The organism is Duodenibacillus massiliensis (assembly GCF_900128485.1).
In the GTDB taxonomy this organism is placed as follows: domain Bacteria; phylum Pseudomonadota; class Gammaproteobacteria; order Burkholderiales; family Burkholderiaceae_F; genus Duodenibacillus; species Duodenibacillus massiliensis.
Window position 1 is genome coordinate 723,035 of the sequence record NZ_LT635861.1, and the last position, 97,823, is coordinate 820,857.

General features: G+C 56.0%; 87 protein-coding genes, 1 tRNA gene and 2 pseudogenes (1 of these 90 cut by a window edge). 61 read left to right on the plus strand and 29 right to left on the minus strand.

The genetic code is table 11. The features are described 5' to 3' along the window. The 4 genes from BQ7486_RS10875 to BQ7486_RS10890 form a co-directional block, all read left to right on the plus strand. On the plus strand, positions 1-305 hold the end of the coding sequence (locus tag BQ7486_RS10875) for a fumarate reductase iron-sulfur subunit (RefSeq protein WP_022373943.1). The gene continues 499 nt to the left of window position 1, outside the view; 305 of the gene's 804 nt are visible here — the last part of the coding sequence; its start codon lies off the left edge, out of view; its stop codon occupies positions 303-305. Positions 306-533: 228 nt separating this feature from the next. Further along, on the plus strand, positions 534-983 hold the full coding sequence (locus BQ7486_RS10880) for a tripartite tricarboxylate transporter TctB family protein (protein WP_074010012.1): 450 nt from the start codon (positions 534-536) through the stop codon (positions 981-983). 22 nt (positions 984-1,005) lie between these two features. Beyond that, positions 1,006-2,508, plus strand: coding sequence for a tripartite tricarboxylate transporter permease (locus BQ7486_RS10885; RefSeq protein WP_074010013.1), 1,503 nt, complete (start codon positions 1,006-1,008; stop codon positions 2,506-2,508). A gap of 106 nt (positions 2,509-2,614) precedes the next feature. Continuing rightward, positions 2,615-3,565, plus strand: a complete 951-nt coding sequence (locus tag BQ7486_RS10890; protein WP_235836795.1) for a Bug family tripartite tricarboxylate transporter substrate binding protein — start codon at positions 2,615-2,617, stop codon at positions 3,563-3,565. 22 nt (positions 3,566-3,587) lie between these two features. On the opposite strand, the gene BQ7486_RS10895 is transcribed toward BQ7486_RS10890, so the two are convergent. The 4 genes from BQ7486_RS10895 to BQ7486_RS11995 are packed head-to-tail and all read right to left on the minus strand — an operon-like array spanning position 3,588 to position 5,039. Further along, positions 3,588-3,953 carry a hypothetical protein gene (locus BQ7486_RS10895; RefSeq protein WP_074010014.1) on the minus strand — a complete coding sequence of 122 codons (366 nt, stop codon included), beginning with the start codon at positions 3,951-3,953 and terminating at the stop codon, positions 3,588-3,590. Positions 3,954-3,981: 28 nt separating this feature from the next. After that, positions 3,982-4,593: a hypothetical protein gene (locus BQ7486_RS10900; protein WP_074010015.1), complete on the minus strand. Its 612-nt coding sequence runs from the start codon at positions 4,591-4,593 to the stop codon at positions 3,982-3,984. Beyond that, a complete protein-coding gene (locus BQ7486_RS10905) occupies positions 4,590-4,859 on the minus strand; it encodes a hypothetical protein (protein WP_074010016.1) in 270 nt (89 codons plus the stop codon). Before BQ7486_RS10905 ends, BQ7486_RS10900 begins: the two co-directional genes overlap by 4 nt. Before the next feature lie 15 nt (positions 4,860-4,874). Continuing rightward, complete coding sequence (locus BQ7486_RS11995) at positions 4,875-5,039, minus strand: hypothetical protein (protein WP_154666326.1); 165 nt, start codon at positions 5,037-5,039, stop codon at positions 4,875-4,877. A gap of 603 nt (positions 5,040-5,642) precedes the next feature. Here BQ7486_RS11995 and BQ7486_RS10910 point away from each other — a divergent pair. From BQ7486_RS10910 to BQ7486_RS10960, 11 genes are all read left to right on the plus strand, one after another. Further along, on the plus strand, positions 5,643-7,043 hold the full coding sequence (locus tag BQ7486_RS10910) for an aspartate ammonia-lyase (RefSeq protein WP_022373887.1): 1,401 nt from the start codon (positions 5,643-5,645) through the stop codon (positions 7,041-7,043). A gap of 231 nt (positions 7,044-7,274) precedes the next feature. Next, positions 7,275-8,609, plus strand: coding sequence for an anaerobic C4-dicarboxylate transporter (locus tag BQ7486_RS10915; protein WP_074010017.1), 1,335 nt, complete (start codon positions 7,275-7,277; stop codon positions 8,607-8,609). 252 nt (positions 8,610-8,861) lie between these two features. Continuing rightward, entirely contained in the window at positions 8,862-9,524 is a 663-nt protein-coding gene (locus BQ7486_RS10920; protein WP_022373885.1) for a site-2 protease family protein, read from the plus strand. Between the two features lie 13 nt (positions 9,525-9,537). After that, positions 9,538-10,095, plus strand: coding sequence for a class I SAM-dependent methyltransferase (locus tag BQ7486_RS10925; RefSeq protein WP_084765920.1), 558 nt, complete (start codon positions 9,538-9,540; stop codon positions 10,093-10,095). 15 nt (positions 10,096-10,110) lie between these two features. Continuing rightward, positions 10,111-11,475 carry a bifunctional folylpolyglutamate synthase/dihydrofolate synthase gene (locus tag BQ7486_RS10930; RefSeq protein ID WP_235836796.1) on the plus strand — a complete coding sequence of 455 codons (1,365 nt, stop codon included), beginning with the start codon at positions 10,111-10,113 and terminating at the stop codon, positions 11,473-11,475. A 30-nt stretch (positions 11,476-11,505) separates the two neighbouring features. Beyond that, the gene (locus tag BQ7486_RS10935; RefSeq protein WP_074010019.1) at positions 11,506-12,405 is read left to right on the plus strand and encodes an SPOR domain-containing protein; all 900 of its coding nucleotides are present in this window, start codon (positions 11,506-11,508) and stop codon (positions 12,403-12,405) included. A gap of 9 nt (positions 12,406-12,414) precedes the next feature. Further along, positions 12,415-12,915 carry a CvpA family protein gene (locus BQ7486_RS10940; RefSeq protein ID WP_022373404.1) on the plus strand — a complete coding sequence of 167 codons (501 nt, stop codon included), beginning with the start codon at positions 12,415-12,417 and terminating at the stop codon, positions 12,913-12,915. A 96-nt stretch (positions 12,916-13,011) separates the two neighbouring features. Next, positions 13,012-14,508: an amidophosphoribosyltransferase gene (gene purF, locus BQ7486_RS10945; RefSeq protein ID WP_074010020.1), complete on the plus strand. Its 1,497-nt coding sequence runs from the start codon at positions 13,012-13,014 to the stop codon at positions 14,506-14,508. 71 nt (positions 14,509-14,579) lie between these two features. Beyond that, positions 14,580-15,734, plus strand: a complete 1,155-nt coding sequence (locus tag BQ7486_RS10950; RefSeq protein ID WP_084765922.1) for an MFS transporter — start codon at positions 14,580-14,582, stop codon at positions 15,732-15,734. 83 nt (positions 15,735-15,817) lie between these two features. Next, a complete protein-coding gene (locus BQ7486_RS10955; RefSeq protein WP_143183153.1) occupies positions 15,818-16,486 on the plus strand; it encodes an MFS transporter in 669 nt (222 codons plus the stop codon). Further along, positions 16,486-16,815: an MFS transporter gene (locus BQ7486_RS10960; protein WP_074010022.1), complete on the plus strand. Its 330-nt coding sequence runs from the start codon at positions 16,486-16,488 to the stop codon at positions 16,813-16,815. Before BQ7486_RS10955 ends, BQ7486_RS10960 begins: the two co-directional genes overlap by 1 nt. 51 nt (positions 16,816-16,866) lie before the next feature. Here BQ7486_RS10960 and BQ7486_RS10965 read toward each other — a convergent pair whose 3' ends face one another. Both BQ7486_RS10965 and BQ7486_RS10970 read right to left on the minus strand, forming a co-directional pair. Next, a complete protein-coding gene (locus BQ7486_RS10965; protein WP_074010023.1) occupies positions 16,867-17,595 on the minus strand; it encodes a hypothetical protein in 729 nt (242 codons plus the stop codon). A gap of 486 nt (positions 17,596-18,081) precedes the next feature. Next, the gene (locus tag BQ7486_RS10970; protein WP_074010126.1) at positions 18,082-19,470 is read right to left on the minus strand and encodes an ISL3 family transposase; all 1,389 of its coding nucleotides are present in this window, start codon (positions 19,468-19,470) and stop codon (positions 18,082-18,084) included. 423 nt (positions 19,471-19,893) lie between these two features. Here BQ7486_RS10970 and BQ7486_RS10975 point away from each other — a divergent pair, with 423 nt between their 5' ends. The 3 genes from BQ7486_RS10975 (at position 19,894) to BQ7486_RS10985 (ending at position 26,409) form a co-directional block, all read left to right on the plus strand. Continuing rightward, positions 19,894-23,460, plus strand: coding sequence for an autotransporter domain-containing protein (locus BQ7486_RS10975; RefSeq protein ID WP_143183154.1), 3,567 nt, complete (start codon positions 19,894-19,896; stop codon positions 23,458-23,460). A 541-nt stretch (positions 23,461-24,001) separates the two neighbouring features. Then, a complete protein-coding gene (locus BQ7486_RS10980) occupies positions 24,002-24,529 on the plus strand; it encodes a transposase (RefSeq protein WP_143183155.1) in 528 nt (175 codons plus the stop codon). A 77-nt stretch (positions 24,530-24,606) separates the two neighbouring features. Next, entirely contained in the window at positions 24,607-26,409 is a 1,803-nt protein-coding gene (locus tag BQ7486_RS10985; RefSeq protein WP_143183156.1) for an FAD-dependent oxidoreductase, read from the plus strand. A gap of 248 nt (positions 26,410-26,657) precedes the next feature. On the opposite strand, the gene hydG is transcribed toward BQ7486_RS10985, so the two are convergent. Then, positions 26,658-28,082: a [FeFe] hydrogenase H-cluster radical SAM maturase HydG gene (hydG, locus tag BQ7486_RS10990; protein ID WP_022372407.1), complete on the minus strand. Its 1,425-nt coding sequence runs from the start codon at positions 28,080-28,082 to the stop codon at positions 26,658-26,660. A gap of 203 nt (positions 28,083-28,285) precedes the next feature. Further along, on the minus strand, positions 28,286-29,458 hold the full coding sequence (locus BQ7486_RS10995; RefSeq protein WP_084765924.1) for an MFS transporter: 1,173 nt from the start codon (positions 29,456-29,458) through the stop codon (positions 28,286-28,288). Between the two features lie 169 nt (positions 29,459-29,627). Here BQ7486_RS10995 and BQ7486_RS11000 point away from each other — a divergent pair, with 169 nt between their 5' ends. After that, positions 29,628-29,918, plus strand: coding sequence for an RHS repeat domain-containing protein (locus tag BQ7486_RS11000; RefSeq protein WP_074010028.1), 291 nt, complete (start codon positions 29,628-29,630; stop codon positions 29,916-29,918). A gap of 37 nt (positions 29,919-29,955) precedes the next feature. Here the strand turns inward: BQ7486_RS11000 and BQ7486_RS11005 are convergent, their stop codons facing one another. From BQ7486_RS11005 to BQ7486_RS11035, 7 genes are all read right to left on the minus strand, one after another. After that, positions 29,956-31,128, minus strand: coding sequence for an AI-2E family transporter (locus BQ7486_RS11005; RefSeq protein ID WP_074010029.1), 1,173 nt, complete (start codon positions 31,126-31,128; stop codon positions 29,956-29,958). Positions 31,129-31,155: 27 nt separating this feature from the next. Further along, positions 31,156-32,217, minus strand: coding sequence for an RNA-guided endonuclease IscB (iscB, locus tag BQ7486_RS11010; protein ID WP_235836797.1), 1,062 nt, complete (start codon positions 32,215-32,217; stop codon positions 31,156-31,158). A 431-nt stretch (positions 32,218-32,648) separates the two neighbouring features. Next, a complete protein-coding gene (locus tag BQ7486_RS11015) occupies positions 32,649-33,647 on the minus strand; it encodes an ABC transporter substrate-binding protein (RefSeq protein WP_074010031.1) in 999 nt (332 codons plus the stop codon). 27 nt (positions 33,648-33,674) lie between these two features. Then, positions 33,675-34,766 (minus strand): siderophore ABC transporter substrate-binding protein, encoded by a 1,092-nt coding sequence (locus BQ7486_RS11020; RefSeq protein ID WP_074010032.1) that lies wholly within the window; start codon positions 34,764-34,766, stop codon positions 33,675-33,677. Positions 34,767-34,785: 19 nt separating this feature from the next. Further along, positions 34,786-35,541 carry an iron ABC transporter ATP-binding protein gene (locus BQ7486_RS11025; protein WP_074010033.1) on the minus strand — a complete coding sequence of 252 codons (756 nt, stop codon included), beginning with the start codon at positions 35,539-35,541 and terminating at the stop codon, positions 34,786-34,788. 4 nt (positions 35,542-35,545) lie between these two features. Further along, complete coding sequence (locus BQ7486_RS11030) at positions 35,546-36,523, minus strand: iron chelate uptake ABC transporter family permease subunit (RefSeq protein WP_084765926.1); 978 nt, start codon at positions 36,521-36,523, stop codon at positions 35,546-35,548. Next, positions 36,520-37,566, minus strand: coding sequence for an ABC transporter permease (locus BQ7486_RS11035; RefSeq protein ID WP_074010035.1), 1,047 nt, complete (start codon positions 37,564-37,566; stop codon positions 36,520-36,522). Before BQ7486_RS11035 ends, BQ7486_RS11030 begins: the two co-directional genes overlap by 4 nt. Positions 37,567-38,018: 452 nt before the next feature. On the opposite strand from BQ7486_RS11035, the gene BQ7486_RS11040 reads away from it, so the two are divergent. The 7 genes from BQ7486_RS11040 (at position 38,019) to BQ7486_RS11070 (ending at position 44,285) form a co-directional block, all read left to right on the plus strand. Continuing rightward, the gene (locus tag BQ7486_RS11040) at positions 38,019-40,097 is read left to right on the plus strand and encodes a TonB-dependent receptor domain-containing protein (protein ID WP_074010036.1); all 2,079 of its coding nucleotides are present in this window, start codon (positions 38,019-38,021) and stop codon (positions 40,095-40,097) included. Between the two features lie 99 nt (positions 40,098-40,196). Continuing rightward, the gene (exbB, locus tag BQ7486_RS11045) at positions 40,197-40,619 is read left to right on the plus strand and encodes a TonB-system energizer ExbB (protein WP_074010037.1); all 423 of its coding nucleotides are present in this window, start codon (positions 40,197-40,199) and stop codon (positions 40,617-40,619) included. A gap of 8 nt (positions 40,620-40,627) precedes the next feature. Next, positions 40,628-41,020, plus strand: a complete 393-nt coding sequence (exbD, locus tag BQ7486_RS11050; RefSeq protein WP_074010152.1) for a TonB system transport protein ExbD — start codon at positions 40,628-40,630, stop codon at positions 41,018-41,020. Continuing rightward, positions 40,980-41,810 (plus strand): energy transducer TonB, encoded by an 831-nt coding sequence (locus tag BQ7486_RS11055; protein WP_074010038.1) that lies wholly within the window; start codon positions 40,980-40,982, stop codon positions 41,808-41,810. Before exbD ends, BQ7486_RS11055 begins: the two co-directional genes overlap by 41 nt. A 44-nt stretch (positions 41,811-41,854) precedes the next feature. Continuing rightward, complete coding sequence (locus BQ7486_RS11060; RefSeq protein ID WP_074010039.1) at positions 41,855-42,793, plus strand: ABC transporter substrate-binding protein; 939 nt, start codon at positions 41,855-41,857, stop codon at positions 42,791-42,793. Between the two features lie 108 nt (positions 42,794-42,901). Then, positions 42,902-43,555: a carbonic anhydrase gene (locus tag BQ7486_RS11065; RefSeq protein ID WP_074010040.1), complete on the plus strand. Its 654-nt coding sequence runs from the start codon at positions 42,902-42,904 to the stop codon at positions 43,553-43,555. A gap of 46 nt (positions 43,556-43,601) precedes the next feature. Continuing rightward, on the plus strand, positions 43,602-44,285 hold the full coding sequence (locus BQ7486_RS11070) for a hypothetical protein (protein WP_074010041.1): 684 nt from the start codon (positions 43,602-43,604) through the stop codon (positions 44,283-44,285). 858 nt (positions 44,286-45,143) lie between these two features. Here the strand turns inward: BQ7486_RS11070 and BQ7486_RS11075 are convergent. Then, positions 45,144-46,604 (minus strand): IS110 family RNA-guided transposase, encoded by a 1,461-nt coding sequence (locus BQ7486_RS11075; RefSeq protein WP_074010042.1) that lies wholly within the window; start codon positions 46,602-46,604, stop codon positions 45,144-45,146. Between the two features lie 369 nt (positions 46,605-46,973). Between BQ7486_RS11075 and BQ7486_RS11085 the strand changes: the two genes are divergently transcribed. The 14 genes from BQ7486_RS11085 (at position 46,974) to BQ7486_RS11145 (ending at position 64,992) form a co-directional block, all read left to right on the plus strand. Beyond that, the gene (locus tag BQ7486_RS11085) at positions 46,974-50,426 is read left to right on the plus strand and encodes an autotransporter domain-containing protein (RefSeq protein ID WP_074010043.1); all 3,453 of its coding nucleotides are present in this window, start codon (positions 46,974-46,976) and stop codon (positions 50,424-50,426) included. Positions 50,427-50,998: 572 nt separating this feature from the next. Further along, the gene (locus tag BQ7486_RS11090; protein WP_074010044.1) at positions 50,999-51,295 is read left to right on the plus strand and encodes a transporter substrate-binding domain-containing protein; all 297 of its coding nucleotides are present in this window, start codon (positions 50,999-51,001) and stop codon (positions 51,293-51,295) included. After that, complete coding sequence (locus tag BQ7486_RS11820) at positions 51,267-51,494, plus strand: hypothetical protein (protein ID WP_143183157.1); 228 nt, start codon at positions 51,267-51,269, stop codon at positions 51,492-51,494. Before BQ7486_RS11090 ends, BQ7486_RS11820 begins: the two co-directional genes overlap by 29 nt. Positions 51,495-51,673: 179 nt before the next feature. After that, positions 51,674-53,107: an MATE family efflux transporter gene (locus BQ7486_RS11095; protein WP_074010045.1), complete on the plus strand. Its 1,434-nt coding sequence runs from the start codon at positions 51,674-51,676 to the stop codon at positions 53,105-53,107. 237 nt (positions 53,108-53,344) lie between these two features. Then, positions 53,345-54,595, plus strand: a complete 1,251-nt coding sequence (gltS, locus tag BQ7486_RS11100; RefSeq protein WP_022374078.1) for a sodium/glutamate symporter — start codon at positions 53,345-53,347, stop codon at positions 54,593-54,595. 420 nt (positions 54,596-55,015) lie between these two features. Further along, positions 55,016-55,258, plus strand: a complete 243-nt coding sequence (locus tag BQ7486_RS11105; protein ID WP_022374077.1) for a hypothetical protein — start codon at positions 55,016-55,018, stop codon at positions 55,256-55,258. 81 nt (positions 55,259-55,339) lie between these two features. Continuing rightward, the gene (gene dinD, locus BQ7486_RS11110) at positions 55,340-56,200 is read left to right on the plus strand and encodes a DNA damage-inducible protein D (RefSeq protein ID WP_022374076.1); all 861 of its coding nucleotides are present in this window, start codon (positions 55,340-55,342) and stop codon (positions 56,198-56,200) included. Between the two features lie 385 nt (positions 56,201-56,585). Further along, complete coding sequence (gene istA, locus BQ7486_RS11115; RefSeq protein WP_162272207.1) at positions 56,586-57,878, plus strand: IS21 family transposase; 1,293 nt, start codon at positions 56,586-56,588, stop codon at positions 57,876-57,878. Then, positions 57,878-58,669 (plus strand): IS21-like element helper ATPase IstB, encoded by a 792-nt coding sequence (istB, locus tag BQ7486_RS11120; protein ID WP_074008582.1) that lies wholly within the window; start codon positions 57,878-57,880, stop codon positions 58,667-58,669. Before istA ends, istB begins: the two co-directional genes overlap by 1 nt. 48 nt (positions 58,670-58,717) lie before the next feature. Continuing rightward, on the plus strand, positions 58,718-59,335 hold the full coding sequence (locus BQ7486_RS11125) for a DNA-binding protein (RefSeq protein ID WP_074009191.1): 618 nt from the start codon (positions 58,718-58,720) through the stop codon (positions 59,333-59,335). A gap of 186 nt (positions 59,336-59,521) precedes the next feature. Next, positions 59,522-60,706, plus strand: a complete 1,185-nt coding sequence (locus tag BQ7486_RS11130) for a hypothetical protein (protein ID WP_074010046.1) — start codon at positions 59,522-59,524, stop codon at positions 60,704-60,706. Positions 60,707-60,880: 174 nt separating this feature from the next. After that, complete coding sequence (locus BQ7486_RS11135; protein WP_074010047.1) at positions 60,881-61,690, plus strand: hypothetical protein; 810 nt, start codon at positions 60,881-60,883, stop codon at positions 61,688-61,690. A 295-nt stretch (positions 61,691-61,985) separates the two neighbouring features. Further along, positions 61,986-62,879, plus strand: coding sequence for an Abi family protein (locus BQ7486_RS11140; protein WP_162272267.1), 894 nt, complete (start codon positions 61,986-61,988; stop codon positions 62,877-62,879). Positions 62,880-63,258: 379 nt separating this feature from the next. After that, positions 63,259-64,992: an AAA family ATPase gene (locus BQ7486_RS11145; RefSeq protein WP_074010049.1), complete on the plus strand. Its 1,734-nt coding sequence runs from the start codon at positions 63,259-63,261 to the stop codon at positions 64,990-64,992. A 95-nt stretch (positions 64,993-65,087) separates the two neighbouring features. On the opposite strand, the gene BQ7486_RS11150 is transcribed toward BQ7486_RS11145, so the two are convergent. Further along, positions 65,088-66,269: a restriction endonuclease subunit S gene (locus BQ7486_RS11150; RefSeq protein ID WP_084765927.1), complete on the minus strand. Its 1,182-nt coding sequence runs from the start codon at positions 66,267-66,269 to the stop codon at positions 65,088-65,090. Between the two features lie 372 nt (positions 66,270-66,641). On the opposite strand from BQ7486_RS11150, the gene BQ7486_RS11160 reads away from it, so the two are divergent. Then, complete coding sequence (locus tag BQ7486_RS11160; RefSeq protein ID WP_074010051.1) at positions 66,642-67,031, plus strand: thermonuclease family protein; 390 nt, start codon at positions 66,642-66,644, stop codon at positions 67,029-67,031. A gap of 1 nt (position 67,032) precedes the next feature. On the opposite strand, the gene BQ7486_RS11165 is transcribed toward BQ7486_RS11160, so the two are convergent. Continuing rightward, positions 67,033-67,227: a hypothetical protein gene (locus BQ7486_RS11165; protein WP_074010052.1), complete on the minus strand. Its 195-nt coding sequence runs from the start codon at positions 67,225-67,227 to the stop codon at positions 67,033-67,035. An 87-nt stretch (positions 67,228-67,314) separates the two neighbouring features. Beyond that, a complete protein-coding gene (locus tag BQ7486_RS11170; protein WP_074010053.1) occupies positions 67,315-68,028 on the minus strand; it encodes an SIMPL domain-containing protein in 714 nt (237 codons plus the stop codon). Positions 68,029-68,447: 419 nt separating this feature from the next. On the opposite strand from BQ7486_RS11170, the gene BQ7486_RS11175 reads away from it, so the two are divergent. The 3 genes from BQ7486_RS11175 to BQ7486_RS11190 all read left to right on the plus strand — a co-directional run bounded on the left by BQ7486_RS11175 (position 68,448) and on the right by BQ7486_RS11190 (position 72,030). Next, positions 68,448-69,371, plus strand: a complete 924-nt coding sequence (locus tag BQ7486_RS11175; RefSeq protein ID WP_143183158.1) for an AAA family ATPase — start codon at positions 68,448-68,450, stop codon at positions 69,369-69,371. Positions 69,372-69,477: 106 nt separating this feature from the next. Beyond that, the gene (locus tag BQ7486_RS11180) at positions 69,478-70,740 is read left to right on the plus strand and encodes a M20/M25/M40 family metallo-hydrolase (protein WP_074010055.1); all 1,263 of its coding nucleotides are present in this window, start codon (positions 69,478-69,480) and stop codon (positions 70,738-70,740) included. Positions 70,741-71,139: 399 nt separating this feature from the next. Next, entirely contained in the window at positions 71,140-72,030 is an 891-nt protein-coding gene (locus tag BQ7486_RS11190; protein ID WP_074010057.1) for a carcinine hydrolase/isopenicillin-N N-acyltransferase family protein, read from the plus strand. Here the strand turns inward: BQ7486_RS11190 and BQ7486_RS11195 are convergent, their stop codons facing one another. The 3 genes from BQ7486_RS11195 to dcuC all read right to left on the minus strand — a co-directional run bounded on the left by BQ7486_RS11195 (position 72,031) and on the right by dcuC (position 75,472). Further along, positions 72,031-72,750, minus strand: coding sequence for an aminotransferase class I/II-fold pyridoxal phosphate-dependent enzyme (locus BQ7486_RS11195; protein ID WP_162272268.1), 720 nt, complete (start codon positions 72,748-72,750; stop codon positions 72,031-72,033). It lies immediately after the preceding gene. Between the two features lie 173 nt (positions 72,751-72,923). Then, on the minus strand, positions 72,924-74,069 hold the full coding sequence (iadA, locus tag BQ7486_RS11200) for a beta-aspartyl-peptidase (protein ID WP_074010059.1): 1,146 nt from the start codon (positions 74,067-74,069) through the stop codon (positions 72,924-72,926). 23 nt (positions 74,070-74,092) lie between these two features. Then, the gene (dcuC, locus tag BQ7486_RS11205) at positions 74,093-75,472 is read right to left on the minus strand and encodes a C4-dicarboxylate transporter DcuC (RefSeq protein WP_074010060.1); all 1,380 of its coding nucleotides are present in this window, start codon (positions 75,470-75,472) and stop codon (positions 74,093-74,095) included. 653 nt (positions 75,473-76,125) lie between these two features. On the opposite strand from dcuC, the gene BQ7486_RS11210 reads away from it, so the two are divergent. From BQ7486_RS11210 to moaA, 5 genes are all read left to right on the plus strand, one after another. Next, the gene (locus BQ7486_RS11210; RefSeq protein WP_084765934.1) at positions 76,126-77,511 is read left to right on the plus strand and encodes an MFS transporter; all 1,386 of its coding nucleotides are present in this window, start codon (positions 76,126-76,128) and stop codon (positions 77,509-77,511) included. A 170-nt stretch (positions 77,512-77,681) separates the two neighbouring features. Then, the gene (gene fabZ / locus BQ7486_RS11215; RefSeq protein WP_022373165.1) at positions 77,682-78,131 is read left to right on the plus strand and encodes a 3-hydroxyacyl-ACP dehydratase FabZ; all 450 of its coding nucleotides are present in this window, start codon (positions 77,682-77,684) and stop codon (positions 78,129-78,131) included. Positions 78,132-78,246: 115 nt separating this feature from the next. Beyond that, a complete protein-coding gene (gene lpxA / locus BQ7486_RS11220; RefSeq protein WP_022373164.1) occupies positions 78,247-79,038 on the plus strand; it encodes an acyl-ACP--UDP-N-acetylglucosamine O-acyltransferase in 792 nt (263 codons plus the stop codon). Continuing rightward, positions 79,035-80,219: a lipid-A-disaccharide synthase gene (gene lpxB / locus BQ7486_RS11225; RefSeq protein ID WP_022373163.1), complete on the plus strand. Its 1,185-nt coding sequence runs from the start codon at positions 79,035-79,037 to the stop codon at positions 80,217-80,219. The genes lpxA and lpxB overlap by 4 nt, the downstream gene beginning before the upstream one ends. 249 nt (positions 80,220-80,468) lie before the next feature. After that, complete coding sequence (gene moaA / locus BQ7486_RS11230) at positions 80,469-81,584, plus strand: GTP 3',8-cyclase MoaA (RefSeq protein WP_074010061.1); 1,116 nt, start codon at positions 80,469-80,471, stop codon at positions 81,582-81,584. Positions 81,585-81,652: 68 nt separating this feature from the next. Here the strand turns inward: moaA and BQ7486_RS11235 are convergent, their stop codons facing one another. Next, the gene (locus BQ7486_RS11235; protein ID WP_022373161.1) at positions 81,653-82,639 is read right to left on the minus strand and encodes a malate dehydrogenase; all 987 of its coding nucleotides are present in this window, start codon (positions 82,637-82,639) and stop codon (positions 81,653-81,655) included. A 247-nt stretch (positions 82,640-82,886) separates the two neighbouring features. After that, positions 82,887-83,729: a posphoenolpyruvate synthetase regulatory kinase/phosphorylase PpsR gene (gene ppsR / locus BQ7486_RS11240; RefSeq protein ID WP_074010062.1), complete on the minus strand. Its 843-nt coding sequence runs from the start codon at positions 83,727-83,729 to the stop codon at positions 82,887-82,889. Between the two features lie 256 nt (positions 83,730-83,985). On the opposite strand from ppsR, the gene ppsA reads away from it, so the two are divergent. Together ppsA and BQ7486_RS11250 are read left to right on the plus strand one after the other, a co-directional pair. Next, positions 83,986-86,367 carry a phosphoenolpyruvate synthase gene (ppsA, locus tag BQ7486_RS11245; RefSeq protein ID WP_074010063.1) on the plus strand — a complete coding sequence of 794 codons (2,382 nt, stop codon included), beginning with the start codon at positions 83,986-83,988 and terminating at the stop codon, positions 86,365-86,367. A gap of 111 nt (positions 86,368-86,478) precedes the next feature. Then, positions 86,479-86,742 (plus strand): hypothetical protein, encoded by a 264-nt coding sequence (locus BQ7486_RS11250; protein ID WP_074010064.1) that lies wholly within the window; start codon positions 86,479-86,481, stop codon positions 86,740-86,742. On the opposite strand, the gene BQ7486_RS11255 is transcribed toward BQ7486_RS11250, so the two are convergent. The 3 genes and pseudogenes from BQ7486_RS11255 to BQ7486_RS11265 form a co-directional block, all read right to left on the minus strand. Beyond that, positions 86,739-87,485 carry a TenA family protein gene (locus tag BQ7486_RS11255; RefSeq protein WP_074010065.1) on the minus strand — a complete coding sequence of 249 codons (747 nt, stop codon included), beginning with the start codon at positions 87,483-87,485 and terminating at the stop codon, positions 86,739-86,741. The two genes, BQ7486_RS11250 and BQ7486_RS11255, sit on opposite strands and share 4 nt — an antisense overlap. Positions 87,486-87,768: 283 nt before the next feature. After that, a pseudogene (locus BQ7486_RS12560) lies at positions 87,769-88,211 on the minus strand (transposase); the annotation flags it as partial. A gap of 115 nt (positions 88,212-88,326) precedes the next feature. Continuing rightward, on the minus strand, positions 88,327-90,108 hold the full coding sequence (locus BQ7486_RS11265) for an AAA family ATPase (protein ID WP_074010067.1): 1,782 nt from the start codon (positions 90,106-90,108) through the stop codon (positions 88,327-88,329). 155 nt (positions 90,109-90,263) lie between these two features. Here BQ7486_RS11265 and BQ7486_RS11270 point away from each other — a divergent pair, with 155 nt between their 5' ends. Genes BQ7486_RS11270 through BQ7486_RS11290 form a run of 5 tightly spaced genes read left to right on the plus strand, consistent with a single transcriptional unit; the run spans position 90,264 to position 92,682 of the window. Further along, on the plus strand, positions 90,264-90,731 hold the full coding sequence (locus BQ7486_RS11270; RefSeq protein WP_162272269.1) for a prepilin peptidase: 468 nt from the start codon (positions 90,264-90,266) through the stop codon (positions 90,729-90,731). An 8-nt stretch (positions 90,732-90,739) separates the two neighbouring features. After that, positions 90,740-91,210 (plus strand): prepilin-type N-terminal cleavage/methylation domain-containing protein, encoded by a 471-nt coding sequence (locus BQ7486_RS11275; protein WP_074010069.1) that lies wholly within the window; start codon positions 90,740-90,742, stop codon positions 91,208-91,210. Beyond that, entirely contained in the window at positions 91,200-91,700 is a 501-nt protein-coding gene (locus BQ7486_RS11280) for a pilus assembly FimT family protein (RefSeq protein WP_074010070.1), read from the plus strand. Before BQ7486_RS11275 ends, BQ7486_RS11280 begins: the two co-directional genes overlap by 11 nt. Then, complete coding sequence (locus tag BQ7486_RS11285) at positions 91,700-92,155, plus strand: PulJ/GspJ family protein (RefSeq protein WP_074010071.1); 456 nt, start codon at positions 91,700-91,702, stop codon at positions 92,153-92,155. The genes BQ7486_RS11280 and BQ7486_RS11285 overlap by 1 nt, the downstream gene beginning before the upstream one ends. Further along, positions 92,152-92,682 carry a hypothetical protein gene (locus BQ7486_RS11290; protein WP_074010072.1) on the plus strand — a complete coding sequence of 177 codons (531 nt, stop codon included), beginning with the start codon at positions 92,152-92,154 and terminating at the stop codon, positions 92,680-92,682. Before BQ7486_RS11285 ends, BQ7486_RS11290 begins: the two co-directional genes overlap by 4 nt. A gap of 47 nt (positions 92,683-92,729) precedes the next feature. Here BQ7486_RS11290 and BQ7486_RS11295 read toward each other — a convergent pair whose 3' ends face one another. Beyond that, positions 92,730-93,227 (minus strand): GGDEF domain-containing protein, encoded by a 498-nt coding sequence (locus BQ7486_RS11295; protein ID WP_084765937.1) that lies wholly within the window; start codon positions 93,225-93,227, stop codon positions 92,730-92,732. 56 nt (positions 93,228-93,283) lie between these two features. Between BQ7486_RS11295 and BQ7486_RS11300 the strand changes: the two genes are divergently transcribed. The 4 genes and pseudogenes from BQ7486_RS11300 to BQ7486_RS12565 all read left to right on the plus strand — a co-directional run. After that, positions 93,284-93,775, plus strand: a complete 492-nt coding sequence (locus BQ7486_RS11300; RefSeq protein WP_074010074.1) for a hypothetical protein — start codon at positions 93,284-93,286, stop codon at positions 93,773-93,775. A 188-nt stretch (positions 93,776-93,963) separates the two neighbouring features. After that, positions 93,964-94,047 (plus strand) — tRNA-Leu (locus BQ7486_RS11305). A 450-nt stretch (positions 94,048-94,497) separates the two neighbouring features. Continuing rightward, positions 94,498-95,019, plus strand: coding sequence for a hypothetical protein (locus tag BQ7486_RS12145; RefSeq protein WP_154666327.1), 522 nt, complete (start codon positions 94,498-94,500; stop codon positions 95,017-95,019). Continuing rightward, positions 95,019-95,792, plus strand: a pseudogene (locus BQ7486_RS12565) (DDE-type integrase/transposase/recombinase); the annotation flags it as partial. The gene BQ7486_RS12145 and the pseudogene BQ7486_RS12565, both read left to right, overlap by 1 nt. Here the strand turns inward: BQ7486_RS12565 and BQ7486_RS11320 are convergent. Next, a complete protein-coding gene (locus BQ7486_RS11320) occupies positions 95,767-96,684 on the minus strand; it encodes an IS3 family transposase (protein WP_084765939.1) in 918 nt (305 codons plus the stop codon). The pseudogene BQ7486_RS12565 and the gene BQ7486_RS11320 overlap by 26 nt on opposite strands. On the opposite strand from BQ7486_RS11320, the gene BQ7486_RS12325 reads away from it, so the two are divergent. Continuing rightward, a complete protein-coding gene (locus tag BQ7486_RS12325) occupies positions 96,683-97,300 on the plus strand; it encodes an RRXRR domain-containing protein (RefSeq protein ID WP_235836798.1) in 618 nt (205 codons plus the stop codon). The two genes, BQ7486_RS11320 and BQ7486_RS12325, sit on opposite strands and share 2 nt — an antisense overlap. The last annotated feature ends 523 nt before the right edge of the window (positions 97,301-97,823 follow it).

A 97,823-nucleotide genomic window follows, 5' to 3' on the forward strand; every position in this document is an offset into this window, starting at 1 on the left:
GTTGCGGTACGGTCCGCATCCGCCCGGACTTCGCCGGCGGCGTCGCGATCAACAAGATCGCCCGCTTCCGTCTGGATCCGCGCGACACCCGTAACGACGCCGATTTCTACGATGTGATCGGTGATGATTCCGGTGTGTTCGGCTGCATGTCGCTCTTGGCCTGCCACGACTTCTGCCCGAAGGATCTGCCGCTGAAGACCCAGATCGCGTTCATCCGCCGCAAGATGGCTGAACAGGGTATCAAGAACTACGACAAGGTCACGCCCACACCGCAGAAGAAGATCTACATCAAGCGTCTGCACTAAGACTGTCTGATGTGATCCGTATCTGACGGATAAGCCCGCTTCTGATTTCGTTCGGAAGCGGGTTTTTCGTGCCCTGCCTGATGTAAAAACCGAAGCGCTTTTGCATGAGTTTTGAGCAAAAGCATTGTCATCGTATTGTCGTGTAACTGTGTGTTGCGCGATAATTCACACAACTTTTCGGCATAAACCAGGCCGATCAGTCCGATTGCTTAAATTCATGCCTCCGCGATGAAGAAATCCGATACCGCAGTCACATTGGTGGTCTACGCAATCACCACATTGTTTTTGGTCATGACGCTTAAGCTTCCCCCGGAAGCGCAGACCTATCCCCTGGCGCTACTCACAGCGCTCTACGTGTTAAATACCCTCTACATTCTTTCAGCGTATCTGAAGTGGCGCGTTGAGCGGAAGATGCACGACGATTTGGCCGAGCACTTCAAAGGCTTTTTGCCGAAGCAGTTCATCGGGGTCATCATCGGCATCATCGTCTACATGGTGCTTCTGGTCACTGCGGGCTACTACATCGCAACGATTGCGTATCTTGCGGGGGCTCTTCTTTTTCTCAAAGTCAAAAAGCAGTGGATTGTGCTCGTGATCGCGGTGCTTCTCGCGGTGATCTACCCGGTCTTTACGCTCTTTCTCAAAGTGCCTCTTCCCAAAGGCATGCTTTTTTCCTGATTCGTGCCGGAGGAAATGACAAATGCTTGAGACACTGAGTCTGATGGGGGCGGGGTTTGTAAACGCACTTTCCCCGATCAATATCGCCGCCATGTTTTTGTCGACGGCCCTGGGCGTCACGATCGGCTGCCTGCCAGGGCTTTCGGCCGCCATGGGCGTGGCGCTTTTGCTCCCGATTACCTTCGGCATGCCCCCGGCAACGGGCCTCATTGTTTTGGGGGGCATCTACTGCGGCGCCATTTTCGGGGGCTCCATTTCAGCGATTTTGATTCATACGCCGGGCACGCCCGCTTCTGCCGCAACCGCAATTGAGGGCTATCAGCTCACACTGAAGGGGCAGGCGGCAAAAGCGTTGACGGTTGCTTGCGTCGCGAGTTTCTGCGGCGGGCTTTTGTCCTGCATTTCGCTTTACTTCTTTTCGCCGGCACTCGCTCAGCTTGCGATGCAGTTTAAGAGCCCGGAATACTTCTGGCTTTCGCTTTTCGGGCTCACGGTGATTGCGGGTGTGTCCTCGAAGTCACTCTTAAAGGGCCTCATCTCGGGCTTTATGGGGCTTTTGATTTCCACAATCGGCATGGACCCGATGGAAGGCGTTGAGCGCTTCATGTTCGGGCAGAGCACGCTTTATAACGGCGTGAACGTCACCTGTGCTCTGATCGGGCTTTTCTCCATGTCCCAGGTTTTGATTCTTGCGGAAAGCCGGATCGTCGAGCGCGCCAAAGCCAAAGCGATTACCGATAAGTTCCGTCTGACGCGCCCTGAGATGAAGCGCATCACGCCGCCTGTGCTGAGAAGCTGGATTATCGGCAACATCGTGGGGATTCTGCCCGGCGCGGGAGCCACGATTGCCTGCTTTATGGGTTACAACGAAGCCAAGCGCTTCAGTAAACACAAGGAAGAATTCGGTAAAGGGAGCATTGAAGGCGTTGCCGGCAGCGAATCGGCCAACAATGCGGTCACCGGGGGCTCGCTCATTCCGACTTTGACGCTCGGTATTCCCGGTGAGTCGGTGACGGCGGTGCTGATGGGGGGCCTTGTGATTCACGGCCTGCAGCCCGGGCCCGAACTTTTTACAACATACGCGGGCATGACCTACACCTTCTTTGCCGGTTTTGTGATCGTGCAGTTCATGATGCTGGCGATCGGCCTTTTGGGCTGCAAAGGTTTTGCCCAGATTTCGCGCGTCTCTGACGCCATTCTCATTCCGAGCATTGTGGTGCTCTGTGTTGTGGGTTCCTACGCGATTCACAATAACATCGTGGAAGTGGGGATCATGTTGATCTTCGGCGTCCTGGGGTATCTGATGCGTAAGTTTGACTTCAACGCCGCCGCGATGGTCTTGGGGCTCATTCTCGGCCCGATCGGGGAGAGGGGCTTGCGTCGGTCGCTGATGCTCTCGGACGGCGATCCGTCGGTGCTCTTTTCGACACCCTTGTGCTGGATGCTGATTGCGCTTTGCGTGATCGGTATTCTCTCGCCCCTTTTCATGAACCGCTGGGAAAAGCGGATGACGGAGCAGCAGTAGTGTTCATCAACCGGTGCCTTGGTTAATGGGGCATCGGTTTTTTATTTTCGGCGGTGCCGGTCACAGGAACCGAACATGTGCCGCAACAACCAAAGGAGACAGTAACGTGAAGAAGTTTTTGATCGCAACGGCAGTTCTCGGCGCTCTGGCCGCGGGCACAACGGCCTGGGCCTGGCAGCCCGACGGTGACGTCACGGTGATTGTGGCTTATAAGGCGGGTTCGGGCACCGACACCGGTGCGCGGCTTCTTTCCATGGAAGCCGAAAAGTATGTCGGCAAGACCCTCATCATCAATAACCTGCCGGGCGCTGACGGCAAGATCGGCTGGACGGAACTGGTGCGTGCCAAACCCGACGGCCGTACGATCGGCTTTATTAACCTTCCGACCTTTACGACGCTTGCGGCCCAGCCCGGTGCGCCCTTTAAGGTGAGCCAGATCACGCCGATCGCGAACCACCTCACCGAAACGAGCGTTGTGGTTGTGAAGGCGGACAGCCCCTGGAAGGACATCAAGAGCCTTGTGGCCGCGATGAAGGAAAAGGGAAATCTGCGCGCGTCAACGAACGGCGTGAAGGCCTCCAACCACACGGCCGCGCAGTTGTTCGCGAAGAGTGCCGGAGCCAAATATAAGGCCATCCCCTACGGCGGCACGGCCGATCAGCTTCTGGCACTGCGCCAGGGCGAAGTGCACTTTACCTGCGCGAAGGTTGCTGACGTTGCAAAACTCGTGACCGGTGCCAAGCCCGAGCTGCGCGTTCTGGCTGTTTTCGATAAGAAGCGTCTTGCTGAATTCCCGGATGTTCCGACGTTGGGCGAAGTGGGGCTCTATCCCGAATGGTACGGCTCTGCGCGCGCCGTGGTGGCCCCGGCGGGCACCCCAAAGGAAGTGATGGACTTCTATGCTGAGGCGTTTGCCAAGACCATGAAGGATCCGGAAGTCATTGAAGCCCACAAGAAGGCGGGGCTTAACCTTGACTACAAGGACGCTAAGGAACTCGGTGACCTCATCAAGGCCCAGGAAGTCTTTGCCAAGGATGTGGTGAACAAGCTCTACTAAACCACAACCGGTAGCGTTTTTACTAAACACCCCGCGCTTGAATGCGCGGGGTTTCCTGACACGGTGCAGGCTTTCCCGTAACAGGCAAGGTTTTTGAGGCCTTGTCTGCCCGGGCGTCCCCTGCACCACAGGAACATTTAAAACGCAACCGCTCTACGGGTACGGGCTTCATCAGCTCGATCCGTCGGTTCCGGCGAAGGACTGCTTCGTCTTGCCGATTCGCTGGTTTGTACTGCACTATCGGTCCGGCGTTCCCTGAGACTTGTTTGAGCCTCGCAAGCGCTGATTGCTCAGCCTTCAGATCGTAGCTGTCAGTGGCGGGATCCGCAAAATACAGGTTCATGGCGGCCGCAAGGTCGCGGTCCATGTACCAGTCCGTGTCTCCCAACTGATGACTTCTCTCCCAAAGAGCCTTCTTACGGTACGTTCCCGTTTCGGGATCGTGCTGACTCGGGCGCAGTTTTGCGGGGACTGACTTTCACCACACAACAGCCGGCGCTTTCAGCCTTACTTGTCATCCGGGTTATCAATCCTGCAATACCGCTTTTGCCCAAACTCTTGCCGTATCCGGCTCTCTGAAATGCTTTGTATGAGTTCTTCTCCACAATGACGGTGCCGGCCCTGCCGAACACCTGGTTAATCACTTCGCCGTGCAGGCAACGGCGGGTTTGCGCCTGACGGCGGTACAGATCCGCAAGTTTTGCCTTTGTTGCCTTATAGGTCTTGGATTCCTTCCAGACAATCTTTTTTCCGGCGGCTTTAACGGTGCCGTCCGCGTTGTAGCACTCCCGATTCGTGTCTCTGCGGGAGCGGTCCATGGCACGTAAAAGACGCGCAATCTCCTTTTCCTGAGAGACAGTGCCCGCGCTCACCAAAATCTTTTGCTGCCACTCGGGGCTGTAAAAAATCATGGTCCTCGGGTCCGGGTCAACAGCCACCTTGAGATCCTTGGGAGCATAAACGTGCTTGACGGGCGGTACGCCTTCGACAATGAGCTGAACAAAGTAGCGAATACGGCCGCGGATCATCCGCTGGACAAGACGGCAGTATTTGACACGCTTAAAGCCGGACGGATCTGTTGCTGAAAGAAGAGCTTCTTTCTGCCAGGCAGCCGGCGCTCAATGTCCTGCCAGGCACGTGTGGCAATTTTCTGCGCTTCGTTGATGCCGATGCGCTTTGTAAAGCCGCCCTTGGCACGATGCTCTTTCACGACATCATGCAGGGCATACTCGGAAAGGCGGGAGGACTTCTGAATTTCCTTAAGCCGCTTGTTGCGGTCTTTTCCCTTGGGCATCGCGGCCGTGAGCTTTCATGCTTCAGTGCTTTTCTTGGCGCGCACGCGTTTCTTTGCCGTTCCAAGAACAGCATTGAAGAGCTGGCGTGCATCGGAGAAGTAGGTCTCCAGCGCACTTTCCTGATCCTCTCCGGTTTTCAGGCCCAGCTCGATGACAAAGGACGGTGTGCGCGATTTCATAGCGGCTGAATATACCTTAAGCGAAAACTATGTACATGGTTTGGCTGCGTTTGCTCCAAGATTAAATAATTTCGAAAGCCCGCATTTCTCCCGGGGCTCAAGCCCCGGGAGAAATGCGGGAAATTCTGTGAAAGGCTCTGACGGAAAACCGCCGGAGCTTTTTTGGGCGGCGGGTTTTAAACAATCGCTGAGTCTTGACGAAAATCAAAAGCCGTAAAAATCATTGCATTTTTGAGGTTGAGCCGTAAAGACTCGGTGAAAGCCAGTAAAAAAATCCATGAAATCAGACGACTGAAACGGCCGGACTGAAAGTTATAAAAATAAGCCATTATGCTTATGGTGTTTTACCGAGGTTCTAATACCTAATTTGAGTAAAAACGACTTGCACCAATACAAAAAATAGGGTGTAGTATGTGGCTCGAAAGGAAGGGATAGGCTGTTTTGCTTAGGTGTAAGACAGCAATTCTTCCGGCGTGACGGTCCGTCCGGACCACGGGCAGGGGAGGTCGAAACCCCGGCACGCAGACGGACTGAAGCATTTTTAACGGGCAGAGGGCGTGTTTTTGAAGCGCTTTGTCCTGAACGAAAGAGGAGCTGTAAAAGATGTCTCGTATTGAAAACGATTTTCTGGGCGATTTGGAAGTACCTGATGATTGCTACTACGGCGTGCAGACGCTGCGCGGCAAGCAGAACTTCCACATCACGGAAATGCCGATGAGCCAGGAACCCTTCTTTGTCATCGCCTTCGGCTATGTCAAGAAGGCTGCCGCCATGGCCAACAAGGAACTCGGCACGATTCCGGCTGATGTCGCCGACGCTCTCATCTGGGCGTGCGATCAGCTGATCGCCGGCAAGTACCGTGATCAGTTTGTGACCGACTGGCTCCAGGGCGGTGCCGGTACGTCCACGAACATGAACTGCAACGAAGTGATCTGCAACCTCGCTGCTGAAAAGCTGGGTTCCGTCAAGGGCGACTACAAGCGCGTTTCCCCGAACGACCACGCCAACTTCGGTCAGTCCACCAACGACACGTATCCGACGGCTCTGCACCTTGCGCTGATGCTCCGGAGCAACGTGCTTCTGAAGTCTGTTGAAGACCTCGTTGCCGCCTTCTACAAGAAGAGCGAAGAATTCAAGGGTGTTCTGAAGATGGGCCGCACCCACCTGCAGGACGCTGTTCCGATGACCCTCGGCCAGGAATTCCACGGCTGGGGCTTCACGATCGCCGATGAAATCAAGACGATCCGCGAAGCGCAGGAACACCTGAAGGTCATCAACCTCGGCGCCACCGCCATCGGTACGACCGTGACGGCACATCCGGACTATCCGGCTCTGGCTTCGAAGTACCTCGCTCAGCTCACCGGCATCGACTTCAAGAACAGCGAAGACCTCATCGCCGCCACGAGCGACTGCGGTGCCTACGTTGCGATTTCTTCCGCGATGAAGAGCCTCGCCATCAAGCTCACGAAGGTCTGCAACGACCTGCGTCTTCTCGCCTCCGGCCCCCGCTGCGGTCTTGCTGAAATCAATCTGCCGCAGCTGCAGCCCGGTTCCTCCATCATGCCGGGTAAGGTCAACCCCGTGATCCCCGAAGTCACCAACCAGGCTTCGTTCCTCGCGATCGGTCTTGACCAGACGGTGATGCTTGCCGCGTCGGCCGGCCAGCTCGAACTGAACGTTATGGAACCCGTGATCACGTTTGCTCTGTTCACCGGCCTGCGCGTTCTCTCCAACGCCTGCAACACGCTGCGCACGAAGTGCATTGACGGTGTGACCGCCAACGCCAAGCGCACCGAAGCAATGGTGATGAACTCCTGCGGTATCGTCACGCTTCTGAAACCCCACCTCGGCTACAAGACCTGCGCCGCCATGGCTCACGAATGCTATGAAACCGGCAAGTCGCTGCACCAGGTTGTGGTGGAAGAACGCAAGATGCTCACTCAGGAAGAGTGGGACAAGACGTTCAACCTGCAGAACCTTATTGCACCGAAGTTTGTGCAGTAATTGAAAGGGCGTGAAAACGCCTGTATAAAAAGCGCGCTCTGTTTTGAAGGCAGAGATGAAACGGAGGGCGGGCCTGTAGGGTCACCCTCCGTGCTGAAGTTTAAAGCCCCGTTCCCCGGGTGTGAGGACTTCAGACAATCTCAAGTACGGTTCCTTTCCTTTTTCCGCACTGTCAAAGCTTTCCGGAGCAGAGCAGCCGATAAACACCAAACCTCCACCTGAGGAGATATCATGGACTTAATGGTCATCCTTCAAATTATTGTGCTTCTGGGCGCAATCTATATCGGTGTGCGCCTCGGCGGCATCGGTATCGGTTATGCCGGCGGCGCCGGCGTCCTGGTCCTCGGTCTGTGCCTCGGCATGAAGCCGGGTAACATTCCCTGGGACGTGATTCTGATCATCGCATCGGTGATCGCAGCCATCTCCGCCATGCAGCTTGCGGGCGGCCTTGACTACCTCGTTCAGATTGCCGAACGGATCCTGCGCAGCAATCCTAAGTACATCAACTACCTCGCCCCGATCGTCACCTATGTTCTGACGATCTTCGCCGGTACCGGCCACACCGCCTTCTCGATGATTCCGGTTATCGTTGAAGTCGCCAAGGGCCAGAAGATCCGCCCGGTCGTTCCGCTTTCGATCGCCGTGGTTTCTTCCCAGATCGCTATTACGGCGTCTCCGGTTTCCGCAGCCGTCATCTACATGTCCGGCGTTCTCGAAGGCTTCGGCTGGTCTTATCCGGCTCTCTTGGGGATCTGGATTGTGACGACCTTCATCGGCTGCATGATCACGTCCTTCGTGATGACGCTTTGCTCCAACATGGACCTCGACAGCGACCCGGTTTACAAGGATCGTCTCGCCAAGGGGCTCGTGAAGGCTGTTTCTGATGAAACCAAGACTCAACTCAAGCCCTACGCCAAGCGCTCCGTTCTCATCTTCCTGATCGGCGTTGTCTGCGTGGTTCTGTATGCCTCCGCGATTTCTCCGGCCGTGGGCCTCATCAAGCCCGTCGTCGTGCCGCGTGACGCAGCCATCATGAGCCTGATGCTCTTGGTCGGCACCCTGATCACGGTTCTGTGCAAGATCGAAATCGGTAAGATCGCTGACTGCTCCGTCTTCAAGAGCGGTATGGTTGCCTGCGTGTGCGTGCTGGGCGTTGCCTGGCTCGGTGACACGTTCGTTTCCGGCCACATCAACGAGATCAAGACGCTTGCTGCTTCCACGGTGACCGCTTACCCGGCTCTGCTTGCAGTCGTGTTCTTCATCGCCGCTATGCTCCTGTACTCTCAGGCTGCTACGGCTAAGGCCATCACCCCGGCTATCGTGGCGGCTCTCGGCATCACCGCCGCCAACCCCGGTGACAGCTACATGCTCGTTGCCTGCTTCGCCGCCGTGTCTGCCCTCTTTGTTCTGCCGACCTACCCGACGCTTCTGGGCGCCGTCCAGATGGACGACACCGGTACGACCCGCATCGGTAAGTGGGTGTTCAACCACGCCTTCTTCATGCCGGGGCTCCTCGCCATCGTCTTCAGCGTGGCTCTGGGCTTTGTGGCTGCGAAGATGTTCTAAGGTTTGAGACATCGTTTCGAATCTGCCTGGTTTAACGCCGGGCAGTGACGGAATCTAAGCCTCGGGCAGAATCTGTGGGTCCACGGATTCTGCCTTTCTTATTTTCGGCACCCGAAAAAATTCCCCGAGCGTTTGTATCGAGACGCTTCCGCCTGTTTGTCCGTGTGTTCTGCACGGCTACAATTCCGACACGTGTTTTGCATGCCGCCCGTTTGCGGCTTTCTGCGTTTTTGACGAGGACAGGCTCCCCTCATGACGGAAATTCTTCAAAGTATTCTGATTTACGCGGTGCCCGCGATTCTCGCAATTACCCTGCACGAGGCCGCGCACGGCTTTGTCGCCAAACGTTTGGGCGACAACACGGCCTGGATTCTCGGCCGCGTCACGATGAATCCCCTCAAGCACATTGATCCCGTGGGAACGATCCTTGTGCCGGGGCTTTTGCTCGTGGGCTCCATGATTGCCGGGGGCGCCGGTTTTCTCTTCGGGTGGGCAAAACCCGTCCCCGTGAATTTCAGCAGGCTGTATAACCCCAAGCGCGACATGATCTGGGTGTCGCTTGCAGGTCCCGGGATGAACATTGCGCAGATGTTCTGCTGGCTCATTGTTTTAAAGATCATTGTGCTGGGTGAGCCTTCCGGCATGATCGGGCAGACGGCCGTTGATATCTGTCTTGCCGGTGTTTCGGTCAATATGATTTTGGCGGCCTTTAATCTCCTTCCGATTCTGCCGATGGACGGCGGACGGGTACTTGCGGGGCTTTTGCCCTGGCGGCAGGCCGTCGCATATTCACGCCTTGAACCCTACGGGCTTCTCATTGTGATCATTTTGCTTGCCACCGGGATTCTTAACTATTTTCTGAGGCCCTTTATGCAGTTGGCGCAGACGTTCGTCGAATGGACCGTGATGCTTTAAGGAGCCCGTGACGATGCCCGTTGATATTTCGGTCGCCTCGGACCCGGCAAGCGCCTGGCTGATGCGCTTTGCCGGGCTCATAAAGCCCGAGGGCCGCGTGCTGGAGATTGCCTGCGGCAACGGCCGCAACACACGGTTTTTAAAGCTCTGTGGGTTCCACGTCACGGCAGTGGATGTGAACGTGCCCGCCGCGCACTTTCCGGCGGGCGTGGACTTCCGGCAGCTCGACCTTGAGCAGGAGGACTGGCCCCTGACGGGCCTTGCGTTTGACGCTGTGGTGGGGATTAACTACCTGTGGCGTGCGCACTGGGCGTCGCTTTGGAATAACCTCAGCGAGGGCGGTCTGTTTATTTATGAGACCTTTACCGGGCATCAGTTCAGGCGGGTTGGAAAACCGAGAAGCGCCGAACACCTCCTCGGGCCCAATGAACTCTTAAACCTCTGCCGCACCCGCGGCGAAGTGGTGGCCTATGAAGAGGGGCTCACGGACGCCGCGATGTCGCTTGCGCGCATCGTGGTGCGAAAGGGCAGGGGTGAGATGCCGGAAAGCCGCCTATATTGCCCGAGATAACGAATTCTGATTTGAGTGGTTGTTTTAAACACGATGACAACGAATGCGATGCGCCCGGCAGTAAACGACGGGCTTGATGCGTGGCTTACCTACGCCGAACACTTAAACGAAAAGCCCATTGACATGGGGCTCACACGCATGAAGGCCATGATTGAGCGGCTGGGCATTGCCTTCACCTGTCCGGTCTTTACCGTTGCGGGCACAAACGGCAAGGGCAGCACCTGCGCGATGCTCGAAAGCATTCTGCGTAACGCCGGCAACAAAGTTTGCATGCACACGTCGCCGCACCTGTTGCGCTTTAACGAGCGCGCGTTGATTGACGGCAAAGAAGCCGAAGACGCGGCGATTGTTGAGGCGCTTTCCGCGGTCGATGCCGCAAGAGGCGACATGTCGCTCACGTACTTCGAGATGACAGGGCTCGCGGTACTCCTGCTGTTCATGAAGGCAAAACCGGATGCCGTGATTCTTGAGATCGGTTTGGGCGGCAGGCTTGATGCCATGAACGCGATTGATACGTCCTGCGGCATTGTCTGCGCGATCGGCATTGACCACGTGGCGTTTTTGGGCAACACCCGGGAAAAGATTGCCTACGAAAAGTCCTGCATTTACCGTCAGGGGCGGCCCGCCGTTGTGACGGACCGGGATGTCCCGGCGACCCTTATTGACAACGCCCGTGCGATCGGCGCGGAACTTAACTGCTACGGGCGGGACTTTGAAACCAAGGTCAATGCCGACGGCACCTTTGACTTCTCGGTAAAGGGGCAAACGCTCTGGCAGAAGCTTCCGCATCCCGCGCTTGCCGGTGACAACCAGATCATGAATGCCGCGGGCGTTCTGGCGGCCTTGTACCTTATGCGCGACAAACTGCCTGTAACGGAAGAAGCGGTCCGCAAGGGGTTGACGACCGTACGTATCACCGGGCGCTTTGAGACGGTGCAAAAAGGCGGGGAGGTTGAGCCCGAGATCATTTTTGACGTGGGGCACAACCCGCAGGCAGCGGCGTCACTCGCGGCAAACCTGAAACGCACGCGTGAGCCGGGGCGCAAAACCTTTGCGGTTTTGGGGATGCTTGCGGACAAAGATATGACGGGCGTGATCCGCACCGTGAGCCCTGAGGTCGATCACTGGTTTGTGACGGGCCTCGGGACAGCACGCGGGGCGTCTTTGGAGGTTCTGAAGAAGTCGCTCATGGAAGCGGGCCTGACCGCCGCCGACATCACAGAGTGCGCGAGCCCCGCTGCGGCGTTGTCTGAAGCCCGAAAAGCGGCCATGACCTGCGGTCATCCTGTTAGAATCATCGGATTCGGTTCTTTTGTCACGGTGTCGGCTCTGATTGAAGCGCTTCGCAGTGACAAAAAGACGCTTGCGGTCTGGCCGTAAGCGTTTAACAGGGACGGCGCACCTTTTTCCATGATCGACAAATTTCAAAAGCTTTTCGGCCCCAATCCGCCGCGCGGCTCTGAAGCCGAGCCTCAGAGCGCCGGCGTGGAGCCGCTGCAGTTTGCCGATGCGCTAGGAGACGAAGCGCAGAAAAAGCGTATGCAGCGTATCAGAAACAAACGCCGCATTTTGGGGTTTGCCGCTTTTGTGCTTGCTTTTCTGATTGCCGCGCCCACGTTTTTTGAGCCCGACAATACCTACGCCGACCGTACTGCCAAAACGCTTATTCCGCCCCTGGAAGACGTGAAGCCCGCGGCGGTTGTGAAAATCAGTCAGACCGAAGAAGCCGCAAAGAATTTGCGGGAGCCTCCGGCTTCGCAGTCCGCGGTGGATTCCGCGGCGAAGTCGCTTTCGCGTGCCAACCCCGTGACGGCTTCCGCAAGCCTCGCGGCGGGCTCGGAAACACCTGCATCCGCGGCGAAAAACGACGAGAAGCCCGTGCGTAAGGCGGGGGTTGTGAGCGAGGAGAAGCCCCGTGAGGCGGCTGCCAAAAAGACGGAACCCGTAAAGACCGCCAAGGCAGCCGACGCAAAGCCCGCGCAGAGCGCAAAGGCCGCAAAGCCCGCAAAGCCCGCGGCCGGCAAAAAGACGGTTGCCGGTCCCTACGGGATTACGGCCTCGGAGACCGGCCGCTACTACATTCAGATTATCGCGACCGCAAACCAGAAGTCTGCGCTTGAGAAGGTGAAGTACCTCAAGCGCCTGGGGCTGCCTGCCTACGCCGAAACCGTGAAGCGCCGCAATTCCGATCTCTGGCGCGTGAGGGTGGGGCGTTTTGAAACGCTTGATGACGCCAAGGCCGCGCGCGACCTTCTGGCTCTTAACAGTGAATCCCACGGCGGCATCAGTCAGCTGCCCGCTAAGAAGTAAACGAACGCCATGAATGAAGCTGATTTTGTGATCTGTGCCGTGCTCCTTGTGTCCACCGTGGTGGGCGTTAGCCGCGGCGTGGTGCGCGAGATTCTCGCCATCGTCGGCTGGGCCGTGGCGATTTTTCTAGCGTTGAATTATTCGCCGGAATTGGCGCGCGTGATTCCTCTGGAAAGTCTCGGCACGGCTGTGAGAACGGCCTGCGCCGCGGTCATCATCGTGGTGCTCACGCTTTTTACCTGCGGGCTTTTCGGGAAAATCTGCTCAAGGCTTCTGGCGGCTGCGGAAATCACCTTTGAAGACCGCGCGATCGGTTCGGTGTTTGGCTTTGCAAGGGGCGTCGTTGTCGTGTGCCTGGCGGTGTTTCTTCTGGGGATGACCTCGGCCGTGAGAACCGGCCAGTGGCGCAATTCCGTGTTGATCGTTCCCTGCGAGCGCATCATCGACTTTACGATGCCCTATATGCCTGAAACCATCGTTGAGATGCGCAAGCGCTACAGTGTGCGTTAACATTTCGTCATAGAATTCCGAAACTTTTGCTTCAGAGAGGCTGAGCCCCTGAGGCACCTCCTTCTTTTTTCTTCACATAACCCGGGAAAACTCAACATGTGCGGTGTTGTCGGCTTGGTCAGTAAGGAACCTGTTAACCAGCGTCTCTATGATGCGCTGCTGCTTTTGCAGCACCGCGGTCAGGATGCCGCGGGGATCGGTACGTTGGACGGCCTCACGTTTCACTCGTATAAGGCGATGGGCCTGGTGCGCGACGTCTTCCGCACCCGCAACATGAGGGATCTCACCGGCAACATCGGTATCGGTCACGTCCGTTATCCCACGCAGGGCTGCGCCAGTTCCAATCAGGAAAGCCAGCCCTTTTATGTGAATGCCCCCTACGGCATCATGTTTGCCCATAACGGCAACCTCACCAACGCCGAAGAAGTGAAGGACAACCTCTGGAACGTTGATCGCCGTCACATCAACACCACCAGCGACTCCGAAGTCCTTTTAAACGTCCTTGCCGACGAACTCTCGCAGGCCGTCAAGCCCGGTGAGAAGTTTTCTCCTGAAGCCGCCTTTGAAGCCGTCAAGGGCGTGCACCGCCGGGTGAAGGGCTCTTATGCGGTCGTCGCCTTGATTGCCGGCAAGGGCCTTTTGGCATTCCGTGATCCGCACGGCATCCGGCCGCTTTGCTTCGGTACGCGCGTAAACGCCGACGGCAGCAAGGATTACCTCGTGAGCTCCGAGTCCGTGACGATGGTGGGCCTTGAATTTCAGTTTGAACGCGATGTGGCCCCGGGTGAAGCGGTCTTTATCAGCCAGGACGGCGAATTTTCCTGCGCGCAGTGCGCGGAGCACCCGACGCTTAATCCCTGCGCCTTTGAGTTCGTTTACTTTGCCCGTCCCGACAGCGTGATTGACGGGATCAGCGTCTACGGCGCGCGCCTGCGTTTGGGTGAGTACCTCGCCAACGAAGTGGCTTCCCACATCAACTTGTCAGAAATCGACTGCGTGATGCCGATTCCGGACTCAAGCCGCCCGGCGGCGCAGCAGCTCGCGCAAAAGCTCAACATCCCGTACCGCGAAGGGTTCATCAAGAACCGCTACATCGGCCGCACCTTCATCATGCCGGGGCAGACCACCCGCAAAAAGAGCGTGCGTCAGAAGTTAAACGCGATGCCCGTGGAGTTTGAAGGGAAGAACATTCTTTTGGTCGACGACTCCATCGTGCGCGGCACGACGATGGAGCAGATTGTCCGCATGGCCCGTGAGTCTGGCGCGAAGAAAGTGTACGTGGCGTCTTCTGCGCCGCGCGTGATGTACCCGAACGTCTACGGGATTGACATGCCCACGCGCGCAGAATTGATCTGCGGCCACGGGGAGAGCGCCGAAGAGGTCGCCAAACGGATCGGCGCCGACGCCGTCGTGTATCAGACCGTAGAGGGCTTAAAGGATGCGTTGACGGACCTCAATCCCAGGGTCGAGCAGTTTGACTGCTCCTGCTTTGACGGCGTGTACGTCACGGGCGATATTACGAAGGAATACCTCGATAAGCTCGAAGCCGACCGCATGAAGCCCAAGGCGCCCGCAGCCGCTGACGATGAATAACTGAGTTTACGGGTTGACGAAGCGGGGTTTCCGGTGAAGGGAGATCGCGCTTTTTTAATGAATCGATACGCATGATGCAGTCCTCGCAGATGCCTTACCGCACGGTGCTATCCGCCTGCGCCGCTTTTTTTGCCGGTCCCGGGATTTTCTACGGGATGCTCACCTCCCGCATGCCCGCCTTAAAGGCGCAGGCCGGTGTTAGCGAGGGCGAGATCGGGGTGCTCCTTCTCTCGCTCGGCCTTTCGGCCTTCGTGATGCTTTTAATGAGCAGCCTGCTGGTGACGAAATTCGGCAGCCGCCGGGTGCTGGGCTGGGGAAGCCTCGTCTGTATGGCGGGGATTCCGGTTGCTGCGTTTGCCGCGGACTTTTGGGTACTGTGGGGCGCTTTTATTCTCTTCGGGTTCGGCATGGGCCTCTGGGACGTTTCGATGAACGTGCAGGGGATGGGCGTTGAGCGGCGCTACGGCAAATCCTCGATGCTGATACTGCACGCAAGCTACAGTACGGGAAGCGTGATCGGTGCGGCCTCCGGCGCCTTTTTTGCGGCGGCGGAGCTTGCCGTCGTCCCTCATTTTCTCACCGTGTTTGTGGTGTACCTTGCGGTACGGGCCTGGGCCAAAACAAAGCTCTATGAGGATCAGCCCGCAGGCGGCGCCGCAAAGAAAAGCGGCTCGATTTTCGGGCTGCCGCTCATCGTTTACGTGTTTGGCCTGATGGCTGCGTGCGCCTACGCCTCTGAAGGGTCGGCGGCGGAGTGGGGAAGTCTCCTGCTGCATTCCGTCAAGGGCGCGGACGAAGACATCGCGGCCTTGGCCTTTGCCGCGTTTTCCAGTGCCACGGTTGCCTGCCGCCTGTCGGGGGAACCTGTGCGTCAGAAGCTGGGGGATTTCCGGATGGCGTTTTTCGGGTCGCTCATTGCCACGTTTGCCGCGGCCGTCGTGCATTTCACGGAAAGCCCCTATTTGTGCCTTGCGGCGTATGCGCTTTTAGGCGCCGGATTGTCTCCGATTGTGCCGCTTTTGTTCAGCCGCGCGGGAAGTTTGTCTTCGGTGTCGCCGGCGGCCGCAAGTGCTTTGATTTCGGTGCTTGCCTACGGCGGGATGCTGATGGTGCCCCCGACCCTGGGGATTCTTGCCGAAGACTATGGGCTTAACAATGCGCTTCTTTTGGTGCCATTTTTGTGCGGGCTCATTGCCTTGGGAAGCCTCGTGCTTCGGATCCGGTAGGTGATGGACGGATCAGAGCAAACGCCGCCTGCGGCTTCCTTTTCATCGGCCCCGCGCTTTTTTACGGGACCCTGATGGCGCGGATGCCGGCACTGAAGGCGTGGGCCGCTCTCTCAGAGTCTGAGATCGGGCGGCTTCTTTTGGCGCCCGGCATCTCTGCCGTTCTGATGATTGCGGCATCGTCCCGGCTTGTGGCGCGTTTCGGCAGCCGCCGGATTCTTGCGGCGGGTGTTCTTTCGGCTGCCGCCGGTCTGGTGACGGCAGCCGGTGCCGCCGATTGTTGCTGCCTTGCTGCGGCCTTCGTGCTCTTTGGGCTCGGTGAGGGGCTTTGGGACGTGGCGGTGAACGTGCAGGCCATGAGCGGTCAAAGGCGATGGAATCTGCGCGTCATACTCATCATGCACGCGCTTTATAAGTGCCGGAAGTGTGATCGGTGCCGCCCGGACTTTACGGACTTTGTGCTTTTGGTGCTTACGCCGGGCTCATTGACGATGCAGCTGCGCATGCGGCAGAAGAGGGGGCCGAAAGACGTTTCAAGCTTGCGCCGGTTGTCTGGATCTTCGGGCTCATGGCGGTCTGCGCTTATGCAGCGGAAGGTGCATCGGCCGAGTGGGGGCGCCTTACTTCTGATGACAAAAGGTGCCGGGTTGGATGCGGCGGCACCGGCCTTTGCCGCCTTTGCGGCCGCTGCCGCGTTGTCTGCCGTCTCGTCGGCGAGCTCCTGCGGCGGCGCCTCACAGAGGGTGTGCTGATGACGGGCGGCAGTCTCACTGCGGCGGCCGCGGGCTTGATGCTCTGTTTTTGTGAAAATCCAGTTTTCTGCCTGGCGGCTTTTGCACTTCCGGGGGCCGGGCTTTCGCCTGTTGTACCGCTTCTTTTCAGCCGCGCCGGACGTCTTGACGGCGTCAGTTCTGCTGCGGCGACCTCGCTGATTTCCGTGCTTGCGTACGGAGGGCTGTTGGTGGTGCCGCCCGTGATCGGCCTCATTGCGGAGCAGGCAGGACTTGAAGCGGCGTTACTGACGGTGCCGGTTCTTTGTGCAGCGGTAGTTGCCGGAAGTTTGCTCTTCAGGCAAAAATAAAGCCGCAGGAAAGCGGTCTTTCCGTGCGGCTTCGGGCATTTCAGTCAGAAATTACTTCTTCGCAGGCTTCTTTGTGTCGGTCTTGGCTTCTGCTGCCGGTTTGGCCGGAAGCTTTTCAATGCCGTCAATACGCATCACAAAGTGCGCGGACTTACGGGGTTCGGCCGTGTTGAGTTCGAGCATTTCGATTTCGTCCCCCACCTGCCAGCCCACGTTATTGAGGTCGCTTGCCTGGGGTTGGGCGGTCTTCACGTCCGTGGCTTTGCCTGTATGGTCAAAGGTCTTTAATACCGTGAGCGTGTAGCGGCAGGCGTTGTCCGGACAGGGTTTGCCGGTGCCTTCTTTGAGTGTCTTCCAGTAGGTGGTGCCGTTTTTGGACCACGTTTTGTCGGTATCGAGTTTGGCTGCCAACTCGCGGTTAAACTCATCCTCTTCCGCAGCCTTTTGCTGCAGCACTTCAAGCCCGCGGTAAATCTGCTGCTTCGGGCCGGAGTAAACGCAGGTCAGCCCCGCCTGATTCATCGCGACGGTGTATCGGAGATCACACCAGGCCGCGGCAAAGTCGACGGTCAACTGTTCGTTTTTCCAGTCTTCGGGTGCAAAGTAGATGGAGTCGCCCTTGGTGCAGCCTGCGGCTTCGGCGTAATTGCGCACGACGCAGAGCTTTTCAGAAATGGGCGCGGGTTTGACGGTTTGTTCGTCAGAGCCGCAGCCCGTGAGAGTCAGGGTGCCGATAACGGCAACGGCAATGCCCTCAGCCGGAATGAAACGCGTGAACATAAGAAAATGAATTCTTGGGTTTATGGAGCTTTAGCCGCGGATTTATAGCACGGTAGGGGCGAATCGGGGAGAGGGGATGCGTAATTTCGCTGCGGCCTTTTGCCTTTTCTTTTGAAAGAATCATGCGGCAGGTGAATTTTGGGGGCGGCAGAGGGGGGCTTTTTTGAAAAACGGACTACGGAAATTAGTGGGTGTGTACCCGTCACCTGTAATTTGAAATTCTGAGCTGTCACTACACACCTAATTTCATAAAGTTTTCGGACGAGAAAAATTCAAAAGTGTTGGAAGAAAGCAACAGTATTTAAAGAAAAAAAAGCCGAAAACGGCCGAAACGCATTAGGGAATACCCCTCCCCCTGATACAAATCCGTTGAATTTTTTATCCTGCGTTTGTACCTGCGTACAAAGGCAGGTGTGTACCCGGAAGTTTCGGGTACGACAAAAACGAAAAATTTTGGCTCTTCGTGCATAGTTGTGGGTAAAAAAATCAAGCAACTACACTGGAAGGCTGTTGTTTAGCGGGCTTTCCGGAGACAGCATGGTTTGGCAAAGGGATCACCAAATTTGAGCAGCATAAAAGCACCATTGCCTTGAGATTTTCAACATTACGAAACCCGTAGGCTTTCCGAATAATCAGCTTGATATTGTTGTTGACGGCTTCGACGCGTGCATTGCTCATTTTTAGCGTGATGCTGTTGAGTATGTTTTGTTCGTGGCGGCGTATCTTGGCGGCCAAATTTTTAAGCTCATCAATACGGCTGTGCCTTGCCCTGTAATACCAACTTTTGAGCTCCTGGGAAGCCTGTTGCGGATCAGTCATTTTCAGGATTAAACGCAGGGCCTCCTTGCTGGTGTAACAGCGGAACAGTACTTTGCTTGTCCGTGCAATCAGCTCCACTTTATGCCTCTGGTTTTCCGTCAGGTTCTCAGGGGCCTTGCCGAGGGCATACAGTGCAGATTTGATTTCATCTGCGGTCTGTTTGGCCTGATTGAACTCTTCCCTTGTTTTATCGTCAGCCTTCGGCCTGCCGCGTTTCTTTTTGAGTTGCTTGCTGATTTGCCTGACCTCCTTGGCTGCCTCGCGCCACTCCTTTTTGCGGACAGTATCGACAGCTTCGTTAGCCCACTGAACGACATGGAAATGATCCACGCAACGCTGGCAATGAGGGACAAACTCCCGGATGCAATCATCGATCCAGCGGGCACCATCGCCGGTGATAATTTTGATGCCGGCGCGTTGCTCCGGGGTCAGCAACTTAAAGAACTCTGAGAGGACTGCTTTGCCGTGACCTTTGGACACCCAGACAACGGTATTGGTGTCGTGATTGACGATAACGGTGATGTAGCTGTGTCCCTTACGGTAGCTGGTTTCATCAATGCCGATGGCTCTCAGATTATCGAAGCGCGCCGAGCTGTCAGGTTCTAGAAAGTCTTTGGTCCTTTCAACGCAGCGACCTACTGTTTTCCAGTCGATGCGCATGAACTTACATACGATGCTGCGGGGCAGACTGCGGGCCAGCCAGGCCACCGTCAGATCAAAGTCTTTGGTGAAGCGCGAGCCATGGAAGGCCCACGGCACGGCGGCGGTTACGACGCCGTGTTTGGGGCAGCAAATACGGTAGCTCTCAGCCTGCAGATAGACACGAATGCCGTTTAAATCACCAGCGCGCCAAAGGCGAACCTGATCGTTTCGAGCAGAGTCGTACCTGGGGCTCTTCCTGTTGCAGTGCGGGCACCGGCAACGGTATCCCCGGGTGGCGTGAACCTGGACCACTGCAGATTTTGTACCGTCAGTTTCGTGAAAGAATTCAATGTCCTCGATGACGGTGCCTTTGACATTGAGAAGATGCTTGAATAAAGTGGTGTCCCGAGCCATTCCGGTCCTTATTTTGTGAGTGTCGACAGCCACAACTTTAAAGACTGTGAATGGCTTTTTTGTTAATGAAATCTGAAGAAAGGCCGGCAGTCGTGCTGCTCGCCCTGCCTATTCGGCGGCCGTTACGGAGAGAGCCCCCGGTACTCGCTACGCTGCATACCTGCGCGCGGCCTGCGGCCGTGCTCGGTATTTCGCTACGCGATTACCGGGGGCTCTCTCCGTATTTGTTAACAGGCTCTCTTTGACCAAAATCGGGGGACGAACTACCCACACATATGCCAGAAGAATCAAAATTTTTCGGAGTTTTTTTATGTTGAGTCCATTACGCTGGGGACAAAAGAATACAAGGATAAGTATCAGGCTACTTCGGCTGAAAAGCTCGCAAGCGGTTCTCTGACCACGACCGGTCACGGTCAGGTGGATGTGGCCGCGCAAGCCGTTGCTGAAGTGAAGAAGGATGTGACGGTTGCTGCCGGCACGACCTTTGACAAGACCAATAGCGGTGCCTTTACGGTTCTCGGCACGCTCAAGACCGAAGCGGCTGTTAAGGACGGTGTTGATGCCGGTGCCTTCAATGTGAATGGCGGTTCCGTTGCCGTTAATACGGTTGCCAACGCCGGTACGACAACTGTCGCCTCGGGCGCTACCTTCAGCGTGACCGGTACCGGTTCTACCAACAGCGGTGCTATTTCTCTGCAGTCCGGCGCAAAGTTTGAAGTGCAAGCCGGTGCTGATCTGACCAATACCGGTGCTATTGCCGGTGCTAAGAGCGAGGCCGGTGCCTACACCTCTGTCGGCGACGTCAAAGTTGCCGGTAAGCTCGTTAACGGCGACAAAGGTCTGATTAAGACCGCAACGCTCACCGTTAACGACGGCGGCTATGTCAGCACGAAGATGACCGATGCGTCGTATGCCGTTGGTACGACTACAGTGAATAAGGGCGGTACCTTTAATCTCACCAAGCTCAATTCTCACTTGGATGAAACGGTTGACGGTGCGTTTGACCAGCTGCTTTTGGCGGGTGGCAATATGACCCTTGCAGGCGGTGCCCTGACGGTTGCTGACAAGGCCTTTACGGGTAATGTTAAGCTCGAAGGGGCTCAGCTGACGATCTCGGCCGGCGAATATGCGGCTAATACGTTCACTACGCTGCAGAACTCCACTCTGAGCGTTAGCGGCGGTCAGTACACCATCAAGACGCTGAATGCCAATGACGGTGCGATCAACGTCGCAGGCACCGGTAAGCTCGTCATCGATACCAAACTGTCGACGAATAGTGGTTCTCAGTTCAAGATCGAAAATGGCGGTACGGTTGAAACTACTGCGGCTGCTCTTGGGCTCAAGATCGGTGCATCGGGTGCGACCTTCGATTCGGGTTCTACCTATTATTCCGGTTCCATCACCAACAACGGCGAATTGGTTCTTTCGGATCTGACCGGTATTACCACGACGATGGATGTAGTTGCTGACATTAAGAGCAAAATTCAGAAGGCCAACGGCAGCAACGGTCTCCTGAATCTCGGTGCGCTGACCATTTCTAATGCAGTTACAGACGGCAAAGTTAAGTTCAGCGATGTGACCACCAAATTGGCAGGTATTGCCAGCGATGCGCTCAGCCAGGCTACTGTTACCGGTGTGACCGCAGCTGGCTTCACGACCCCCGGTTCCTACGGCAAGCTGGAGACTGCGGCGAACGTCAATGCCGCCAAGGTTTCCGGCGCAGCTCTGACACTTAACGGTACCGGCGACCTCGTCACGTCTGTGAGCGGTTCCGAGACGACTGTTAAGGGTATTATTCTTGCCTCCGGCGGTTCTCTCACGACCACGGGTTCTGCCAACGGCGGTGCAAAGATTGGTGCAGTTCTGAAGGAAACTGGTGCTAGCGGCACCGCCCTCACTGTTGCTGATAACGGTGTTCTGACAGTTTCCCAGACTTTGGGTAGTACTGATCTTCAGGCGAATACACTCGTCGATGTAGACACTCTGACCATTGGTAAGGGCGCTCAGCTTACCGCCGGCATTACGAAGGCTGCGGTTGCTGCTTCCGGTCAAACGGCTGCAACTCCGGCGACCTATGGTGATATTAAGGCTGCTACTCTGAACGTTGACGGCAAGCTTGATGCTTCCAACAGCACGGTGACCGTGACTTCCGCCGCACAATTCACGGGTGACGTTGCTTCTACGGTCAAGACTCTGATCATCGACAATGCAACTGTCAGTGTCGGCTCGAATACTGCTGCAGGTAAGCTGGTCGTTAACAGTGTTTCCGGCAATGGTAAGATCTTCGCGGATCCTGCCTTCGTGGACGGTGTTTCTCAGTCGCACAGCACGGTAGCTGTTGGAACGGTTTCTTCTGGCAGCACCGTTGTTGCAGGTCAGAACTCTGTTGTCGCTGTCGGCTTTAAGGACACCGCAGCAGCTGATGCAGCGTTTGCCAAGACCGGCTTTGTGCTTGGTGACACGACAGCTGAAAACGCGCCTGCCAATGCCGTGAACTCTGTCCTCTATGTTCAGGGTACAAAGGATGCCAACGGCGCCCATGTCTCTGCTACCGGTAAGTTCGCTGCGACTAATGAAACTGGGTCCACTACGTACTCCGGATCGGGTGTTGAGATCAAAGCTGGTTCTCTGCTCGTCGTTGATGCATCTACAGTTGATGCAACCTACGGCAATAAAGAAGTGTTCAGCGGCGCTGTGACCGTTGAGAAGGGTGCTAAGGTTTACTTGGCCAACGTTGTTAACGGCAACACGATCAAGCTTGGTACAGACGCGCAGTTTAACGGTGATCTGCACTTTGAAGGTGATCTGCTTCTCAATGAACAGATGTCCGGTCCGACGGTGACCATTAAGTCGGCTGATCTGAAGACGCTCAAGAGCGAATTCGGTGACGTGGCCGGTATTGATGCGGCCTGGGGTATGTTTGACGAAGGTGCCAACCTCAATAACAACTCCAAGTCTGCTGCGTTCAATAAGTGGCTGTACACAAGCACGAGCTCTGCCGGTGTTGTGTCTGCCGATGCAAACGGTGATCGAATTGTCGATACGGTTCGCTTGAACAAGATCGCTGCCGATGTTGCCTCTCTCGGCGCCACGACCGGTGTTCAGACGATGACGATGGACGCTGTGAACCAGATGGGTGAAACGGTTGCTGATCGTGTTTCGCTCCTCACCCAGCGTGCTGCCGGTGTGAACGTCTGGGCTGCCGCCAACGGCGGTATGTTCGAAGCCAAGTCGCTCTTTGACGGCGCAGGCTACGAAAGCGACATCTACTCCGGTGTTCTCGGTGTTGACTACCAGTTCGCCTGCAACGCCGTTTTGGGCGCCGCTCTGACGATCGGTACGGCCGACACGGACAACAAGAACTCCGGCGTGAAGGCGAGCACGGATTCCGACTTGGTCGGCTTCTCCGTCTACGCCAGCAAGACCTTTGCAGACGTTCTCGGTGTGTCCGCTGACATCGGTTATCTGACCGCTTCCAACGACGTGACCGCCAACGGTTACGGCCAGAGCTGGAAGTTCAGCCAGGATACCGACGCTTTCACGATCGGGCTGCGTACCGAAGTCCTCGCGGAAGTCGGCGCTGTGAAGTTGGTGCCCCATATCGGCATCCGCTACACGGCTCTCTCGACCGACGGCTTTGAAGCCGGTTACAAGACCGAAATCGACGATCAGAACATCTTCCAGATGCCGGTTGGTGTCACCGTCTCCGGTGACTTCCAGACGGGCGACTGGACGATTGCTCCGAAGTTCGATCTCTCGGTTGTCCCGACCTTCGGCGACAAGGATGCTGACCTCAAACTCGGCATCACCGGTGTGAAGGCCACTGACGACCTCGCGGTCCGTGTGATTGACTCCAACCCGGTTCAGGCAACGCTCGGTGTTAACGCCACCAACGGCGCCTGGGGCTTTGGTCTCAACTACAAGCTTGGTGTCGGCAGCGACGACCGTATGAACAACACGTTCAACGTCAACGTCCGCTACGCGTTCTAACCGAACGGGCAATAAACCTCAGTTGTGAAAACAGCTGAGACGGCACCGCCTAAAGCGGTAACGCCACGGCGGTGCCGAAAAGCTTTACCGCTGCCTCAGAAGTTTCAGCAAAGGCTTCCGGGGCAGCCTTCCGGTTTTGCTTGAGCCGGTTCGGTCGTGCTGAGTGCTGATGCGGTCAGTGCGGCTGCAAAACTCCATGTCAGGCATTTTGTAAGCCCGTTTCTCTGTTTGTAGTGGAAACGGGCTCTTTTTGATTCTTCGGGCATATGTGTGGGTAGTTCGTCCCCCGATTTTGGTCAAAGAGAGCCTGTTAACAAATACGGAGAGAGCCCCCGGTAATCGCGTAGCGAAATACCGAGCACGGCCGCAGGCCGCGCGCAGGTATGCAGCGTAGCGAGTACCGGGGGCTCTCTCCGTAACGGCCGCCGAATAGGCAGGGCGAGCAGCACGACTGCCGGCCTTTCTTCAGATTTCATTAACAAAAAAGCCATTCACAGTCTTTAAAGTTGTGGCTGTCGACACTCACAAAATAAGGACCGGAATGGCTCGGGACACCACTTTATTCAAGCATCTTCTCAATGTCAAAGGCACCGTCATCGAGGACATTGAATTCTTTCACGAAACTGACGGTACAAAATCTGCAGTGGTCCAGGTTCACGCCACCCGGGGATACCGTTGCCGGTGCCCGCACTGCAACAGGAAGAGCCCCAGGTACGACTCTGCTCGAAACGATCAGGTTCGCCTTTGGCGCGCTGGTGATTTAAACGGCATTCGTGTCTATCTGCAGGCTGAGAGCTACCGTATTTGCTGCCCCAAACACGGCGTCGTAACCGCCGCCGTGCCGTGGGCCTTCCATGGCTCGCGCTTCACCAAAGACTTTGATCTGACGGTGGCCTGGCTGGCCCGCAGTCTGCCCCGCAGCATCGTATGTAAGTTCATGCGCATCGACTGGAAAACAGTAGGTCGCTGCGTTGAAAGGACCAANTTACCCACAACTATGCACGAAGAGCCAGTTATTTCCCTTAAATTCCTTAACGTAGTCGGCCTTTTTCGTCCGTATATTCGCTGAGGGTTTACCCGTCGCGCCTCCCACCGCACGGCGGGCAACACATACGCCAAGTTTTAAAAAAGTTGGAGAAGTACAAAATGAGAAGGATGTTCATGTTGTCGGCGGCCGCTGCCGCAGCCATGGTTCTGTCTGTGGGCGCTCAGGCTGCCGTCAAAGACGGTACGCTTGAAGGTACCGGCGCCGGCCGCGGCGGCCCCGTCACAGTGGCCGTCACCTTTGAAAAGGGCCGAATCGCCGATGTGAAGGTTGTGAAGCAGACCGAAACCGTGGGTGTTTCCGACCCGGCGCTTAAGCGCGTTCCCGCCGCTGTTGTTAAGGCCAACAGCGTCAACGTTGATGCGGTAAGCGGCGCCACGATGACCCGCAAGGGGATTCTCGAAGGTGTTGCAGCCGCCATCGTTGCCGCGGGCGGCAAGGTTGCGGACTTTAATAAGCGGGCACCCAAGGCAGCTGCTCCCAAGGGCGTTGAAAAGGTTATGACCGACGTTCTCGTTGTGGGCGGCGGTGCGGGCGGCCTTGCAGCCGCCGTGCGTGCCGCAACGCAGGGAGCGCATGTCATCCTTATTGAAAAGCGTCCCAACATCGGCGGCGCCACACAGCTTAACGCCGGTACGTTGGTTGCCACGGGCTCACGTTATCAGCGTGAAGTCATGAAGGAAACCAAGGACAGCCCTGAGCTTCTCGCCAAAGACATCTTCCGCGCCGGTGAAAACAAGAATGATCCGGTTCTCGTGAAGATGGTCGGAGAAAAAGCGGTCGGTGTGGTTGACTGGCTCATTTATGACCTCAAGATCCCCTACGGTCCCGCTGCCACGCAGTATCCGGACCATTCCGCCAACCGCCAGCTGGGCGTCACCGGGCGTTCTGTCAATTGGCTCAAACTCATGAGCCAGAAATTGAACGAAAACGGCGGCAAGATCATGACCGATACCCGCGCTCAGGAATTCATCCGCGATAAGGCGGGTAACGTCGTGGGCGTCAAAGCCACAATGACCAACGGCCAGAAGATCGACTTCTCCGCCAAATCCGTGGTTCTGGCTTCGGGCGGCTACGGCGCCAACCGCGCGATGCTGCCGAAGAAAGTGGCTTCCTACCTCTTTTACGGCCTTGACAGCGAAACCGGTGACGGCCTCGCGATGGGTAAGAAGATCGGTGCGGGCACCATCAACCTCGACCTTGTGAAGCAGTATCCGCAGGGCGTTGAAACGCTACCGCATCACGCGCTTGCTGCCACCGCGTCTTCAACCGACACCATGAAGAAGTCCGGCGCCATTTACGTGAACCGTGACGGTAAGCGTATTGTCGATGAACTCGCGGGCTTGGGGACGCTTACCAAGATCACCGAAGCCCAGAAAGACTCCATCATGTACATTGTGATGGATAAGGCCGCCTGGAAGCAGTATGTCGCCAAGAGCCTTGAAGACAAGCTCGTTGCGGCTCCCTCGGACCTTGATAAGTGGGCCAAGATCGTCAACAACGGCTACCCCGTAATGGCAACCTCGGCGAAACTTGCCGATGCCGCCAAGACCATGGGCATTAACGCCAAGGGCCTGCAGGCAACGATCGCCCGCTGGAACGGTTTTGTGAAGGCCGGTGCCGACAAGGACTTCGGCCGTAAGGTCCTGATGCCCTTTGGTGAAGGCCCGTACTACATCGTTGAACAGAAGCCGCGCTTCCAGACAACGCTCGGAGGCCTCAAGGCCAACGCCGACATGCAGATTCTCAACAAGAAAGGTCAGCCCATCGGCAACCTCTTCGGTGCGGGCTGCGTTGTGGGTGGCGCCAACGGCTCTGACAGCCTGACGGCCATGATGAACTCCTGGGCCATTATCTCGGGTGTTGTGGCCGGTGACAGTGCGGTGAAGAACCTGAAGAAGTAATCGGGTTCTGCCACTGACGGAACCGGTGCAGCTCTTCTGTGGCGCCGGGTTCTCTGAAAAGGCTCCGTAGGGTATGTTTCGCTCTGCGGGGCTTTTTGCGGCTGCACGCCTTCGAAAACCGCGTGCAATGTCGATTTCGGCGCGCGCCTCGGGAAGGAAAAATTCTGAAGCCGCGGCTTTAAAGAGCCTGCAAAAAGCCCCGTGAGGCGCCAACCGCACGGGGCTTCAACCAAGCGCTCAAACCCGCGTCAGAAGCGGAAATCGCGTTCGCCTTCTTCGATGCGTTCAAGGCGTTTCACGCAGGCCTTGTGAATCTTCTCGTTTTCGATCTTGGGGAGTTCCGACGCAATGAGAATGTCGCCCGCTTTCTTCGTGGACGGACACGCATAGTCGCACATGTACTCCTTGATCGTCATGATGGCGTTGGCCTGACAGTAAGCGGCGATGCTTCCGTCCTTGGCAAACTCCATGAAGCGGTCACCGGTGCGGCCGGCGCGGTAGCAGGCCGTGCAAAATGAGGGAAGATACCCGTTTTCCATGAGCCAATGCACGATTTCGTCGAGCGAGCGGCGGTCATTGGTTTCAAACTGCGCGGTGTGCTCATCGTCCTGCGCTTCAATCTTGATCGTGTAGCCCCCGACCGACGTTCTGGAACCCCCGGAAATCTGCGAGATCCCGAGCTTTAAGGCTTCCGTGCGGATGCGCGCGCTTTCACGCGTACTCATGATCATGCCGGTGTAGGGGACCGCGAGACGAATCAAAGCCACGATCTTTAAAAACACATCGTCCGGAACGGCGTTACTGAAGGTCTTCGGATCAATGTCGTCAGCCGGGCAGATGCGCGGCACCGAAATCGTGTGCGGTCCCACGCCGAAAACGGCTTCCAAGTGTTCGGCGTGCATGAGAATCCCTACGAAGTCGTAGCGGTAGAGATTGAGCCCAAAGAGCACCCCTAAACCCACGTCATCAATACCGCCTTCCATCGCGCGGTCGTGCGCTTCGGTGTGGTAGCAGTAGTCGGCCTTCGGTCCCTTCGGATGCATCTCCTCGTAGGCTTTGCGGTTGTATGTCTCCTGAAAGAGCTGGTAGGTGCCGATCTGCGCTTCGTGCAGTTTACGGTAGTTTTCAACGGTCGTCGCTGCGATGTTGATGTTTACGCGCCGGATCGCACCGTTTTTGTGCTTGATCGAGTAAATCGTCTTGATGGACTCAAGGATGTACTCAATCGGGTTGTACTTGGGGTGCTCGCCGGCTTCCAAAAGAAGCCGCTTGTGACCCAAGTCCTGCAGCGCAATCACCTCACGGCGGATATCGTCCTGGGTGAGCTTCTTGCGGATGATGTTCTTGTTTTTGGCGTGGTACGGGCAGTATGTGCAGGTGTTGATGCAGTAGTTGGAGAGGTACAGGGGCGCGAAAAGAACGATGCGCTTACCGTAGATGTGTTCCTTCACCTTAATCGCGGCCTGCATGATTTTTTCATTGCAGTCGGGAAGGTCGCAGGCCAGAAGCACCGCCGCTTCGCGGTGGGTGAGACCCTTAAAGGTGAGGGATTTATTGATGAGCGATTCAATCAGCGCTCTGTCGGACTTATGTTCTTCGGCGTACGCAAGCGTGTCCTCAATCTCCTGATGGTTGATGAAGTCATCGGCCTGACGCGATTTGGGATCGTACATGGTGATTTAAGCGCAACAAGCGCTGTGAGTTAAAAAACCGGAAACGGCGTTTTGTCTTCTCTTTCTTCTTCTTTTTCGTGAGAAGCAACTGACGCCGAAAGTGTGGCCGAGTCTATAACGATTTCCCCTTAATTCCAACTATACAGAAGGCCGTTTTGATCAAACAGGCTTAAGAAAATTGAGCGTTACACTTTTGCGCGTACTCAAAAGCGGGCCGCCTCGTGAGCGTCGGCAACCGCCACCTGAATGCGCCAGACCAAGAAAAGCAGAATAAATCCCGCGCACGCAAGAAGCGCTCCCGGAAACGCGCTCATGTACGCAGGCATCCCTTCTTCAATAGGAAGGCCTCCCACCCACGCGCCCATGGCGTTACCGAAGTTAAAGGCGACCTGGCCCAGAGCGGCCGCCAAAAGTTGTCCGTCACCGGCCCCTTTCAAAATCAAAATCTGCTCCGGGCCCGAAATGAAAAAGACGCAGCCCGCGGCAACGACGGCTGCGGCAAGCACTGCCAGAGGAAAGTCGGAAGCCGTCATCACGATAACAAGTGAGAGGCAGAGCACCGCCTGCCCGGCAAACGCAAGTTCCGCGTCCGTAAAGTGCTTCGACAGCCGCGCGGAAATGAGGTTCCCGGCCACCATTGCAAAGCCGCAGAAACCCACGACAAAACTCATGAGGTGCTCAGGCACATGCGCCGTTTCGTGCGCCACGGGATTGATGTAGGAAAAGAACGCAAAAAAGCCGCCGTTACCGAGGCCTATTGCGGCAATCACAAGCCACGGTTTGATTTCCCCCAGGAAATGAAACTGTGCAAGAAACCCTTTGTCAGGCAAAGCGGGAAGCTTCGGCACGAAAACAAGGAGCGAGATAAAAAGGAGAGCCGCCGTTGCGCTGATCACAATGTAGGTTGACTGCCAACCGAGCGCCCACGTGAGAAAGCTCGCCCCCGGCACACCCGCCATATTGGCAACCGTCATTCCGGCGACCATGAGGCACACGTCTCTTTGGGCGCAGCCGGGTTTGGCGAGCTGCGTTGCCACAATCGCACCCACCCCGAAGTACGACCCGTGGGGGAGCCCCGCGATAAAGCGGGCGGCAAGCATTGTGAAGTAGCTGTCCGCAAAGATTGTGAGCGCGTTACCCGCAAAGATAAGGCCCGCAAGAACAAGAAGAAAGGTCTTAAGCGGGAGTTTCCGGCCGAAAAGGACCATGAGAACAACGCCCGCGCAGACGCCTGAGGCGTAACTGGAAATAAAGTGACCGGCTTCGGCGATGGTGACGCCCAGGGACTGCGCCAGGGGCGTAAGAATCGCCATCATGCCGAATTCGGCAATCCCGAGCGCGAGTGTCCCGAGACTTAATGCAATGAGGTGCTTCACGGCGGGAAACCTTGAAGTTAAGAGGCCCGACGGGAAAATCGGAGGCCTGAAAATACTGATGTTGGCGGCACTCTAACCGAGGTGTGTTCCTGTCGTCTGCGGAAAACTGCTTACATAACCGTACAAAACCCAAAGAGCTTCTCCATAATGGGTTAAAAGGAGGCAAAAAATGGCCAAGGACTCCCTCAGATTCACACGGCGCCTGATGCTGGCGGCACTGGTCTTCACGCCGGCCGTTTTTGCCGCCGACCGCTTTTATGACGAAAAGGGGCGCTACACCGGCAGGACGGATTCGGCCGGCAGGCGTTATGACGCGCAGGGGCGCTATACGGGGCGCACGGACGCCACGGGCCGCCACTACGACGAAAAAGGCCGCTTCACGGGGCGTCGTGACAGTTCAGGGCGCTGCTATGACGCCAAGGGCCGCTACATCGGGCGCTGCGACGACGCGGGCTTTTAAAAACGAAACCGGCCCGAAAACGGGCCGGCAGTCCACATCAGTTCTGAGGTTGTGAGGATTCGTCTTTGAGCGCCTTGTGATGTCCGCCTTTGGCGGCTTCGTCAGGATCTTCTGCCGTTTCCGTCAGATCTTTCTTCAGACGCTGCACGCGGGCAATTGCCTTATCAATGCGGATCGGATTCTTTGTCCACTCCTTAAAAAGCGCAAGCGTTGCGGCCAGAAGCACCGGCCCCAAAACCAATCCCAGGAACCCGAAGGACATAATGCCGCCGAAAACCCCGAGGAACACAAGCGCCAAGGGCATCGACGTGCCGCGGCTGATGAGAATGGGCTTAATGAAGTTATCGACGGAACTTACGGCCAAAGTGCCCCAGAGCACCATAAAAACGGCCATCCCGACGTTACCCGTAGCGTAGAGCCAGAGCGCCACCGGGCCCCAGACGAGAGGGGGACCCACCGGCACGATCGAGAGCACGCATACCGTAAAGGAAAGAATCACAACGCCCGGAACCCCGGCGATGATGAATCCCACGGCAGCGACCAGCCCCTGGCCGATTGCGGTACCGATCACGCCGAAGACAACCGAGCGCGTGGTGTTTACGAGAATCGCCGTGAATTCGGTGGCAAGGCCCCCGGAAATACGGTTAATAAACATCCCGGTTTTTTTCGAAAGACTCGGGCCGTCGCGGTAGAAGAAAAAGACGATGAAGGCAACGAGCGCGAGCTGGAAAAGGCCGTTGCCGATACCCCAGGAAACGGAGATCACGGATTTTGTGAGGGGGTCCGCGGCCTTTTCAATAAAGGTTCTCACCTGTTCGGGGTCAATGCCGTACTTAAAGGCGTCCGAGATGCTCTGACCGAGGTAGGGGATGGAAAGAAGCCAGTTTGGAAGCGGCATCCCCGCGTGAATCCAGTCGCGCACCCAGTAGACGACGTCCGGAATCTGACGCGCAAGGACCATGCACACCAGCGTCAACGGAATCAGGATCGTGACGATGATGAGAAGCACCATCACGCTTGAAGCAAGGGTTGAGTGCCCGTTAAAGCGGTCGTTTAACCACTCAAAGAAAGGCCAGGAGACGACAGCCAGAATCGCCGCGAGAAGAATGGAGGTGATAAAGGGGGAGATGACAAAGTAGCATCCCACCAGAATCAGCACGCCGAAAGCAACACGCAGCAACAGATCGACGCGGTCGCGCAGATTGATCATAGAAATTCCGCGAGGAAACCCGCGTCTTCAGACGCGGGAGGAATCGCGGCCCTCCTTTCTCAGTTCAGTTAAAAACATCTTTCGCTTCTCAAGAAGCGAAAGTTTCTTGTAGGAAATACCAGCAGAAATCTTTGTACCGTCCAGACGGCGCACATCGAATGCACCCGAGGAGCGTCTGCCAAAAATAAAGCCGACTTCCCCTTTGCACAGCACCTTGTCAAAGAGCCTGAAGCCGTGCACTAGGTACGGAGCCTGATGGCGCTCGCGCAGGCGGTTGAACACCGTCCAACGCATGATGCCCATGAAAGTCTCTGCCCTGAAAGAAGCGCCGCGCCGGGGACTGAACTGCTTCAACTTGCCTGCGTGATACGCCTTGTGGCACGCCTCGCACAGCGTGATGAGGTTGCCCGGCGCGTCGCCTCCCGTTTTCCGACTCTCAATGTGATGCACGTTGAGAATCAGATCTTTCGATCTGCCTTTGCAGGCTTGGCAAACGTGACCGTCGCGGAACAGCACATATTCGCGCACGTTCCAAAAGCCAAGCTGCTCGCCCTGCTGATAGTCCGTGCCTTTGACTTCGGGATTCTTGATCTTCTGAATGTCGAAGGATGCGGTTTCAATCACGATTTTGGTGATCGGAAGCACTCGGCAAACCGCTTCAATGCGCGATATGTGCGCCTGAATGCGGTTCTCCACGGACGGCGCAAGCCAGCCCTTGTGCTTTGATCGAACGCGATTATCAAAACGCGGTGCGCGGTAGCGGGTCTTGCGGTTGCGTCGGGCGCGGCGAAGTGCCAAGCGATCCGAGAGCAAGCCCGTCACGTCCTGCCGCAGCTCGACCTCGGAAGCCAACAACGCTTCCTTGGCGGTCGTTGCGCTCAGGCCGACGTGCTTGTAGCCCGCATCCACACCCAAGGTGATCGGCTGCTTGGTTTCGCCCGTCGGCACCGTCAGTTGAATCACAAAGGGCGTTCGGCGCACAGGCACGGCCTTCCCGGCCCGAAGCAGCTTACGCGCCTTGGGCGGGGAGCACGGCATGAGCGGTTGCCCGCGCATATTCAACAGAAAAACTTTCAAAGTGTTCTCCATTGACGGATACCTCACGGGCTCCGTCTGCTCGACCTTGCGGTCGGTGGTGATCCTTCGCCAATGTTGGAAGGGCTTTGTTGTCTGAAGCACCGCTCCTACCTCTCAGAGCTTTTAACCGCAGAGCGCAGAGCGCGGGACTGGGATCGACATCCCGCGGTGCCTGTTTGCGTCCCGTCTTGCGACGGAACGGATTCCCAACCAACGGAGTCCGTCCGAAAACGGACTGAGGCTAGTCAACCAAGACTTGTTGCCAAGCCTCTGACTTCAGTCAGGGGTAGTTGACGGTCTTGTCTGAGTAAAGAAGTTCCGAGCGTTTGCGCAACCGAGGTCTTTATCGTAACAGAAACGGCGAAACGCGAAACGGTTGCAAAGAATAAGCCCGTACCGGGGAAGACCGATACGGGCCTGAAGATTCTTCGGACCGTCCGAAATTACAGTCCGAGCGCCTTTTCAACGTCGGTGAGCATCCGGTCCATCGAATAGACGCCCCCTTCACCCAAGTACCACGCGGGGCCTGTGAGCTCGGTGACGCGTCCGGCCTTCACGGCCGCGGTGCCCGCCCAGTCCTGCTGCCCTGCCGTGATCGCTTCCAGAAGCTTCGGTTCTTTTGCGCCCACCGCAAGGTCCTTGTTTAAGACAAAGACACGGTCAGGGTTGGTCTCTTTGAGTTTGGCAAAGGTCTTGGCGTTTCCTGCCGTAATTTCAGCCGCGGTCGGCGCCTTACGCGGAGCCGCACCCTTTTTCGGCGCAGCGTCCGTTCTCGCAGGCATGACGTTGGTGAATCCCAGGGCTTCAGTGAGAAGCGAGCAGCGGCCCTCGGGCGGCAAAAGCCCCGCGCGGCCTCCGACGCACATCATGACGGCGATGCGCTCACCCGCGGCTTTCGCGCGGATTGCATCGATGCGCTTTTGAAACCCTGCGACAGCCGCGGCGGCTTCATTTTCTTTACCGAAAATGCGGGCAAGCGTTGTGATGTTTTCCTTAAAGCTTGCCCAGGCGCCCTTCTTGTAGTCAGGCACGAGCACGAGCGTCGCCGCCACGCTGTTAAAGGCGTCGTAGGCGAGGGCAATACGGCCCGAAATAAAGATGAGGTCGGGATTGACGGCCTTGACGGGCGCGGTTTCAGCCGACTTAAGGCTTTTTACGAGCGCCACACCGTCACCGGGCTTTTTGATCCATGTAAGCGTCGTGGGCGACACCGCCGCGACCATCCTGTCCGTGAGCCCCCAGGCCTGAAGGTTTTCCATCACGGAAAAGTCAAGAACCGCGAGGCGCTTGGGATCAAAGGGGACGGTCACATCGCGCAGGGTTCCTGCGGCGGTGTTTTGAATTTCAAGCATTGCGGGGCGCCGTGCGCAGCCCAGGGTCACCCCCGAAAGAAAGAGGGCGGAGGTGCCGGCCGCCAGAAGCGAGCGTCGGGAAAAAGTCATAGAAATTCCGCGAGGAAACCCGCGTCTTCAGACGCGGGAGGAATCGCGGTCCTCCTTTCTCAGTTCGGTTAAAAACGTCTTTCGCTTCTCAAGAAGCGAAAGTTTCTTGTACGAAATACCGGCAGAAATCTTTGTACCGTTCAGACGGCGCACATCGAATGCACCCGAGGNCTTTGCAAGGACCGCTTTCTCAACGTCGCTGAACATGATGTTCATGGCCGTGTAGCCGCCTTCGGCGAGATACCAGGCCGAGGGCGTGAGGTAGACGATGTGTCCGTTTTGCGCGGCCTTCGTTTTGTTCACAAGTTCGTTGTTCAAAATGTCCTGCGCGAGTTTGGCGCCGGGGCGGGCGATGGCGGAGTCGCGGTCAAGAACGAAGAAGTAGTCGGGGTTGAGTTTCAGCAGAAGCTCAAAGGAGGCTTCGTTGCCGTGGTTGGCGTTGGCTTTCTGAGCCACGTTTTTAAAGCCGAATTCGTTACCGATGATCGAACAGCGGGCGGCGTTGCCGAGAAGGTTCACGTGGCTTGCGGTCACCAGGCCCACGAGCGCGGTTTTGCCCTCAGAGGCGGCTTTGAGTTTTTCAATGCGCCCTTCAAAGTGAGAGATGTCGGCCCTGGCCTCATTTTCTTTACCGAAAATGGCGGCAAGGTTCATGTGGTTCGCGGCGAAACTTGCAAAACTTCCCTTCGTGCGGTCCGTGGTCATGTAAACCACCGGCGCGATTTTCGTGAGTTCATCGTACTTTTTGGCAAGACGCCCGGAAATAAAGATCACGTCGGGTTCGGATTCCATCAGTCCCTCAAAGTCGATTTCCTTCAAGGTGCCGATGTTTTTCACCTTCGCGCTCTTTTTAAAGTACTGCTGGAGGTATGCCAGAGGTGTCGTCTGGGTCAGAGCCACAATGCGGTCGGTGAGCTTCCAATGGTCGAGCGTATCCAAAACCGCATAGTCCGCGACGGCAATGCGCTTGGGATTTGCGGGAACCGTGATGTCAATGAGCTGGTTTTTACCGTTAAGCGTTTTCACCGTGACGGTTTTGTCCGCCGCAAAAGCGGGAAGGGAAACCGTGAGGGCTGCGGCGGCGGCCGCAGAGAGCATAAGTCGGCGCGAAAGCGTCATGAGATTGTCCTTTAAAGTGTCAGTGAAAAATGGCAAGGGGCTTACCGTCAATGCGGTGAATCTGAAAGGGCACCCCGTAAATTTTTTCGAGCGTCGCAGGGGTCATCACGTCTTCGACGCTTCCTGCCGCAGCGATCCGCCCGTTTTTAAAGGCGCAGATAAAGTCGGAGTAAAACGCGGCGAGGTTGATCTCGTGCAAGACGAGAATCACTGTTTTCCCGAGCTCATCGCAGAGCCTTCGCACAAGCTTCATCATCTGCGCGGAGTGGTAGATGTCGAGGTTGTTCGTGGGTTCGTCCAACAGGATGTACTCGGTATCCTGCGCCAAGACCATCGCAATAAAGGCGCGCTGCCGCTGGCCGCCTGACATCTCATCGATAAAGCGATCGGCGAAGTCTTCGAGCTCCATGTAGCGGATGCTTTTTTCGACGACGGCTTCGTCTTCTGCGGTAAGAGCAGAACCGCTGTGCGGAAAACGGCCGAACGCAACGAGTTCGCGCACTGTGAGCTTCATCTGCACGTTGTTGGTCTGCGTGAGAATCGCCAGGTGCTTTGCAAGTTCCCGGCTCTCCCACTGCTGCACGTCCTTTCCTTTGAATTCCACGAGGCCTGAGGAGCGGGCGATGAGCCTTGAAATCATCCCGAGCACAGTGGACTTGCCCGCACCGTTGGGCCCGATCATGGAAACAACTTTGCCGTGCGGAATGTCAAGCGTCACGTCGTCCACAACGGTCGTGTCCTCGTAGGACTTTACGAGATTCTGGATTTTGAGCATGGCGTTACCTTTTGCCGGCCGTTAAAACGAGATAGAGAAAGTAGATGCCGCCCCCGATCGTCACAAAGACGCTCACCGGTACGGCGTAGACCATGACGTGTTCGACCACAAACTGGCCGGCCGTGAGAATGAGCATGCCGACGCAGGCGCTCCCGGCAATGAGCCACGTGTGGCGGTAGGTGGTGAAAAGCTGGCGCGCGACGTTGGCGGTAATGAGACCAAGGAAGGAAAGCGGTCCCACAAGCGCCGTGGCAACGGCGATATAAAGCGCGACGCCCACCATCAGGCGCCTCAGGGTCCTTTCGTAGTCAGCGCCGAGCGACACCGCCTGTTCGCGGCCGAGGCTGATGACGTCAAGGATGGCGAGGTCTTTTCTAAGCCACCAGGCAATCGCGGCCAAAAGGAGCGCCCCCGGGATGATGCAGGCGGCGTTGACGTTCGTAAAGCTTGCCGTCAGGGTGTTTAAAAGCGCATCGTATTCGTTGGGATCCATGATGCGTGTAAGCGAATTCTGCATGCTCGAAAAGAAGGTCGAGAGCACCGTGCCGATCAAAAGCACGTAAAGGACATTGCCGCCCGTTTTCTGAAAGATCGTGTAGTAAATAAAGCCCGCAACGAACCCCATGACGATGACGTCCGCGGCAAAGGCGTAGACGGGGTTCACCGCAAAAAGGCTGCCGGAACCCAGAAAAAACACGACTGCCGTGTGAATGAGTAGGTAAAGCGAATTCATGCCCAAGAGGCATGGTGTCACAATCGTGTTGCGGATGATCGTCTGAAAGACAATGGCGGCCGCTGAAATCGCAAAGCCGGCGATAAGAATGACCGCAAGCCGCGGGAGTCTTAAGCCCATCGCGTAGGCGAAAAACTTCGGGTTCACGAACGCAAACTGATAGAGCCCGATAAACAACAGGACGAGCCCGGCCAGCACCACCATGGAGGTCTTAAGGCGCCGCCGCTGTGCAAGTCTGACAGTATTCATTTGATCACCGCGGGGTTGCAGCAGCCCGGACGCGCTCTGCGGGTCAGGCCGAAAAGTTCCAGGAGCCTGTCTTTCGTGAGACTTCTGCGGCCGAATCTGAGCCGGTAAAAGATAAGGACGATGAAAAGGAGGCTACCGACGGTACCGATGATGAGTTCAATCGGAAGTTCATACGGCATGATGATGAGGCGGCCGATCACGTCGCAGATGAGCACGAAAAGCGCACCGAAAAGGGCGGTATCCGGCAGCGTCGCCCGTAAGTCATCGCCCTTAAAGATCGCAACGAGGTTGGGGACAATGAGCCCGATGTAGGAGATGCTTCCCACGACCGTCACAACGGAGGCCGTAATCATCGCGGCGATCGAGAGCCCGGCAAAGAGAACGAGGGAGTAGTTGACGCCCAGGTTTTTGGAAAACTCCTTTCCCATCCCGACGATGTTGAACCACTTGGCGTAGATCCAGGCCGCGGCAATTAAGGGGACCACAAGATAAACGAGCTCGTAGTTGCCGCGGAGAACCAACGAAAAGTGCCCCACAAGCCACGTGGAAAGGGCCTGCGTCATGTCAAAGCGAAACGCGAGAAAACTCGTGATCCCGCCGATGACGTTGCCGAACATGATGCCGATTAAGGGCACCATCACCGGGTCCTTCATGGGGATCCGCAAAATAAACCACACAAAAACCCAGGTACCGGCAATCGCCGCGAGAAACGCAAACGCCGCGCGCGACCAGAGGCTTGAGTCCGGGAAAAAGAGCAGCGCTATGAGGATTCCCAACTGCGCCGAAGAAATTGTCGCGCCCGTTGTGGGGGAGACGAATTTATTGGCGCAGAGCTGCTGCATGATGAGCCCGGCAATGCTCATTCCGACGCCCGTGCACAGAACTGCCGCCAGCCGCGGCAGGCGCGAGGCAAGAAGCACGTGGAGCGCTTCGGCGTCGCCCGTGAGGACGGCCGCAAGCGAAATGTCGGCCGCGCCCGCCGTGAGTGACGCAAGGCCCGCAGCGAGCGTGAGTGCAAGAAGAATCCAGGTGGATTTGGTCATGCCTGTCAGGAAAAAAAAACGACGGGTTGTGTGAAAAACGGAAGGACTTTAACCGAGACAGTAAATGAGAATCGTTCCTATTCAACAATTGTTACAAATTTGGAAGAAAAGTTAACGGAAGTTCATCGGGGTTGGTTGAGTAAATGCTGCAACAATCTGAAGTTAAATGAAAAAGTGCGGAATCTGAGGGCGGTGTCGGTGTTTTCCGACATATTGCAGAGAAAATATGTGTTAACACTCTGTTAACGACGGTAAAGCCTTGTTTTGTATGGTTTCGGGGGGTGTGTTTTACGCCGGTTGGCTGAATTTGGTCAGAAGTTGTTGAAAATGCTTGAGAACGATTCTCATTTGCGTAAATTTCAGTAGTATTCACGGCCTTTAATGCGAAGGGCCGCTACGCATTGCGGCCTGTCGACACGACCGGGGAACCGGGGAGAATTTTTCCTACTGCCATGAAAACAACCAACAAAACCCTCTTTGTCGTGCTGCCGCTGGCAGCCGCTGTGAACGCCGCCTGGGCTCAGGCTGCCTCGGATGAATACACCACGCTGGATACGTCCGTCGTTTCAGCCTCGGGCTACTCGCAGGACGTGCGCGAAGCGCCCGCGAGCGTCTCGGTGATCCCCGCCCAAGAACTGCAGACAAAACCCGTGCGTGACTTGGGTACCGCGATCGGGGACATTCCGGGGGTGGATCTCGATTCCACAAAGATGGGTAATTCCACGATTTCGATCCGCGGATTTGACGCGGGCTATACGCTGATACTGCAGGACGGGCGGCGCCAGAATTTCAGCTCCGCGATTCAAGCCAACGGCTTTGATCCGACGACCGCCTTTATTGCGCCCGTGGGAATGATTGAACGCATCGAAGTGCTGCGCGGCCCGGCTTCCACCGTCTGGGGAACCGATGCCGTCGGAGGCGTGGTCAACGTCATCACGAAAAAACACGTGAAGGAACTTACGGGATCGGTGACCGCTGAAGGCACTTTCCAGGAACACAGAAAGAACTACGGCAACAGCGGTGCGGGGAGCTTTTTCTTCGGTATTCCTCTGGTTGACGAGTCGCTTTCTCTGATGCTGCGCGGCCGCTACTACCGGCACGAAGACACGGGCATCATGAACCCGAAGGGCGCCTATGCCGGACACTCGCCGAGCGAAAGTTACACGAGCAATGTGGGCGCACGTCTGAACTGGACTGTCAACCCCCAAAACTTCACCTTTGCCGATTTTGACTTCACGCGCTTTTCCGGCGGCTCCATGAATACGAGCAGCCGCTCCATCAAGGCCCAGCAGTGGTACCACAAATACAACCTCGCCCTCGGACACGAAGGCAAGTACGGGTTCGGGCGCACCGAAAGCTATCTGATGTGGAACAACCTCTCGCAGATGAAGACAAAGACCACGCTCACGCCGCATTCCACGAAAAAGGCGGTGGCTTCTGAAAACCACGGTTCATTCTCGGACCCCTTAAAGCAGACGAATACCTATACCTTTGCCACCAAGGCGATCATGCCCTTTGACTTCGACCGCTTCGGCAGCATGAGTCTCACGGCGGGCGTGGAAGCCAACTACGAAGACTACGAAAATCCGTCGACTTCGACGGCTTCGCAAAAGGGGCCCTTTGATCAGACAACGCTTGCCGTTTTTGCCGAAGGCGAGTACTTCATCAACGACGAGTTAAACGCCACGGTCGGTGCCCGCTACCAGTGGAGCGACATGTTTGACGCGAATGTTTCGCCCCGCGCTTACCTCGTTTATAAGCCTGCACAGTGGCTGAGCTTTAAGGGCGGCGTGGCCGCGGGCTACAAAACGCCCAACGTCAAGCAGGTTGTGGACGGCTATTACGACGGCAGTGAGCCCGGCGACCGCTCCTGGGGCAACCCGAACTTAAAGCCCGAAGAAAGCTGGAGCTATGAACTTTCCACGACTGTGGATCTCGGGCGGGCCGCACAGGTGACGCTCGGGGGCTTTTACACGGACTTTAAAAACCTGATTGCCTCGGAAGAAAGAACGGAAGCGGGCTACTGCAACGCCGACGACAGCGCCTGCGACAAGCGCCTCATCAACTACGGCAAGGTCCGTGCCAAGGGCATTGAAGTGCTCTTTAAGACCGCGAAGTTTGCCGGTTTCTCCTTTACCGGCGGCTATACGCTCACCGACGCCAAGATCACCGCTGGCGCCGACAGCGGCAAGCGCCCCAACGAACTGCCGCGTCACAGCCTGCAGCTGCGTGCCGACTATCAGCAGGGACCGCTCTCGGCCTACGTCAAATCCACCTCCAAGTGGGACATGATCTGCAACAACACCAGGACCGGCATCGGCCTGGGCAACAAATACAAGGACTACACGATTGTTGACGTGGGTGCGACCTACGTTGTGGCGAAGAACCACCGCTTCTCCGTGGCTGTGAACAACGTCCTTGATAAGGACACGGTCGAGTGGACGGAAACGTCGCCGGGCCGCTACGGCAACCTCTACCGCCAGTACCTGGACGGCCGCAATTTCTGGGTTTCCTACACCTATGACTTCTAAACGTCCGTCATAAGACAAGAGCCCCGGGGGCCGCAGCGGCATTGACTGCGCTGCGGCTTTCGGGGTTTAACCCGTTTAAACGGACAGGATTTTTCTGCCATGGAACTCATCAAAGACAGTGTTGACTACATCATCTTCGCGATCCTCGGCCTCATGGGGTTTGTGACCGTGTGGCTCACGATTGAGCGCCTTTTGTTTCTGCGGTCTGTGAAGCCCTCCGGCTACGCGGATAAAAACAGCTACGACAAGGCCCTCACCGACAACCTCACGACCCTTTACATCATTTATTCGAACGCCCCCTACGTCGGGCTTTTGGGGACCGTGATCGGCATCATGATCACCTTTTACGACATGGGGCAGAGCGGCAACATCAATGCCTCCGACATCATGACGGGGTTGTCTCTTGCGCTTAAAGCCACGGCGCTGGGGCTCGCGGTCGCCATCCCCACGCTTGTGATTTATAACGGCCTGCAGCGCAGAATCAACGTGCTTTCCGCCCAATGGAAAGACGCCGCCAAGTGAGTTGCGCCATGATTGAGATTCCCAAGAAGGAACCGTTAAACATCGTTCCTTTCATCGACATCATGCTGGTGCTGCTGGCGATGGTGCTCTCAATTTCGACCTTTATCGCCAAGGGTGAGATCAAGATTAATCTCCCGGCTTCAAAAACGGCGTCTCAGGCTGAAAACGTGAAGGACCCGTTACTCGTGCAGGTCGATGCAGCCGGTGACTTTTTCCGCGACGGCACACGGGTGTCGTTTGAAGAACTCGCCGAGGCGATTGCCGGAATCCCGCGGGATAAACCCGTGCTTCTCAGAATGGACCGGGAGTCCAAGTTTGAGCACTTCATCCGCGTGATTGACCTATTAAAAGAACATCAGCATGAAAACTTCCGAATCGCCACAGAACGTAAAGACGGCTAGACGCCGCTCAGCGGTGTCTTTTGCGGCGGCGGTGGCGCTCTATCTGCCGGTGATTGCCGTTGTCTTTTATGCCGCGCCGGTTTTGACCTACAAAGCCGCGGGCAACCAGGCGTCCGTCGCTCTTTCCTTTGCGCAGGTCGCAGGGGGTGCCGTTTCTGAAGCCCGGGCCGAGCCCGTACCGCCGGAACCGGAGCCTGAGCCCGAACCCGTGAAGGAACCGGAACCCGAACCCGAACCGGAAGTGAAAACGCCGGACCCCGAGCCTGTGCCGGTGGTCAAGCCCAAGCCCGTCGTAAAGAAGGTTGTTGAAAAGCCTAAACCCAAGCCTAGGATCAAGCCCAGCCCCGAGAAAAAGAAAGCCGTCAAAACCGTTCAGCCCAAACCGGCTGAAACCGTGAAAAAAGCGGAAAAGCCCGCTGAGGAAAAACAGACGGCTGCGGTGGCCGCACCGGTGGCCGGAGCGCAGAGTGCCTCCGACGCCGGCGGCATCTCAACGCTGGTGTACGGCAAAACCGACGATCCGTTTCTTGCGCGCGTCAAACGCGCCGTGGAAAGCGTGCTGCATTATCCGCGCAAGGCCCGCGTGATGAGGCTTCAGGGCGTGACCGTCGTGCAGTTTGTGATTGCCGCGGACGGCAGTCTCACGGAGCTTGAACTCTTTGAGACAAGTCCCCACGGCATTCTCGACAAGGCGGCCTTACGTGCCGTGAAGGAAGCCCAAGGCGCATGGGGCAGCCCCGCCAAAACCGTGCGTCTGAGGTTTCCCATCCGCTTTGAACTCAGAGGCTGAGTTTCGGTTATAGTCCCGAAAACTCAGAATTTCGGGACTTAACCATGAGAATCTTCCGACTGGCGGCCGCGGCGCTCGCCCTGTGCCTCACAACGGCCCTTCACGCCGAAACACTCCGGATCGGGGTGCTCCCCGCTGCGGACTCCATTGTCCTTGAGGCGGCCGTCGATGAAGGGCTCTTTAAAAAGGAAGGGCTTGACGTGGTCACGGTCCCCTTTAGGAGTGCGCTCGAAGTCGGAGCCGCGATGCGCGCAGGGCAGTTGGCGGGGCACTTCGGGGACCTCATGAACGTCATCACCCAAAACGCAACGGGTGCGGCCCAGAAAGTCATTCTCACGACAACGCACACAGCAGCCTCGCAGCGCGCGTTCGGGTTTGTGGTGTCGCCCAAAGCCGCTGACCGCATTCAGAGCCTTTCGGACCTGAAGGGCACAGCTACCGCAATGAGTGCGGCAACGATCATTGATTACCTCCTTGACCGCATGAAGATGGAGGAAAAGCTCCCGGCGGGGGCCGTCAAAAACGTCGAAATCCGTCAGATTCCGATCCGGCTTCAGATGCTTCTGGCGGGCAAAGTCGAGACGGCGCTCTTGCCTGAGCCCCTCGTGACGGTGGTTGAAAAGAAGGGCGGCAGCGTGATCTGGGACGATGCGGGGCTAAACGAAGCGCTTGCGGTTGTGGCTTTGCGTAAAGAGAAGCTTGACACCAAAACCGTCACCGGGTTTCGTAAGGCTGTGGCAGAGGCCGCCCGTTTGATCGAAGCCGATCCCGAAAAATACCGCGCGGTGATGGTGAAGAAAAGACTCATCCCGGCGCCCGTCGCGGCGGGTTACAAGATGGTGCGATTTTCGCTTTTCGGGACCGCCGACGGCCTTCCGCCCTTACCTACGGAAAGTGATGTGAAGCGCGTGGGAGCGTGGATGCTCGACCACAAGATGGTTAAAAGCGTGCCTTCGTACGAGGACATCGTCTGGACACCGTAACGGGCGGCAGCCTTCTTTTGCTTAATCCATGTGAGCATTTCGGCTTATTGTCCGGGCGCGGCGCGCCCACTAAACTCCTGCCTCCATTTGTTTTTCGGAGCGGCAAGCATGTCCGCTAATTTCCACGATCTCATTCACGGGTTTCACAGCTTCAAGGAATCCTACTTTATGAAGGAGCGCGAATTTTTTGACGCGCTCGCGCACGGCCAGAGTCCCAAGACTCTGGTCATTGCCTGCTGTGATTCGCGCGCGGATCCCGCGCTTCTGATGGGCTGTAAGCCCGGTGACCTTTTTGTGATCCGCAGCGTTGCGGCGATTGTCCCGAGCAAGGACGAGGCCACTCACGCCGACGCCGTCATTGCCGCCGCGGAATACGCGGTCAAACACCTTGAAGTAAAGCACATCATCGTGATGGGGCACTCAGGCTGCGGCGGCATTCACGGGCTCATGTTTCCGGAAAAAATCGCGGGAGAACCCTATATCTCCCGCTGGGTGTCGCTGGCAAACCCGGTGCTTGCGGAACTTAAGGCTGAAAACCCCATGGAAGACGCGGTCCTGCGCACCCGGCGCTGTGAAGAGGGGGCGGTGCTTTTATCGCTTGAAAACCTTTTGTCGTATGACTGGATTCACGACAAGGCCGATGCGGGGGAACTTTCCCTGCACGCGCTTTACTACGACATGAAGGCGGGGAGCCTTAATATATGGAACGCCGACATTGAGGACTTTGAGCCCTCTCACGCGCTTTTTGCGCCGCGCGGGTAATATCCCGCAGGAAGGCCTTTGCGGGCTGCAAGCGGATTAATTGGCCATGCACGATATTGAACAACCGGATCTCTTCGGACTTACGGACGCGGAAAAAGACCGCGCCCGTCGCCGCGTGCGTAAGCCTTATCCCAAAAAGAAGGATAAACCCGTGAAGTTCGCGGCCCCGGGCCGGACAAAAGCCGCTTCAGAGGCCGAAGACGTTTCTGCCGCCGATGAACTCATTGACGGCGTCCCGCAGCACGTCAACACTTACCATCCCGACTGGATGGATGAGATCGGGCGGGCAAAAAACGAGCGGCTTGCTGCGGTTCTGAGAACTCTTGCCGCTGAAGGCGCGAAGCCCGCGCCCGAGGTGACCGCTGAAGCTTCTGAGTCGGAAGCTGAGGCTCCCGAGGATGCCCCTGTCAGCAAAGAGGAGCCTGCGGGTGCACTTGCGTCCCGGGGTGCTGCAACGGACAAAACCAAGTACGATGCGCGTACCACGGCGACCCGCTATTCGCGCGGAATCAAGATCAGGGCCTACATCTTCTTTACCCGCGGCTGGGGTTACAAAGCCACGGCCGGGTTTCTTAATCTCTCAGGCTACACCGTGCGCGAGTGGAAGCGGCGGTTTCAGCAGGGGACGTTTTTACCCGATCTCACCGACGCCGAGCGCGAACGCATCGCGCAGGAGACGTCGGGTAATGACCAAAAGCCCTTGACGGAAAAACTCAGCAGGATGGGCTGAGTTTGTTTTGTCAAACCTGTTGTAGACGTACAACGCGGTTTTTCTCTGTATTGATACAGCAAAGTTAAATATTATAAATAAGATCAGTAGCTTGGCATTTCCCGGAGGATTTTGCTGTCGCGTTAACCCTGAGAGGGTTTTTCTTAGAAAAAGAAAAAACTCGAAAAAAAGGTCATTTTTTTCCTTGCGGGGGGGGGCACATTTCACCGACGTTGTCAATTGGTTAAGTAAATTTAAAAAAACCTGGCAGCTAAGCCATACGGTTCAAACAGGTGCACATCGGACTGCTCGTCCGTCGTCAGCGTGCAGGTATCGCTTCGGTCGATGAGGTGTTGAAAGCAAGCTCGGAAAAGATTCCGTAGCAGGCGCACATCAGGATCTAGGCTGCCCAAAGCCAGTAAATACGCGGCTTTCCAAAGGGTATAGCCCCACCACTCATTTCGAGCGGCCAAACACTTCAGTCTGCACCGGCCTCCGTCCCATAGTTTTTTACAGGTCTCACGAGTAGCCGACGGGCACCAAGGTGCGCCGTTGGTTCTCACCCCCGAGAGGGCTCGGATTCCGGCCGAAATCAAAAAACCTTTATTACCGTCCGTCGTCGTCAATCAGATGCAGAACACCCCGCGTCCGATTCGGGGTCCACGAGCTCATTGGAATGTCTCATCCCCCCCAGCCATGGCTCGCGGAGTGCTCGGCAATCGTTACATAGTCATAATCGTTTCTTCATAACGCGCAGTGCGCCAGACGAATAACCGCGCGGCTTGCACGTAGCAGCATTGATAATGGGTTTATCCTCTCCTGGGTCAAGTCCCGTCGCGATTTAATGGAGGGGACCCGCGTCAGCGGGGAGGATGCCGTTCATTCGCGTCGCGACTTGACGCAGCTCGTACCCGCGCAGGATGGCGGCGTAGCGGTTAAGGCACAACGTGCCTTAACCCTATCCGCCTTACGCGCGGTCTGCCGCCCCTCGGCAGCAACCGCGGGTTCAGAGCTTGCGGCAGACACGGCCTTTTTCCGCGTTGACCGCTTGGATTTCACTGGCACCGGCTCTTTTACAACGATCGGCGCGTCTGACTCTTCCGCCGGGCAATGATGCTCCCCTGCCACTGCAGGGACGGGTGGTAATGCAGGTTCTGGCGGTGTCTGCGCTGCCTCTGCCGCGGCCGTCATCTGACCGTGCGTGGGCTTGCTGCCAAAAGCCAGCCCCAGGTCGAATGACTCCTTTTTCCGCAGAACCTGGTACACACAGCGCGCTAGTTTGGCGGCGAGCGCCCTCACGGCGACGACGCGCAGTCCCGTCTTTTCCTGCTTGCGTTCCAAGTACCGTCGAATCGGCTCGTTGAACCGCGCCATCAACGTCGCCAATTCTGTCAAAGCCCAACTGAGATAGGCGTTGCCGTTCTTGGCGTTGCCTTGCCCCTTGCTTTTCCCGTTGGACAGCTTCGACGTCGGTGCCAGTCGACAATAGGACACAAAGTCCCCCATCGTGCGGAAGCGGGAAATATCGCCGATTTCCGTGACGATAATCGCCGAGAGTACGTCGCCGCAGCCTTTCATGCTGGTCTTGAGTAGCATGCGCTCGGCCTTATAGGAGTCGATCTCGTCAATGCGCCCGTAGACTGCAGCCTCAATCTTTGCCAAACGTGTTTCTGCCTCGCGCAGCCCTGTGAGCAGATCGCCGATAATCAACTCGCTGCCGTTGTTGCAGATGCCGCTCTCAAGTACGGCGTCGATGTTGATTTCATCGTAGGCATCCTGAAGGGCAGCCAGCAGCTTGCCGTGCATCGGATGTGCGCAGTGGTTATGGTAAAGATTGCTCAGGCGCACCTTCTTGTCCGAAACCTCCTGCATGACGCGAAGACGGTGTCGCATCAAATCCCGCACGCCGCGCAGTTGGCGAGGCAGAACACTGGTACTCTTGAGAGATCCCGTGCGCAGCCGGTCTGCCAAATACTCCGCGTCCGTTTCGTCGTTCGCCGCCTTGATGTTGGCCTGGCTGACAGTGCAGGGATCCGCTAGGCGGAAGTTCCACCCGTGATCCTCAGCAATGTCGGCGAGCCAATACCAATTGAATGTCGACTCCGCCGTCATGATGTGCTGCTGCCCGTCGGCGTACTTGCTGAGCAGCTCCACCAGCGGCTCCTGCGAGTTCTTGATGACGACCTTCTTCGTCTTAATCGTCTTTCCTACCAGCTGGCCGCTGGAGTTAATGGTGTTGCGCCGCACGCACACGACCACGTTGTCGCTGTGCACGTCCATGCCGATGTAATTGACATCCAGATTAGGCTGGACGTTTGCGGTTAATACGATAGAATTCATATCGCCTCTCCATTTTGATAGGTGGGCTGAGGGCTCCGTGCCCTCAGCTTTAGAGGCACTCTACAAAAGCTCGCTTACTTGCGGGCTTTTTTTCATTTCCGCTGCTGTTAAGCAGTAGGGCAGTGGCCTCTGGGTGTCGGCGATATGAGTATCGGGGATTTTTCTGCAATTATGTTCATTGAGTCCCAAAGAAATTCTGCTATTTAGCCAGTAGGAGATCAGAAAAAATGAACAAAACATTCAAGGTCATTTTCAGCAAGACCCGGGGGGGCGCTTGTTGCTGTGAATGAAGCGGCAAAAACCACATCCAGGGCTTCGGTGAAGACAGCGGTGGCTGGTGTCTGTGCGGCATTACTTTCAGTGCCAGCGATGGCGGCGGAGTTTGCCGACGACTACTGTAAGGACGGTGTTAATTGTGTTGTCGCCGACAAGACGGTCGAGGGTACCGGTTCAGTCGTGCGTCTTGACAAAAAAGACGGAATTCAATCCATCACAATTAAAAACAGCACGATCTCCAACACGCCTTTCGAGCTGCGCGGGTCGCAGAATATTTCTGTGTCCGATACGGTTTTTACCGGGCTGGCGTCTGGAAAAAGCAGTAGCTTCGCGATTTTTGCTCACAAGGGAGACAAAACTGTTGATGTGACGAACGAGACTGCGACCAAGGTTGAACTTAATAATGTGACCTTTAAGGACAACACGGTTTCTTACGGCAGTCTTTTTGTCTACGACAAAACCAAGCTTCATATGAAGGGTGGTGAGTTTGTCAAAAACGTGACAACAGACATCGGCGGCGGCGCCATGATCAAGTCCGGCACCATCGTCTTTGAAGATGTTTTATTTCAGGACAATGTGGCAAGGAATAAATCCGGATTCGTGGCAGGCGGAGCTGTCTACGTTGACATCACGACCAGCATTAAACAAAACGGCGCTAATGCGGTCGGAGATGTGACATTTAAACTTACCAAGGACATGGCTTATACCGGTAATAGGATTGACTCGCCTTTCGAGGGGAAAGAAAACACTTGGGGTTGGTCCGCCTACGCGAGCGGCGGGTTCCTTTTCCTTGACCGTTCTTCTAAAGGGGCCTTTGATATTGCCGATGGGGTAACTCTTACGATCGGAACGGCCTCCGCAACCGGAGAGGATGATTCGATTGCGAGCGCTCTGCCCAACACAAAGGAGCAGGACCCCGGGTACTCCACTCTTGTGAAGAAAGGTGCTGGTACGGTCGTCATGTACGGCTCAATGGATAAGTATTTCGGAGACTTCACTGTTGAAGCTGGTACCTTTGATGTCCGTAAGGCTTGGAAGAGCCTCGGCAACACGGCAGTGACGGGCGGCGTTTTGTCGGCTTCCAACGGTATCACCCTTGACACGATGACAGCCGGTACCAATCCGAAATTCACCCAGAGCGGCAAGCTGACAGTTTCCGGTGAAGGCACGGTTACTGTAACGTCTTTAAAGCTTGCAAATACAGCTAAGGCTACAGACGGACTTCCCTTTGTCCGGATTGAAAAGGGTGGTACGCTCAGGGCCGATACGATCGAAGTGGCTGCCGGAACGGTAACGCTTGCCGGCGGTACCCTTGAAACCGGTTCAGCTCAGGTTTACGACCTCGGCACGAAGAGCGTTATCAATGCTGATGCATCCAAGGTTTCTTCAGAGAAAGATCTGACCGGGCTTGCCCTTAAAGCCGGTATTACAGCCACGAGCGGCACGCTTGCCCTCACCGACAAGGGCTACTACACGACCGCGTCTCTGAAGGCGATGTCTGGTGCGCTTAAAGCCGGCTCGGCCTCCCTCTCGTTCCTTAACTCCAAACTTTATAAAGCGGCAGGAGAAACAGCGGAACTCGTGGACTCCGTGATTCAGTCCACGGAACAGGTGACGGCTTCTTCGGAAGTGAAAACGAATGCTGACGGCAAGGCGACCGCACAGGTGACCGTGAAGAATTCCGGTGCCCAAACCGTTGTGGTGAAAGACAGTGCTCAAACGGGCGCCAAGGCGGTCGATCAGGTGACCTTTGCTGCGCCTGAAGGCTCAACAGGTGAGATGACGCTTGTGGGTTCCGCTGCGGGCGGGCATCTCGTTCAGAACACTGCCGGCAAAGCCGTTGACGTGGAGGTTGCGCCAGGCCTTACGCTTAACCTCGGCCAGACGGAACTTCCCGAGCAAACCACGGGTACGCTTTCTAATCTCACGCTTTCAGCCGGCACGACCGGCACGACCGACATGCCCGTCAAGGCAGCAGGCCTGACTGTCGCGAATATCGTTGCCACGGTGGAAAAACTGGTCGCTGCCGGCAATAACCTCGTGACGGTCGGTAACGAGCGTAAGCGCGGTGTTCTCAAGATCGGTACGCTTGATCTTGGTGCCGATTCCAAGGTGTTCGTTGATCCTGCCTGGCAGAATGATGCGGCGCTCAATACGATCGGGAACGCCTCGCACCTTGAAATCGCACAGGTGGAAAGCCTCCGGGGAAGCCTTATTGCCGGTCAGAACTCGCTGATCACAATCGGCGCGACGGCAGCGCAGGCAGAGGCAGCCTTTAATCAGGCCGGCCTGAACTGGGGTAAAGAAGCGGTGTCTGCAGCCCTTTACCTTGGCACATCGGTGAACCCTCAGGGCGGCATCCTCGTTAACGGCAGTCTGACATCAGCTTCTGATCGCCTTGCAACGACCGCAGAAGGAACGGTCACTCTCGCTGCCGGTTCCCTCCTGATGGTTGACGCGGCCGCTGTCGGCGAGAAGGCAGTGACAGGTACCGTCAGCGCGGCCGATGGCGCCAAGGTAGCGCTGGTCAACGCCGCGGAAGGCACGTTTAAGTTGGCTGACACCGTCACAGGCCTCACATCCGCATCGTTCGTGTCCGACAACCTCTTTACGAAGACGGCTCTCAATGGCTCCGACGTCTCCACCACGGTGGACAAGAACGCTTTAGGGGGAGCCGTCGCTTCGATGGGCCTGCAGTCCATGATCCGCCGTGCCGACAGTGTTTTGGCTGCGACGGTTGCCGACCGAACGTCGATTGATCAGGAGCTCGGAGCCGGCGCCAACCTTTGGGTTGACGTGGGCGGCGAAAGCTACGAGGCCGATGGCTTTGACAACAACGCAAGATTTAAGAGCGACATGGGCTACGGTGTCTTTGGTGCCGATGTGGCGGTTTCTGACGACATCACCCTGGGCGCCGCACTGCAGTACGGCACGGGCTCTGCGCGAAGCAGCAATTTCGGCATGAAAAACGAAATTGACACCTGGGGTCTGACGGCCTACAGCGTTTATAAGACGGGTGACGCCCGTTTTGTCGGTGAAGTCGCGTATGTGAAGGCCAAAAACGACATCTCAGCGTCCGCTGCTTCGAAACTGAGCCAAAGCGTTGACACCGAAATGCTTTCGGCCGGCATGAGCGCGCACTATCAGTTTGACGCCGGTGCCGTGACGGTCACGCCGAGCCTTGGGATTCGCCTCTCGCAGCTGAAGACCGATGCCCTCAAAGTGGGCGCCATCCGGATTGCCGATGATGAGATGACGGTTTTCCAGGTTCCGGTTGCGGTGCGTGTCGGCATGAAGCCCGTGGAGGCTTCCGGCTGGAACATTGCGCCTGCGGTGAAGCTTGCCTATGTGCCGACCTTCGGTGACGATGAAACCGATATCCTGGGGTACCAGCAGAAGGTTCTCGACACGAGCCCGGTGCAGGCCGATATCGGCGTTGAAGCCCGTAAGGGCAACTTTATGGTCAACGTGAACTTCCTTGCCGGTACCGGCAGCGAAGGCGCGAAGGCCGTGGGCGGTAAGGTGGGCGTGAAGTACCTCTTCTGAGGCTTGACGCGGTAACCCGTCTGCCGTGCGTACTGACTCCGAAGCGCCCGGCAGACGAAAATACAAACGGGAAAGGCTTTGCGGCTTTTCCCGTTTTTCAAAGACATTTGTAACGAATCAATGCTTTGACTCGTACCACATCAGGAAGATTGTCGCGATGGTGACAACTGACGCGATCAGCAAAGTGAGCAGCCATACATTCAAATGAAAAACTTCTCCTTACAGTAAACAACTGCAAAAAGGACCTGCTGATTTCATTTTGTTTCTCAACATTTGCGCAATCCGTCAATGCTGCGATTTGACATGTTTAAGGTTGCATTGGCCGGACTCTTAAACGAGGTGTGTTTATGGCGGGTGTTTTCGGGGATGCCGTCATCATGTTGTCCTTGTGCGTCATCGGACTGCTTGTTGCACGACATACTAAAGTACCCACCAAACGACATTAATTTTGACCCACCTCGAGGGGGCGTCGTGAGGTACTTTTACAATGACGAGAAAGTCGAGGATCATGGGTTCCGTTGTTCATCACAACGGAGGTTCCAAAACCATGATTACCAAAGAATGCCGTCTTCTTGTGCGNCCGCCGCAAACTCACCGCCGCCGCTCTTTCGCTATTTACCCTTGCCGCGCTTGCGGCCGCCAACGCCCTTGCCGCTGAAGACCTCGCCGACAAAATTGCCCGCACCGGGGAACTGAGAATCGACACCGAAGGCGTCTATCCGCCGTTTACCTACCACGATGCCGCAGGGAAACTTACCGGGGCCGACGTTGAATTCGGCCGGAAACTTGCCGAAAAGCTTGGCGTCAAACCGGTCTTTGCGGAAACGCCCCTGTGCGGGTTTGACGAGCACCGACCATGTGCGGCCTGAAACGATCGGGGATCTCTCCTACGGTGTGACCGCGGACTTTCGGTTTATCACCGGTGAGATCTTCTCCTCCACCCTCTCCTACAGCTTTAACGGGTCGGATAAGAGCGAAAAACCACGCGTTTATGCTCAATACGTCCTGGAAGTTTTAATCGGAGATCCTTATCACGCCGGACTGCATCTACCCGTATTACGACAATGACGGGTTTTTCAGCGTCGGCATCACTGATTTTCTTTGCGGCCCAAAACTGCTCACGAGGTAAGCCTTTCGTCCAATACCAACCGCCGCCAAAGGCTGCGCGCAATCGGTTAAACTGCGTCCCGCATCCGAACTAAGCAATTTCTTTTAGAAACAGCCCGGTGCTGTTTCTGAGGTTGACCATGTCCTCTAGCGCCGAAACAAAGACTTCCGACGCGCCCGAAAATACCCGTCCGACGCGGCTCACGCCCCCCGACATCAGCGTTGGCGCCCTTTTTAAACTCGCGAGTCCCATCTTTGTCGCAAACCTCTCCATCATGGGCTCTGCGACCGTTGACACCATCATGGCAGGGCGGCTCGGCGCCGAACACCTCGCGGCCGTGGCTCTCGCGTCCGCAACGGCCGTCATGATCTTTATTTCGCTTGTGGGGATTTTGCAGGGCTTAAGCCCCATTGCGGGCCACCACTACGGCGCGCGGAAGTTTGAGAGGATCGGATTTGAACTCACGCAGTCAGCCTGGCTCGGCGTCATTCTCACCGTGATCGGGATGGCACTGATTCTTCAGACCGACTTTTGGGTCGCGTTCGGACAGGTGCACGGCAACGTCGCGCTGATGGCGGGAGAGTACCTCCTTTTCAGTGCCGCCGGGCTGCCGGCAGCGGTCCTCTCGCGTCCTTTTGTGGCGCTCAATGCGGCCGTTAACCGCCCCAAGGTCACGATGTATGTGGCCCTTGGGATGCTCGCGATGAAAGTGCCCTTAAACGCGCTTTTCATGTACGGTCTCTTTGGCTTACCCGAGCTCGGCGGTGCGGGCGCCGGTGCCGCAACGGCCGTGAACTCCTGGTTGTCGCTGGCTGCTTACTGGCTCATCTGGAAGTGCGACAGGTTTTACAGCCCCATGCGGCCCGCGAAGTTTTATCTGCCTGACGTCAAAGCCCTTTTGCAGCACTTAAAGCTCGGGGTCCCCATTGGGCTCTCCACCTTCTTTGAAGTGAGTTCCTTTACGCTCATGGCGATTTTTATCGCCCGTATCGGCACGATTGACGTCGCGGCGCACCAGATTGTGGGCAACATCACGGCAACGCTTTATCAGGTTCCGATGAGTCTCGGGATTGCGGTAAGCGTCCTTGTGGCCCAGTCGCTTGGGTCCGGGCACCCGCCCGTGGCGCAGCAGGTGACGTTCAGAGCGCTCAGAATCGGCCTCACGCTTGCAGTATTGGGCGCGCTTGCGCTTTACCTCGGGCGCGACGCTCTCGTCGGCCTTTACACCACGGACGCGGCGGTGCACACGCTGGCCGTGACGCTTCTCATTTACGGCGTGGTCTACCACGCCATGGACGCCTGTCAGACGATCTGCGGCTTTGCCTTACGCGGGTACCGCGTCACCTTCTGGCCGATGATGGTCTACGGCATCCTTCTTTGGGCCGTGGGGCTCGGTGGCGGCTACTGGCTCGGCTTTGACGGTCAGATTGTGGGCGGGCCTTTCGGCGCTGAAGGCTTCTGGGGGGCAACGGCCTTCGGGCTTACCTTAGCCGGCATTGCCCTTTTTGCCATGGCCTGGTTTGTCACCCACACCCGTACCAAAGAGTTTATGCGTGAAGAAGCGCACGCTTAACACGGCCCGACACCGCGTTCGGAAAGCCCGGACGCGGAGTTAGGTATTTTTACCCAGAAAAAGCTTCGGTTCGCAGGCGGCTTACCGATTTCTCCTAAGAGAAGTTCCCCATTCCCTCCCCGATAAACTGGCATCAGCCCGAAAAACTTCGGATCGGCGGGCGTTTTTCCCGCATAATAAGCCAAAACACATTGTCCCGATCGCGGGTCCTCCCACCGAAACCAAAGAAGAAAAACAATGGAATACTCCTTTGCCGAGAGCGGCATGCTTTTGCTCAAAGTCAACATGGTGCAGGCCGTGGCGCTTGCGGTGATCACCTACTTTTTAGGCGTCTGGATCAAGCGGCGCGTCCCGGTTCTGGCGCGCTTCAGCATCCCGAGCCCCGTGATCGGCGGCATGCTCTGTGCGGCGATCCTTTCGGGCCTGGAGGATCAGGGCATCATGCGCGTTACCTTTGACAGTACGCTGCAGACCGTTCTCATGCTCGGGTTCTTTACAACGATCGGGCTCACCGCAAGTCTCAAACTTGTCACCAACGGCGGAAAGATCCTCGTGACCTTTCTTATGGCCGTGACGGTCCTTGCGTTTCTGCAAAACGTCGTGGGCATGGGCGCTGCGTGGCTCATGGGCATTGACACCCACTACGGCATTTTGGCAGGCAGCGTCTCGATGATGGGAGGCTTGGGTACCGCAGCTGCCTTCGGGCCTTATTTTGAGCAAACCTACGGCATCAGCGGGGGCACGGCGATGGCAATCACCGCGGCCACCTTCGGGATGGTGGCCGCGCTTCTGGTGGGCGGCCCCTTGGGCGAATGGCTCATCCGGCGCTATAAGGTACAGATTCCGAACGAGCACGGCGATTTGGCTGAACCCCTTCACATTCCGACCGAAGTCGAAACGGGTGTGCAGGACGATCACTCGGGTAATAAACCGGCCTTTACCCGGGAACTCATGAAGGCCGTAAGCGTTGTGACACTGACGCTTGCTGCCGGCATGATTGTCTCCAAGTGGCTTGGTGCCTACATTACGCTGCCGGCCTACATCGGCTCCATGATTGTGGCAGCAATTGTGCGTAACGTCGGAGACTACACGGGCGCCTATAAGGTAACGGGCAAGGGGCTCGACGCTGTCGCGGACATCTGCCTCATTCTTTTTGTGACGATGGCGATCAACAGTCTGAAACTGCATGAACTCATAAACCTCGCCGGGCCCCTTGTGGTGATTCTGGCGCTGCAGACGGCACTGGCGCTTCTTTTCGGGTGGCTTGTGATCTTTCTTCTGATCGGCCGCAACTACACGGCCGTGATGCTTGCCGCTGGCGGCGTCGGCTTTTCGATGGGGGCGACCGCAAATGCCCTTGCGAACATGCAGGCGCTTGCTGAAAAATACGGCACCTGCCCTCAGGCCTGGCTGATTGTGGGCGTTGTGGGGGCCTTTTTGATTGACTTGATTAACGCGCTTCTCATTACGTCCATGGCGGCGCTCTAGACGATCCTCTATAGCGAGGCCTCAGCACACATCCCCGGCCGCCGTGCCGGGGTTTTTCTTCACCTATAGGATATCGCCACCTGCGCCCCTGCTGTTACGCAAGCACCCACCGGCAGCCTGTGAAGGACAAATTGTTACCAGAATTCTCAACGAACAAGGTCCTGTTACACCTGAAGTTGCTGTGCGTATTGCAGCAGTCCTGCCAGGCCCTTCCGTCGCCATGTGGTTGAGAATGTAGGCCTTTACGATGCATGGCATGCCGAACGTTCTGTCGATGCATCACGCCTCGTACGATTGCATTTACCTGCTGCAGAAACTGCCAGGACTGCAGCAGACTGAGAAAGTCCCGGTATTTGTCAAGACATATTTCCATCCGTTCTCCAAAATCTTGTAAAGAACGGATGGGGCGCATCTATCATCATGCTCTCCGACGCTTTTACATGGATCGTACTGCACCCGTTTATTGCAGGCGCGGTACTCATCCTCTGCCTCATTGTCCTTGAGAGACTCACGCGCCGGAAGTGGCCCTGGCGCTTTAAGGCAACCGTCACCTATGTCTGCGACGGGGATTCGGTGTGGGTCAAGCGCACGATCGGAGGCCGCGTGAAGCTCTCCGCGTACATGCTCACAAACGCGCTGCGCGCCTGGGAGGCGGCACGATGAAGGCGACATCGTAAAATAGGAAAGCCCCCAACACAGAGCAATGCGCTGAGGGCTTGGTCGAACCTTTATGACGAGGTATGTATGGATAATACCCAAAACACCGACGAACAAGCAACCCTCCCGAACTTCGACGCGATCCGCCATCTGGACGATGACGGCAGGGAGTACTGGTTTGCGCGCGAGCTTTACCCGCTCTTGGGATATACGACTTGGCGCAGATTCACGGAGGTCGTGGATAGGGCAAAAACCGCCTGCGTCGCAATGAAGATAGAGTCATCGGATCATTTTGACAATGTTGTCAAATTGATCGAAGCGGGCAAAGGAGCTCAACGCGAAGTCGATGACGTCGCCCTCTCCCGTTATGCCTGCTACCTGATCGTTCAGAACGGCGACCCGAGCAAGCCTGTCATTGCCGCCGGCCAAACCTACTTCGCGGTTCAAACCCGCCGCCAGGAACTCGCCGACGAGGAAGCCTTCGCCCGACTGGATGAGGATCAAAAGCGTCTGTTCTTGCGCAGGGAGATGAAGGAGCATAACAAACGGTTAAGCGATGCCGCGCATGACGCCGGCATCGTCGAACCCAAAGACTATGCCATCTTCCAAAACCACGGATACAAGGGTCTCTACGGCGGGCTTGGCAGAAAAGAGATCCACGCTAGAAAGGGATTGAAACAGAGCCAGGAAATTCTTGACCACATGGGTCACGAAGAACTGGCCGCGAACCTCTTCCGAGCAACCCAGGCCGAAGCCAAACTCCGACGCGAACACATCGTCGGGAAAAGGGAGGCGAACCAAGCGCACTATTCCGTAGGGAAGGAGGTGCGGGAAACCATTAAGCGGTTAGGCGGCACGATGCCTGAAGATCTCCCGACTCCGGAGAAGAGCATTAAGCAGCTTGAACGTGAAGAAAAGAAACGGCTTGAACTTCTCGAGAAGAAGTAACCGCCCAATTTGAACCATTACCAGCCCTCGGCTCACACCCGGGGGCTTTTTTTATCTGGAGAAACCATTGCCTAGCCTGAATTTTGCAGCAGCTTGTTTTTTCAGAAAGGCAGGCTGGTGCAAAATTCAGGTTAGACCATGTTCCGGAATCGTGGGACGGAAATGGAGCAATCCTTGAATTTTTGAGCCGTCAGCTGACACAATCCGTGTCCGGCGGCTTTTCTTTTGTCAGCCGGTTTTGGGATGTTGCACGACATACTAAAGTACCCACCAAACGACATTAATTTTGACCCACCTCGAGGGGGCGTCGTGAGGTACTTTTACAATGACGAGAAAGTCGAGGATCATGGGTTCCGTTGTTCATCACAACGGAGGTTCCAAAACCATGATTACCAAAGAATGCCGTCTTCTTGTGCGGCAACTTGTTCTTGAAGAACACAAACCCATCCGCCATGTCGCCCGGATCTTGGGCATGGCACGCAACACGGTTAAGCGGTGCCTGCAGACGGATACCGACCAACCCCGCCGAGACACCCGCAGTCAGGCCGGCCGCTTTCTGGCCGAGCACTCCGACGAGGTGCGAAACAGCTTCTACACGTGCGAGAGCCGCTGTCCACCACTGCAGAGTTTGTTGCGTGAGACTTACGGCGTTGACATCCCCCTGAGAACGCTTGAGCGGTTTTGCAAGCCGTTTCGTGAGGCTGCCCGAGCTTGCCTGCAGCAGCAGGCTATTCACGGTCGCTACGAGACTGCTCCGGCACAGCAGTTGCAGATCGACTTCGGCGAGAAGGTTGTTCGGTTGGGCGGGAAGATGACACGCCTGCACTTTTTTGTTTGCAAGCTCGGTTACTCACGCCGATTGTTTGCCAAGGCCTATCCGTCTGAGACCCAGACTGCCTGGCTGGACGGGCTTGAGTCGGCCTTCCGCTACTTCGGCGGTCTGCCTTACTGCATCGTGTGCGACAACGCTTCCAGTCTGGTTCGCAACCACTATGCCAAGACGGCGGTCGAACGCTTTACCGAGCGCTTCTACCAGTTCTGCACCTACTACGGTCTCAAGCCGATTGCGACCGCCGTGTGTAAGCCTCGCAGCAAGGGAAAAGTGGAATCGGGGGTGAAGTATCTCAAAGGCAATCTGGCCGGCGTCAACAAACCCACCATCGAGGATTGGAACCTGTGGCTTGAGGCTTGGTGCCGATCTTCCGACGAGCGCAAGCTCTCGACGGTGTTTGACGGTCCTCGGACTCCTGCCCAGAGGTGGCAAATCGAGCTCCCCAAAATGCGTGCGCTCAGTAAGCCGCCGATGATCCACACCTACGTGGAGACTCGCAAGGTCGGCAACAACGACGGTCTTATCCGTGTTGACAACAAGTACTACCGAGTCCCCCAACATCTTGTCGGAATGAAGGTGCAGATTCAGATCGACGAGGCAACGATTTCTGTGTTGCAAGGGGGTGTTATGGTAGCCACACTCGATAAGACCGCCGATGTATTTAACCCTCAAGCTCAAAATCTGTCAAACGGTGAGATCGAGAAGGATGCCTACGACAAGAGTCGGGACAAGCTTGCCGAGGATCCTCAGTGGCAAGCTTACAGTGAGCACCGCAGCGCTCTCAGCGCCGATACGCGTGCCTATGACGACAGCATCGGCTGGACCGAGCCCAAGGAGCAAGAGTGATGAGCCGTGAATCTGATGAGAGGCTCTGCTCTCTGGCCGATCGTTTGCGTCTGCCCTATCTGCGCGACCACATGACCGAAGTTCTCGAGAATATTGCGCAGGCCAAAATGACGCCCCGTCAGGCTATCGAGTACGCCTTCGGCAAGGAAGTGCAACAGCGTGAATGCAATCGCTTCAAGCAGTTGCTGCAGTCGGCGCATCTGCCGACGATCAAGAAGCTGGAAGATTTCGATCTGACGGCGCAGCCGTCTATCAACCCCGGGACTATCCGTGAATTGGCCAGCTTGGAGTGGATTGACGCCGGCGAGAATGTCGCCTTCTTCGGCGTTCCTGGTGTGGGTAAGACGCATCTGGCGATCGGGCTTGGCTACAAGGCCATTGAGAGCGGTCGGTCCGTGCGTTTTTACACGGCGGCCAATTTGCTCGCCACGCTTGAGAAGGCGTCAAGAGAAGATACGTTGGAAGCGAAGCTGCGGGAAATCAACAAGCCCCAGGTGATCATCATCGATGAGATTGGCTACCTGCCGTTCTCGCCGTCGGCAGCACATCTTCTGTTTCAGTTGATCAACCGCCGTTACGAGAAGAAGAGCGTGGTCATCACGAGTAATCGACCGCCCTCGGAATGGAGGCTCATCTTTGCCGACGAAGCGGTGGCCGCGACGATCCTCGATCATCTTCTGCACCACAGCACAGCGTTAACCATCACGGGAAGCAGCTATCGATTGAGGGAGCATCGCCGTCAGGCCCTGAACAAGGGGCTTTTAACCAAGGACAATCGTCCCGAGTCGTAACAATAACGTTACGCTGTAACGTTACAGCAATTTTTGAAGAGATTAAAAATGATGAAAGATCAAAGTGTTAGTGATTCTGTACGTGAAATTTTAGAGAGCGTGCGGGAGAGTGACCTTCAGTTGCCGTCCATCCGTGCCATCCGAGCCAAGATTGGGAAGGGCTCGCTGGGGACGATCTCGGAGGCAGTGAATGAGTGGAAACAAGAAAAGCTTGTCCAAAAGGGCGAACTTCCGTCAGGGTTCGAACAACGTGAAGCCGAAAATATCATCAAAGCAGTATGGGAAGCCGTGGCCCCGATGATTCGGGCCCAGGTTGAACAGATCGACAGCCGCGCCAAGGCGCGGCTTCAGATCGAACACGACGAGGCAAGCCGTGTCAGGGAGGCCGCCGACGAGGCTCTAGCCTCGGTGGAGAAGAAGGAGCGCCGACTCGAAGAACTCGATGAGCAGGTGCGTGGTTTGCAGGAAGATCTGGCCAAGCTCAAGGGAGCGCTCGAACAGGCCAACACGGAGAATCTGCGCCTTGCAGCAGAAAACACCCAATTGCACGAAGCCTTGGATAAATCGCTTCAGGAGGAAGCCAAAGCACAGGCGTCACTGCAGTCGATGAAGAGGCTGTTGCCGTTCCTTGATCCCAAACACTTGGACAAGGTCTGCGTTGGGTAGCTTTGAATAAACAACCGGGGGGGGGGGCGGCGGCCAAGAACGGCATTTGACGCGCCTTCCCCCTCCACGGCCTGCCGGCCGTGGAGGGTCGGCACGTCAAATGCCGTTCTTTTGTCCCTTTTGGAGGTGGGTCAATTTTTATGTCGTTTTGAGGGTCAATTCTTATGTCGCTTGACAGGTTTTGGGATGATGGAGAGAGAAAAAATGCCGGATTCGAAGAGTGTCCAAACGTTCATCCCGGCAACGGTGGGGCTTTCGCCGGGACTGGAAGCGGATATTCGCGAGAGACTTGTTCAGGCTTTCGGGGCCGATGATGAAAAATCGCCGATGAAGGCTTACTGGGGATTTGAGGATCTTATGTCTGCTCTTCTCGTCGACTGGATGAGGTCGGGGCGGCCCGTTCCCGATGAAGTCGTCAGCAAATGGAAGGGCGCTGCCGCTCTTCCGCCTGCGGGGCTCGAAAGCATGGCTCGATACGAAGCCGAGAGAGTGTTGCCGTGTGAAAAATCGGGCGAGACACTGAAGCATGCGCTGAATAAGCTGGCCGGAGATGTTAGGTATGGCAGCCGTGGCGGCAACTGGCATTCGCCGCTCTGGTTCTGCGGATACGAGCCGGGCGGCTGCCGATTCGTCAAAGGAGAGACAAAATATACAGTCCTTGATGCCGACTCATGCAGCGCAGTGGATCTCGGGTATCTGCCAGACGCTGAGCGGTTCGATCAGCTGAATTATCCATATGCTAGAAAACTTGCGGCCTTTGTGCGAAGCCTTTTTGGCGAGGAACACGTTGATTCGACGAGCGAAGGGCTTCAGAAGGCCGTTAAAGAGCTGCGTCTTTTCGCCGCCGACGGCATTGGCTGCGACTGCAATCTCTATCCGGTTCAACGGCCCAATCACAACATTTGGGATCAGCTCGGAATCATGTACAAAGGCGTCGATTTCGGCCTAGTTCGAGACATCACCGGAGCGCCTGACTATCCGAAAGACTTTATAGAAGCACGGCGGAATGCCTGGCGGAACCGATTGGCGGAAGTGCTGAAAAAGAATCCGGTTGTCATCATTGCCAACGGGAAACGGGAGGAGTTCGAGGAGATTCTCTGCGAAACTAAGCATGGGCAGTGGACGGAGGGTCTTGAAGGTGATCCTGAACGAAAGATTGCCGTTCGTGAGATCGACTTGGCCAAAGATGAAAACCTTCACGAGGGTCTCCTAATCAGCATGCCGCATTTTTCGAGCCACGGTCTTTCCAACAAGGTGCTGGCCGATCGCGCCAACTGCATTCGAAAGCATCTTGAAGGCCGCGAAAAGAGCGGCAGCGACTGGCGGGAGTGGTTCAAAAGAGCGGCATCTACTGGCGGGAGCGATTCCTGAGCCCTCTCTGATTTGATCCTCTCATCAAGGCGAACGACACCCTGCAAGGCGCTGGGCAAGGATTTCTTGCCGAGTCAACTGAAGAAGTTTCTTCCGGGAACGAAAGATTGAGTTTTATAGATGCTCGCCTCTCAATGCCTAAGGATTGGGAGGCGAGTTTCAACGGAGCCCGCTATGGACAGCACCAACAACATTCCTACGACACCAAACTGCGGTTTTGAGTCTCTCATTGAAGACGAGGAAGCGGCCTGCCTTGTCCGCCGTATTACCCTCACCAGCTACGACGACCTTTATCGCCTTGTAAAAGCAAGCATCTCTCCCGACGACCTGCCCAATTCGGAACTGGAGCGCTTCGGTAGAGCTTTTGCCCGTTATTTCGGCATCTTTCTCTTTGATGTCCGGATGCAGAATCCAACCGAAACGTTTTTAGCCGACCTCGGACGGTGGATCAAGGAACATCGCCATGAGTGCCGCTGCCCGGTCGTTCTGCTGCCGTCTGCTGCAACGTCGCACGCCGTCGCCGCTTTGGCGGAAACAGCTCTCGTACTTTTTCAGCGCCCTCAGCTTGCAGACGACTTGACGTCGTTCTTCGTAACCATGATGTCCAAAGACACCGTCCTCCGCTGTGACCTTTGGGACATCGTCACCGCAACGCAAAACCGCGGCTACTGGGAACTTGTGATCTGCACCGGCACTACGACCGACGCGGATCAACTGGACCAGGCCGGCAATCGGTTATTGACGTCGTTTACGAACCCGACAACGCCGCCAACCTGGCTCGTCAGTTTTACCGCGGACTCTGAGATCTCACCTGAGAATCCGTTTCGGCCGATCTACCTCCGTCTGGCAGACAACGTCAAAGACGGTCTTCTCTTCTGCGCCGTCAAAAAGGAGTCTTCCTGCGGCCACGCCTTTCGCATTGCTGTATTGAGTCTGTCGACTTTCCAAAATCCGTCGTCGTTCACCTCACCGAGTTCGAAATGAACGTTGTACTTCTGCTCTCGCATTTCAGGTTGCTACACTATCACTCTGACACAACAAATCCCGTTTGATTCGTGATGGGTAGGGAAAACGAAGCAATACAACCAAACCGGTGATGAGTGCTAGCTATTTTGAATATGAGTGTTAACCCGTATATACAGAGGAAGTGATCTCCTTTACCATTCCGAGCAAGCGTACCCCACACAGCTCTGGCTTTTCTTCAAAGCTATCCTGCAACAAGTGGGGTCTTCTTTTATCTGGAGTGTGAAAAATTCATTTCACTAAGCCGCCGTTGCCTGTGAAAGAGCAGGTTGCACTTCTCCAATCTCGCGGGCTGCACATCTCCGACCCCGAGCGCGCTGGTCGTTACCTTCTCAGTATCGGGTACTACCGACTCAGTGCCTACAGCATCCCGTTCGAACTTTCGCATGGGCAGGTTCATCGCTTCAAAGAGAATGTCAGCTTCGATGACATCTTGGGGCTGTACATTTTTGACAGAAAGCTGAGATGCCTGTTTTGGGAGGCTCTGGAGCGTATTGAGGTTCACATTCGTGCGCAGTGGGTCTACAACTTGACGACTCTGACGGGGAATCCCTTTGCTCATCTTGATCCTTTGAATTTTTCGAAAGAACAGAGCTACCGGCAGGATCTGAACAAGTTACGGGGATACGTCGACCGCAGCCAAAAAGAAACTTTTGTGCGGCATTTTTTCGAGAACTACGACGAAGAGCTTCCGCCGCTGTGGGCATGCGTGCATCTTATGACGCTTGGGGAGCTCATTCGGTGGATCCACAACACGCAGGACATGAGCGTGAAAAAGAAGGTGGCGCAATCACTGGGCTTTACCAAGTATTTGCCTTTCTACAGTTTTGCGGTGGCGCTGACAGAACTGAGGAACGTATGCGCTCATCATGTGAGACTCTGGAATCGTTCCTTTATGAAGTCACCGAGGACAGTCAAGAGCCTGACTGTGCCGGGGTTTGATGCGTTCCTCCCAATCCCATCGAGCAATAAACTCTACATTTTTGCCGTTCTTTTGGCGGCTGTACTTAAGGCCCACAATCCGAAGACATCGTGGCCAATGAGATTGGGAGATTTGTTGTCTACAAGAACTTCGTGGCAACTGGCATCCATGGCTTTCCCGCCGAATTGGCAAGAATACGAGGTTTGGGGACAGGCTAAGGCGGCGTAAGCAAGGTTTTTGGACTCCATTCGGTGAATGTCAAGTGATCTTTCGCCGATTTTGTTCTTAAAAAGTAGGTTGTAGTCTGAGCGCAGTGAGGGCTTTGCCCTCTCCGCCTTCGGCGGATTCACCCAGAGTTTTTTGGCCCGTAGAAAACCTTTGATGCAGCTGCGCAGCACCGTTCGCGCGGAGAGGTCGGCAGGCCGGTAGAATGAGCCTCCTCAGGCAGGAGGAGTCCGAGCCTGAGGCCCGCGGAAAACCGCCGAACGCATTGTTGCAGCAGCTGCGGGGCGTTTATTCAAGCTGCCCAAAACACCTGCCTTTCCTTCGGTGGCACCGAGCCCGGATGGTAGCCGTCCAACGAACTTTGTGGCGAGAGAGGTAAGTTATGCCCGAAACTCAGTTAAAGCTCACGCCTTATGGCAATGCGGACTTTGCGTATATCCGCGAAGAGGGACTGGCCTACGTCGACAAAACCCAGTTCATTGAAGTTTTGGAACGATGCGGTTCCAATTATCCGTTCATCGTCCGCCCGCGCCGCTTCGGAAAGACGCTTTCCACGAATATGCTCGAAGCCTATTACGACGAGGCGGCGGCTGATCAGTTTGACCGTGTTTTTGCGGGTACCTATATCGGAAGCCATAAGACGCCGCTTGCGAGCCAGTTCCGGGTTCTGCATTTGGACTTTTCCGGCATCGCTTCGCCGAATCATCAGGTTCTGGCGGCGGAGTTTCAGGAAACGGTGTTGTCGGGGGTGCGCAGTTATTTTCAGCGGTACCCGCATCCGGAACAGGATGAGGTTCTGAAAGGCACGTTCCCCAGCGCGTCGGCCTTGATCAGTCGGTTTTTCTCGCTTCTCACAGAAGAATTTCCGCGCAAGCTCTATGTCATTATTGATGAGTACGACCAGTTTGCGAACGAGGTGCTGTCGCAAGACTTGGAGCACTTCAAAGCCATGACGTCGTCGGAAGGTTTCTTGAAGAATTTCTTCACGAAACTCAAGGCGGCCACCAACCGTTTGGTGTCCCGCATCTTTATTACCGGGGTGACGTCTATTTCGCTCGACTCCATGACGTCGGGGTTCAGCATTTCGACCAACATCACGACATTTCCGGCCTTTGCCGATCTCTATGGGTTTACGGAAGCGGAGTTAAGAGAGTTGGTGCCTCAGGTTTTGGATATTTCCAAATGGGGACTCAACGTGGACGATCTCGTGGCGCGGATGCGGGAGTGGTACAACGGGTACCGCTTCAGCCCGCAAAACGAGACGACGGTGTTTAATCCTACGATGTGCCTCAGCTATCTGCTGACGTGGCAAAACCTCGGTGAAGAACCGGATACGCTCCTCGATCCCAATCTCGGTCAGGATCTCAACAAGATTGAGAAAATTCTGAGTTTGGGGGATGCGTCCTTTGTGCGGCAGACGGTGGAGAAGGCACTACGTCGTGAGCCGATTCCGTTTGCCGGGCGGTTGAAGCCTCTGAATCTCAATCAAGAGACGCAGTTGGACGGTTCATCGTTACTTTCAGCGATGTTCTATTTTGGTTTTCTCACCTATGCCGCGGGTAACAATCGCGAGTTGGTGATTCCCAATCGAGCCGTCAGCATCCAATTTTTTGAGTATTTCTTAAAGCACGTCCTACAGACGGAGCAGTATGAGTTTGTGGCGACAGACTTTTTGGAGGCGTTGGATGCGCTGGTTGCCGGCAATCCGGAACCGCTCTTTCGGGTGACGTGCGATCGTTTCACGGTGGCAAGCGGGTTGCATGCGTACGCGCATCTCAAGGAAAGCGATTTTCAGACGCTGCTTATCGGCGCCTTCAGTTTTACGAACGCTTATACCGTCACGAGTGAAGTGGAAGTTCGTGGGGAAGATCGGGGATTTATCGACATTCTGGCGGTTCCTACCGTCGGCAGTCGGGCTCAGAGCGCGTACTTGGTGGAAGTGAAATACCTTTCTCCCAAGAATGCGACCGACCAGGCGAAGTCCGATGCGATCGTGGAGGCTAAGTCCCAGATCAGCCGTTACGAGAAGGCGGATGACCTGAAGCGCCTTCCGAACCTGAAACGGATTGTGGTGCTTTTCGTAGGTCTGAAGCTGGAAGTGTTGGAAATCTATTGACTGAGAGGTAGAAGATATTCCTTCCAAATATCGAAAAAGTCATGAATAGCGCAATCGGCACGAACTTTGTCGCCGAAAACGGCTTCACGGGAACTTCACCTGTTCACAACCTGTTTGGCTGTCGCTATAACGCTATCTTTGTGCTTCACAGCTTCAGCAATTACTAACTTCTCGATAGCACGGATGTAGCGTTCCATGTAGTCAAAGTCAATTTCGCCATTTGAAGAGACAGGTAGGCTGATTTCAATGTCTTTCAACTTGTTCCAAGTTGCCATATTGTTGTAAGAGAACAAATCAGACAGACGGGAAAGCATTCCAACAAGATATGTACCAATTTGGCGATTCTTGATGACTTCCCCTGATAGTGAAAAAACATGATTATGGGTAGCCATCTTGTATTCATAATCTCGATAGTAGGCATTCCCCCAAAAATCAATCGTGATTGTATTTGAAGGAAATACTTTTGCTTTCCGATCCGTTCTGCCTTTAATGCCTCGATTGTCAACCCCACTGTTCACTAAGAATTGCCCCTTTCCGTTTAAGTCTTTCTGTTGAAGATCGACATCTCCTGTAGAGGATGTAAAAAGGAATCCTAGTGCAAACTTCTTAAACGTCACCTGCCCATTTTTGCTAGTAACTCCCAAAGCATCTGCTTCGTAAGATGTTGATTTTCTAGAGAGAGAGAGAGAGAGAGAGAGAGAGAGAGAGAGAGAGAGAGAGAGCACTTCTTTGTCTTCTTCCGTCAGTTCATAATCATTAAGTCCTGTAGCTTTCAAATAGGCATCCAACTCCGCGATGCGGTCTTGCATATATTGCCAATCTATATCGTCTACTGTGTATTTGTGATTTGAATCAGAGGATGCGATGACGGGGAGTTCAACGGAGAGTTTCTTGACAAGGGCGCGATTAAACTTCACCGCATAACTCCAACCATTGCCGGCAGATTTACGAATGCAAGATATAACATATAAGCAACACTTGTCGTTCCATTTGTCACGTTGATACGGATACATGCCTTGTACATGTGGGTACCCAATAAAAGGATCCGCTTGGTAGAACATTGTATCTGCGCCAGTTGTAGTATCAGAGAACGTAATCACTCCTCCTTGTTCGGTTGGAGCGAGCCCACAATAACCGCCTATGCCATTGTTCGCAGAGGAGTTGGATAAAACAAGCGTTGTCCCTTTATGGGAAAACAACTCATCGTTTCCCATCTTATAGGCTGTTGTGGGGTGAATGTCGAACAATTCACCCACAAGAAAGGAGTTAAACTTCATTACTCACCTCGCCTTTTAGTATCGCACTAACCTTCCAAGCAAGATAATCTGCCACAGTCTTCTTAAAGTCATCTTCTGTCGGTGTGGTGTCTATCTTTTTATGCTGATTGAACGTCCAATCGTTTCCGTCAAGTGAAATGGTATCTCGGATAATTAGTCCGTTCTTTTCAGTGTAGTAATCCGTCTTCGGCTGCTTACAGAGACAGATTGCGGTAACCTCGTCATAACGCTCAAGTGCGTGGTCTTTATTGCGCAGATTAACCTTCTGTGTGGATTTTTTTCTGTTCTGGCGAGAGTACCCGTCATTTGAGAAATCAATGAACGTTACGATATCATCCGTCTCATGTGGGCGATTGACCTGAAAAAGGTAGATTGCTGTCGGAAACCGAACAGCCTTACTGGCCGCAAGCCACCGAAGCCTTACGAAAACTCATTCTCGGCAAGAAAATTGATGGCGAAGCAGTGACGCGCGACATCTACGGCCGCATCGTCTGCCGCGTTGTGTGCGATAAGCGGGACATGAGCCTCACGATGATCCGGCAGGGCTATGCCTGGCCGTACTATCAGTACTTTTACAGGCTTAGCCCCAAAGAGCGGGCGGCTTACAAAAAGGCCGCGCTACTCGCAAAAACCGAAGGGCTCGGGCTTTGGCAGGAAAAGAACCCGACCGCACCCTGGCAGTGGCGTAAAGACCACCGCACGGTCTTTACCCGCCTTATGTACTGGCTGCGGCGGTTTGTGCGGTGGATTTTGCGGCGGTAAATCAGGTGCGGTTCTTTTTGGCCCGCACGGCCGCGATCTCGGCATCAACATCAGCCTGCGTGATGCCGGCCTCGGCCGCCTGCTCCTGAAGCTTTTGAAATGCGAGCATTGCTTTTGCCGTACGAACGCGGCCAAGCGAGAGATCGAGATCACCGTTATGAGCGGCAGTATCAGAGCCGCCGGCCGTTGCGGGCAATGACGGCCTCGCCGCCTGAAGTAAGGCCCTCCAACACCGTATCGGGATCGGTAGACAGTTTCTCCGTCGGTAAAAAAGCGCATGGCGTTAATCCTTGAGGAAATACTCCACCGTCGTCACAACGCGCACGCTCTTAATGTAGGGCGTATTGCTGTCGCGGTCGGTGATGGAAAACTGGCCCTGGTTGGCGCGGCGGATTTTTCCGAGAATGCTGCCGGAGTCCTGCGCAAACTTTTCGGCCGAGGCGCGGGCGTTTTTCGTCGCCTCTTCAATCATTGCGGGCTTGACGGTGTTGAGCCCCGTAAACTGAAAGCTCGTGCGCCAGCTGTAGTCACCCACAAGCGTCACGCCGGCTTTGATGAGGTCGCTCTGGCGCACCAGAAGGTCGCGCACAAGGTCCACCTTGTCGCTTGATACCGTCACCGTCTGCGTCATCGAGTAGCGGTAGCGGCTTTTCTGATTGGCGTACATCTCAGCCTGTGCGTCGGTGACCTGGGGACTTGCCACCTCGATTTCCGCGTCCGTTAAGCCCGCCTCTTTTAAAAAAGCCACCACCTGGTCCTTGTGCTTTTCAATGCGGCCGTAAACGTCCTGCAGGTCGTCGCCGAGCTCACGAAACCCCACGGGCCAGATAACGCGGTCGGCCTTGACCTGGCGCTCGGAGAGGCCCTTGACGGTCACGATGCTGTCGCGGTTAACGAAGCTTTCAATGCCGCTTGAGATGTTGCTGCCTAAAAGCGCAAAGCCTCCGGCAATGCCGACGGCCAAAATCACGCTCGCGGTGACGCTGCGGGTGTCCATGGTTTGCTCCTCACAGAATTTCGAAGTACCTCTACTATAGGAGTTTCGGCTGCAAAGACGGTGCTTTCAGCTGAAAGCAATTGTTAAGGAGGAGCCTCACACGGGAGCCCTCTTCTGAAACCATGCCCGAGGGCGCGTCCTGCTGTATTGTCTTATTTCTCTGACGGTTTCAGACGTGCTGCCGGTTATTTGCGCGGGTGCCGCCGCCAAAGGAAACGACAATGCGCAACACGGTTTTTCTTACGCTCCGCATGAATCGAACCACCAGTCAAAGTCCGGAACGCAAAAAATTTTCGGCCATAAGTTTTTGCCATAAGCTTATAAACGTTACGAAAATGACTTTCAGGTTTTACGACCGCACAAGAGAATCGGCGGCTCTCCGGGCGTTTTCCCGCCGGGTTGAGGACGACGCAAGCCGCATGGCCATCATCTCCGGCAGACGCCGCATAGGAAGGACAACACTCGCAAACCCTGCCTTTACGAACGGCCCGCCGCCCTGCCTCTTTTTCCATATCAGCGATGAAAAAACGGCCAAAACCAACGTTGAGGCTTTTTGGCGGTTTAATGCTGCGACATTGGGTCTGGAAAAATTTCCGCCCCCTGCCGCAACCATTGCCGGGACGATCGAATTTCTGCTCAAACAAAGTGCCAAAACACCGATGACGGTGGTTCTCGATGAGTTTCAAAACGCCGAAACCGTTGAACCTGCGCTCGTGACTGACCTCGCAGTCCTACGGGACAAATACCGCAAAGACACCCAACTTCTGCACGTTCTCACGGTATCAGACGGTGCCGGGCGCAGCATGACGGACGACCGCTTTTCTCCGCTCTGTGCCCGCGCCTGCGGCGAACTGACCCTGCGCCCGTTTTCGACCGGCGTCATTAAAACGATCCTCACCGAGCATTACCCTACCCGGAAGCCCGACGACCTTCTGACGCTCTTTGCCGTCACAGGCGGCATCCCGCAGTACATCAAAGTTCTGACGGAGGCGGGCTGCACCTCCGCCCGCCAAATGATCCGGTCCGTCGCCCAACCCCGCTCCTATTTCCAGCAGGAGGCCGAAACGCTCCTAAAGACGGCCTTTAAGTCTGACTGTCAGGTTTACTTTGAGCTGCCGCAGCGCATTGCTGAAGGCAAAAGCCGGCGCAGCGGCCTCGCGTCTTACTTCAGAGGGCACTCGATTGACGGGCACCTTTTCCGGCTGGAGAAGCACTTCCGGCTTATCGAGCGCGAGCGTCCCTTGGGGGCATCAAAGACAACAGACTACCGTCGGCGTCTCACTGACGCGCATCTTGCCTTCTGGTTTCGGTTTTTGTATCCGTTGATGCCGCCCGAATGTTAAGGCGCCGGGTAAAAGTCCGATAAGCGCAAAGCCGCTGCGTCTGTGTGCCGGGAAACAGTTATGATGGAGGGATTGCTTAGTTGTAACCCACATCGGAGGAACATCCATGCCTGAAGCGATTCCCGCACTGGACACAAAAATTCTCGCGGCGGTTGAGGCTCTCAAAGCCAACCCCAAGATTGCCCGCGGCATTGCCACTGCGCTTGAAGAAAGCGACAAGGCGATGAAGGAACAGTGTGAAATCTGCGAAATTCCGGCTCCCACCTTTGAAGAATGCGTGCGCGCGCAGGAAATTGCGCGGCGCATGAAGCTCTACGGCTTAACCGACGTCACGATTGATGAGATCGGCAACGTCGTGGGCCGCCGCCCGGGCAAGGGAAAGGGCCCGTCGCTTGCGTTGGGCGCCCACATGGATACGGTGTTTCCCGCAGGAACCGACGTGACGGTTCATCAGGAAGGCAACCGCTACACCGCGCCCGGCATCGGCGACAACTGCTCGGGGCAGCGTGCTCTTCTTCAGGTTCTGCGCTGCTTTAACGAAACCGGTATTGAAACCGAGGGCGATCTGTGGTTTGTGGGTACCGTCGGCGAAGAAGGCAACGGCGACACCCGCGGCTCCAAGTGGTTTAATGCCCACCACAAGGTGGACGGCTTTATCGCGATCGACAACACCGACGTGGGCCGTATTCTGAAAGGGGCCATCGGCTCTCACCGCTGGCGCGTGAGCATCGACGGCCCTGCCGGCCACTCATACGCCGCCTTCGGCAAGGTCCCGAGCGCCATTCACGCAATGTGCATCGCCGGCGCCAAGGTTGCGCACGTCAAGGTCCCTGAACCCCCGAAGACCACCTTCACGATCGGCACCATCAAGGGCGGCACGACGGTAAACACCATCGCCGCACACTGCGAAGTCGACATCGACATGCGCAGCCTCGATAACGATCACCTTCTTAAGCTTGAGGCCGAAATTCTCAAGTGCTTTGATGAAGGGGCCGCGGAAGAAAACGCGATCTGGAACATCACCGATCCGGAAAAGATGCTTAAGGTTACGAAGACCCAGATCGGCGACCGTCCGGCTGGTGTCAGGCCCGACGACTGCCCGGTGCTACAGACCGCGCGCGCCGCACAGAAGCTTTTGGGCATTGAACTCACAAACTACGGCTACTCCTCAACGGACGCCAATGCCCCTGTGAGTCAGGGAGTACCCGCCACCTGCCTTTCCGCGGGCGGCAAACAGGTCAACAGCCACACACTTAAGGAGTACTTCGACCGCATCGACATTCATCTCGGACCGCAGATGATTTTCCTCACGGCCGCTGCTTTGGTGGGGGCTGAGGATACGACGCCGCTGCTGCCCAAGCGCGCTTAAGCCGCAACTCGGCTGAGAAATTAGGCTCTCACGGGAATCCCCTCTGGCTTTGGCTTGAAGGGATTCATTAGATGTCATACTGCCTTTCGTCACCCCTTCAACCTTTCATGGAGTGGCAAAACATGCGATATTCGCAGGAGTTCAAAGACAACGTCGTAGCGCGCCTGCTGAGCAAGGAGCTCAGCATCTCTGAAGCCGTGGAGCAGTACTCGATCGGCAAATCAACGATCTCGTACTGGCTCAGGATTGCCAGAGAGCAAGCAGNACTGATCGCGGCGGCCTATACACTTTGGGAGAAAATGCACGGCAGGTGACTTGTTTGCCGAAACTGTTCCGTGCGGTCTTTCTGCTCGCGTCCTGCGTCGTCAGCGGAAAACTTTCCTTGAGTACCTTTGAATCATGTCCCTTGCCAAATTTTCCCTCACCGCCTTTGCGGGCCTCATGCTTCTCACAGCCCAACCGTCTTTCGCCTGTACGCTTTTCGGCGCTGCGGGTGAGGGCGTTGTTGGAGGCGGCGGCACGATCCTTGCGAAAACACGTGACGAGCATCCCGGACGGCAGTTCTTTGACATCGTGCGGCCCTCGGACGGTTATGCCTACATGGGGCTTTTCACGGGCCGCAAGGGGCACTTCAATATGGGTGTCAACGAAAAGGGCCTTGTTGTCGCACGCTCCGCATCAGGCGGCATCCCCAAAGAGAAGCGCCTTACCTACGCGCGCTTTGAAAAGGAGGGGTTGCGTGCCCCGGAGTGGATCGCCCGGCATTACGCCACGGTCGATGAGGTGCTCGCTCACCCGGAAATCTTTAAGGAGCCTGTGAATTACATCCTTGCCGACAAAACAAAAGTCGTGGTGGTTGAGGTGATGCCGGGCGGCAAAACCACGGTAAGGGTGACGGAAAAAGGCACGGCCGCACACACCAATCACTTTATCGAACTGGAATCCAAAGCTCTGAACGAAAAGGTGGGGCAGAGCAGCCGCATAAGGCTCGAGAGAATATGCTCGCTTCTTTCTGAAAAAGAGAAGCCTTTTACAACGGACACCTTTATCGCCATGACCCGCGACCGCAACTCGGGGCCGGTAAACAGCATCTGGCGTACGGGCACAAAGCCCGAGGGCTTTCAGACGCTCGCGGCAATGGTGGTAAAGACCCCCAAGGCCGGTCCCCTTGAGGTTTACTTTACGTGGCGAACCCGCGCCATGGATCCCGATTCCCTGCAGACTGTCCGCCGCACGGTGACGCTGGCGGACTTTAGGAAAACGACAGCGGACTTTTTGGCCGGAAAGTGATCAGGCGGTCTTAAGGCGTTTAAGGCTCGCTTCAATGCGCTTTAATCCTTCCGTGAGGCGGCTTCTCGGGCAGGCGATGTTGATTCTGAGGTAGTGGCGCCCCGCATCCTCGCCGTAATTCATGCCGGTGTTAAGCCACACCTTTTCGTGCTCCTTAAGTGAGGCCTGCACCGTGCGGGAGTCTGCGCCGAGGGCTGAAATGTCGACCCACTCAAGATAGGTGCCTTCCAAAGGCATCACGGGAAAGTCAGGAAGGTGTCCGGCAAAAAACGCCCGAAGCGTCCTGTCGTTTTCCTCGATGTAGGCAATGAGCGCGTCAAGCCAGGCTTCTCCTTCGTTATAGGCGGCAACGGCGGCCGCGGGCCCGAAGGGATTGACGTCGCAGACTTCGTTCACGTTAACGGCACGTTCGATTTTGGCGCGAAGCGCGGGGTCGGCGGTGATGATTGAGGCGATCTGAAGCCCGGCGGTGTTAAAGCTCTTGGATGTGCTCGTGTGCATCACGCCCTCTCTGAGGGAATTGCCGTGTGCTGCGGCAAAGGGCGTGTAACGGCGGCCTTTAAACACAAATTCCCCGTGGATTTCGTCTGAAATCACCGTGACCCCGTACGAGATCGTTGATTTGCCGATCGAGTACTGCTCCACGGCTTCAGAGATGCTGAGCTCCTTGCTCAGCAGGCACGCTACGACGTTGTCTTTGAACTCCTGCGAATATCGCATGTTTTGCCACTCCATGAAAGGTTGAAGGGGTGGCGAAAGGTAGCATGACATCTAATGGTACGTAACTGCCGCTCTAGACAAAAGCGGACGAAAAAGAAGGTCTGGAGACCCGCCAAAACAAAACCCGCGCCGGGACCAGGCCTGACGCGAGTTTGGGCTCAGGAGATACGCAGTTACTCTTCAAACGTACCCTTCACGACGATTTCCCCATCACGCATCATCTGCTGACCCAGGGCAAAAACGTGGCGAAGGTTCATGTTCTCGTCAAAGAGGCAGAGGTCGGCGGAACTCCCGGCGGCGACTTCGCCCTTACCTTTGAGTTCCAGCGCCTTTGCAACGTTGCGCGTCAAAAGCGCAAGCGCCGTCTCCATCGGGACGTTGAGCTCTCCGATGAGGCGCTTAAAGTCGCGCAGGTTACTTGCAACGCCGCCCACACCCAAGCCCACCATTTCGCCCTTTTCGTTAAAGCGCGGGACCGAGCCGTGGCCGTCCGAGCTCATCGTGAGATGATCGGCCGGAACGCCTGCTTTGAGCGCTTCAAATGCCGCGTGCGCCGGAGTGGCAAAAGCGCAGGACCCGCCGGTCGTTACGTCCATGTAGCCGCCCGCAACCGCAAACTTCACAGCGCCCTCAAAGACCGCCTTGTCGCGCGCGCAGTGCGTCGGACGGATGTGGCGGATCGGAAAGCCGCGCTTCACGATATCCCCGAAAATTTCAAAGGGCCCGGGGATGGTCCCGAGGTGAATGTGCAGAACCCCGAGTTTTCCTGCCACCATCGCGCCCACGCGGATCTGCGTGAGAAGCCGCAGGACTTCGTCTTCGCTCGGGAAGCTTGAGCGGTGGTCCCCCATCGCGATCTTCACACCCACAACTTCCGGCACGAAAAAGAGGTCGTCGCGCACGCAAGTCGTTAAGGTTGTCGGAGGATAGGCGTAGTTACTCGTGTACATCCACGCAGAAACCCCTTCGGCTTTAAGCGCCCGGATCTTCGCAAGAAGATTCGGAATGGAGCGGGAGGTGCCGTCAGTACCGGAAACACCCACGACGCTTGTGGTGCCGCAGGCGATGAGTTCGGAGAGAACAAGTTCGGGCGTGCGGGTCTTGGGCCCGCCTTCGCCGCCGCCACCGGTGACGTGGATGTGCTGATCAATAAAGCCCGGCGTGAGGATGAGGCCTTTGGCGTCGAGTGTTGCCAGATCCAGCATCGTGACGGTGAGGTTGTCCTCAACGGCCGCCACGCGGTCGTTGACGATGAGGACATCCTTGATGCCGGCGTCAGCCGGCGTATAGACATGAGCGTTTTTAATGAGAAGTGCCATTTGTGTTCACCTTACAAAACGGATCAGAGGAAAAGAAGGGAAGCCGCGACGTTTACGATGATGCCGATGATCATCACCGGAATCGTGCGCCGTATGAGTTCAATGGGCGTAATGCCGGAAATGCCGGACACGGCAATCACAACACCCGCAATCGGACTCATGGCGCGGGAAAGCCCGGCCGCCAACTGCACGGGAACGACCAGGGCAATGGTGTTGTAGCCAACGCTTGCCGCAGCTTCAGGCAGCAAGGGCGAAAACGCGAAGAACGCGGAGTTCCCTGACCCCGTTACAACGGTCGCGATGATCATGATCGCGAGCATGATAAAGAGCATCAGGAAAAGTCCCGAGCCTTCCTGGCTTGCCGCCAACTGAATGAGCGTGCTGATGCCGCCGAGCTTGGTGAGCCCTAGGGCAAAGAGTTCAGCGCAGCAGATAAGGCTCACGGTGGACGTGAAGACCTTACCCATGCCTTCGAAAATCGACTGGCTGTCCTTGCAGCTCGTCTTAAAGGACCGGCGAGTGATGAGATCCACCACGAAGGCAATCAGAACCGAGACGATGATCGCGGTCACAAGGGAGAGTTTTACCGCGCTGTAGACCATCGGAGAAAAGACGATCAGAAGGAAAAGCGGCAGGATCGGGAGAATCGCATAGTGCACGGGACCGGCACCCTCGAAGGCGTCTTTCGTTTTATCCGACGTGTCACCGGCGGGCGTGTCGTCAATGCCTTTGGCGGCTTCGCGGCGGTCAAACCAGCGCTGCACAAGGAAGTGTCCGGCGGCAACGGCAATCATCACGCAGATAGCCACTGGAATCTGGCCCTGCACAAAGTAGGTGACGACATCGGTGTTGATGAGGTCGGCGGCACGCATGGCGTTTGAGGAACCCGGTCCCAGGTCAAGGCAGCACGTGGACGCAATCACCGCAGCGGCTGCGGCACGCCGCACACCGAGCGATACGAGCAGGGGGTAGATCGAGGCCATCAACAGAAGCCCCAGACCCACGGCAGAGTTAATAAACAGCGCCATGAGCTGCCCCACGATGTAGGTGACGGCTAAGAGCAGGTAGGGTGAGCGGATTGCCGCAAGCGGCTTGATGCAGAGCTTTACCAGCGCTTTTGAAGCCCCGATTTTGTTCATGTAAAACGAAAAACCGGCAATCGCCATAATGTTGAGGCCCAGCCCCGGCAGGCGGCTTTTCATCAGATCCGTGAAGGCCTGCGCGAGGTCAAAGCCGAAAAAGTGGGTGCTCGTTTTGGCGCCCACGGGCGGGGTGCCTGTGAGGCCGGCAATCAAGAGCAGAATGAGACCGATGATCAGAAGGATGATCGGCGGGTAGTAGTTTTTAATGACGAAGTACGCAATCGCCGCAACGGCAGCGAGCGTAATGATGACGCCCAGCATGGGAAATGCTCCTTTGGGTTTGTAGAAATTTTTATGATCGAAATTTTAGGTTCTGGTCCGCTCTGATTCAAGATTCTACCCTTTGTTTCACGTTTATGTAAGGGTTTTTACGTACATTTCCCGATAAAATTTTATGGAACGTCTTGCGGCATCGTTGACGCAGCCTGCGCCAAGCGTGCAGCCGTGCGGTTTTGCCGTTGATTTTCAAACTTTCGTCCATATGCAACCATTGAAATCAAATGAAATAATGAAAAATCAACGGTATTGACACGGTGAAGTTTTCCACAAAACCTGTGAACAACCCGCCGCGCAAAAATGAAACGCTCTGAAATCTCAGGAACTTTTATCCGTGCTTAATTTTTAGGCACGGCAAAAGCTGTTTTTGCCGTACGTTTTCGGCATGGTTTGTGTAAACGGGAAGCGGGACGAAAATCGAAAATTAGGCAACTCGCCTTAAGCGGCATTGGCTAACCGCCTCGTCTTTAATTAAGAAAGTCCGAAAGAAAGGGGGCAAAGCCCTAAAAATCCAGCGGAAAAACAGGTTCGCGCGCGTAGACTCGCCCGAATTCTGATGATGGGGTAAAAGAAGATGCATGAAAGGAAGCGTCTTACTCATCTTTTGTTTCACTTATTTTTGTTGGAGCAGTGCAACTATGAGCACCGATGTATCTGGAACGCTCAATAAGCAGGAGTGGAAAACACTCGGGCTTTCTTCGTTGGGCGGGGTTCTGGAGTTTTACGACTTCATTATCGTTTTCTTCTTCGCCAAGATTATTTCGGAACACTTCTTCCCGGCGGGCATCGGCGAGTTCTGGGCACTACTCAACACTTACGGCACGTTTGCCGCAGGGTACCTCGCACGTCCTCTCGGGGGCGTCGTGATGGCGCACTTCGGTGACCGCTTCGGCCGCAAGAACATGTTCATGCTCTCGATTGCGCTGATGGTCATCCCGACCTTTTCTCTGGCGATCGTGCCGACCTATGAAACGATCGGCTACGCGGCGCCCCTGCTGCTCATCCTTGTGCGTATCTGCCAGGGTATCGCAATCGGCGGGGAACTCCCGGGAGCCTGGGTCTTTATTCATGAGCACGCGCCCGCGGGTCAGAAGAACACGTATCTCGGCATCCTGACGGGCTCCGTGACGGCCGGCATTTTGTTGGGCAGCGTTGTGACCCTTGCGATGAACTTTATCTACACGCAGCCGGAACTCCATGACTGGGCCTGGCGTGTTCCCTTTGTCTTGGGCGGTATCTTCGGTCTGATTTCGATCTACCTGCGCCGGTTCCTGCAGGAAACCCCGGTCTTTCAGAAGATGCGCTCGAGCAAGGTTCTTGCCCGCTTCCCCTTAAAGGAAGTGCTTCAGACCTCGCGCTACGGCATCTGGATTTCGATGTTTATTACCTGGGTGCTCACAACCTGTATCGTGATCTTCATTCTGCTGATGCCCACCTTTGCGGGCGGCGTCATGAAGCTCAACCCCTTTAACACGGTGTACTTCCAGCTCTCCGGGCTTGTGTGCATTGTCGCGAGCTGCATGATCACCGGTAAATTGTCGGATCACTTCCGTCCGAGCTCGGTGTGCATTCTCTTTAGTGCCGGGTTTGCTCTCTGCGGGTTCCTCTTCCTCATGGAGCTTTACTCCGGGGCGGTGAACAACACCACGGCCTGGATTCTTTACATGGCGACCTGTTTCTTTGGCGGCATCATGAATTTCTGCCCGATCTTCATGAGCGACGTCTTTGAACCGCGCATCCGCTTCTCGGGTATTTCCTTTGCCTACAACATCGCCTACGCCATCTCGGGCGCCGTGACGCCGCAGCTTGCGTTTGCACTGCACACCTACGGTAAGACGCACCCCGATACGTTCGGTGCGATGGGGCTCGGGTTCTACATCGTTGCGGTGGGGGTGCTCTCCATTCTTACCGCCATGTCGATGGCCAAGGTTTACAGCGGCCGCCGCGAGATTCACGGTATGCGTGAAGCAAGCGCTTATGAACTTAATTCCGCGGCTGTCCGCGCCGATGAGAGCCGCCGCTAAAGCGCCTCATTAATTCGGATGAGAGGGAAAATCCCCGTCACGGTTTTACGACTGCGGCGGGGATTTTTCATGCCGCGCGGCTCCCTACGGTTTATCATGCGCTGACGCTGCGGAAAAGTTTTCCGCACCCCTCATTTCCTTTCGTAAAGCCTGAAGCTGATTTCAGCACTATGACCACCAATATCAATGACATCATGCGGATGCTTCCGCACCGCTATCCGTTTCTGCTGATTGACCGTGTGCTCGAAATCAGCGAGGATCTGACGACCTGCAAGGTTCTGAAAAACGTTACCGCCAACGAACCGCAGTTCACGGGACACTTCCCGGAATTCCCGGTGATGCCCGGTGTGTTGATCATCGAAGCCATGGCGCAGGCCTGTGCGGTGCTTGCGATGTCGCGTTTGACCGAAGAGCAGAAAAAAGAGAAGGCGCTCTTTTACTTTGCCGGTATTGATGAAGCGCGCTTTAAGCGCGTGGTGATCCCCGGAGACCAGCTCATTTTTGAGTGCAAGTACATCAAGGACCGTGCCGGTATCGGCTGGTACGAAGCCGTTGCAACCGTTGACGGCCACGTTGCCGCCACCGCCAAGATGATGTGCGCCCGCCGTCCGGTGGAATAACGCACGGATAAATCTGTCCCCAATCTGTTGAGCCGCGCAAGATTTTTTCTCAAACTCTTGCGCGGTTTCGTTTTTGTGAGGACAATACCGTACAAACTTCTGCGGAGATAAAACTATGCCGGTCATTCATCCGTCAAGCCTTGTGGATCCGAAGGCTGAGCTCGATGAGAGCGTTGTCGTAGGTCCCTTCTGTATCGTTGAAGGCAAGGTGAAAATCGGAGCGGGTACTGTTCTCATGAGTCACGTGACCGTGAGGGGCTCTACGACCGTCGGCAAGGGTAACCGCATCTTTCAGGGCGCTGCGATCGGCTGCGAACCCCAGGACAAAAAGTACGCCGGTGAAGACACCGTCCTCATTGTCGGAGACAATAACGTCATCCGCGAAAACTGCACGCTTTCCATCGGCACCGTCCAGGACGAGGGGATTACGCGGGTGGGAAGCGGAAACCTTCTGATGGCCAACGTCCACGTTGCGCACGACTGCAAGGTGGGCGACAACACGATCATTGCCAATAACTGCGCTTTAGCCGGCCATGTCACCGTCGAAGACTACGCCGTGATCGGGGGCCAGACGGGCCTGCATCAGTTCACGCGCGTCGGGCGCCGGGCCATGGTCGGGGGCGCCTCCGGCATTTTGCGTGATGTGCCCCCCTTTATGATCTGCTCGGGTAACCCTGCGCAGCCCCACGGCCTCAACCTCGTGGGTCTGCGCCGCGCCGGGTTTTCGGCCGAACTCTTAAAGCTTCTCAAAGACTGCTATCACGCGATTTACCGGGAAGGAAACCTTGTTTCCGATGCCGTCGCCGAAATGCAGACGATTATTGACGGGGCTCCGGAAGAATACCGTGCGGAACTCACGCACCTGAAGGACTTCGTTCAAAACAGCCCCCGCGGCATCATCCGATGACGGGTGCAGTGACGGCCCTGGTGCCCGCGGTGTCGCGCTCCCCTTCAAGCGGCGTTGCCTGGCTTGCGGGTGAGGCAAGCGGCGACTTTCTCGCCAGCCTCGTTCTCCCGGAACTTGAGCGCCGCATGGGAGGGGCCCTGCAGTTCGGTATCGGTGGCGAAAAGATGCTTGAAGCCGGGCTTTTTCCCTGGTATACGAGTGACCGCCTCTCGGTGATGGGGTACGTCGAGGTTTTAAAGAAACTCCCGTCCCTTTTGTGGCTCAGAAGCCGCATGATCAGCCGCATCAAGACCCTGCACCCCCGCGCCTTTATCGGCGTGGATGCGCCTGACTTCAACCTCGGCATTGAAACGGCCCTAAGGCGTGAAGGGATCCCCACGGTGCATTTTGTCTCGCCCTCGATTTGGGCGTGGCGGCCCGAGCGCATTGAAAAGATCCGGCGGGCTGCGGACCACGTGCTTCTCATCTTTCCCTTTGAAAAGACGATCTACGATCAGGCGGGGATTCCGGCAACCTACGTGGGGCACCCTTTGGCGGGCATCATTCCGATGAAGCCCGACCCCGCGGCCGCGCGCGCGGAACTCGGTCTGGATACAAAGGGGGAGCCCCTTTTTGCGGTTCTGCCCGGGTCGCGCGTGAGTGAAGTCTCCGGGTGCGCCCCCATTTTCTTTCAGGCGTGCGAGCGGCTGCTTGAGAGGCTTGGGGCCGGATACTTTGTGATTCCGGCGGTCGATGACGCCCGCCGCGCGCAGATTGAAAACGCGGTGAAAAAGTATCCGCGGATCGCGGAGAGAACCACCGTCATTACCGGTAAAAGCCACCGGGTGCTTGAAGCCAGTGACGCCGTGATGACGGCTTCGGGTACCGCAGCCCTTGAAGCGGCGCTCTATAAAAAGCCGATGGTCGTGGGGTACGTCATGCCGGGGTTGACGGCCATGATGTTTCGTAAAAAAGGGCTCATCCCGTACGTGAGCCTGCCGAACATACTGCTGCAAAGCGTGGTGGTGCCGGAGTTTCTGCAGTACTTCTGTACGCCTGACGCCCTCGCGTGCGGCCTCATTCATGAGATGCGGCCCTCCCGCGCCGCGGAACTCGCCGAGCGCTTTACGGCGCTGCATGAGTCGCTTCTTCGGCCGACGGCGGATCTCGCTGTCGACGCGATTATGTCGGTTTTCCGGTAGCAGGCAGAGCGCAAAGCGGACACCGCGACGGGGCTACCTGCGGGCCGCTGATGCGTTTTAATTTCTGATAATTAATATGTTTTTTTAATATCAGTTATCTGATTTTCTTAACGCGGTTAAGCTTAACGGCGTTAAGAAATTTGTAACCGTTTAAAGTGCTGCCGGCCTAATTCCTTCGGAGACTGACGGGAGGGTGCCCTGGGCCGCTACAATGAGGGCTTCGTCCCCTTCGAACTTTCCGCCTGTTTCATGTCCGCTGCTGTTATTCCCGTCATTGACCGTGAGCACGCACGCGCTGCGGTTTTGTCGTTGCCGGTGCCCGTCACGGGGGCCGTGCGCGAAGAAGGCGGACGCATTATCGACACGCGGGGGCGGCCTTTGAGAGACCTCAGAATTTCGGTCACCGATGCCTGCAATTTCCGCTGCAGCTACTGCATGCCCAAGGAAAAGTTTCCGAGCCGCCATCAGTTTCTCGCGCACACGGAGCTTCTCACCTTTGAAGAAATCGAGCGGCTCGTGAGAATCTTTGTAAAGCTCGGAATCGAAAAGGTGCGGCTGACCGGGGGAGAGCCGCTGTTGCGCAAGCACGTCGATGTGCTCGTTCATAAACTAAAAGGCATCCGCACGCGGGAGGGGCAGCCCCTTGACGTTGCGATGACCACGAACGCGACGCTTCTGGCGCGCATGGCAGGCAAACTCAAGGCCGCGGGCCTAAACCGCGTCACGGTGAGTCTGGACGCTCTGTCAGAACCCCTTTTTCAGTCGATTAACGACGTGGGATTTCCGGCCGCCAAGGTTCTGGAAGGCATTGACGCGGCACGCGCCGCGGGCTTAAGCGTTAAGGTTAATACCGTTGTGAAGCGCGGCATGAACGAAGGTGAAGTCCTCCCTTTGTGTGAGCACTTCAGAAACACCGGCATTGTGCTGCGCTTCATTGAATACATGGATGCGGGGACAGCCAACGGCTGGCGCATGGACGAGGTGGTGCCCTCAAGCGAGCTCGTTCAGAGGATTTCCGCAAAGTGGCCCTTAAAACCGGTTGATGCCTGTTACCGCGGGGAGGTGGCCTCGCGCTGGGCCTACGCCGACGGCGCGGGCGAAGTGGGCTTTATCAGTTCGGTGACGCAGGCTTTCTGCCGGGACTGCACCCGGGCAAGGCTCTCGGTCGAAGGCGGGCTTTTTCTGTGCCTTTTTGCCGACCGGGGCTATGACATCCGCACGATGCTTCGGGGCGGCGCCACCGACGAAGAAATTCTCGAGGCGGTGGCGCGCATCTGGACCAACCGCGACAACCACTATTCCGAAATCCGCACGGAGGCAACGGCGGGATTAAGGCGCGTAGAAATGCAGTACATCGGCGGCTAATCCGTTGTTGTTAAAAGAAAAGCCGGTTCCCCGAGTGAGGAAACCGGCTTTGCCGTTAAACGGTCAGATTACTTGAAAAGAGGGGCGACGAGCTCGGCTTCGTGGGCGAGTTCGGCGACGGTCTTGTCTAACCGCGCCTTGGCTTCACCTTCAAAGTTAAGGCCCTTCACGATTTCATAGTTACCCTTGCCGTCACAGGTGCAGGGCATACCGCAGATGAGGCCTTCGGGGATGCCGTAGGAGCCGTCGCTCGGAACACCCATCGTGACCCAGCCGCCGTTGCTGCCCAGGAACCAGTCGTGCATGTGATCAATCGCCGCAGCAGCTGCGGAAGCCGCAGAGCTTGCGCCGCGGGCTTCAATAATCGCCGCGCCGCGCGTGCTCACCGTCGGGATGAAGTCCTTTTCGTACCATTCGGCGTCAACGAGGTCCGCGGCCTTCTTGCCTGCAATTTCGCAGTTGCGGATATCCGGGTACATGGTGTTGGAGTGATTGCCCCAGACGGCCATGCGGCGGATTTCAGCTACGGGCGTCCCTGTCTTGGCGGAAAGCTGAGCCAAGGAGCGGTTGTGGTCAAGGCGCAGCATCGCATTAAAGCAGGTTGCAGACAACGAGGGCGCCGACTTCATGGCGATGTAGGCGTTCGTGTTGCAGGGGTTGCCGACAACGAGAACCTTCACGTCGCGGGCGGCGACTTCGTCAAGGGCCTTACCCTGAACGGTGAAGATTGCGCCGTTCGCGGACAAGAGTTCACTTCTGTCCATGCCCTTGGTACGCGGGCGGGCGCCAACGAGGAGCGCAGCCTGCGCGTCACGGAAAGCGACCTTCGGGTCGCTCGTGGCGATCATGTCGGCTACCAGTGGGAAGGCGCAGTCGGAGAGTTCCATCATCACGCCCTTTAACCGCTGTGCGCTTTCCGGCGTGTCGCGTTCAAGCAGCTGCAGGATCACGGGCTGGTCCGGGCCGAGCATGTCGCCCGCGGCAATGCGGAAAAGCAGGGAATAACCGATCTGGCCGGCAGGGCCGGTCACGGCAACGCGAATAGGCTTCTTCATTTTTTGTGATCCTAAAGTTGACTGGAAGTGCCGCGCGTGTCTGATAGGAGGGCACTGACGGCTGAGGTCTCGTGATTCTACATTTTCAAAGAACGGGTTTTTCGTGATGCCGTTCCTGAAATATGTTCAGAGCGATATTTTCGGACGACTCTATAGGAAACAAACTATAGAGTGCAAGAAGATTTATCAGAAACCGGAAAGGGGAGGACGCTGCCGGGGCTTTAGAGTGCCCCGGCAGCGCAAAGACTTACGCGTTGCGCGTTTTTTCGAGGTGAAGTTTCGCGATGATGGTCGCAGCGATCTCTTCAATGGACTTGGTGGTGGAATTGAGCCATTCGATACCGTTTGTGTGCATCAGGTTTTCGGCGGCTTCAATTTCGGCGCGGCAGTTTTCAATGCTCGCGTACCGGGATCCCGGACGGCGCTCGTTGCGGATTTCGCTTAGGCGCTCGGGCTTAATGGAAAGTCCGAAGAGTTTGCTGTGAAGCGGCTCAAGGGCTTCGGGGAGCGTCCCGCGGTCAAAGTCCTCGGGAATTAAGGGGTAGTTGGCGACCTTAATGCCGAACTGCATCGCAAGAAAGAGGCTCGTGGGCGTTTTGCCTGAGCGCGAGACGCCCACCAAAATGACGTCGGCCTGATCCAGGCCCCGGTTTGTCTGACCGTCGTCGTGCGTAAGCGTGTAGTCGATCGCGGCAATACGCTGGTTGTAGCGCTCTTCGTTCTGAATCTTGTGCGTTGCGCCCACGGTGTGGGTGCTTTTCATGCCGAGCTCACGCTCCATCGGGCCCACAAACGAACGGAAGAGCTCGACCTGAAAGCCCGGCGCTTGCTTTAGGAAGGCCTGCGAAATCGTGGGGTCCACAAACGTGGAGAAAACGAGGGGACGCACGCCGGTTTCAGCCTGCACGCGGCTGATGCGCTCAGCAACCTGATGGGCTTTTTCCACGGAATCCACAAACGGGATGCGGTGCTGCTCGTAGACCAAATCCGGGAACTGGGTCATCACGGAGTGCGCGAGGGTTTCGGCCGTGATGGCTGTGCCGTCGCTCACGATGAAAACAGGACGCCAATTTTTGTTTTGCTCAGCCATTTTGTGTGAAGAAAGCTGGTTGTCGGAGGTGGCGGCATTGTATCAGCCGTATGACAGACGCATGACAGAGCGGGGAGGGCGGGCGGCGGCGTCGCCGGCTGAATCCTTTCTCTTAGATCAACCTTCTTCTTAATCCTGTGCTCCTTTGTGACAGGCCCGTTACAAAAGGGGCTTTGCGCGCGGCGTTTGGGCCGCGAAGCGGCTACAATGGCGGCACGTTTTAAAACCCCTTTGCGTTTTTCTAAACGAGGATCAAATGGTTCAAGGCCGTTACGTATTCCCTTTCAGCCAGCTTCGCATGACCGACGTTGACCGCGTCGGCGGCAAAAATGCCTCCCTGGGCGAACTTTTAAGTCAGCTTACCGATGCGGGCATCCGTGTTCCGGACGGCTTTGCCACCACGGCCGAAGCCTTCCGCCTCTTTATTAAGGAAAGCGGCCTTGAGGACCGTATCGCCAAGCGCCTCGCGGCTCTTGACGTGGAGGATGTGAAGGCGCTCGCCGAAGCCGGCGCCGAAATCCGCCGCTGGATTGAAGAGGCGCCGTTTCCTGCGGAACTCGAAAAGGAAATCCGCGCGTTTTACGAGTGGCTCAAAGACGGCCAGGACGAAATTTCCGTGGCGGTGCGCTCTTCGGCAACCGCTGAAGACCTCCCGGACGCCTCCTTTGCCGGCCAGCAGGAAACGTACCTCAACGTCGTCGGGATCGATCAGGTCCTTTCCCGCATGAAGGAAGTGTTCGCGTCGCTTTATAACGACCGCGCGATCAGCTACCGCGTCCACAAGGGCTTTACCCACATGGAAGTGGCGCTTTCCGCGGGCGTGCAGAGAATGTGCCGCTCGGATAAAGGTGCCGCAGGCGTCATGTTTACGCTTGACACCGAAAGCGGCTTTGATCAGGTTGTTTTTGTGACCGCGAGCTACGGCCTGGGTGAAACCGTCGTTCAGGGTGCCGTGAACCCCGACGAATTCTTCGTGCATAAGCCGAGCCTTGCCGCGGGCAAGTACCCGATCGTGCGCCGCACTTTGGGCAGTAAGCTCATCAAGATGGAGTTTGATCCGGAAAAAGCCTCCGGGCGCTCGGTTCGCACGGTTGACGTGGAACCCGAAGACCGCCGCCGCTTTGCGCTCACCGACGACGACGTCATTGAACTTGCGAAATTTGCCTGCATCATTGAAAAGCACTACGGCCGTCCCATGGATATTGAATGGGGTAAAGACGGCATCGACGGCAAGATCTACATTCTGCAGGCGCGGCCTGAGACCGTGAAGAGCCGTCAGAACACCGCCGACGTGCAGCAGAAATTTACTCTGAAGAGCCGCGGCAAGGTCCTTGCCGAAGGCCGCGCCATCGGTCAGAAGATCGGTGCGGGTCCGGTGAGAATCGTTGCTGACGCCAGCGAAATGGACCGCGTGCAAAAGGGTGATGTGCTTGTCACCGACATGACCGACCCCAACTGGGAACCGGTGATGAAGAAGGCGAGCGCCATTGTCACGAACCGCGGCGGCCGTACCTGCCACGCGGCCATCATTGCCCGCGAACTCGGTATTCCGGCGGTTGTGGGGTGCGGTGACGCGACCGAATCGCTCACCGAAAACGAACCCGTCACGGTGAGCTGCGCCGAAGGCGACACCGGTTACATCTACGGCGGCATCCAGGACTTTGCCGTTGAAGAAGTGCGCCGCGGGGCGCTTCCCGAGATCCCCGTGAAGGTCATGATGAACATCGGCAACCCGCAGCTTGCCTTTGACTTCTGCCAGATTCCGAATAAGGGCGTGGGCCTTGCGCGTCTGGAATTCATCATCAACAACAATATCGGCGTGCATCCCAAGCTCTGCCTTGATTACCCGAATATTCCGAGTGAACTCCGCGACAAGCTTGAACGCATCTCCGCGGGCTACAAGTCGCCCCTGGACTTCTTCGTGAGTAAGCTCGCCGAAGGTGTGGCAACGATTGCCTGCGCCTTCTGGCCCAAGAAGGTGATCGTGCGTCTGTCGGACTTTAAGAGCAACGAGTACCGTAAGTTGACGGGCGGCGCTCTGTACGAACCGGAAGAAGAAAACCCCATGCTGGGTTTCCGCGGTGCAAGCCGCTACATCGCCCACAGCTTTGCGGACTGCTTCGAACTCGAATGCCGTGCCATGAAGCGCGTGCGAGACGAAATGGGGCTCACCAACGTTGAACTCATGGTGCCCTTTGTCCGTACCATCGATGAAATCAAGGAAACCGTGGCGGTTCTTGAAAAGAACGGCTTAAAGCGCGGTGAAAACGGTCTGCGCCTCAACATGATGTGCGAAATTCCGTCCAACGCCCTTTTGGCAGACGAATTCCTTGACTACGTCGACGGCTTCTCGATCGGTTCCAACGACCTCACGCAGTTGACGCTCGGCCTTGACCGTGACTCGGGCCTGGTCGCCAAGAGCTTTGACGAGCGCAACGCCGCTGTGAAGAAGCTCCTTTCGATGGCGATTAAGACCTGCCGTGCACGCGGCAAGTACGTGGGTATCTGCGGTCAGGGGCCGTCCGATCACGCCGACTTTGCGGCCTGGCTCATGGAAGAGGGGATTGAGTCCATTTCTCTGAACCCCGACACCGTGGTCGATACGTGGCGTAAGCTCGCCAAGATCGGTAAGGCATAACCGGTCAGTTTCCGGGACAGCGACTGCTACCGGAAACGCACACCCGGCCGCGGACATGAGAGAATTGTCGGGCCGGGTTTTCTTTTTTCTTAAGATAGGAAGTCAACGGCCATGGGTGATATTGACCGTCGGGACGTGGATTTGGTGATGCAGGCGTTGCCGCCTCAGGCGAGGATTGCCCTCGATGCGCTCTCTGAACTTCAGAAGCGCCCCGCCGAAGATGTTTTACGGGACGAAATCGCCAAGTACATTGCGGGCAGGCTCCCTGCAATCGACATTGATTCGGCGCTCTCTGCCCTGCAGCAGACGGCCTACCAGGCCGGTTACCTCATCGGGCGGCTGCGCCGGATGTCGCGGAAATTCGGTGAAGACTAAAAGGGCCACCCTTTAAGCCGCCAGGCGGCGTCCCACAAAATCCATTCAAGCCGGCAGGACGTGAGGTAGTTTTCCGTCATCCGTGCGCTGTTTTCTGCGGTTTCTCTAGCTGCGAACCGGTCCGCGAGCCCCACAGCTTTTTTAACGGTCTCTGAATACGCCGGATCGCCGTAGGTACCGAGCCACGCCTGGTAGGGATTGCCGGGCGCCACGTTTGCGGCAATCATTTTTCCCACGGTTTCATAAAGCGTAAAGCAGGGCAAAAGTGCCGCCCAGGCGGCGCCGACTGAGCTGTCAAGCGTGGCCTTGGCTTCCCAGCTCACATAAAAAAGGGTTGAGGGTTTGACGCGCGTGAGTGCTGTGATGTCGCGGCCGTCTCTGAGTTTTTCAATCAGTTCAAGCATCCAGACTTCGGTCTGTGCCGTTTCTTTAATCCATTGCGTAAGAAGCCTGCGGTCGGCGGCGTCGGTGAGACGCTTTTCAACGCGCGTGAGGCTCTCACCGTAACCCTTGAGGTAAATGACGTTTTGTGCGAGATACCAGAGGACCTTTTCACGGGCGATGGTGCCTGAGGCGAGTTCCTGCAGGAAAGGATGCGCGAGAACGGCGTCGGTTACGGAGCGCGTGCGGGCGAAGGCCTCAGCTGACCACGAAGCGGCAGCGGGGACTGTGAACGGGATGCCTGCAGCCGCGAGGGCGGCCGTCTGCGTTAAAAAGGAGCGGCGGGAGAGAAGAGCTGACATAACGGAGCTTGAAGTACAGAGTAACCGTATTTTGCACGTGTCAGCCAAGAATGGAGAAGGATCGGGGCAATCGTAAGCCAGATCTTTGAAAAGCCAGGGATTTTCGGTGATATTTTCCTTTCGGAGCGGATATGGTTCTGCTGCGGCCGCCTTCGTCCTCGGGATGGAAGGCCACCAAAGTGGCAGAACTCAGACCATTTTCGCCGTGGCCGGCCGAAGGCGTTGCTTCCGCGTCCGAAAACGGTGGAAGGGAGCTTGCCTCGAGAAAGAAAATAGATTTTGGACACTGACTTCTGATGAACTCAGTGATTTCACGGGAGGACAATCCACGTCCATATAAATCGATGATGGCGTCATCGAAGTCATTGAAATGCTGTGAGTGCTTGAGTACCAGGCGGGGAACATAAGTCCCCTTGCGATCGCGGGGAACCTGGATTTCTAAATCGCCTTTATTGCCGTGAAGCGTTTTCTTGCTGTACCCATTGGGTTTGTTTTCAACGCGCTCAGCCGACGATTCCTCTTCGTTGAGGTTTTCGTCTTCCTGTGTCAAATGGTGCTTCAGTTCCCCTTGCAGGGCGGCGTTGATGAAGCGTTGGGCTACGATCTTCATCGCTTCGTTGAAAGGAGCCTGCGTTAAGGCCGTTAAGCCGCCGGCTTCCATCAGTTGCTCTACGGCATCGTTCAGAATGACCTGCTGCGGTCGGTAAATTTTACGGTGTCGTTTATTTTGGGTGTACGGTGTGCCACGGTGATTCCTTTCGCGCCCTACGGGAGCGCTGTTGTCGCCTGGACACAAAAAAACTTGCATCCCAGAGAAGCGAAATCCATCGCACCCGAGTCCTCACGGTTTTATTACGCCTCCGGAGATCGCGCAATCTTTGCGGCAGAAGGCAATGCCGTAGGTGTACTGCTTGCTGCAGCGAAGCCGATCCAAATAGGCGGTATAGCGCTTGTCTTTAATCTGCTCAAGCGCAGCATCGGCAAGGTCATACATATCTTCCGGTTTTTCACACCGTTTGATTTCGATGATGACCCCTGCGCGCTTGGATCCCACGCCGTGGTTAAAAATGATGTCGGCGAAACCGTCGCCGGCCTCAACGTTGGATCGCAGATCATTGGCACAGGAGCCGGCGCAACTGAGCAGAGCTGTCAGAAAACCGTGGTAATAGTTTTCCGCGGGTGCTTTCGTCGCGGTGTCTCGAATGGAAATATAGTTGTTCAACAAGGGAACCAGAACCTCGGCCATCTTATCGAGATCACCGGCTAAGGCCGCTTTTGCAAAGTCCTGCCCGTACGTCACGAATTCATTATTCGCATCCGAGAAACGCGTCTTGATGTTGTTGACAAAGGAGTCTCGAATCTCTGCGTTTGGGATGCGGACGCGGTACGCATTGGGAGCGCTCAACTGCCCTTCGACGGTCAGGTATCCGCAATAGAGCAGCAAAGTCCAGAAGTCCTGGGACTTGTGCTGAACGAAGTCACCGTAAGTGAGCTTTTCATTGAGCGTCAGATCGATTGACTTGCCGTCGATAAGATCCTGCATCCGATCGGCATCATCGCTTGCGATAAAACCGAGGAATTCATCAATGACTTCATTTCCGCTCGTTTTGTCCCAGAAATTTTCCGGCGCATAGCCGGCAATATCACCGCTTGCGAGGGCTTTGGAGGCAAAATTGATCACATCCCACGGACAGTAAATTTCACTGCGGTAAAAGCGATAGCCGTCATACCAATAACGGACGTCCTCAAAACGGGACTCCATCCCATAGTAATTCAGCAGTGTTTCGACCTCTTTTGGTGTGAAACCAATAACATCACTCAACTCTTGGTCTTGAGAACACACCGTGTTGACGTCGAAATTATTAACACCGGTAAAGATGCTTTCTTTACTGACGCGCAAACATCCGGTTAGTACTGATTTCTTAAGATAAGGAGCGGCATCAAATTTAAGGTTGGGTTGAGGCTTGAGTACTTTGCCCAACAATTGTCGGATGAACTCCAACATTTGATCATAATGGTCCTTGTGCGAGGACTTCGCAAGCGGAACGTCGTACTCGTCAATCAACAAAACAACCTGGCGGCCGAAATGCTTGGACAGGAATTGCACCATGTCCGCTAAAAAAGACTGTGCCTCGGTTTGGTGCACAATGTCTTTCAAGTAATCGAAAGAGCGATACCGATTAAAGGCTGCTTTCTCCTCTGGAAGGAGATTAGGACTGTCCGACAAAAATGAGCAACTTTGGGCCAGATTGCTGGCGGTCTTGGCAAATTCAATGTAAGCGCGTTCAAAGGTACCGCCGAATGTGTCCTTAAACGATAGAAAAAGGACAGGGTACTGGCCCATGAAATCGTGGCAGAAGTCGGAATGCTTCAGGATGTTCAGACCGGCAAACAGTTTTTCGTGTTGGGCTGTGGCCCCCGGCTGATCAAAATCAATCTGCAGAAAGCTCTTGAGCGTGTCCATGAAAAGCGTCTTGCCGAAACGGCGCGGCCGAGTGATCAGCAACACGCGGCTTTCCGACTCCATCAGCGTCTTGATGAAATCCGTCTTATCAACGTAATAACAATTGTTCCGGATCATGTCCGGAAAATTTTCATTGCCGACGGCCAATTTCTTCAGCATGGCGGAAGTCTCTTTGAAAAGAACAGCACTTAAATTTTAACGGTACTTCCGTTATCAATGGAAGGACTCGACGGGCAAGCTAAACAACCCGCGCTTGAAAGCGCGGGTTGTTTAGAAGGGGTATAACTTCTCTCGGGTAATGTCGACGGATGGGCATGGGAGGATGGCATCGCGCATTTGCGTGTGGTGACGGTTTTAAATTTCTTCCGGACCGCTTTACGCTAGGTGGCGCCGTCATTGCGCTTCCCGTTTCCATTTTCGTGCTCGGCAACGACTGGCTGAATGTATTGCTGGGCGGCGTGCTGGGCGCCGTCGTCTTCTGGCTCGTGGGCGTGCTTTATCTTCGTCGTCGAGGCGTTGAAGGCCTGGGCTTTGGCGACGTGAAGCTCATGCTGATGATCGGTTTTCTTGTGACGGCGGAGCTCCTGCCGCTCATCGTCATCATGGCGGGCCTTGCCGCCGTGCTGGGCTTTGCCGTTGCGGCGCTTTTGAGAAAGTCTGCTGAAGGGCTCGGCTCCATGGAGATGCCGTTCGGTCCCTATCTCTGCCTCGCTGCTTGGGTGACGCTCCTCTGGGGGCATGATCTCTGGCGTCTGTGGATTCAATTCATCCTTTCGATTTGAGGTGCGGGATGAGAAAGAATGAAGGCTTCACGCTTCTTGAGCTCGTGCTGGTGCTGGTGCTCTTGGGCACGCTCTCAGCGATTTTTGCCGCTCACTTTCCGAAGCTGAACTTCACCTTTGAGAGCGAATTCATGGAGTCTGAAAGCAGGCTTCGCGAAGCGGTTGTCTTCGCTCGCAATCAGCAGCTCATGTATCAGGATGGCAAGACCACGCTTACGATTTCCAAGAATAGTGCGACCTGCAAGCACGGATCAACAACTCGCACCTTCACGTGGTCCGATGCTGACGTGAAGTCTCTCCAACCTTCGGGCGAAATCAAGTTTGACGAATATGGCCGTCCATGCTCTGGCTCGACATGCCAGCGCGTAAAGATTGATCTGGCATCCAAGAAGGAAAGTTCGAACACGCTTTCGCTCACGATCTATGAATCGGGCTATATCGGAAGAACGCTGCCGGAAGAGGAAGGCCATGAGAACTGATCAAAGAAATGTCCTTCTCTCGAAGGCAGGCTTTGCGCTCCTTGAAGTCGTCATGACGATCATCATTGTGGGGCTTGCCATGGGTACGGCTGCTATGGTTCTGGGCACTGCGGTCAAGGTCGTTCAGATGCGCACGGCTCTAGACAACCGCAACCTTGCGGCTGAAAACTTCATGGCGAGAATCGAAGCGGCTTTTCAAGGACGTCCGGTTGCCGAACTTGACGAACTTGATAGTGGTGCGGCCTCCGTCTGCAAGCCTGGCGTCACTGTAAACGTCACGTTTATGTCAATGGATGACGACGGAAAGGATTCTGACGAACGAAAGAATTACGCCGCCAAATTCTATACCAGCAACGACAGTTCTCTTAGGCTTGTTACCGTCAAGGCCGACGGCCATACTTATCGCCGCCTCTTTTCATATCCTACGCTCAACGCAACTTCTGGCCTTCCGGTCCTCTCGTCTTCTAAGGAAACGCAGGAGGGCGAGTGATGAAGGCATATTCAAATACCGCTTACCCTAAGAGAGGCTTTACGCTTCTTGAGTGCGTGGTAACGCTTGTGATTGCCGGCTTTATCGGTGCCGTCATTACGGCAACCATGGCTTACGGCGTCAGAATTTATCAGGCGCTTCGCATTCAAAGCGTTGGCACGAGCCAGGTCCACGTTGCCGCAGCTGTGGTGAAGCGGGAGGTGGAGAAGACGAAGCTGGAAAACCTCAACGTAGTGAAAGATGAATTTCCCTTTGAGAACGGCACGGTTTACTGGAACATCTCCGGGAAAAAGCTCGTTTTTCTGGAGGGCGTTACCACGTGGACGATTACCCCTGACTCCGAATCTGTAGGGAGTGATTCACGCAAGGTTGTCAAGCTTGCAGTAGCCTTGCAGGGTTCCAACAGCGGCGAGATTGTTTATGAATTCCATCCGCTTTGGGAGGCTGACAAATGAAAAACGCCGTTATGACGGATGCTGTCAGATATCGTTGGCCCGGGCGTGAAAGAGGAAGCATTCTGATCTTCGCGCTTACCGTGCTGTTTTTCTTTTCCGGTATGGCCGTTTTTCTCAAGACGATGCTGGATTCTCAGGTCTTCATCGAAAGCCGGGATGCCGAGTATGCCGTCGAAGCGGATTTGCTGCTTGCTTCCGGATTCGAGGCTTACGGAATGATATTCACCGAAGCTTTTCCGAAAACTGCGACGAGCGATACGCCGGAGAAAAGGGCTGCCGACGCGCTCAACAGCATCGGCAAAGTTGCTGTTAAGAAGAATATTGGTTCCAGTTCCTCGTCGTTTGTTACTTTGGGCGTCTTTTACACGAATAAAAAAGACCTTTCAGAGAAAGATGTGGTCATCACACAGGACGGAATGGGCTGGCGCATTAAGACCAAGAACGACTTAACCTGGCATTTGGAGCTTGCCGACGGAACGAAGCTGACACGGAAGGCCCCAGTGAATCTCTACATTCACGGAAGCTAGGCGCATATGCTGGTTACGAGTCAAGCATTGGCGGGTGAGCTCAAGCGTCAGCAGTTTCTGACGCAGTTTCGTCTTGCATTCTTGGCTCTGTAGAGCGCCGTGTCGGCTTCGGCAAACGGTTCGGGCAGTGTCTGTTCGCCAAGGAAGCGTGTAACTGAACTCACGCCGACCGAAATGGTGAGCGGCGTGCCGGATACAATGTCGGGAACCGCAATGCCGGTTTCGCGCGAAATCTCGCGGACGCGGGCGCAGAGTCGATTGGCGACAAGCATGGCGGCTGCCTGTGTGACGTTCGAGAGCACGATGCAGAACTCTTCGCCGCCGTAACGATAGACGGTGTCCTGTTTTGAAACATATCGTCGCAGCGTCTGAGCCGTAGCGTGCAGAATTCGGTCGCCGAACTGATGGCCGCAGCGGTCGTTGAGATTCTTGAAGAAGTCGATGTCGACCATGAGAGCGGCGATGCCGTCATGAACCTGCGGAAGGTTGACAATCAATTCGTCGAGGCTCGCCCGGTTGTTGTCTAAATTGGTGAGTCTCCACAGTTTTTTGTAATTCTTATTTTTACTTCATGTAGCTCATTGATGAGCTCGATGTTGATTTGGCACTCGAAGGACATGATCATGTCTACTCCTGCACCAAGTCTTTGAATTTTGCCCCCAAGACGGAAAGCTTTGTCAACGCTAAAGTCGAGCATCCCGATTTTGATTACAACGAAGATTCCGTCAAGGTTCTGAAGTCTCCCAAAGGGACGACATTTGTGATCCCCAACACCGGAGGGACAAAGGCCTACGATGCAATCTACGGCTACTCGCTCGGGCATATCAAAGCCGTTCGGCCGAAACTGTCCTGGCTCACGCAGGCTCAGCTTGAGCACTATGACTATCTCTTTGAGAAAGGCAGGCAGCCGCACCGCTCCGAACGCTTTAAAACAAAGCACGAAAATTGGCGCGATTCCAGTAAACAAAATTTTGTCGTGTACAGAATTACGGGGGATCGTCCGACCGGAGAGGTTTACCAGGTATCGGGCGATCTGATCAAAGGCGAGCAAAGACGCGTAACTATCGTCGATCGCTTTGAAATCCGGAAGTAATGCGGTCAAACCGGCTGCCTGTTTGTAAAACTGCCCCTCCCGGAAAGAATTCTCAAGGGCTCTTCCGGCAATACGGACTCAGAAGCAGGCAGTACGATCCCCGATTATGCTGCCCAAGCGGCAGGGCTTGCCCGCGGCAGAGAGTTTTTCGCTAAAATGCCGACCTCTGCCGTAATTATGGACAGAGTCGCCGAGTGACGAAATTGGTAGACGTAGCGGACTTAAAATCCGCAGCCTTTGGCGTACGGGTTCGATTCCCGTCTCGGCGACCACCTGCCTTCTGCAGATGGGCGAAAACCGCTTAAAGCCTGAAGTCAACTCCCCCTGACTGAAGTCAGAGGCTTGGCAACAAGTCTTGGTTGACTAGCCTCAGTCCGTTTTCGGACGGACTCCGTTGGTTGGGAATCCGTTCCGTCGCAAGACGGGACGCAAACAGGCACCGCGGGATGTCGATCCTAGTCCCGCGCTCTGCGGTCTGCGGTTAAAAGCTCTGAGAGGTAGGAGCGGTGCTTCAGACAACAAACCCCTTCCAACATTGGCGAAGGATCACCACCGACCGCAAGGTCGAGCAGACGGAGCCCGTGAGGTATCCGTCAATGGAGAACACTTTGAAAGTTTTTGTGTTGAATATGCGCGGGCAACCGCTCATGCCGTGCTCCCCGCCCAAGGCGCGTAAGCTNTACCTTTCGCCACCCCTTCAACTTTTCATGGAGTGGCAAAACATGCGATATTCGCAGGAGTTCAAAGACAACGTCGTAGCGCGCCTGCTGAGCAAGGAGCTCAGCATCTCTGAAGCCGTGGAGCGGTACTCGATCGGCAAATCAACGATCTCGTACTGGCTCAAGATTGCCAGAGAGCAAGCAGTCTGCGGCACGCTGCCCAACAAAGGAAATCCCAAGCTCATGACCAGCCTCAAGCTCCCTGAAGGAGTGACCTACCTTCAAGCCCACACCGCAGTCGTTGCCAGAGAAATCATGAGCGAGACTGCCTTCGGCCAGTTCTGCCGCAAGCATGGCTATCTCGCTTCCGCTGTGGATGCCTGGGCCGAATGGTTTAACAATCATCCGGATGCGGTTGACAAGAAGCTCCATGATGCTCAGATGTCGGCCATGTCTGAACTCAAGAAGGACAATGCCAGGAAGGACCGAGAAATCGCCAGAAAAGACAAAGCATTAGCGGACGCTGCGACGATGCTGATGTTGTCAAAAAAAGCCGAGGCGATCTGGGGGGTAAAGGAAAACTGATCAGTGCCCATGATCGCCGGGAAATCGTTTCGCTGGTCGAACTCGGTCAATCGAAAGGACTGTCGCAGAGGCAATCCTGCGAGGCAGTCGGCATTACCCCACGGACGCTGCAGAACTGGCGGCATGCACCGGATGGTGATGGCCGGCTCGACCGCAGCAACTTTACGAGCCCGCGGCAAATCCCTGAGGACCTGCGTGAGCAGATCGTAGATCGCTTCTGCAAAGCCGATGTGCGGGATCTTAGTCTGACGCAGGCCTTCTACAAGCTGCTCGATGAAAACAAGGAGTACTGGTGCTCTCTCTCAACGCTTTACCGTCTCTTCAGGGCACGGGGATTGAACGCACGCCGTGCGCCTACCCGGGAAGCCCGCCGGCGCAGCAAGCCGACTGCCTACAGCGCACAGAAGCCAAACGAGGTGTGGACCTGGGACATCACCTATCTGCGCTCGAGCAAGTACACGGGCAGGTTCTACTACGCGTATGTCATTGTCGACGTCTACAGCCGCATGGTTGTGAGCGCCAGGGTATTCGAGGCTGATAATGCCGACTTCGCCGCGCGCTTTCTCGGGGAGGCCTTCAGGCGATACGGAATCAAGCCCGGACAGCTTGTCGTGCACTCAGACAATGGTGCGAGCATGAAGGCCGCTCCCACTTTGGCTTTGCTTGAGAAGAACGGAATTACCTTCTCGCACAGTCGTCCGCGAGTCAGCAACGACAATCCGTATTCGGAGTCCTTCTTCCGTACGCTCAAGTACAGCGGCGATTACCTGTACCCCCGTGACGGCTTCGACAATGCTGAGGAAGCTGAGCAATGGGTGCAGGGCTTTGTAGACCACTNTTGCCCGGCGTTACCATGCGGATGCCGCGGTGTCTGTGGTGCTCGTTGTAGTGGTCTACAAAGCCCTGCCCCCATTGCTCAGCTTCCTCAGCATTGTCGAAGCCGTCACGGGGGTACAGGTAATCGCCGCTGTACTTGAGTGTACGGAAGAAGGACTCCGAATACGGATTGTCGTTGCTGACTCGCGGACGACTGTGCGAGAAGGTAATTCCGTTCTTCTCAAGCAAAGCCAAAGTGGGAGCGGCCTTCATGCTCGCACCATTGTCTGAGTGCACGACAAGCTGTCCGGGCTTGATTCCGTATCGCCTGAAGGCCTCCCCGAGAAAGCGCGCGGCGAAGTCGGCATTATCAGCCTCGAATACCCTGGTGCTCACAACCATGCAGCTGTAGACGTCGACAATGACATACGCGTAGTAGAACCTGCCCGTGTACTTGCTCGAGCGCAGATAGGTGATGTCCCAGGTCCACACCTCGTTTGGCTTCTCTGCGCTGTAGGCAGTCGGCTTGCTGCGCCGGCGGGCTTCCCGGGTAGGCGCACGGCGTGCGTTCAATCCCCGTGCCCTGAAGAGACGGTAAAGCGTTGAGAGAGAGCACCAGTACTCCTTGTTTTCATCGAGTAGCTTGTAGAAGGCCTGCGTCAGACTAAGATCCCGCACATCGGCTTTGCAGAAGCGATCTACGATCTGCTCACGCAGGTCCTCAGGGATTTGCCGCGGGCTCGTAAAGTTGCTGCGGTCTAGCCGGCCATCACCATCCGGTGCATGCCGCCAGTTCTGCAGCGTCCGTGGGGTANGAGTCTGACGCAGGCATTCTACAAGCTGCTCGATGAAAACAAGGAGTACTGGTGCTCTCTCAACGCTTTACCGTCTCGTCAGGGCACGGGGATTGAATGCACGCCGTGCGCCTACCCGGGAAGCCCGCCGGCGCAGCAAGCCGACTGCCTACAGCGCACAGAAGCCAAACGAGGTGTGGACCTGGGACATCACCTATCTGCGCTCGAGCAAGTACACGGGCAGGTTCTACTACGCGTATGTCATTGTCGACGTCTACAGCCGCATGGTTGTGNAACCGCTCATGCCGTGCTCCCCGCCCAAGGCGCGTAAGCTCCTTCGGGCCGGGAAGGCCGTGCCTGTGCGCCGAACGCCCTTTGTGATTCAACTGACGGTGCCGACGGGCGAAACCAAGCAGCCGATCACCTTGGGTGTGGATGCGGGCTACAAGCACGTCGGCCTGAGCGCAACGACCGCCAAGGAAGCGTTGTTGGCTTCTGAGGTCGAACTGCGGCAGGACGTGACGGACTTGCTCTCGGATCGCTTGGCACTTCGCCGCGCCCGACGCAACCGCAAGACCATTAGATGTCATACTAACTTTCGCCACCCCTTCAACCTTTCATGGAGTGGCAAAACATGCGATATTCGCAGGAGTTCAAAGACAACGTCGTAGCGCGCCTGCTGAGCAAGGAGCTCAGCATCTCTGAAGCCGTGGAGCGGTACTCGATCGGCAAATCAACGATCTCGTACTGGCTCAAGATTGCCAGAGAGCAAGCAGTCTGCGGCACGCTNAGATCGCCTCGGCTTTTTTTGACAACATCAGCATCGTTGCAGCATCGGCTAATGCTTTGTCTTTTCTAGCGATTTCTCGGTCCTTCCTGGCATTTTCCTTCTTGAGTTCAGACATGGCCGACATCTGAGCATCATGGAGCTTCTTGTCAACCGCATCCGGATGATTGTTAAACCATTCGGCCCAGGCATCCACAGCGGAAGCGAGATAGCCATGCTTGCGGCAGAACTGGCCGAAGTCACTCTCGCTCATGAAAGCTTTGGCATTCACAGCAGTATGGGCTTGAAGGTAGGTCACTCCTTTAGGGAGCTTGAGGCTGGTCATGAGCTTGGGATTTCCTTTGTTGGGCAGCGTGCCGCAACCTGCTTGCTCTCTGGCAATCCTGAGCCAGTACGAGATCGTTGAT

Excerpts from the sequence above, each read along its gene's own strand:
- BQ7486_RS10880 (WP_074010012.1), top strand. The coding sequence starts at position 534 with ATGAAGAAATCCGATACCGCAGTCACATTGGTGGTCTACGCAATCACC.
- BQ7486_RS10885 (WP_074010013.1), top strand. The coding sequence starts at position 1,006 with ATGCTTGAGACACTGAGTCTGATGGGGGCGGGGTTTGTAAACGCACTT.
- BQ7486_RS10900 (WP_074010015.1), bottom strand. The coding sequence starts at position 4,593 with ATGATCCGCGGCCGTATTCGCTACTTTGTTCAGCTCATTGTCGAAGGC.
- BQ7486_RS10905 (WP_074010016.1), bottom strand. The coding sequence starts at position 4,859 with ATGCCCAAGGGAAAAGACCGCAACAAGCGGCTTAAGGAAATTCAGAAG.
- BQ7486_RS11995 (WP_154666326.1), bottom strand. The coding sequence starts at position 5,039 with ATGAAATCGCGCACACCGTCCTTTGTCATCGAGCTGGGCCTGAAAACC.
- BQ7486_RS10910 (WP_022373887.1), top strand. The coding sequence starts at position 5,643 with ATGTCTCGTATTGAAAACGATTTTCTGGGCGATTTGGAAGTACCTGAT.
- BQ7486_RS10915 (WP_074010017.1), top strand. The coding sequence starts at position 7,275 with ATGGACTTAATGGTCATCCTTCAAATTATTGTGCTTCTGGGCGCAATC.
- BQ7486_RS10920 (WP_022373885.1), top strand. The coding sequence starts at position 8,862 with ATGACGGAAATTCTTCAAAGTATTCTGATTTACGCGGTGCCCGCGATT.
- BQ7486_RS10925 (WP_084765920.1), top strand. The coding sequence starts at position 9,538 with ATGCCCGTTGATATTTCGGTCGCCTCGGACCCGGCAAGCGCCTGGCTG.
- BQ7486_RS10935 (WP_074010019.1), top strand. The coding sequence starts at position 11,506 with ATGATCGACAAATTTCAAAAGCTTTTCGGCCCCAATCCGCCGCGCGGC.
- BQ7486_RS10940 (WP_022373404.1), top strand. The coding sequence starts at position 12,415 with ATGAATGAAGCTGATTTTGTGATCTGTGCCGTGCTCCTTGTGTCCACC.
- purF (WP_074010020.1), top strand. The coding sequence starts at position 13,012 with ATGTGCGGTGTTGTCGGCTTGGTCAGTAAGGAACCTGTTAACCAGCGT.
- BQ7486_RS10950 (WP_084765922.1), top strand. The coding sequence starts at position 14,580 with ATGATGCAGTCCTCGCAGATGCCTTACCGCACGGTGCTATCCGCCTGC.
- BQ7486_RS10955 (WP_143183153.1), top strand. The coding sequence starts at position 15,818 with ATGCCGGCACTGAAGGCGTGGGCCGCTCTCTCAGAGTCTGAGATCGGG.
- BQ7486_RS10960 (WP_074010022.1), top strand. The coding sequence starts at position 16,486 with ATGACGGGCGGCAGTCTCACTGCGGCGGCCGCGGGCTTGATGCTCTGT.
- BQ7486_RS10965 (WP_074010023.1), bottom strand. The coding sequence starts at position 17,595 with ATGTTCACGCGTTTCATTCCGGCTGAGGGCATTGCCGTTGCCGTTATC.
- BQ7486_RS10970 (WP_074010126.1), bottom strand. The coding sequence starts at position 19,470 with ATGGCTCGGGACACCACTTTATTCAAGCATCTTCTCAATGTCAAAGGC.
- BQ7486_RS10985 (WP_143183156.1), top strand. The coding sequence starts at position 24,607 with ATGAGAAGGATGTTCATGTTGTCGGCGGCCGCTGCCGCAGCCATGGTT.
- hydG (WP_022372407.1), bottom strand. The coding sequence starts at position 28,082 with ATGTACGATCCCAAATCGCGTCAGGCCGATGACTTCATCAACCATCAG.
- BQ7486_RS11000 (WP_074010028.1), top strand. The coding sequence starts at position 29,628 with ATGGCCAAGGACTCCCTCAGATTCACACGGCGCCTGATGCTGGCGGCA.
- BQ7486_RS11005 (WP_074010029.1), bottom strand. The coding sequence starts at position 31,128 with ATGATCAATCTGCGCGACCGCGTCGATCTGTTGCTGCGTGTTGCTTTC.
- iscB (WP_235836797.1), bottom strand. The coding sequence starts at position 32,217 with ATGGAGAACACTTTGAAAGTTTTTCTGTTGAATATGCGCGGGCAACCG.
- BQ7486_RS11015 (WP_074010031.1), bottom strand. The coding sequence starts at position 33,647 with ATGACTTTTTCCCGACGCTCGCTTCTGGCGGCCGGCACCTCCGCCCTC.
- BQ7486_RS11025 (WP_074010033.1), bottom strand. The coding sequence starts at position 35,541 with ATGCTCAAAATCCAGAATCTCGTAAAGTCCTACGAGGACACGACCGTT.
- BQ7486_RS11030 (WP_084765926.1), bottom strand. The coding sequence starts at position 36,523 with ATGAATACTGTCAGACTTGCACAGCGGCGGCGCCTTAAGACCTCCATG.
- BQ7486_RS11035 (WP_074010035.1), bottom strand. The coding sequence starts at position 37,566 with ATGACCAAATCCACCTGGATTCTTCTTGCACTCACGCTCGCTGCGGGC.
- BQ7486_RS11040 (WP_074010036.1), top strand. The coding sequence starts at position 38,019 with ATGAAAACAACCAACAAAACCCTCTTTGTCGTGCTGCCGCTGGCAGCC.
- exbB (WP_074010037.1), top strand. The coding sequence starts at position 40,197 with ATGGAACTCATCAAAGACAGTGTTGACTACATCATCTTCGCGATCCTC.
- exbD (WP_074010152.1), top strand. The coding sequence starts at position 40,628 with ATGATTGAGATTCCCAAGAAGGAACCGTTAAACATCGTTCCTTTCATC.
- BQ7486_RS11055 (WP_074010038.1), top strand. The coding sequence starts at position 40,980 with ATGAAAACTTCCGAATCGCCACAGAACGTAAAGACGGCTAGACGCCGC.
- BQ7486_RS11060 (WP_074010039.1), top strand. The coding sequence starts at position 41,855 with ATGAGAATCTTCCGACTGGCGGCCGCGGCGCTCGCCCTGTGCCTCACA.
- BQ7486_RS11065 (WP_074010040.1), top strand. The coding sequence starts at position 42,902 with ATGTCCGCTAATTTCCACGATCTCATTCACGGGTTTCACAGCTTCAAG.
- BQ7486_RS11070 (WP_074010041.1), top strand. The coding sequence starts at position 43,602 with ATGCACGATATTGAACAACCGGATCTCTTCGGACTTACGGACGCGGAA.
- BQ7486_RS11075 (WP_074010042.1), bottom strand. The coding sequence starts at position 46,604 with ATGAATTCTATCGTATTAACCGCAAACGTCCAGCCTAATCTGGATGTC.
- BQ7486_RS11085 (WP_074010043.1), top strand. The coding sequence starts at position 46,974 with ATGGCGGCGGAGTTTGCCGACGACTACTGTAAGGACGGTGTTAATTGT.
- BQ7486_RS11095 (WP_074010045.1), top strand. The coding sequence starts at position 51,674 with ATGTCCTCTAGCGCCGAAACAAAGACTTCCGACGCGCCCGAAAATACC.
- gltS (WP_022374078.1), top strand. The coding sequence starts at position 53,345 with ATGGAATACTCCTTTGCCGAGAGCGGCATGCTTTTGCTCAAAGTCAAC.
- BQ7486_RS11105 (WP_022374077.1), top strand. The coding sequence starts at position 55,016 with ATGCTCTCCGACGCTTTTACATGGATCGTACTGCACCCGTTTATTGCA.
- dinD (WP_022374076.1), top strand. The coding sequence starts at position 55,340 with ATGGATAATACCCAAAACACCGACGAACAAGCAACCCTCCCGAACTTC.
- istA (WP_162272207.1), top strand. The coding sequence starts at position 56,586 with ATGATTACCAAAGAATGCCGTCTTCTTGTGCGGCAACTTGTTCTTGAA.
- istB (WP_074008582.1), top strand. The coding sequence starts at position 57,878 with ATGAGCCGTGAATCTGATGAGAGGCTCTGCTCTCTGGCCGATCGTTTG.
- BQ7486_RS11125 (WP_074009191.1), top strand. The coding sequence starts at position 58,718 with ATGATGAAAGATCAAAGTGTTAGTGATTCTGTACGTGAAATTTTAGAG.
- BQ7486_RS11130 (WP_074010046.1), top strand. The coding sequence starts at position 59,522 with ATGATGGAGAGAGAAAAAATGCCGGATTCGAAGAGTGTCCAAACGTTC.
- BQ7486_RS11135 (WP_074010047.1), top strand. The coding sequence starts at position 60,881 with ATGGACAGCACCAACAACATTCCTACGACACCAAACTGCGGTTTTGAG.
- BQ7486_RS11145 (WP_074010049.1), top strand. The coding sequence starts at position 63,259 with ATGCCCGAAACTCAGTTAAAGCTCACGCCTTATGGCAATGCGGACTTT.
- BQ7486_RS11150 (WP_084765927.1), bottom strand. The coding sequence starts at position 66,269 with ATGAAGTTTAACTCCTTTCTTGTGGGTGAATTGTTCGACATTCACCCC.
- BQ7486_RS11170 (WP_074010053.1), bottom strand. The coding sequence starts at position 68,028 with ATGGACACCCGCAGCGTCACCGCGAGCGTGATTTTGGCCGTCGGCATT.
- BQ7486_RS11175 (WP_143183158.1), top strand. The coding sequence starts at position 68,448 with ATGGCCATCATCTCCGGCAGACGCCGCATAGGAAGGACAACACTCGCA.
- BQ7486_RS11180 (WP_074010055.1), top strand. The coding sequence starts at position 69,478 with ATGCCTGAAGCGATTCCCGCACTGGACACAAAAATTCTCGCGGCGGTT.
- BQ7486_RS11190 (WP_074010057.1), top strand. The coding sequence starts at position 71,140 with ATGTCCCTTGCCAAATTTTCCCTCACCGCCTTTGCGGGCCTCATGCTT.
- BQ7486_RS11195 (WP_162272268.1), bottom strand. The coding sequence starts at position 72,750 with ATGCGATATTCGCAGGAGTTCAAAGACAACGTCGTAGCGTGCCTGCTG.
- iadA (WP_074010059.1), bottom strand. The coding sequence starts at position 74,069 with ATGGCACTTCTCATTAAAAACGCTCATGTCTATACGCCGGCTGACGCC.
- dcuC (WP_074010060.1), bottom strand. The coding sequence starts at position 75,472 with ATGCTGGGCGTCATCATTACGCTCGCTGCCGTTGCGGCGATTGCGTAC.
- BQ7486_RS11210 (WP_084765934.1), top strand. The coding sequence starts at position 76,126 with ATGAGCACCGATGTATCTGGAACGCTCAATAAGCAGGAGTGGAAAACA.
- fabZ (WP_022373165.1), top strand. The coding sequence starts at position 77,682 with ATGACCACCAATATCAATGACATCATGCGGATGCTTCCGCACCGCTAT.
- lpxA (WP_022373164.1), top strand. The coding sequence starts at position 78,247 with ATGCCGGTCATTCATCCGTCAAGCCTTGTGGATCCGAAGGCTGAGCTC.
- lpxB (WP_022373163.1), top strand. The coding sequence starts at position 79,035 with ATGACGGGTGCAGTGACGGCCCTGGTGCCCGCGGTGTCGCGCTCCCCT.
- moaA (WP_074010061.1), top strand. The coding sequence starts at position 80,469 with ATGTCCGCTGCTGTTATTCCCGTCATTGACCGTGAGCACGCACGCGCT.
- BQ7486_RS11235 (WP_022373161.1), bottom strand. The coding sequence starts at position 82,639 with ATGAAGAAGCCTATTCGCGTTGCCGTGACCGGCCCTGCCGGCCAGATC.
- ppsR (WP_074010062.1), bottom strand. The coding sequence starts at position 83,729 with ATGGCTGAGCAAAACAAAAATTGGCGTCCTGTTTTCATCGTGAGCGAC.
- ppsA (WP_074010063.1), top strand. The coding sequence starts at position 83,986 with ATGGTTCAAGGCCGTTACGTATTCCCTTTCAGCCAGCTTCGCATGACC.
- BQ7486_RS11250 (WP_074010064.1), top strand. The coding sequence starts at position 86,479 with ATGGGTGATATTGACCGTCGGGACGTGGATTTGGTGATGCAGGCGTTG.
- BQ7486_RS11255 (WP_074010065.1), bottom strand. The coding sequence starts at position 87,485 with ATGTCAGCTCTTCTCTCCCGCCGCTCCTTTTTAACGCAGACGGCCGCC.
- BQ7486_RS11265 (WP_074010067.1), bottom strand. The coding sequence starts at position 90,108 with ATGCTGAAGAAATTGGCCGTCGGCAATGAAAATTTTCCGGACATGATC.
- BQ7486_RS11270 (WP_162272269.1), top strand. The coding sequence starts at position 90,264 with ATGGGAGGATGGCATCGCGCATTTGCGTGTGGTGACGGTTTTAAATTT.
- BQ7486_RS11275 (WP_074010069.1), top strand. The coding sequence starts at position 90,740 with ATGAGAAAGAATGAAGGCTTCACGCTTCTTGAGCTCGTGCTGGTGCTG.
- BQ7486_RS11280 (WP_074010070.1), top strand. The coding sequence starts at position 91,200 with ATGAGAACTGATCAAAGAAATGTCCTTCTCTCGAAGGCAGGCTTTGCG.
- BQ7486_RS11285 (WP_074010071.1), top strand. The coding sequence starts at position 91,700 with ATGAAGGCATATTCAAATACCGCTTACCCTAAGAGAGGCTTTACGCTT.
- BQ7486_RS11290 (WP_074010072.1), top strand. The coding sequence starts at position 92,152 with ATGAAAAACGCCGTTATGACGGATGCTGTCAGATATCGTTGGCCCGGG.
- BQ7486_RS12145 (WP_154666327.1), top strand. The coding sequence starts at position 94,498 with ATGCGATATTCGCAGGAGTTCAAAGACAACGTCGTAGCGCGCCTGCTG.